Origin of the sequence: Reyranella sp., assembly GCF_044224635.1 — a bacterium.
Classification (GTDB): domain Bacteria; phylum Pseudomonadota; class Alphaproteobacteria; order Reyranellales; family Reyranellaceae; genus Reyranella.
Genome location: NZ_JBGAKA010000003.1, coordinates 111873 through 221930 on the forward strand (window position 1 = coordinate 111873; position 110058 = coordinate 221930).

Annotated in this window: 112 protein-coding genes, 1 tRNA gene, 2 pseudogenes and 2 riboswitches (2 of these 117 running past the window's edge); of the genes and pseudogenes, 58 read left to right on the forward strand and 57 right to left on the reverse strand. The window is 66.7% G+C overall.

Annotated elements, in window-relative coordinates; all coding sequences use genetic code 11:
• The 8 genes from corA to ACILR9_RS04145 all read right to left on the reverse strand — a co-directional run.
• Nucleotides 1–588, reverse strand: the 5' portion of a protein-coding gene (gene corA, locus ACILR9_RS04110; protein WP_395708626.1) for a magnesium/cobalt transporter CorA. The gene continues 480 nt to the left of window position 1, outside the view; 588 of the gene's 1068 nt are visible here — the first part of the coding sequence; the start codon lies at nt 586–588; the stop codon falls past the left edge of the window.
• A 22-nt stretch (nt 589–610) separates the two neighbouring features.
• Nucleotides 611–895: a putative quinol monooxygenase gene (locus ACILR9_RS04115; protein ID WP_395708627.1), complete on the reverse strand. Its 285-nt coding sequence runs from the start codon at nt 893–895 to the stop codon at nt 611–613.
• Between the two features lie 86 nt (nt 896–981).
• Nucleotides 982–1458 carry a MaoC family dehydratase gene (locus ACILR9_RS04120; RefSeq protein WP_395708793.1) on the reverse strand — a complete coding sequence of 159 codons (477 nt, stop codon included), beginning with the start codon at nt 1456–1458 and terminating at the stop codon, nt 982–984.
• 115 nt (nt 1459–1573) lie between these two features.
• Nucleotides 1574–1720, reverse strand: coding sequence for a hypothetical protein (locus ACILR9_RS04125; protein ID WP_395708628.1), 147 nt, complete (start codon nt 1718–1720; stop codon nt 1574–1576).
• Complete coding sequence (locus tag ACILR9_RS04130; protein ID WP_395708629.1) at nt 1717–2403, reverse strand: glutathione S-transferase N-terminal domain-containing protein; 687 nt, start codon at nt 2401–2403, stop codon at nt 1717–1719. Before ACILR9_RS04130 ends, ACILR9_RS04125 begins: the two co-directional genes overlap by 4 nt.
• Nucleotides 2404–2410: 7 nt before the next feature.
• The gene (gene mmsB / locus ACILR9_RS04135) at nt 2411–3292 is read right to left on the reverse strand and encodes a 3-hydroxyisobutyrate dehydrogenase (protein ID WP_395708630.1); all 882 of its coding nucleotides are present in this window, start codon (nt 3290–3292) and stop codon (nt 2411–2413) included.
• Between the two features lie 179 nt (nt 3293–3471).
• Entirely contained in the window at nt 3472–4539 is a 1068-nt protein-coding gene (locus ACILR9_RS04140; protein ID WP_395708631.1) for an enoyl-CoA hydratase/isomerase family protein, read from the reverse strand.
• A gap of 28 nt (nt 4540–4567) precedes the next feature.
• On the reverse strand, nt 4568–5707 hold the full coding sequence (locus tag ACILR9_RS04145) for an acyl-CoA dehydrogenase family protein (protein ID WP_395708632.1): 1140 nt from the start codon (nt 5705–5707) through the stop codon (nt 4568–4570).
• Between the two features lie 116 nt (nt 5708–5823).
• Here ACILR9_RS04145 and hemB point away from each other — a divergent pair, with 116 nt between their 5' ends.
• Nucleotides 5824–6837 (forward strand): porphobilinogen synthase, encoded by a 1014-nt coding sequence (gene hemB, locus ACILR9_RS04150; protein WP_395708633.1) that lies wholly within the window; start codon nt 5824–5826, stop codon nt 6835–6837.
• Nucleotides 6838–6853: 16 nt separating this feature from the next.
• Entirely contained in the window at nt 6854–7342 is a 489-nt protein-coding gene (locus ACILR9_RS04155) for an NUDIX hydrolase (protein WP_395708634.1), read from the forward strand.
• Nucleotides 7343–7586: 244 nt separating this feature from the next.
• On the opposite strand, the gene ACILR9_RS04160 is transcribed toward ACILR9_RS04155, so the two are convergent.
• The gene (locus tag ACILR9_RS04160) at nt 7587–7730 is read right to left on the reverse strand and encodes a hypothetical protein (protein WP_395708635.1); all 144 of its coding nucleotides are present in this window, start codon (nt 7728–7730) and stop codon (nt 7587–7589) included.
• Nucleotides 7723–8742: a YheT family hydrolase gene (locus ACILR9_RS04165; protein WP_395708636.1), complete on the reverse strand. Its 1020-nt coding sequence runs from the start codon at nt 8740–8742 to the stop codon at nt 7723–7725. Before ACILR9_RS04165 ends, ACILR9_RS04160 begins: the two co-directional genes overlap by 8 nt.
• A gap of 304 nt (nt 8743–9046) precedes the next feature.
• Between ACILR9_RS04165 and ACILR9_RS04170 the strand changes: the two genes are divergently transcribed.
• The 5 genes from ACILR9_RS04170 to metG all read left to right on the forward strand — a co-directional run bounded on the left by ACILR9_RS04170 (nt 9047) and on the right by metG (nt 16261).
• On the forward strand, nt 9047–9910 hold the full coding sequence (locus ACILR9_RS04170; protein WP_395708637.1) for a DMT family transporter: 864 nt from the start codon (nt 9047–9049) through the stop codon (nt 9908–9910).
• 11 nt (nt 9911–9921) lie between these two features.
• Nucleotides 9922–11085 carry a CaiB/BaiF CoA transferase family protein gene (locus tag ACILR9_RS04175; RefSeq protein ID WP_395708638.1) on the forward strand — a complete coding sequence of 388 codons (1164 nt, stop codon included), beginning with the start codon at nt 9922–9924 and terminating at the stop codon, nt 11083–11085.
• Between the two features lie 11 nt (nt 11086–11096).
• The gene (locus ACILR9_RS04180; protein ID WP_395708639.1) at nt 11097–13532 is read left to right on the forward strand and encodes a penicillin acylase family protein; all 2436 of its coding nucleotides are present in this window, start codon (nt 11097–11099) and stop codon (nt 13530–13532) included.
• A gap of 215 nt (nt 13533–13747) precedes the next feature.
• Nucleotides 13748–14362 carry a pyridoxamine 5'-phosphate oxidase family protein gene (locus ACILR9_RS04185; protein ID WP_395708640.1) on the forward strand — a complete coding sequence of 205 codons (615 nt, stop codon included), beginning with the start codon at nt 13748–13750 and terminating at the stop codon, nt 14360–14362.
• A 441-nt stretch (nt 14363–14803) separates the two neighbouring features.
• Complete coding sequence (gene metG / locus ACILR9_RS04190; protein WP_395708794.1) at nt 14804–16261, forward strand: methionine--tRNA ligase; 1458 nt, start codon at nt 14804–14806, stop codon at nt 16259–16261.
• Here metG and ACILR9_RS04195 read toward each other — a convergent pair.
• Together ACILR9_RS04195 and ACILR9_RS04200 are read right to left on the reverse strand one after the other, a co-directional pair.
• Entirely contained in the window at nt 16233–17069 is an 837-nt protein-coding gene (locus ACILR9_RS04195; protein ID WP_395708641.1) for a TauD/TfdA dioxygenase family protein, read from the reverse strand. The two genes, metG and ACILR9_RS04195, sit on opposite strands and share 29 nt — an antisense overlap.
• A gap of 6 nt (nt 17070–17075) precedes the next feature.
• Entirely contained in the window at nt 17076–17879 is an 804-nt protein-coding gene (locus ACILR9_RS04200) for an enoyl-CoA hydratase/isomerase family protein (protein ID WP_395708642.1), read from the reverse strand.
• Nucleotides 17880–18262: 383 nt separating this feature from the next.
• On the opposite strand from ACILR9_RS04200, the gene mepA reads away from it, so the two are divergent.
• Nucleotides 18263–19090, forward strand: coding sequence for a penicillin-insensitive murein endopeptidase (gene mepA / locus ACILR9_RS04205; RefSeq protein ID WP_395708643.1), 828 nt, complete (start codon nt 18263–18265; stop codon nt 19088–19090).
• A gap of 66 nt (nt 19091–19156) precedes the next feature.
• On the opposite strand, the gene ACILR9_RS04210 is transcribed toward mepA, so the two are convergent.
• The 3 genes from ACILR9_RS04210 to ACILR9_RS04220 all read right to left on the reverse strand — a co-directional run bounded on the left by ACILR9_RS04210 (nt 19157) and on the right by ACILR9_RS04220 (nt 22091).
• A complete protein-coding gene (locus ACILR9_RS04210) occupies nt 19157–19951 on the reverse strand; it encodes an ABC transporter permease (RefSeq protein ID WP_395708795.1) in 795 nt (264 codons plus the stop codon).
• Nucleotides 19951–20724, reverse strand: coding sequence for an ABC transporter ATP-binding protein (locus ACILR9_RS04215; RefSeq protein ID WP_395708644.1), 774 nt, complete (start codon nt 20722–20724; stop codon nt 19951–19953). The genes ACILR9_RS04210 and ACILR9_RS04215 overlap by 1 nt, the downstream gene beginning before the upstream one ends.
• A 149-nt stretch (nt 20725–20873) precedes the next feature.
• On the reverse strand, nt 20874–22091 hold the full coding sequence (locus ACILR9_RS04220) for a pyridoxal phosphate-dependent aminotransferase (RefSeq protein ID WP_395708645.1): 1218 nt from the start codon (nt 22089–22091) through the stop codon (nt 20874–20876).
• Between the two features lie 126 nt (nt 22092–22217).
• Between ACILR9_RS04220 and bamE the strand changes: the two genes are divergently transcribed.
• From bamE to ACILR9_RS04240, 4 genes are all read left to right on the forward strand, one after another.
• Complete coding sequence (gene bamE / locus ACILR9_RS04225; protein ID WP_395708646.1) at nt 22218–22520, forward strand: outer membrane protein assembly factor BamE; 303 nt, start codon at nt 22218–22220, stop codon at nt 22518–22520.
• A 90-nt stretch (nt 22521–22610) separates the two neighbouring features.
• Nucleotides 22611–23561: a hypothetical protein gene (locus tag ACILR9_RS04230; RefSeq protein WP_395708647.1), complete on the forward strand. Its 951-nt coding sequence runs from the start codon at nt 22611–22613 to the stop codon at nt 23559–23561.
• Nucleotides 23558–24127: a chromate transporter gene (locus ACILR9_RS04235; protein ID WP_395708648.1), complete on the forward strand. Its 570-nt coding sequence runs from the start codon at nt 23558–23560 to the stop codon at nt 24125–24127. Before ACILR9_RS04230 ends, ACILR9_RS04235 begins: the two co-directional genes overlap by 4 nt.
• The gene (locus tag ACILR9_RS04240) at nt 24124–24648 is read left to right on the forward strand and encodes a chromate transporter (RefSeq protein ID WP_395708649.1); all 525 of its coding nucleotides are present in this window, start codon (nt 24124–24126) and stop codon (nt 24646–24648) included. Before ACILR9_RS04235 ends, ACILR9_RS04240 begins: the two co-directional genes overlap by 4 nt.
• On the opposite strand, the gene ACILR9_RS04245 is transcribed toward ACILR9_RS04240, so the two are convergent.
• The gene (locus tag ACILR9_RS04245) at nt 24636–25238 is read right to left on the reverse strand and encodes a hypothetical protein (RefSeq protein WP_395708650.1); all 603 of its coding nucleotides are present in this window, start codon (nt 25236–25238) and stop codon (nt 24636–24638) included. The two genes, ACILR9_RS04240 and ACILR9_RS04245, sit on opposite strands and share 13 nt — an antisense overlap.
• A gap of 171 nt (nt 25239–25409) precedes the next feature.
• On the opposite strand from ACILR9_RS04245, the gene ACILR9_RS04250 reads away from it, so the two are divergent.
• The 4 genes from ACILR9_RS04250 (at nt 25410) to ACILR9_RS04265 (ending at nt 28852) form a co-directional block, all read left to right on the forward strand.
• The gene (locus ACILR9_RS04250) at nt 25410–25982 is read left to right on the forward strand and encodes an NnrU family protein (protein ID WP_395708651.1); all 573 of its coding nucleotides are present in this window, start codon (nt 25410–25412) and stop codon (nt 25980–25982) included.
• 123 nt (nt 25983–26105) lie between these two features.
• Nucleotides 26106–26435, forward strand: a complete 330-nt coding sequence (locus ACILR9_RS04255) for a hypothetical protein (RefSeq protein ID WP_395708652.1) — start codon at nt 26106–26108, stop codon at nt 26433–26435.
• Nucleotides 26436–26556: 121 nt separating this feature from the next.
• On the forward strand, nt 26557–28176 hold the full coding sequence (gene mdlC, locus ACILR9_RS04260; protein WP_395708653.1) for a benzoylformate decarboxylase: 1620 nt from the start codon (nt 26557–26559) through the stop codon (nt 28174–28176).
• A gap of 37 nt (nt 28177–28213) precedes the next feature.
• Nucleotides 28214–28852 carry an isochorismatase family protein gene (locus ACILR9_RS04265; RefSeq protein WP_395708654.1) on the forward strand — a complete coding sequence of 213 codons (639 nt, stop codon included), beginning with the start codon at nt 28214–28216 and terminating at the stop codon, nt 28850–28852.
• Nucleotide 28853: 1 nt separating this feature from the next.
• Here ACILR9_RS04265 and ACILR9_RS04270 read toward each other — a convergent pair whose 3' ends face one another.
• Nucleotides 28854–29312, reverse strand: coding sequence for a YbaK/EbsC family protein (locus ACILR9_RS04270; protein ID WP_395708655.1), 459 nt, complete (start codon nt 29310–29312; stop codon nt 28854–28856).
• Nucleotides 29313–29395: 83 nt separating this feature from the next.
• Here ACILR9_RS04270 and ACILR9_RS04275 point away from each other — a divergent pair, with 83 nt between their 5' ends.
• Nucleotides 29396–29761: an MliC family protein gene (locus tag ACILR9_RS04275; protein WP_395708656.1), complete on the forward strand. Its 366-nt coding sequence runs from the start codon at nt 29396–29398 to the stop codon at nt 29759–29761.
• A gap of 21 nt (nt 29762–29782) precedes the next feature.
• On the opposite strand, the gene ACILR9_RS04280 is transcribed toward ACILR9_RS04275, so the two are convergent.
• Nucleotides 29783–30136, reverse strand: coding sequence for a hypothetical protein (locus tag ACILR9_RS04280; RefSeq protein WP_395708657.1), 354 nt, complete (start codon nt 30134–30136; stop codon nt 29783–29785).
• Between the two features lie 164 nt (nt 30137–30300).
• Here ACILR9_RS04280 and ACILR9_RS04285 point away from each other — a divergent pair, with 164 nt between their 5' ends.
• Nucleotides 30301–30609, forward strand: a complete 309-nt coding sequence (locus ACILR9_RS04285; RefSeq protein WP_395708658.1) for a hypothetical protein — start codon at nt 30301–30303, stop codon at nt 30607–30609.
• Here ACILR9_RS04285 and ACILR9_RS04290 read toward each other — a convergent pair.
• From ACILR9_RS04290 to ACILR9_RS04315, 6 genes are all read right to left on the reverse strand, one after another.
• Nucleotides 30606–31853 carry an alpha/beta fold hydrolase gene (locus ACILR9_RS04290; RefSeq protein WP_395708659.1) on the reverse strand — a complete coding sequence of 416 codons (1248 nt, stop codon included), beginning with the start codon at nt 31851–31853 and terminating at the stop codon, nt 30606–30608. The two genes, ACILR9_RS04285 and ACILR9_RS04290, sit on opposite strands and share 4 nt — an antisense overlap.
• Before the next feature lie 2 nt (nt 31854–31855).
• Nucleotides 31856–32821 carry a Bug family tripartite tricarboxylate transporter substrate binding protein gene (locus ACILR9_RS04295; RefSeq protein WP_395708660.1) on the reverse strand — a complete coding sequence of 322 codons (966 nt, stop codon included), beginning with the start codon at nt 32819–32821 and terminating at the stop codon, nt 31856–31858.
• A 101-nt stretch (nt 32822–32922) separates the two neighbouring features.
• A complete protein-coding gene (locus ACILR9_RS04300) occupies nt 32923–33588 on the reverse strand; it encodes an amino acid ABC transporter permease (protein ID WP_395708796.1) in 666 nt (221 codons plus the stop codon).
• Nucleotides 33585–34292: an amino acid ABC transporter permease gene (locus ACILR9_RS04305; protein WP_395708661.1), complete on the reverse strand. Its 708-nt coding sequence runs from the start codon at nt 34290–34292 to the stop codon at nt 33585–33587. The genes ACILR9_RS04300 and ACILR9_RS04305 overlap by 4 nt, the downstream gene beginning before the upstream one ends.
• A 136-nt stretch (nt 34293–34428) precedes the next feature.
• Nucleotides 34429–35169 carry an amino acid ABC transporter ATP-binding protein gene (locus ACILR9_RS04310; protein WP_395708662.1) on the reverse strand — a complete coding sequence of 247 codons (741 nt, stop codon included), beginning with the start codon at nt 35167–35169 and terminating at the stop codon, nt 34429–34431.
• Nucleotides 35162–36010: a transporter substrate-binding domain-containing protein gene (locus tag ACILR9_RS04315; protein WP_395708663.1), complete on the reverse strand. Its 849-nt coding sequence runs from the start codon at nt 36008–36010 to the stop codon at nt 35162–35164. The genes ACILR9_RS04310 and ACILR9_RS04315 overlap by 8 nt, the downstream gene beginning before the upstream one ends.
• A gap of 88 nt (nt 36011–36098) precedes the next feature.
• On the opposite strand from ACILR9_RS04315, the gene ACILR9_RS04320 reads away from it, so the two are divergent.
• On the forward strand, nt 36099–36764 hold the full coding sequence (locus tag ACILR9_RS04320) for an aspartate/glutamate racemase family protein (RefSeq protein ID WP_395708664.1): 666 nt from the start codon (nt 36099–36101) through the stop codon (nt 36762–36764).
• A gap of 233 nt (nt 36765–36997) precedes the next feature.
• On the opposite strand, the gene ACILR9_RS04325 is transcribed toward ACILR9_RS04320, so the two are convergent.
• From ACILR9_RS04325 to ACILR9_RS04345, 5 genes are all read right to left on the reverse strand, one after another.
• Complete coding sequence (locus ACILR9_RS04325; protein WP_395708665.1) at nt 36998–37786, reverse strand: hypothetical protein; 789 nt, start codon at nt 37784–37786, stop codon at nt 36998–37000.
• Nucleotides 37787–37846: 60 nt separating this feature from the next.
• Nucleotides 37847–38476 carry a flavin reductase family protein gene (locus ACILR9_RS04330; RefSeq protein ID WP_395708666.1) on the reverse strand — a complete coding sequence of 210 codons (630 nt, stop codon included), beginning with the start codon at nt 38474–38476 and terminating at the stop codon, nt 37847–37849.
• Nucleotides 38477–38489: 13 nt separating this feature from the next.
• Nucleotides 38490–39440: an N-carbamoyl-D-amino-acid hydrolase gene (locus tag ACILR9_RS04335; RefSeq protein WP_395708667.1), complete on the reverse strand. Its 951-nt coding sequence runs from the start codon at nt 39438–39440 to the stop codon at nt 38490–38492.
• A 118-nt stretch (nt 39441–39558) separates the two neighbouring features.
• Nucleotides 39559–41028, reverse strand: a complete 1470-nt coding sequence (gene hydA, locus ACILR9_RS04340) for a dihydropyrimidinase (protein WP_395708668.1) — start codon at nt 41026–41028, stop codon at nt 39559–39561.
• Between the two features lie 4 nt (nt 41029–41032).
• Entirely contained in the window at nt 41033–41992 is a 960-nt protein-coding gene (locus ACILR9_RS04345) for a dihydrodipicolinate synthase family protein (RefSeq protein ID WP_395708669.1), read from the reverse strand.
• 112 nt (nt 41993–42104) lie between these two features.
• Here ACILR9_RS04345 and ACILR9_RS04350 point away from each other — a divergent pair, with 112 nt between their 5' ends.
• Nucleotides 42105–43043, forward strand: coding sequence for an ABC transporter permease (locus ACILR9_RS04350; RefSeq protein WP_395708670.1), 939 nt, complete (start codon nt 42105–42107; stop codon nt 43041–43043).
• Nucleotides 43044–43379: 336 nt separating this feature from the next.
• Here ACILR9_RS04350 and ACILR9_RS04355 read toward each other — a convergent pair whose 3' ends face one another.
• A complete protein-coding gene (locus ACILR9_RS04355; RefSeq protein ID WP_395708671.1) occupies nt 43380–44420 on the reverse strand; it encodes a TIGR03617 family F420-dependent LLM class oxidoreductase in 1041 nt (346 codons plus the stop codon).
• A gap of 84 nt (nt 44421–44504) precedes the next feature.
• Between ACILR9_RS04355 and ACILR9_RS04360 the strand changes: the two genes are divergently transcribed.
• Both ACILR9_RS04360 and ACILR9_RS04365 read left to right on the forward strand, forming a co-directional pair.
• Nucleotides 44505–44744: a type II toxin-antitoxin system VapB family antitoxin gene (locus tag ACILR9_RS04360; RefSeq protein ID WP_395708672.1), complete on the forward strand. Its 240-nt coding sequence runs from the start codon at nt 44505–44507 to the stop codon at nt 44742–44744.
• The gene (locus tag ACILR9_RS04365) at nt 44744–45148 is read left to right on the forward strand and encodes a type II toxin-antitoxin system VapC family toxin (RefSeq protein WP_395708673.1); all 405 of its coding nucleotides are present in this window, start codon (nt 44744–44746) and stop codon (nt 45146–45148) included. Before ACILR9_RS04360 ends, ACILR9_RS04365 begins: the two co-directional genes overlap by 1 nt.
• Before the next feature lie 30 nt (nt 45149–45178).
• Here the strand turns inward: ACILR9_RS04365 and ACILR9_RS04370 are convergent, their stop codons facing one another.
• Nucleotides 45179–45871 (reverse strand): dienelactone hydrolase family protein, encoded by a 693-nt coding sequence (locus ACILR9_RS04370; protein WP_395708674.1) that lies wholly within the window; start codon nt 45869–45871, stop codon nt 45179–45181.
• Between the two features lie 253 nt (nt 45872–46124).
• Here ACILR9_RS04370 and ACILR9_RS04375 point away from each other — a divergent pair.
• Nucleotides 46125–46649 (forward strand): annotated as a pseudogene (locus tag ACILR9_RS04375) (hypothetical protein); the annotation flags it as partial.
• A gap of 114 nt (nt 46650–46763) precedes the next feature.
• Here the strand turns inward: ACILR9_RS04375 and gcvPB are convergent.
• Genes gcvPB through gcvT form a run of 4 tightly spaced genes read right to left on the reverse strand, consistent with a single transcriptional unit; the run spans nt 46764 to nt 51246 of the window.
• On the reverse strand, nt 46764–48380 hold the full coding sequence (gene gcvPB, locus ACILR9_RS04380) for an aminomethyl-transferring glycine dehydrogenase subunit GcvPB (protein ID WP_395708675.1): 1617 nt from the start codon (nt 48378–48380) through the stop codon (nt 46764–46766).
• On the reverse strand, nt 48380–49726 hold the full coding sequence (gene gcvPA, locus ACILR9_RS04385; RefSeq protein WP_395708676.1) for an aminomethyl-transferring glycine dehydrogenase subunit GcvPA: 1347 nt from the start codon (nt 49724–49726) through the stop codon (nt 48380–48382). Before gcvPA ends, gcvPB begins: the two co-directional genes overlap by 1 nt.
• A gap of 11 nt (nt 49727–49737) precedes the next feature.
• Nucleotides 49738–50115, reverse strand: coding sequence for a glycine cleavage system protein GcvH (gcvH, locus tag ACILR9_RS04390; protein ID WP_395708677.1), 378 nt, complete (start codon nt 50113–50115; stop codon nt 49738–49740).
• A 9-nt stretch (nt 50116–50124) separates the two neighbouring features.
• Nucleotides 50125–51246 carry a glycine cleavage system aminomethyltransferase GcvT gene (gcvT, locus tag ACILR9_RS04395; protein ID WP_395708678.1) on the reverse strand — a complete coding sequence of 374 codons (1122 nt, stop codon included), beginning with the start codon at nt 51244–51246 and terminating at the stop codon, nt 50125–50127.
• A gap of 58 nt (nt 51247–51304) precedes the next feature.
• Nucleotides 51305–51397: riboswitch (glycine riboswitch) on the reverse strand.
• Nucleotides 51398–51400: 3 nt separating this feature from the next.
• A riboswitch (glycine riboswitch) is annotated at nt 51401–51497 on the reverse strand.
• A 440-nt stretch (nt 51498–51937) separates the two neighbouring features.
• Between gcvT and ACILR9_RS04400 the strand changes: the two genes are divergently transcribed.
• From ACILR9_RS04400 to ACILR9_RS04410, 3 genes are read left to right on the forward strand one after another with little or no spacing between them, the layout of a single operon-like run.
• Nucleotides 51938–52192 (forward strand): hypothetical protein, encoded by a 255-nt coding sequence (locus tag ACILR9_RS04400; RefSeq protein WP_395708679.1) that lies wholly within the window; start codon nt 51938–51940, stop codon nt 52190–52192.
• Nucleotides 52159–52734, forward strand: a complete 576-nt coding sequence (locus ACILR9_RS04405) for a TetR/AcrR family transcriptional regulator (RefSeq protein WP_395708680.1) — start codon at nt 52159–52161, stop codon at nt 52732–52734. The genes ACILR9_RS04400 and ACILR9_RS04405 overlap by 34 nt, the downstream gene beginning before the upstream one ends.
• Nucleotides 52735–52745: 11 nt before the next feature.
• Nucleotides 52746–53861, forward strand: coding sequence for a hypothetical protein (locus tag ACILR9_RS04410; protein WP_395708681.1), 1116 nt, complete (start codon nt 52746–52748; stop codon nt 53859–53861).
• Nucleotides 53862–54163: 302 nt separating this feature from the next.
• Here the strand turns inward: ACILR9_RS04410 and ACILR9_RS04415 are convergent, their stop codons facing one another.
• Nucleotides 54164–55507 carry a (Fe-S)-binding protein gene (locus ACILR9_RS04415; RefSeq protein ID WP_395708682.1) on the reverse strand — a complete coding sequence of 448 codons (1344 nt, stop codon included), beginning with the start codon at nt 55505–55507 and terminating at the stop codon, nt 54164–54166.
• Between the two features lie 378 nt (nt 55508–55885).
• On the opposite strand from ACILR9_RS04415, the gene ACILR9_RS04420 reads away from it, so the two are divergent.
• Together ACILR9_RS04420 and ACILR9_RS04425 are read left to right on the forward strand one after the other, a co-directional pair.
• Entirely contained in the window at nt 55886–56203 is a 318-nt protein-coding gene (locus tag ACILR9_RS04420) for an NIPSNAP family protein (protein WP_395708683.1), read from the forward strand.
• Nucleotides 56204–56268: 65 nt separating this feature from the next.
• On the forward strand, nt 56269–57081 hold the full coding sequence (locus ACILR9_RS04425) for a sugar phosphate isomerase/epimerase family protein (protein ID WP_395708684.1): 813 nt from the start codon (nt 56269–56271) through the stop codon (nt 57079–57081).
• 74 nt (nt 57082–57155) lie between these two features.
• On the opposite strand, the gene ACILR9_RS04430 is transcribed toward ACILR9_RS04425, so the two are convergent.
• From ACILR9_RS04430 to ACILR9_RS04440, 3 genes are all read right to left on the reverse strand, one after another.
• Nucleotides 57156–58130 carry a Bug family tripartite tricarboxylate transporter substrate binding protein gene (locus ACILR9_RS04430; protein ID WP_395708685.1) on the reverse strand — a complete coding sequence of 325 codons (975 nt, stop codon included), beginning with the start codon at nt 58128–58130 and terminating at the stop codon, nt 57156–57158.
• Between the two features lie 122 nt (nt 58131–58252).
• Nucleotides 58253–59140, reverse strand: coding sequence for an alpha/beta fold hydrolase (locus ACILR9_RS04435; RefSeq protein WP_395708686.1), 888 nt, complete (start codon nt 59138–59140; stop codon nt 58253–58255).
• A gap of 32 nt (nt 59141–59172) precedes the next feature.
• The gene (locus ACILR9_RS04440; protein ID WP_395708687.1) at nt 59173–60819 is read right to left on the reverse strand and encodes an FAD-dependent oxidoreductase; all 1647 of its coding nucleotides are present in this window, start codon (nt 60817–60819) and stop codon (nt 59173–59175) included.
• Nucleotides 60820–60924: 105 nt separating this feature from the next.
• On the opposite strand from ACILR9_RS04440, the gene ACILR9_RS04445 reads away from it, so the two are divergent.
• Together ACILR9_RS04445 and ACILR9_RS04450 are read left to right on the forward strand one after the other, a co-directional pair.
• Nucleotides 60925–61743 (forward strand): shikimate dehydrogenase family protein, encoded by an 819-nt coding sequence (locus ACILR9_RS04445; RefSeq protein WP_395708688.1) that lies wholly within the window; start codon nt 60925–60927, stop codon nt 61741–61743.
• 156 nt (nt 61744–61899) lie between these two features.
• Nucleotides 61900–62676, forward strand: coding sequence for an IclR family transcriptional regulator C-terminal domain-containing protein (locus ACILR9_RS04450; RefSeq protein WP_395708689.1), 777 nt, complete (start codon nt 61900–61902; stop codon nt 62674–62676).
• Nucleotides 62677–62701: 25 nt separating this feature from the next.
• Here the strand turns inward: ACILR9_RS04450 and ACILR9_RS04455 are convergent, their stop codons facing one another.
• On the reverse strand, nt 62702–63229 hold the full coding sequence (locus ACILR9_RS04455) for a hypothetical protein (protein WP_395708690.1): 528 nt from the start codon (nt 63227–63229) through the stop codon (nt 62702–62704).
• Nucleotides 63226–63468 carry a CDGSH iron-sulfur domain-containing protein gene (locus ACILR9_RS04460; protein ID WP_395708691.1) on the reverse strand — a complete coding sequence of 81 codons (243 nt, stop codon included), beginning with the start codon at nt 63466–63468 and terminating at the stop codon, nt 63226–63228. Before ACILR9_RS04460 ends, ACILR9_RS04455 begins: the two co-directional genes overlap by 4 nt.
• A 121-nt stretch (nt 63469–63589) precedes the next feature.
• Between ACILR9_RS04460 and ispH the strand changes: the two genes are divergently transcribed.
• The 7 genes from ispH (at nt 63590) to ACILR9_RS04495 (ending at nt 71890) form a co-directional block, all read left to right on the forward strand.
• Nucleotides 63590–64540, forward strand: coding sequence for a 4-hydroxy-3-methylbut-2-enyl diphosphate reductase (ispH, locus tag ACILR9_RS04465; protein ID WP_395708797.1), 951 nt, complete (start codon nt 63590–63592; stop codon nt 64538–64540).
• A complete protein-coding gene (locus ACILR9_RS04470) occupies nt 64540–65490 on the forward strand; it encodes a homoserine kinase (RefSeq protein WP_395708692.1) in 951 nt (316 codons plus the stop codon). The genes ispH and ACILR9_RS04470 overlap by 1 nt, the downstream gene beginning before the upstream one ends.
• Before the next feature lie 10 nt (nt 65491–65500).
• A complete protein-coding gene (gene rnhA / locus ACILR9_RS04475; protein WP_395708693.1) occupies nt 65501–65941 on the forward strand; it encodes a ribonuclease HI in 441 nt (146 codons plus the stop codon).
• 367 nt (nt 65942–66308) lie between these two features.
• Nucleotides 66309–66884, forward strand: coding sequence for a hypothetical protein (locus tag ACILR9_RS04480; protein ID WP_395708694.1), 576 nt, complete (start codon nt 66309–66311; stop codon nt 66882–66884).
• Between the two features lie 22 nt (nt 66885–66906).
• Nucleotides 66907–70248, forward strand: a complete 3342-nt coding sequence (locus tag ACILR9_RS04485; RefSeq protein WP_395708695.1) for an adenylate/guanylate cyclase domain-containing protein — start codon at nt 66907–66909, stop codon at nt 70246–70248.
• A gap of 9 nt (nt 70249–70257) precedes the next feature.
• Nucleotides 70258–70947 (forward strand): Crp/Fnr family transcriptional regulator, encoded by a 690-nt coding sequence (locus ACILR9_RS04490; protein WP_395708696.1) that lies wholly within the window; start codon nt 70258–70260, stop codon nt 70945–70947.
• 256 nt (nt 70948–71203) lie between these two features.
• A complete protein-coding gene (locus tag ACILR9_RS04495; protein WP_395708697.1) occupies nt 71204–71890 on the forward strand; it encodes a hypothetical protein in 687 nt (228 codons plus the stop codon).
• A gap of 107 nt (nt 71891–71997) precedes the next feature.
• On the opposite strand, the gene ACILR9_RS04500 is transcribed toward ACILR9_RS04495, so the two are convergent.
• Together ACILR9_RS04500 and ACILR9_RS04505 are read right to left on the reverse strand one after the other, a co-directional pair.
• Nucleotides 71998–72654 (reverse strand): hypothetical protein, encoded by a 657-nt coding sequence (locus tag ACILR9_RS04500; RefSeq protein ID WP_395708698.1) that lies wholly within the window; start codon nt 72652–72654, stop codon nt 71998–72000.
• A gap of 35 nt (nt 72655–72689) precedes the next feature.
• The gene (locus ACILR9_RS04505; RefSeq protein WP_395708699.1) at nt 72690–73514 is read right to left on the reverse strand and encodes a tetratricopeptide repeat protein; all 825 of its coding nucleotides are present in this window, start codon (nt 73512–73514) and stop codon (nt 72690–72692) included.
• A gap of 36 nt (nt 73515–73550) precedes the next feature.
• Here ACILR9_RS04505 and ACILR9_RS04510 point away from each other — a divergent pair, with 36 nt between their 5' ends.
• On the forward strand, nt 73551–74426 hold the full coding sequence (locus ACILR9_RS04510) for an SDR family oxidoreductase (RefSeq protein ID WP_395708700.1): 876 nt from the start codon (nt 73551–73553) through the stop codon (nt 74424–74426).
• Here ACILR9_RS04510 and ACILR9_RS04515 read toward each other — a convergent pair.
• Nucleotides 74386–75150, reverse strand: coding sequence for an alpha/beta hydrolase (locus tag ACILR9_RS04515; RefSeq protein ID WP_395708701.1), 765 nt, complete (start codon nt 75148–75150; stop codon nt 74386–74388). The genes ACILR9_RS04510 and ACILR9_RS04515 overlap by 41 nt on opposite strands.
• A gap of 374 nt (nt 75151–75524) precedes the next feature.
• Between ACILR9_RS04515 and ACILR9_RS04520 the strand changes: the two genes are divergently transcribed.
• Both ACILR9_RS04520 and ACILR9_RS04525 read left to right on the forward strand, forming a co-directional pair.
• On the forward strand, nt 75525–76658 hold the full coding sequence (locus ACILR9_RS04520) for a glycosyltransferase (RefSeq protein WP_395708702.1): 1134 nt from the start codon (nt 75525–75527) through the stop codon (nt 76656–76658).
• A gap of 208 nt (nt 76659–76866) precedes the next feature.
• Nucleotides 76867–77685: an SDR family NAD(P)-dependent oxidoreductase gene (locus ACILR9_RS04525; RefSeq protein WP_395708703.1), complete on the forward strand. Its 819-nt coding sequence runs from the start codon at nt 76867–76869 to the stop codon at nt 77683–77685.
• 7 nt (nt 77686–77692) lie between these two features.
• Here ACILR9_RS04525 and ACILR9_RS04530 read toward each other — a convergent pair whose 3' ends face one another.
• Together ACILR9_RS04530 and ACILR9_RS04535 are read right to left on the reverse strand one after the other, a co-directional pair.
• Nucleotides 77693–78856, reverse strand: a complete 1164-nt coding sequence (locus ACILR9_RS04530; protein WP_395708704.1) for an acyl-CoA dehydrogenase family protein — start codon at nt 78854–78856, stop codon at nt 77693–77695.
• Between the two features lie 22 nt (nt 78857–78878).
• The gene (locus ACILR9_RS04535; protein WP_395708705.1) at nt 78879–79313 is read right to left on the reverse strand and encodes a hypothetical protein; all 435 of its coding nucleotides are present in this window, start codon (nt 79311–79313) and stop codon (nt 78879–78881) included.
• Nucleotides 79314–79669: 356 nt separating this feature from the next.
• Between ACILR9_RS04535 and ACILR9_RS04540 the strand changes: the two genes are divergently transcribed.
• Together ACILR9_RS04540 and ACILR9_RS04545 are read left to right on the forward strand one after the other, a co-directional pair.
• A complete protein-coding gene (locus ACILR9_RS04540; RefSeq protein WP_395708706.1) occupies nt 79670–80581 on the forward strand; it encodes a nucleotide-binding protein in 912 nt (303 codons plus the stop codon).
• Between the two features lie 424 nt (nt 80582–81005).
• Nucleotides 81006–82175: a hypothetical protein gene (locus ACILR9_RS04545; protein WP_395708707.1), complete on the forward strand. Its 1170-nt coding sequence runs from the start codon at nt 81006–81008 to the stop codon at nt 82173–82175.
• Between the two features lie 93 nt (nt 82176–82268).
• On the opposite strand, the gene ACILR9_RS04550 is transcribed toward ACILR9_RS04545, so the two are convergent.
• The 5 genes from ACILR9_RS04550 to ACILR9_RS04570 are packed head-to-tail and all read right to left on the reverse strand — an operon-like array spanning nt 82269 to nt 86373.
• On the reverse strand, nt 82269–82775 hold the full coding sequence (locus tag ACILR9_RS04550) for a hypothetical protein (RefSeq protein WP_395708708.1): 507 nt from the start codon (nt 82773–82775) through the stop codon (nt 82269–82271).
• Nucleotides 82772–84049, reverse strand: a complete 1278-nt coding sequence (locus ACILR9_RS04555) for a DUF58 domain-containing protein (protein WP_395708709.1) — start codon at nt 84047–84049, stop codon at nt 82772–82774. The genes ACILR9_RS04550 and ACILR9_RS04555 overlap by 4 nt, the downstream gene beginning before the upstream one ends.
• 2 nt (nt 84050–84051) lie before the next feature.
• Nucleotides 84052–85008 carry an AAA family ATPase gene (locus ACILR9_RS04560; protein ID WP_395708710.1) on the reverse strand — a complete coding sequence of 319 codons (957 nt, stop codon included), beginning with the start codon at nt 85006–85008 and terminating at the stop codon, nt 84052–84054.
• The gene (locus ACILR9_RS04565; protein WP_395708711.1) at nt 85005–85484 is read right to left on the reverse strand and encodes a hypothetical protein; all 480 of its coding nucleotides are present in this window, start codon (nt 85482–85484) and stop codon (nt 85005–85007) included. The genes ACILR9_RS04560 and ACILR9_RS04565 overlap by 4 nt, the downstream gene beginning before the upstream one ends.
• Nucleotides 85468–86373 carry a DUF4129 domain-containing protein gene (locus tag ACILR9_RS04570; RefSeq protein WP_395708712.1) on the reverse strand — a complete coding sequence of 302 codons (906 nt, stop codon included), beginning with the start codon at nt 86371–86373 and terminating at the stop codon, nt 85468–85470. Before ACILR9_RS04570 ends, ACILR9_RS04565 begins: the two co-directional genes overlap by 17 nt.
• 417 nt (nt 86374–86790) lie before the next feature.
• On the opposite strand from ACILR9_RS04570, the pseudogene ACILR9_RS04575 reads away from it, so the two are divergent.
• From ACILR9_RS04575 to ACILR9_RS04585, 3 genes and pseudogenes are all read left to right on the forward strand, one after another.
• A pseudogene (locus ACILR9_RS04575) lies at nt 86791–88631 on the forward strand (phosphoketolase); the annotation flags it as partial.
• Nucleotides 88632–88796: 165 nt separating this feature from the next.
• Complete coding sequence (locus tag ACILR9_RS04580) at nt 88797–91121, forward strand: type IA DNA topoisomerase (RefSeq protein WP_395708713.1); 2325 nt, start codon at nt 88797–88799, stop codon at nt 91119–91121.
• Between the two features lie 110 nt (nt 91122–91231).
• Nucleotides 91232–91930, forward strand: coding sequence for a hypothetical protein (locus ACILR9_RS04585; RefSeq protein ID WP_395708714.1), 699 nt, complete (start codon nt 91232–91234; stop codon nt 91928–91930).
• A gap of 100 nt (nt 91931–92030) precedes the next feature.
• Here the strand turns inward: ACILR9_RS04585 and ACILR9_RS04590 are convergent.
• A tRNA-Gln gene (locus ACILR9_RS04590) sits at nt 92031–92105 on the reverse strand.
• Nucleotides 92106–92190: 85 nt separating this feature from the next.
• Nucleotides 92191–92706: a flavin reductase family protein gene (locus ACILR9_RS04595; protein WP_395708715.1), complete on the reverse strand. Its 516-nt coding sequence runs from the start codon at nt 92704–92706 to the stop codon at nt 92191–92193.
• Between the two features lie 199 nt (nt 92707–92905).
• Here ACILR9_RS04595 and ACILR9_RS04600 point away from each other — a divergent pair, with 199 nt between their 5' ends.
• From ACILR9_RS04600 to ACILR9_RS04640, 9 genes are all read left to right on the forward strand, one after another.
• Nucleotides 92906–93880, forward strand: coding sequence for a CHAD domain-containing protein (locus ACILR9_RS04600; protein WP_395708716.1), 975 nt, complete (start codon nt 92906–92908; stop codon nt 93878–93880).
• On the forward strand, nt 93877–95037 hold the full coding sequence (locus tag ACILR9_RS04605) for a CobW family GTP-binding protein (protein ID WP_395708717.1): 1161 nt from the start codon (nt 93877–93879) through the stop codon (nt 95035–95037). The genes ACILR9_RS04600 and ACILR9_RS04605 overlap by 4 nt, the downstream gene beginning before the upstream one ends.
• A gap of 561 nt (nt 95038–95598) precedes the next feature.
• Nucleotides 95599–96996: a 3-isopropylmalate dehydratase large subunit gene (leuC, locus tag ACILR9_RS04610; protein WP_395708718.1), complete on the forward strand. Its 1398-nt coding sequence runs from the start codon at nt 95599–95601 to the stop codon at nt 96994–96996.
• Between the two features lie 14 nt (nt 96997–97010).
• Entirely contained in the window at nt 97011–97649 is a 639-nt protein-coding gene (gene leuD, locus ACILR9_RS04615) for a 3-isopropylmalate dehydratase small subunit (RefSeq protein WP_395708719.1), read from the forward strand.
• Nucleotides 97650–97820: 171 nt separating this feature from the next.
• A complete protein-coding gene (locus ACILR9_RS04620; protein ID WP_395708720.1) occupies nt 97821–98867 on the forward strand; it encodes an ABC transporter substrate-binding protein in 1047 nt (348 codons plus the stop codon).
• Nucleotides 98848–99666 (forward strand): ABC transporter ATP-binding protein, encoded by an 819-nt coding sequence (locus ACILR9_RS04625; RefSeq protein WP_395708721.1) that lies wholly within the window; start codon nt 98848–98850, stop codon nt 99664–99666. The genes ACILR9_RS04620 and ACILR9_RS04625 overlap by 20 nt, the downstream gene beginning before the upstream one ends.
• 28 nt (nt 99667–99694) lie before the next feature.
• Nucleotides 99695–100564: an ABC transporter permease gene (locus ACILR9_RS04630; protein WP_395708722.1), complete on the forward strand. Its 870-nt coding sequence runs from the start codon at nt 99695–99697 to the stop codon at nt 100562–100564.
• Nucleotides 100565–100985: 421 nt separating this feature from the next.
• Nucleotides 100986–101954 (forward strand): tripartite tricarboxylate transporter substrate binding protein, encoded by a 969-nt coding sequence (locus tag ACILR9_RS04635; protein WP_395708723.1) that lies wholly within the window; start codon nt 100986–100988, stop codon nt 101952–101954.
• Nucleotides 101951–102646, forward strand: coding sequence for a molybdate ABC transporter substrate-binding protein (locus ACILR9_RS04640; protein WP_395708724.1), 696 nt, complete (start codon nt 101951–101953; stop codon nt 102644–102646). Before ACILR9_RS04635 ends, ACILR9_RS04640 begins: the two co-directional genes overlap by 4 nt.
• Before the next feature lie 3 nt (nt 102647–102649).
• Here ACILR9_RS04640 and ACILR9_RS04645 read toward each other — a convergent pair whose 3' ends face one another.
• Nucleotides 102650–103615, reverse strand: a complete 966-nt coding sequence (locus ACILR9_RS04645) for a VOC family protein (protein WP_395708725.1) — start codon at nt 103613–103615, stop codon at nt 102650–102652.
• A 199-nt stretch (nt 103616–103814) separates the two neighbouring features.
• On the opposite strand from ACILR9_RS04645, the gene ACILR9_RS04650 reads away from it, so the two are divergent.
• The 4 genes from ACILR9_RS04650 (at nt 103815) to ACILR9_RS04665 (ending at nt 109081) form a co-directional block, all read left to right on the forward strand.
• Entirely contained in the window at nt 103815–104618 is an 804-nt protein-coding gene (locus ACILR9_RS04650; RefSeq protein ID WP_395708726.1) for an enoyl-CoA hydratase/isomerase family protein, read from the forward strand.
• Between the two features lie 161 nt (nt 104619–104779).
• The gene (gene polA, locus ACILR9_RS04655) at nt 104780–107728 is read left to right on the forward strand and encodes a DNA polymerase I (RefSeq protein WP_395708727.1); all 2949 of its coding nucleotides are present in this window, start codon (nt 104780–104782) and stop codon (nt 107726–107728) included.
• A 2-nt stretch (nt 107729–107730) separates the two neighbouring features.
• The gene (locus tag ACILR9_RS04660) at nt 107731–108444 is read left to right on the forward strand and encodes a hypothetical protein (RefSeq protein ID WP_395708728.1); all 714 of its coding nucleotides are present in this window, start codon (nt 107731–107733) and stop codon (nt 108442–108444) included.
• A gap of 19 nt (nt 108445–108463) precedes the next feature.
• Nucleotides 108464–109081, forward strand: a complete 618-nt coding sequence (locus ACILR9_RS04665) for a glutathione S-transferase family protein (RefSeq protein WP_395708729.1) — start codon at nt 108464–108466, stop codon at nt 109079–109081.
• Between the two features lie 60 nt (nt 109082–109141).
• On the opposite strand, the gene ACILR9_RS04670 is transcribed toward ACILR9_RS04665, so the two are convergent.
• The 3 genes in view from ACILR9_RS04670 to ACILR9_RS04680 are tightly spaced (at most 23 nt apart) and all read right to left on the reverse strand, a layout consistent with a single transcriptional unit that may run on beyond the window.
• Nucleotides 109142–109474: an HdeA/HdeB family chaperone gene (locus ACILR9_RS04670; RefSeq protein ID WP_395708730.1), complete on the reverse strand. Its 333-nt coding sequence runs from the start codon at nt 109472–109474 to the stop codon at nt 109142–109144.
• Nucleotides 109475–109490: 16 nt separating this feature from the next.
• Entirely contained in the window at nt 109491–109709 is a 219-nt protein-coding gene (locus ACILR9_RS04675; protein ID WP_395708731.1) for a hypothetical protein, read from the reverse strand.
• Between the two features lie 23 nt (nt 109710–109732).
• On the reverse strand, nt 109733–110058 hold the final stretch of the coding sequence (locus ACILR9_RS04680) for a DUF2950 domain-containing protein (protein ID WP_395708732.1). Its footprint extends 601 nt past the window's final position; the window shows 326 of its 927 coding nt (coding positions 602–927); its start codon lies beyond the right edge, outside the window; the stop codon is at nt 109733–109735.

The following is a 110058-nucleotide window of genomic DNA, read 5'->3' on the forward strand; positions in this document are numbered from 1 at the left end:
CTCAAGCTCCTCGAGATGGCTCGACATGGCTTCGATCAGGGGAAACTTGCGATCGACGACCAGGTCGATCAGCGCGTAGACGAGATAGTCGATGCCGAACAGGCGAAGCCGCGATCCTGCCGTCTGCACACGGTCCCGCACCGGCTTGAAGATATCCATCTTGTGATCGTGGAAGGAGATCACGTAGTTCTCGCCGAAGAAGATGCTGACCTGGCGGGGATGAAGCTCGCCGTCCTCGTAGACCGGATCGTTCAGCACGATGAAGCCCTGACCCTCGTAGACGTCGAGCTTGCTGCGTTGATGGGCGTGGAAGACGTCCTCGAGCGCCAGCGGATGCAGGTTGAAGGCCATGCCGAGGTCGCGCAGCATGTCCGAGCTCGGCCGCCCGGCGACGTCGATCCAGGTCCGTCCCGGCGTGCCGAGATGGAAGCGGCATTCGTCGACCTCGACGCCGTGCAGCACCTGGACGTCGTCAGCCGTATACTCGACCAGCGTGAAGTCGAGCGCTTCGTCGGGAACAGGCGCGCGCCCGGCGAGCGTGCCGGGGGCCGTGCCGGGCTTGGTGTGGCGATGGAAGAAACCGTCCATGTCCCGAACACCCTGCCGGAGATCAGACTTCGGTCATCACCTGGACGTCGGGTCGGCCGGCGAGGTAGTCGCCGAGCTTGCGTCCGAGCTCCTTGAAATGCGGTGCGGCTCGATGGGCGTCCAGTGCTGCCTGGTCATCGTAGCGCTCCAGCATGACGTAGACGTTGGCGTCGGCCGTCTTGTGCAGGGCGTAGAGCTTGTTGCCCGGTTCGTCGGCATGAACCCTGGCCTGCAGGGCCTTCATCGTCGCCTCGAAATCGGTATTGGTGCCCGGCTTGATGGTGAGCTTGGCGATCACTCCCAGCATGTCATCCTCACTTCGTTCCGTGTGCAGGGCGCGACCGATCGTTCATAGGCCGCGTCGATGATGGTTTCGTCGACCGGGCACCTCTGTCACGCTGGCCGCCGCTTGAGCAAGTACTTGTGCTCGCCGTCGCTCACCAGCTCGCCCTTCTGATTGTGAATGGTGAGCTTCATGACGACGACGCCGGTGGTGCGGCCGGGCTTCACCTCGCTCACTTCCAGCATGGGATAGAGCGTGTCGCCGCAATAGACCGGCTTCAGGAACCGCGAGGATTGCTCGAGAAAGCCGATCAGGGCGTCGCCGATGACATGGGGGAAAATGCCGCCGCCCGCGGCCCCCTGGACGGCGACTTGCAGACCATGCGCAAGCAGATCGCGATGCCCCCGCGCCCGGCAATATTCCCGATCGTAGTGGATCGGATGGTTATCGCCGCTGGCCAGCTGGAACGCCGCGAACAGCGCCTCGGTCTGGGTACGGGAGTTGATGTAGAACTTGTCGCCGACCTTGATGTCCTCGAACCAGTGAGTCGGTCCGAAGCGGTGGTCGGCAGGCTTGAATTCGGTCACGTCGGCCACGCGGTCTCCCTCGGCTGGCCCGGCACCATAGACCCCTCCCTGCGACGAAGGAAACAGGTCGCCAAGCCGGTCGAGCGTCGGCGCGAGATGGTCCGGCGACGTGTCGTCACGCGGCGGCAGGCCGATGCGATTTCAAGAGGTAGCGGCGTCGCCAGGCGAGGCCGGCCTCGGCGGAACCGGCGACGTCGTTCCACAAGCTCCACGAATCGAGCAGCACCGTCAGCAGATCGAAGACGACGGCGTCATATCTCACGCGGACTTCGCCGTGCGGCCCATGCCGTCATACAGGTCCAGCATGCGTTCACGCCACGGATGGATCGGATCATCCGGCTCCAGCAGGACCAGTGGGCTTGCGATATGCGCCCACAGGAACGACCCGGCCAAGGCGTAGTCCGGATAGGCCGGTTTCTCGCCGGCAAGGAAGGCCTGCTCTTTCAGGACGCGGCGGGCCGGCTCGAGGGTGACGCGGAAGGCGGCGACGCCTTTCTCGCGCGCCGTCTTCTGGAAGCCGGAGAAATCCGTGGTTCCGAGGCGCTTGCCACGCGACTCCCTGAAGTAGGCCTGATCGACCGGCCGCACGCGGTCGTAGAGGTCGCCAACAAGGATCGGAAACAGCGCCGGCTGGACGACCGAATCCACCCACCCGGCAACGAAGCGGGCATGGGACAAGGCGGTTTCGTCGGCGAACAACGAATTGCTCGGATAGGCCTCGTCGAGATGTCGGGCGATCGCCCAGCTATCCTTCACCACCTTGGCGCCGTCATGGAGCACCGGCACGGTCTGCGACTGGGCGAAGGCGATCTTCTCCTTCTCGGTGAAACCCATGGGCTCGTCGCGCCATGCGAGCCCTTTGTGCTTCAGGACGAACTTGGTGCGCCAGCAGAACGGGCTGGGTCGGCGATCGCCGTCCACCGCCAGGTCATACAACGTGATCATGGCTGTCTCACTTCCCGTCGAGCATGCGGATGATGCCGGAGAAATCCTTGGCCGCATGGCCGCTGTTGACGAACAGGTTGAAGAGCTGCGCCGCCCCTGCCCCCATCGGCGTGCTGGCGCCGACCGCATTCGCCGCCTGCTGCGCCAGCAGCAGGTCCTTCAGCATCATCGCCGCGGTGAAACCCGCCTGGTAATCGCGATTGGCCGGCGACGTCGGAACAGGCCCGGGCACCGGGCAGTAGTTGGTGAGCGACCAGCACTGGCCGGACGACGTCGACGCCACGTCGAACAGCTTCTGGGCGTCGAGGCCGAGCCGCTTGGCCAGCATGAACCCCTCGCTGACGGCGATCATCGAGACGCCGAGGATCATGTTGTTGCAGATCTTGGCCGCCTGGCCGTTGCCGCTGGCGCCGGCGTGCACGATGTTGCGGCCCATCTTCTCGAGGATCGGCTTGGCCTTGGCGAATGCCTGATCGCCGCCGCCGACCATGAAGGTGAGCGTGCCTGCCGTCGCACCGCCGACACCACCCGAGACCGGCGCGTCGATCATCTCGAAGCCCGCCTTCTCGGCCAGCGCCCCGACATGGCGCGCGCTGTCGACATCGATCGTCGAGCAGTCGATCAGCAGCGCCCCCTTGGCGGCGTTGGGCAGCACGTCCTTCTCGTAGACCTCGCGCACATGCTTGCCCGCCGGCAGCATGGTGACGACCACCTCGGCCTCCTTTACCGCCTCGGCTGCCGACCCGGCCTTCCGCGCGCCGTGGCCGACCGCCGCCTCGACCGCCGCGGCCGACAGGTCGAAGGCCGTCACCTGGTGCTGCGCCTTGACCAGATTGGCGGCCATCGGACCACCCATGTTGCCGAGCCCGATGAATGCAATCTTCGCCATGGGATCCTCCCCGTTCAGGTCATCTCGATCTTAGCTCCTCCCCAGCTCCGCTGGGGAGATGTCGCCGTCATACGGCGACGGAGGGGTCATGCGCTGGGAGCGCGCCACTCCTGTGGCGCTCTTTTTGTCGACCACGCATCCCATGAGCGCCACAGGAGTGGCGCGGTCCCGGCTATGACTCACTCGAAGAACAAATCGTTGGCGACCGGCTGGAAATGCGCCTCGACCATGGCTGGGGTCACCGCATCGATGGTCGGCGGGGTCCATTTCGGCTTCTGGTCCTTGTCGACCAGGAGGGCGCGCACGCCTTCGAAGAAATCATGGTCGGGCCGCATACAGGACTGGGCCATACGATACTCGATGGTCATCGTGTCCTCGAATGAGCGATTGGCACAGCGCCTGAGCTGCTCCAGCGTGATCGCCATCGACAACGGCGACAGCTTCAGGAGTGCGGCGAGCTGCTTCTGTGCCCACTCGCCCGGCTGCTTCTTCAGCTTGGCCTCGATCTCGCCGACCGACTCGGCCGAGAAGCAGCGGTCGATCTCCGGCATCAGGGCCGGCAGGGTCGGCAGGCCGGGATCGCTTGCGTAGCCTGCGATCACCTTGTCGGCCTTGCGATTGGCATCGGGGCCGGAAAGGTCTGCCACACCCAAGGCGCCCAGCAGTTCTCCCATCCTGGCGCTTGGGACGTGCGCGTCGACGATGCCCGCCCACACCGCATCGGCTGCCTTCAGCCGATAGCTGGTGAGCGCCAGGAAGGTCCCCAGTGCGCCCGGCAGCCGCGTCAGGAAATAACCACCGCCGACATCGGGGAACAGGCCGATCGTGGTTTCCGGCATGGCGAACAGGAACTTCTCGCTCGCCACCGAATGCGAGCCGTGCACCGACAGGCCGACGCCGCCGCCCATGTCGATGCCGTCGATCAGGGAGATCCACGGCTTGGCGAAGCGATAGATGCGGCGGTTGACGATGTACTCGTCGCGGAAGAAGTCGCGGCGCAGCGTGCCCGAAGGATTGTCGCGCATCTCGCGGTAGAGGCCGATGACGTCGCCGCCGGCGCAGAACGCCCGATCGCCGGCACCGCGCAGCACCACGGCCTTGATCGATGGGTCCGCCTCCCAGCCCGGCAGGACCTTCTCCATCTCCAGGATCATGCCATGGGTCAGGGCATTCAGCGCCTTGGGCCGGTTGAGCGTGATCAGGCCCAGCCCCTCCTTCACCTCGAATAGAATCTCCGCCTCAGACATTCACTCTCCGTCACTGTCTTCGCCGGCATCATCCCGTCAGCAGCCGGCGCGAGATGATCACGCGCATGATCTCGTTGGTGCCTTCGAGGATCTGATGCACGCGAAGGTCGCGCAGATAGCGCTCGATGGGAAAGTCCTTCAAGTAGCCGTATCCGCCATGCAGTTGCAGCGCCTCGTTGACGACGCGGAAGCCGACGTCTGTGGCGAAGCGCTTGCCCATCGCGGCGGCCTGGGTCGCCTCGGGCGACTTGGCATCGAGCAGGCTCGCCGCCCGCCAGATCAGCAGGCGCGCCGCGTCGAGCTCGGTCGCCATGTCGGCAAGCTTGAACTGGGTCGCCTGGAAGTCGGCGATCGGCTTGCCGAACTGCTTGCGCTCGACGACATAGCGCGACGCCGTTTCGAGGCAGGCGCGGGCGCCGCCGAGCGAGCAGGCGCCGATATTGATGCGCCCGCCATCGAGGCCGGCCATGGCGATCTTGAAACCGTGCCCTTCGGGACCCAGCCGGTTGGCGATCGGCACCCTGCAGTTCTCGAAGATCACCGCCGCGGTCGGCTGGCTGTTCCAGCCGAGCTTCTGCTCCTGCTTGCCGAAGGAGAGGCCTGGCGTGCCGTTCTCGACCACCAGGGTGGAGATGCCGCCTGCCCCCTTGCCGCCGGTGCGCAGCATGACGACGTAGATGTCGCTGCGTCCGCCGCCCGAGATGAACGCCTTGGTGCCATTCACGACATAGTGGTCGCCCGCCAGCTCGGCCCGCGTGGCGAGGCCCGCGGCATCCGAGCCGGCGCCCGGCTCGGTCAGGCAGTAGCTGGCGAAATGCTCCATCGAGCAGAGCTTCGGCAGGAAGCGCCGGCGCTGCTGGTCGTCGCCGAAGCCGTCGATCATCCAGGCGGCCATGTTGTGGATCGAGATGTAGGCTGCCGTGCTCGGGCAGGCGGCCGCCAGCTCCTCCATGATCAGCGCCGCATCAAGGCGCGAAAGACCACTGCCGCCGACGTCGTCACGGACATAGATGCCGCCGAAGCCCAGCGCCGCGGCTTCGCGCAAGGCCGCTTCGGGAAAGGTCTTCTCGGCATCCCACGTGGCGGCGTCGGGCAGCATGCGCTCGGTCGCAAATTGCCGCGCCGTATCGCGGAACGCGCGTTGATCCTGGGAGAGCTCGAAATCCATCGGCCGCGGATCATATCGGGGGGTCCGGGCCAGTCAAACAAGCTGGAAGTCGAACAAGCCGGAAGTCAAACAAGTCGCATTGCCGCTATGCGAGGTTCGCGCCATAAAGTCACGCCATGTCGAGCCGCTTCACCACCCTGGGTCGCTATCCCGGCACCCGCCTCCGCCGCAATCGCCGGCAGGACTGGTCGCGCCGCCTCGTCGCCGAGACCCGCCTGTCCGTCGACGACCTGATCTGGCCGGTGTTCGTCCAGGAGGGCGGGAACAGTCGCACGCCGGTTTCCTCGATGCCGGGCGTCGATCGGCTGTCGATAGACCTGTTCGTCGAAGCCGCCAAGCAGGCGCGTGACCTCGGCATCCCGGCGGTGGCGATCTTTCCCGAAACCGATCCCGCGGCGAAGACGCCCGATGCCCGCGAGGCCTACAATCCGGACAATCTGGTTTGCCGGGCCATCCGTGCGGTCAAGAAGGAGGTCGCGGGCATCGGCATCGTCTGCGACGTGGCGCTCGACCCCTTCAACAGCGACGGCCATGACGGCATCGTGCGCGACGGCTACGTTCAGAACGACGAGTCGCTCGACGCCCTGGTGAAGCAGGCGATCGTGCAGACCGAGGCCGGTGCCGACGTCCAGGCGCCATCGGACATGATGGACGGCCGCATCGGCGCCATCCGCAAGGCGCTCGACGACAAGGGCTTCATCCACGCCCAGATCATGTCCTATGCCGCCAAGTACGCATCGGCCTTCTACAATCCGTTCCGCGATGCCATCGGCAGCTCGGGCGCGCTGAAGGGCGACAAGAAGACCTACCAGATGGATCCGGCCAACTCCGACGAGGCCTTGCGCGAGGTCGGCTTCGACATCGAGGAAGGCGCCGACATGGTCATGGTGAAGCCGGGCCTGCCCTATCTCGACATCGTGCGGCGCGTGAAGGACGCCTTCGGCGTGCCCACCTACGCCTATCAGGTGAGCGGCGAGTACGCGATGCTGCGCGGCGCTGCCGAGCGCGGCTGGCTCGACTGGAACAAGGTGCTGATCGAGACCCTGACCGGCTTCAAGCGCGCCGGCTGCGACGGCATCCTGACGTATGGTGCGGTGGACGCGGCTCGCCTTCTCGCCGCCCACAAGTGATCGAGTGCCTCTTGCAATGATCGAACGACCTTCGGCGCGGCTGATCCTGCTCGATCCGCAGGATCGCCTCTTCCTGTTCAACGTCCACGACCCCGGCGTCTACGATCCGGCCAATCCCTACTTCGATCCGTTCTGGGTGATGATCGGCGGCTTCGTCGATCCCGGCGAGGAATTCGCCGACGCGGCCGTTCGCGAGGCGCAAGAGGAGACCAGGCTGCCGGTGATCGACACACCGCGCTGGGTGTGGGCCCGCGAGCGCCGCATGAGCTGGCGCGGCAAGGACGTGCTGCACAAAGAGCGGTTCTTCCTGGCGCGCACCGATCGCACCGAGGTCGACACGTCCGGCCTCGACGAGCGCGAGCGCAGCTGGACGCGCGGCCATCGCTGGTGGCACGTGGAAGACATCGCCGAGTCCTCGGAGCGGTTCGAGCCAATGGACCTGGGAACGAGACTCCGGTCGCTCCTGCGCAATGGCCTGCCGGCAGAGCCGATCGTGCTCGCATAATTCTTCGGCACTCCTGGTACCGCCGTACTAGCCGACTGGAATACCAACCTCGGTCAGGCTTCCTGGAGACGTGCATCAAGGCCTCCCTTCAGCGCGCCTTCGAGGACATGGCACGGCAAAAGCTCGACGCTGCCATGATCAGCCCAGAAGGCGATTTCTTGGCGCATCGCACCTTGCTCTTCGAGCTCGCCGGGGCCGACGAGCTGATCGACTGAGGCTGCGCGAGCCGGCGAAGGGGGGTACCTCAGCGCCCGTCGCGCTTGTCCCGCTCTTGCTTGCGCTCCTCGTGCTCGGCGGAGGCACTGCGGTAAGCGCGCCAGGCGAGCACGAGGGCGACCAGAGAGGCGGCGACGCCGAGGATCTGCACGAGCGATGGAAGTTCAGTCATGGTCGAAGAACCTTGCCACGGCCAGATCGCTCCACGGTTGCAGGCTGTCCGTGCCATGGAAACCGACATGGCCACCTTGGGCGGGCAGCAGCGGCACGAGCGAAGGATTGCCGGCCCAAGCATACGCGCGATAGAGGGCGCCGGGAATCCAGGGATCGTCGAGTGACGCGAGAACGAGGGTGGGAATCCTGATGCCGGCCATGAAGCGCGTCGGCCGGCAGCGTTCGTAGTAGTCCTCAGCGCTGGCGAAGCCGTAGCGCGGGGCAATGAAAACGTGGTCGTAATCCCAGACGGTGCGCGCGCCGAAAATTGCGCTTCTCTCCGCCGCCGAGACGACTGCGCCCTCGCCGGTCGCCTCGGCCTTCATCGTGTCAAGGATGTGGCGGTGATAGACGCGATTGCGTGGTCGCAGCATGTTGCGACAGGTGGCGGCGAGATCGATCGGCGCGCAAATGCTGGCGGCGGCCGTCAACGGCGTGCCACTCCCCTCCTCACCGAGATACTTCAGCAGCATCGCGCCGCCCAGGGAGTAGCCGACGGCCATCAGCCCGTCGCACACGAGGTCGCGGGGCAACACCGATAGCAGTGTGCGAAAATCCTGGCTGCGTCCGGCGTAGTAGTGCTGGCTGCAAAGTGATCGTGACGGCCCGGCGCCACGCAGATTGAGCCGCAGCACGCGGCGGCCGCGATCGAGCAGCAGGCGGGCCAGGGTGAAGAGATAGAGACTGTCCTCGGCGCCCGTCAGACCGTGGATCAGAATGATCAGCGGGCTTCCGGGTATCGGCGCGGCGGGCCGGTCGAGGCTGGCGAGAAGCGTATCGCCGGTGCCGTCCGGCAAAGGGAAGCAGAGCCGCTCGCTGGTATGGGGAGCCAACGAGGTCGGGACGCGGCGCAGCCGGTTGGCGATGGTCTGGAGATCACCGCTCCACCAGGGAAAACGCGGCCGAAAGGGCGGCAGGTCGAGGGTCATGTCCGGCAGCGGCAAGGTCCCTCGCTGCGCCGCAGATGACAAGCCATTCTCCTCCCCAACTCTGTTGGGGAGGTATCGCCGTCTTCGGCAACGGAGGGATCATGAGCAGCGGGACTGAGGCTCATGACCCCTCCGCCCCGCATGACGGGGCACCTCCCCAGCGAAGCTGGGGAGGAGAATGAAAGCCGCGCCCATATGCGGATGCCCTGCCCCTAAGAGGGGGACGGATCTGAGATTAGTCCGCTCCGTAGCAGCTCCGCTGGGGAGGAGCATGAACCGAGCATAAGATTTATTCAGGATCATCCCCGTTGCTTTCGCGCGGCTGCGCACCGCAATGCTTGGCCGAATGAACCTGGCAGCAAGCTCCCTCATCGGCGTGGCGTTCGCCGTGATCGCGGCGACCATCTTCAGCACGGCGGGCGTCATCGTGCGCCGCATCGACCTGCCGGCATGGGACATCTCGTTCTGGCGGTCGGCATTCCTGGTGACGACCATGCTTCCCCTGCTCGTCTGGCAGCGGCATGGCATCCTGATCGACGTGCGCAATGCGGGCTTGGCGCTGGTGCTGAGCGCGGTCCTGCTGGCCGGTGCCTTCGTCTCCTTCATCCTCGCCCTCGGCCTGGCGCCGGTCGCCAACGTGCTGCTGATGTTCGGCGCCACACCCTTCATCACCGCCCTGCTCGCGCGTGCCGTCCTCGGTGAGCCTGTGCACGGTCATACGATGGTCACGATGGCGGTGGCGACCCTGGGACTGTCGCTGAGCGTCGTCGGCTCCCTGGAGGCGGGCTCGCTTGCTGGCATGGCCGTGGCCTTCATCGTCGTGCTGTGCATGAGCGGCAACTACGTCGTCGTCCGCCATCGCCGCGACGTCGGCATGGCCCCGGCGATCTGGCTGGCCGGCCTGATCTCCGGCCTCGTGGCGCTGCCGTTCGCCGAGCCGGGCAATGTTGCCTGGTCGCAGATTCCCTGGCTCCTGATGCTGAGTCCCGGCCAGCTGGTCGGCGGCCTGCTGCTCTACATGGCGAGCCTGAAGCGCATCCCGGCCGGCCGCGCCGCCCTGCTCGGCCTGCTCGAGCTGGTGCTGGGGCCGGTCTGGGTATGGCTGTTCGACGGCGAAAAGCCGGACGACCTGACGTTGCTGGGTGGCAGCATCGTGATCGGGGCGGCTGCGGCGAATGTCTGGCTGGATTCGCGGCGACCCACTGGATAAGAAATTCACCCATGACCCAAGCAGCCAAAGCCGCCGGCCCGCTCGCCGGCATCACCGTCGTCGACCTGTCCCGCATCCTGGCCGGCCCCTACTGCACCCTGCTGATGGCCGAGATGGGGGCCCGGGTGATCAAGGTCGAGCCGCCCAAGGGCGGCGACGATGCGCGCGCCTACGGACCGTTCGTCAACGGCAAGTCGACCTACTTCGCCTCGGTCAACCGCGGCAAGGAGAGCATTGCCCTCGACCTCAAGGCCGATGCCGACCGGGCGATCTTCGAGAAGCTCCTGGAGAAGGCCGACGTGGTCGTCGAGAACTTCCGCCCCGGCACTATGGAGAAGCTGGGCTACGGCTGGGAGACCCTGCACAAGAAATACCCCAGGCTGATCTATGCCTCGGCGTCGGGCTTCGGACACACCGGCCCCAACTCCAAGGACCCCGCCTACGACATGGTGATGCAGGGCATGGGCGGCATCATGAGCATCACCGGTAACGAGGGCCAGCCGCCGTCGCGCGTCGGCATGTCGATCGGCGACATCGGCGCCGGGCTTTACACCGCCGTCGCGGTCAACGCCGCCCTGGTCCATCGCCTCAAGACCGGCGAAGCGACCAAGGTCGATATCGGCATGTTCGACTGCCAGCTCGCGCTGCTCGAGAACGCCATCATGCGCTACACGGTCGAGGGCGAGATCCCCGGCCCGCTGGGCGCCCGTCATCCGACGATCACGCCCTTCCAGGCGTTCCGCACCTCCGACGGCGCCATCATCATTGCGGCCGGCAACGACGGCCTGTTCGTCAAGATCTGCGAAGCACTCGGCCGCCCTGATATGGCCACCGATCCCCATTACAAGTCCAACGCGTTGCGCCAGAAGCATCACGGTAGGCTCGAGCACGAGATGGAATCGGTCCTCAAGCATCACACCACCGCCCATTGGATCGCCGTGGTCTCCAAGGCGGGCGTGCCGTGCGGGCCGATCAACAACATCAAGCAGGCGATCGAGCATCCGCAGGTGGCCGCCCGCAACATGCTGGTCGAGGTTCCCGACGGTAGCGGCGGCACGCTGAAGCTGGCCGGCAATCCGCTCAAGATGTCGGCCTTCGACGATCCCAGGACGCGGCGCCCGGCGCCCGATCTCGATCACGATCGCGCGGCAATCCTGGCCTTCATCGGCGGTTAGGGAGCTCCTTCATGCTTGCCCGCCTGGGCGTCGGCCTGGCGAAGTTCCTGGCTGGCAGCGTATTGGCCATCCTGGTCTTCCTGGCTGGCGCGTATTTCCAGGTGCGTGGCGCCCTGCCGTCATATGACGGGCATGTCGAGGTCCACGGCCTCAAGGCGCCGGTCGAGATCCTGCGCGACAAGAACGCCGTGCCGCACATCATCGCCGGCTCGATCGAGGATGCCGCCTTCGGCCTGGGGTATGCCCATGCGCAGGACCGCTTCTGGCAGATGGAGCTGATGCGGCGACTCGGGCAAGGTCGTTTGTCGGAGATCGTGCCGTCCCAGCTCGTCGGCTCCGCGCTGATCGAGACCGACAGCACGATGCGCGGGCTGGGCATCTATCGCAAAGCGGGCGAGAGCCTGAATGCGCTGTCGCCCGCCATGCGCGGCATCGTCGAAGGTTACGCTGCCGGCGTGAACGCCTGGCTGGCCGACGACGACCAGCAGTTCGGGCTCGAGCTCACCCTCCTCAAGCTGCTGTCGGGCGGCAGCTATCGGCCCGAGCCGTGGCAGCCGGCCGATTCGCTGGTGTGGGCCAAGCTGATGGCGCTCGGGCTCGACGGCAACTGGCGGGCCGAGCTCCTGCGTCTGCGCCTCGCGCGCCGGATCGGCGAGGACGGCGTGAAATTCCTGATCGAGGCACCGGGCGACAATCGCGACGCCACGCTGTCGATGGTGAGCCAGGCCGTGAAGTCGCTCGACCTCGACCGGCTCTACCGCGAGACCGACAACATCGCCACGCACAAACGCATGGCGTCGAACGAGTGGGTGCTGTCGGGCGCGCATTCGGTCTCGGGCAAGCCGCTGCTCGCCAACGACCCGCATCTCGGCCTCACCTTTCCCGGCACCTGGTACCTGGCGCGCCTGCTCGGGCCGGGCTTCGACATCCGCGGAGCCACCTCGCCCGGCTCTCCCGCCGTCGTGCTGGGTCACAACGGATCGATCGGCTGGGGCTTCACGACGACCAATCTCGACAGCCAGGACATTTTCGTCGAGCGCATCGATCCGACCGACCCCAACCGCTACATCACCCCCGACGGTCCGCGACCCTTCGGCGTCCGCGAGGAGACCATCAAGGTCGCCTGGGGCGAGTCCGTGACCCTGCGCATTCGCGAGACGCGGCATGGTCCGGTCATCGACGACTTCATCCGCCGCGACAGCCAGGTCTCGCCGCAGGGCCACGTGCTCGCCCTGCAGGCGACGGCCCTCGATGGTGCCGATACCTCCGCCGAGGGTTTTGGCCGGATCGGGCTGGCGCACAATTGGGAGGAGTTCCTGGCTGCGACCCGCCGGATCATCTCGCCCATGCAGAACATCGTCTATGCCGACACGGCCGGGAACATCGGCCTGGTCGCGCCGGCGCGTGTGCCGATCCGCCGCAAGGGCGACGGCTCCATCCCGGTTCCGGGCTGGACCGCCGAATATGACTGGGCAGGCTTCGTGCCGTTCGACGAGCTGCCCCGGGTCTACAACCCGTCGGGCGGCATCATCGTCAACGCCAATGCGCGGCTGGTGCCTGACGATTATCGGCACTTCATCACGCGCGATTGGGCGGAACCGTACCGCCAGCGCCGCGCCCACCAGCTTCTGCGCGAGGTCGAGCGCCATCCGGTCTACGGCATGATCGTCATGCAGGCCGACAATCTCACGATCGAGGCGGCGGACATCCTGCCGATGCTGCTCAAGGGGGCGCCGCGAAGCCCGCGCGCCGCCCGGGTGCACGACATGCTGGGCCGCTGGAACCATTTCATGCTGGCGAGCCGCCCCGAGCCCTTGATCTACCAGGCGTGGCTGTGGGAGCTGCAGCGCGGGTTGCTGGCCGACGAGCTGGGCGACGAGCTCTTCCCGGCACTTGCCACGCCCGATGTTCCCTTGATGATGCGCATCCTGCGCGACAAGCCGGGCTGGTGCGACGACGGCGGAACGCGCGAGGCCGAGACCTGCGAGGACGCGATTGCGCTCGCGCTCGATCGTGCGCTGGACTGGATCACCCGGCGGCAAGGCCCCGACATGACCAAATGGCAATGGGGCGAGGAGCATCGCGCCGCCCACCGCCATTCCCTGTTCGACGGCGTGCCGTTGCTGCGCGACCTCGCCTCGGTGCGCTTTCCATCCGATGGCGGGCCGCAGACCCTGAACCGCGCCCAACCATCGTTCCGCGGCGCCCGCCCCTTTGACTCGGTGCACGGCGCCGGCTACCGCGGCGTCTACGATTTCAGCGATCTCGACAACAGCCGCTTCGCCATGCCGCTCGGCCAGTCCGGCAACATGCTCTCGCCCTGGGCGCGCAACTTCGTGGGGCGCTGGCAGAGCCTGTCCTACATCGAGATCGCCGGCACCCGCGCCGAGGTCGGGCACACCGCCGTCGGCCGCACCAACCTGTCGCCGGCTCCGGCGAAGCCGTAGGTGTCCAGAGCGCATTTCTTGCCATCCTGAGCGTAGCGAAGGATCTCATCGCCAGAGGTTTCAAAGCACCCTTGTGGCAGACGGCGATGAGATCCTTCGCTACGCTCAGGATGACAAGAGAGGCCTCGCGCCCGTCCCCAGTCCTTGGCCTCGAAATCGATTGTGCGCTACGATCGTCGCAGCAGGAGCAGTGCACCAGCTCAAGAGAGGAAACCGTGCAGGATTTCGTCACTTCTGAAGCCCAACTCGAGGCGATCTACGGCCTGCCGGCCGGCCCGGCCGTGATCAAGGAGATCGACCACATCTCCGAGCACTATCGCCGCTTCATCGAGATATCGCCCTTCGTCGTTCTCGCCACTTCAGGTCCGGAAGGGCTCGATTGCACCCCGCGCGGCGATCCGGCCGGCTTCGTGCGCGTGGTCGATAGCCGGACCGTCATGCTGCCGGATCGACGCGGCAACAACCGCATCGACACGTTGCGCAACATCGTCCGCGACCCGCGCATCGCGCTGCTGTTCCTGATCCCAGGCGTGGGCAGGACGCTGCGTATCAATGGCCGCGCCGCGATCAGCATCGACCGCGAACTCTGCGAATCGTTCACCATGGAAGGCAAGGTGCCGCGCAGCGTCATCGTCGTTACCGCGGAGAGCGTCTATACGCAGTGCCCCAAGGCACTCGTCCGCTCGCGACTGTGGGACCCCAGCTTCCACGTCGACGAAAGCACCAGTCTGCCCAGCAGCGGCACGATCATGAAAGCCCTGCAGAAGGGCTTCGATGGCGATACCTACGATCGCAACTACCCGCAGCGCCTCAAGGAGACGATCTACTGAACCGGCATTGCATAGAGCGATTGTTTCAAGCGAAATCCTCACCCTGAGGAGCGCACGAAGTGCGCGTCTCGAAGGGTCGGCAACAGACGTGCTTTGGCCGCCCCTTCGAGACGCAACCTGCGGCTGCTCCTCAGGGTGAGGTTTTTCTTTGATGCTTCAGCCCAAGACAATCTCGCCCAGGCAGGTGTCGTCGACAGACGCCGCTTCCGCTGAGAACATGTTCCGTCGACCTTCTCAAACCTTTCGCACGGCCATTGACGGCTGGCCGTAGACCAACGATATAGCCCCCATGTCCATCGCCATCCGCATCGCTTTTTCGCGAATGCACCCGGCCCTTCCTCGGAACGGGGCGGAAGGATGACGCGCGGGCGCTGACGCCCGATCGATCGAGCTCCCCGGCCCTTCCCTGCGAAGGGCTTTTTCATGTCCGGCTGCGACACGATGGAGAGCTCAATGACGAAATTTCTGATCACCAGCGCCCTGCCCTACGTCAACGGCGTCAAGCATCTCGGCAATCTCGCAGGTTCGCTCCTGCCGGCCGACATTCACGCCCGCTATCGCCGGCAGACCGGGCACGAGGTGCTGTTTCTCTGCGGCACCGACGAACATGGCACCCCGGCCGAGCTGGCGGCGCAGGCCGAAGGCCTGCCGGTCGCCGACTATTGCGCGCGTCAGCACGCCGTGCAGACCGATATCTATCGTCGCTTCGATCTGTCGTTCGATCACTTCTCGCGCACCTCGCAGGCCGCCAATCGCAGGCTCACGCAGGACATCTTCCTGCGACTTGATTCCGCCGGCCACATCGAGCCGCGAACCATCCGGCAGGCCTACTCGCCGACCGACGGCCGCTTCCTGCCCGATCGCTACGTCGTCGGCACCTGCCCGCATTGCGGCGACACCAACGCCCGTGGCGACCAGTGCGAGGCCTGCACGCGGCTCCTCGATCCGGAGACCCTGATCGCGCCGCGCTCCGCGGTCTCGGGCGCTACGGACATAGAATTTCGCGAGAGCCAGCATCTGTTCCTGAAACTGTCCGGCTTTGCGCCGGCGCTGCGGGCATGGCTGGACGGACGTAACGACTGGCCATTGCTGGTCCGCTCGATCGCCGGCAAGTGGCTCGACGAGGGGCTGCGTGATCGCTGCATCACCCGCGACCTTTCGTGGGGTGTGCCGGTCCCGAAGGACGGCTTCGCCGACAAGGTGTTCTATGTCTGGTTCGATGCCCCGATCGGCTACATCGCGGCCGCCGTCGAATGGGCGGAAGCCGCCCTGGGGCGCGACTGGCGCACTTGGTGGCAGGGCGGCGACGAGGTCCGCTACCTGCAGTTCCTCGCCAAGGACAACGTCCCCTTCCACACCGTCAGCTTCCCGGCGACTCTCCTGGGATCGGGGCTGCCGCTGAAGCTTCCCGACCTCATCAAGGGCTTCAACTGGCTCACCTACGAGGGCGGCAAGTTCTCGACCAGCCGCCAGCGTGGCATCTTCACCGATGCCGCCCTCGACCTGCTGCCCGCCGACGCTTGGCGCTGGTGGTTGGCGGCGAACGCGCCGGAAGGCTCGGACAGCGACTTCACCGTCGATCGCTTCGTCGACGGGGTTAACAAGGACCTCGCCGACACCTTCGGCAACCTGGTCAATCGCTGCCTTGCCTTTGCCGGCTCGGCGTTCGGCGGCACCGTCCCGGCTGGCGGGCAGCCCGGTCCGCTCGAAGACGCGCTCGTCGAGCGGCTCGACTCGGAATTGGCTGCACTCTGCCGCCACCACGACCGGCTGGAGTGGCCGCCAGGTAGGAGTACCGGCTGCCGATGCCGAGGTAGAAATCGATCGTCCTGGCGGCGTCCCCGGCGGCGTCCATGCCGGCCGCCGAAATCTAGCGCGGCTTGTCGCCGGCGATGGTGATGCGGTGCATCACCCGGCGATGGCCGTGATAGTCGTTGATCGGATTGTGCATGGCGCAGCGATTGTCCCAGAAGGCGAGCGAACCGACCTCCCAGCGGAAGCGGCAGGTGAACTCCGGCCGCGTCTGGTGCTCCCACAGGAACTTCAGGAGCGGCAGGCTCTCCTTCTCGGTCCAGCCCTTGATCTGGGCGGTATGCGCATCGGAGGTGAAGAGCGCCTTGCGACCGGTCTCCGGGTGGGTACGCACGATCGGGTGCTCGGCACTGAACACCTTGTGCTCGACACCGGCCGCTTTCAGGCGATCCTCGCGGGTCCGGGTGACGTCGGCCTTGACCGACGAGCTGACCCCGATCAGTCCCTCCAGCGTTTGCTTGAGCCCGTCCGACAGCGCCTCGTAGGCGAGATACTGGTTAGCGAACATGGTGTCCCCTCCGTACGGCGGCACCTCGCGTGCCAGCAGCATGCTGCCCATCGGCGGGATCTGCAGGTAGGTCGTGTCAGAATGCCAGATGCCACCGAAATTGTTGCGCTCGTGCTCGAGCTTGACCACCGGCGTGATCATCGGCGCTTCGGGCAGGCCCTTGAGCTGCGGGTATTCGATCGGCTCGCCAAAGCGCCTCGCGAAGCCGAGCTGCTGTTGCGGCGTCACCTTCTGGTCGCGCAGGAAGATCACCAAGTGGTCGAGAAAAGCCTGCCGCACCTCGCCCACGATCTCGTCGTCGAGTTCGCGCGACATGTCGACGCCATGGACCTCGGCACCGAGAGCCCCGGCGATCGGCCGCACCTCGATATGGCGATAGTTTCTCATGTCGTTCTATCCTTTCACCCAGGGCGGTGTTGTCTTGGCCATGAAGGCCTTGATGCCGAGCGAGGCGTGCGGCCGGCGCAGCAGGCCGACCAGCCGTTCCGCGGCATCGTCCAGCACGGCGCGATCGTCCCGGGTGGCGCAGGCCAGCACCAGGTCCTTGACGGTGGCGAGCGCCTGCGGCTCGAGCCGCAGGATGTCCTCCACCACACTGTCGAGCGTGCGGTCGACCTCGCCGGCGGTGGCGCAGAGATGGCGGCCGACGCCCAGCCGACAGGCCTCAGCCGCATCGATGACCCGGCCCGTCACTGCCAGATCGCGCACCGCGCCCTCGCCCAGCCGGCGCACCAGGAACGGGATGATCTGCGAGGGGATGAAGCCGACCTTCGGCTCGGGCACGCCGAAACGCGCGCTGGCATGCAGGATCACCACGTCCGAGCAGCACGCCATGCCGAAGCCACCGCCGACAGCCGAGCCTTCGACGATCGAGATCGTGGCTTGCGGCAGCGTGTTGAGCGCAAGCAGCGCATCACCGAACTGGCGATAGGCCGGGACGAGCGGATCGTTCGCGTCATTGTCGGGCCGGGGCGGCATGTCGGCCATGGCATCGAGGTCACCGCCGGCGCAGAAGTGCCCGCCGGCACCGCGCAGCACCAGCACCCGGCAGTCGGGGTTGTTTCGCACTGCAGCGAACACCTGCTCGAGTTCCAGCATCATGGCGTGGGTCAACGCATTGCGCCGCCCCGGGCGGTTCAACGTCAGCCGGGTCACCGGGCCACGGTGCGACACGTCGAGCGAGGTGTAGGCCACCATGCCCACCTTCTTAGCATCGCCTGCAACTTTGCCGAAAGGTCGCGTCATGTGCTGGGGACGTGCCACTCCTGTGGCGCTCATAGGGTGCGTAACCGAGAAGCAAGAGCGCCACAGGAGTGGCGCGCTCATCGGCGCTCACTTACAACGGAACCTTGCTCTGAGGAGCGGGCCGCAGGGCCGCGTCTCGAAGGGTCGGCAGCGCGGCAAGTGCTGCGGCACTGCTTTTTCAGCGATTTCGTGTATAGCCCATCCTTCGAGACGTCCGCTACGCGGCCTCCTCAGGATGAAGTTTTTGTTGGTCGTCGATCAAAGCTAGCGCCTATGTGTGGCCAATGGAATCGCGCCACTGGAGTGGCGCGCCCCCGGCGCGTACGCTTTGCGAAATGAAGCCCTTCCTGGCCGCGCTCATCGTTTTCCTCACCGGTTTCTCCGCATCGGCCCAGGAGTGGGCGCAGGTCACGACGCCAACGGCCGGTCCGCCGCAGTCGATCGGCTTCTACACCGCGGGCTGCTTGCAGGGCGCACAGGCCCTGCCGCTCGATGGGCAGGGCTACGAAGCAATCCGAGTCAGTCGCAATCGCTACTGGGGACAACCCGTCACTATCGACTACATCAAGTCGCTGTCGGAGAAGGTACGGGCCGCCGGTCAGCCGCCACTCTACATAGGCGACATCGGCCAGCCACGCGGCGGTCCGGCGCCATCGGGCCATGCCAGCCATCAGATCGGGCTCGACGCCGACATCTGGTTCGAACGCCAGCCTGGACCACGCCTGGCGCCAGCGCTGCGCGAGAATCCGCGCCTCCGTTCGCTGGTACGGGCCGGCGACGGCGGCATCGACGACAGCGTCTTCACCGAGCAGCACGTCGCCCTGCTGCGCCTCGCTGCCGAGATGCCGCATCTCGACCGCATCTTCGTGAATAAGTGGATCAAGCAGCGGCTTTGCCAGACCGCCACCGGCAATCGCGCCTGGCTGCGCAAGCTAGTCGTGTGGGTGGGCCACGACGAGCATTTCCACGTCAGGCTCTTCTGCCCACCCGGCAACCCACAGTGCCAGCCGCAGGGTGCGTACTACGAAGACGACGGCTGCGGCGAGCAGCTCGACCTGTGGTTCACTCGGCCGCCGGTGACCTTGCCCCCGCCGGGCACGCCGCAGCAGCCTTACCGGCCGAAGCTGCCCGCCGCCTGCACGGCCGTCCTGAAAGCGCCCTAACCAGCGCGCCGCTTCGGGCGTCGGCTCGATCCTGGCAATGGTCGCAGGCATGAGCCTTGTCGCCGTCTACTCGCCCTGCCCCAGCAAGGTGCCAGCACGCCGAGACAGGCGGAAGAACCACTGGAAGACCTGGAAGCCGACCACGAGATAGACGACGGAGAGGCCGAAGGCGAAACCCAGCAGATCCCAATGCACGGTCTGCTCGGCCATGATGGCGCGCATGCCCTCGAAGACGTAGGCGGTCGGCAGGCCGTGCGCGATCACCTGCAGCCACTGCGGCAGGACCGAGATCGGGTAGTAGACGCCGCTCACCGGCATCAGGATGAACACGGCAGCCCAGGCGAAGCTCTCGGCGCTCTGCCCGACGCGCATCACCAGCCCGGACATGGCGAGCCCGATCGACCAGGAGAACATCTGCAGGATGGCGAAGAAGGCGATCAGCGGCAGGCCGAGCGAGTAAATCGAGTAGCCGAAGAACGCCCAGGCGAGCAGCGACACCGGGATCAGCCCCAGCAGGGTGCGCAGCAGGGCGGCGATGATGATGCCGGTCGCCATCTCCCACGAGCGGATCGGGCTGACGAAAAGATGGCCGAGATTGCGCGACCAGATCTCTTCCAGGAAGGCGATCGACAGCGAGAGGTTGCCGCGCACCACGACTTCCCAGAGCAGCAGGCCCGACAGCAGCACGCCCGCCGCCTGGGCCACGAAGGAGGCCTGCGGCAGCAGGTACTGGGTCATGAAGCCCCACATCACCATCTGCACGGCCGGCCAGTAGATCGAATCGATCAGCCGCATCACGGAGCTGCGCCAGATGTGGATGTGGCGCATCACCAGGGCCCAGATGCGCTCCGCCGAGCCCATCACGGCACGGTCTCCTTCTTGCCGAGCGAATCGAGGCCGCGTCCCCGCCCGCGCGCCATGTCGAGGAACACCTCCTCCATGTCCTCGCGGCCGAACCGCTCGATCAGCTCGCGCGGGCTGCCGCGCTCGAACACCCGGCCGGACTGCAGCAGGATCACGTCGTCGCACAGCCGCTCGACCTCACCCATGTTGTGCGAGGCGAGCAGGATCGTGGCGCCAGTCTCGTGCTGATAGCTCTCGAGATAGCCGCGCACCCAGTCGGCGGTGTCGGGATCGAGCGACGCCGTCGGCTCGTCGAGCAGCAGCACGTCGGGCTTGTTGATCAGCGCCTTGGCCAGCGCCACCCGGGTTTTCTGGCCAGCCGACAGCTTGCCCGCTTGGCGGTCGAGGAACGGCGCCACCTGCATGTGCTCGGCGATCTCGTCAATCCGGCGCGCGAGATTCCGCACGCTGTAAAGGCGACCATAGAACAGCAGGTTCTGCCGCACCGTGAGCCGGTGGGGCAGGTCGACGTAGGGCGAGGAGAAATTCATGCGTGGCAGGGCGCCGTAGCGGTGGCGGCGCACATCGACCCCGAGCACGCTGATCTCGCCGGCGGTCGGCTCCAGCAGCCCGAGCAGCATGGCGATCGTCGTCGTCTTGCCCGCGCCGTTGCCGCCCAGCAGGCCCAGCACGGAGCCGTGCGGCACGGTGAAGGTCAGGTCGTCGACCGCGACGATCTCGCCGTACTCCTTGCGCAGATGCCGGACGTCGATGGAAAGGGTTGGGGACACTCTATTCTCATCCGCCTCCCCGGCTCTGCCGGGGAGGTGTCGCGTCATACGCGACGGAGGGGTCATGAGTCACGTGAGGGGGGCCTATGACTCCTCCGCCGGCGACTACGCCGACACCTCCCCACGCAAAGCGTGGGAGAGGAATCATCCTATAGCGCCTTGATGGCCGCCTCGATGCGGTCGAGGCCCTTGCTCAGGCGGTCGGCGCCAGCGGCGAAGCAGAGGCGGATGTTGCCCTCGCCGCCCGGACCGAACGCCTCGCCCGGCGCCAGACCGACCTTGTAGTCCTTGGCCAGCGACAGGCAGAATTTCATCGTGTCGCTGACGCCCTCGACCGTGAAGAAGGCATAGAAGGCCGCCTCGGGCCGCGCGATCGTGATGCGGGGCTGCGCCGACAGGCGCTGAAACACCAGCTCGTTGCCGGCGCGGCAGCGCTCCAGCATCTCGGCGATGAAGGCCTCGCCCTTCTCGAGCGCGGCGACGGCGCCGCGTTGCAGGAAGTGCGGCACGCCGGACGTGTTGATCTGCACCAGCTTGGCGAACTGGTCCCCAAGGCCGGTTGGATGGGTGACCCAGCCGACGCGCCAGCCGGTCATGGCCCACGGCTTGGAAAACGAGTTGAGCACGAGCAGTGGATCGTCTGGCCGCGCCTGCTCGAGGAAGGACGGCGCCACCGGTCGGGTGTAGATCAGGCGGGCATAGACCTCGTCGGCCATGACCCACAGGCCACGCTGGCGGGTGAAATCGAGGACCGCGCGCTGCTCCTCTGACGTCATCGTCCAGCCCGTCGGATTGCCCGGCGAGTTGACGAAGATCGCTCGCGTCCGCGCGTCGACAGCGTCGAACAGCTTCTGCAGGTCGAGCGCCCAGCGGCCGTCAGGCTTGCGATCGAGGGCGACGTAGCGCGGCTCGGCCCGTACCAGCTTGGCGGCGGACGTGATGTTCGGCCAGATCGGCGACACGATCACGAGGTTGTCGCCGGGATCGAGCAGCAGCTGGCAGCACAGCACGATCGCCTGCATGCCGCCGGTGGTGACGCTGATGCGGTCGGCCGGGCAGTCGATGCCGTAAAGCCGCTCGGTATAGGCCGAGAGGGCGGCGCGCAATTCCGGGATGCCGCGCTGCCAAGTGTAGAAGGTTTCACCGGCCTGCAAGCCTTTCGCCGCCGCGTCGCGCACGAAATCCGGCGTAACCAGGTCACCTTCGCCGAACCACAGCGGCACGATGTCAGGCTGGCCGAACACCGACATCGCCACCTCGGAGATCGCCGTCTCCGAGAGATCGCCAGCGACTGGTCCGCTCAGCGAGGCCGCGAGGCCGGGCGGCTGGTATCGGGTTCCATATTGCATGGAGCCGAGGTAGCGCATCGGCCAGACTTCCGCCAGACGCCGGGCTGCCCGACAATTGTTCGGGGTAACCCGACAATAATTGGTGACCAGACCTAGCCTGCCGTGGTGCTGGCCCGTTGATCTTCGCCAGCCAGGAGTCGTCCGATGAAGCGCCTCTCTCCCGTCACCTTGATCGTTCTCTCGGCGACGGCTCTCGTCGGCGGCTGCGTGGCGCCGGCCCGGTCGCTCGACCAGATCCGGCCTGGCATGAGCCGTCAGGAGGTCCAATCGATGATCGGCCAGCCACAGACGGTCGCCCATTCGCCCGGCAAGGAATGCGCCTACTACACACTGCTCAAGGATTTCTGGAGCCGCGTGCCCTGGTCGGTCTCCGATCGCTACTACGTCTGCTACGACGCCGATCGGGTCGAGGCGTTCGGCAAGGTCGATGGCCCATCGCCGGAGTGATCTGTCGCCAGAGTGATATGGCGCCGGAATGATATGTCGCCGGAGTGACACGGAAGTCATCGCAAGATACCGTACCAATGGGGAGCAGGAATGGCGGTCGGCGACAAGGAAACGACGCTTCAGGGTTGGCTGGCGGAGCGCTATCCTGGCACCTATGCCGACGGCAAGCGGCGCGACGAGCTGTGCTATCTGCAGTGCAAGCTGATCCTCAAACCTGACCGCATCACGACCGCGCGCGTCTTCAAGGAATTCGCCCACCTGGTCCGGCGGGCAGCCGAAGCAGCCGGCGTCGGCTACCACGACACGCCCAAGGCGGAGCAGCGGCCCGAAGTGCGGGAGGTGCTGTTCCTCGATACCGGCGGGTTCCACCTCTACAACAACGGCTACATCGTGCGCCGCCGTATCGCCTACGAGGATGGCTTTCCGATCGGCGATCCCGAGATCGTCTTCAAGTTCCGCACCCCCGCGATGAAGGCCGGCCAGGAGCTCGACGTCCGCCCGCGCATCGACGGCAAATACAAGATCAAGTTCAAGCTCGAGGTCATGCCGCTCAGAGAGCGCATCGATGGGATGCGGCGGCTGATTTCGCACAATGTCGAGTTCGGGCTCAGCCAGGCTCCCCAGGCAGAGCGCATTGTCATGGCCTCGCTCGGCCACATGTCGCTGGACGAGCTCGCGACGATCTTCCCGCCGCTGGCGGCCATTCCGTGCGAGGGTTCGGACGACGTTTCGCTGGTCAACCAGACCATCGTCGAGGAGCTGATGCAGGACATCTGCCTGCTCGACTTCGGTCATCGGACGGCGGCGACGGCCAACCTGGCCCTCTGGCGATCACGCGGCGACCACCATTCCTTCGTGGGGGAATTCGCCTTCCAGCTGCGCTTCGACGGTCCGGACGGCATCGGCCACAAGCCGCTGCACGCCTGCGAGCGGTTCTTCCTCGAGCTGCAGCAGGTCTGCGCCGACTGGCTCACCCTGACGACCACCAAGACCGGTGCCGTCTATCGCTTGAAAGGTAATCCTCCCCAGGCCCACGAATGAGCGACCCTGCGCCCCCCACGCCGCCGACCGTCTCTCTGGCCAGACTGTTCTGGGTGTTCCTCGTCATGGGGGCCACCAGCCTCGGCGGCGGAGTCGTCGGCTACCTGCGGACCGGCTTGGTGGTGCGCAACCGCTGGGTCGACGACGTCACATTCGTCGAGCTCCTGTCCATCAGCCAGACCCTGCCCGGGCTCAACGCCACCAACATGTCGATCCTGGTCGGCGACCGTCTGCGCGGCGGCTGGGGCGCCCTCGTCGCGACCCTGGGCATGTGCCTGCCCGGCGCCAGCCTGATGATCGCCGCGGTCTACGCCTACGGCATCGGCGGCGACGATCCCTGGTCCAGGGCCTTTCTGCAGGGCATCGCCGCCGGCGCGCTCGGGCTGATCGTCGTGGTGCTAGTCCAGCTCGGGGCCAAAGTCCTGAAGTCCCTGGCCGACTACGTCTTCGTGCTGGCGACGGCAGCGGCGGTGGCCGGTTTCGGCGTGCAGGTTCCCTATGCCCTGATCGTGGCCGGCATCGTCGCCATCTGGTGGCACCGGCCACGCGACAGGACCTTCAAATGAAGCAGCTCGGCGACATTGCCGGCGTCTTCGCCTACCTCTCGCTGCTGACGGTAGGCGGCGGCATGGCGGCCTTTCCCGAGCTCAAGACGCTGACGGTCGACGTCCATCACTGGGTGACGTTTCCCCAGCTGCTGCATTACTACAGCCTCGGTCAGCTGTCGCCCGGCCCCAACATGATGATGGTGGCCTCGATCGGCACCGTTGTTTCGGGTCTGCCGGGCGCCGCGGTCGCGCTGGTCGCCTTCTTCCTGCCGACGGGCCTGCTCACCTGGGGGATCGGTCGGCTGTGGACGCACCTGCAGACGTGGCGCTGGCGGCCGGCGATCCAGACCGGCCTGGGCTCGGTGTCGGTCGGCCTCGTGCTGGCGGGTGCCGTCATCATGGCCAAGGGCGCCGTGGTCGACGCCCTTCACGCGGCCATCGCCGCCATGGTGTTCCTGCTGCTGCTGAAGACGAAGATCAACCCGGCCTACCCGATCGTGGCATCCGGTCTGATCGGCATTCTCGCCTACTGGGTCTGAGTGGGGCTGGGGCGGGAATTGTCCTCGGCGACCTTCTTTTTCAGATCGGGCGCGCCGCCCGGCTGGCATGACGCCCGCGGTACGCCGATCGCCACGACCCGTCCGTCGCCACGCGTAAAGCAGCCCGCCTTCCACTCGCCCGCGAAGGTATCGCCGTCGAGCTTGAGCACGCCCCGGCCATTCGGCACGTCGTCGACATAGGCACCGTCGTAGCGCACGCCTTCGTTCCAGACATACTGGCCTTCGCCAGCCCGCTTGCCGTTGAGGTAGGTCCCGATGAACCGATCGATCGGCCGGCCATGCTCGTACCACTGCGCCGTGCCGCGGCCCTCGGGGCGGCCAGCCCGGCACGCACCCGACCACTCAGCCTTGTCCTCCGGCGCAGGATGCCAATCCCACATGCGGCAGCCGAGCTCGGTATCGAGCAGCCATGTCCCCGCTTCGCACGGTTCGTTCCAGCTGATTTGGACGGAATCGGGTTCACCCGGCGGGCAGTCCTGACGGACTGACGAAGAAGGCAGCGCCTGCGCAAATGCCATACCGCCTGCGAGCAGGAAGGCCGAAGTCAGAAAGACGCCAAGAATACGCATCCATATCCCCACCCGCCGCATGTGGCGATATGGGGTCAACCAAGATTAACACAACTGGTTAAAAGGAATTGGATATTAATAGGGGTCGGGAATGAAATTGAGTCGGGTATCTCGCGAGGTGTGTATCTTGCGCCACACTCAGTCGGGCTGCTGCATGTGGTAGGCTGAACCATGGGTATCCTCATCCTCGGCTTGCTGCTGTTCATCGGCATCCACAGCCTCACCATCTTGCGCCCGACGCGGGCAGCGATCATCGGGCGCCTCGGCGAAGGACCCTACAAGGGTCTGTATTCCATGATCGCCTTGGCAGGCCTGCTGCTGATCATCTGGGGGTTCGGCCGTTACCGCGCCGCCGGTTACATCCCCGTGTGGACTCCACCTTGGGCGCTGTTCCACCCCATCGCCCTTGTCCTGTTGTGGTTTGCCCTGGTGGCCTTGGTCGCGACCTATGCGCCGCCGAGCCGCATCAAGTCCATCCTGCGTCATCCCATGCTGGTCGCCGTCAAGGCATGGGCGCTCTCGCACCTTCTGGTCAACGGCGATCTCGGCTCGATGCTGCTGTTCGGAGGATTGCTCGCCTGGGCGATCTACGACCGCATCGCCGTCAAGCGTCGCGGCGATGCCGGCGCTCCGGCGGTCGCCCGTTTTGGCCGCAACGACGTCATCGTGGTGGTGATCGGCACGTTCGCGTACTTCGCCATCCTGTGGCTGCACGAGTCGCTGATCGGCGTCGCGGCGGCCTAGATGGCCGATTGCAGCACGGTTGATGCAGCGGGACAGATCGGCGCAGCCTTCTGACACAAAGCAGCCTCATTGCTGCTCAGGATCGCGGGCGTCCGCAAGGACGTTTTGTACAAGGAGTATCAAATGATGAATCGTCCCCTCCTCGCCGTTCTGTTGATCCTTGCTTCGGCCAGCGCTGCGAGCGCCCAGGAGGCTTGGCCGCGCTCCCCCTATGGCGGAAACTCGGCGCCGCGCGCGCCGGTGCAGGCTGATGGGCTCGGTGCGCGCAGCGAGCCGACCGTCACGGTTGCCACGGCAGTGGCGCGCACACAGATCGAGAAGAGCGGTTACACCGGCGTGCGCGGCGTCAGCCGCGCCGCCGACGGCACTTGGCATGCCGTAGCCCGCAATGGCCAGAATGCGCCTGTATCGGTCGTCCTCGACGGCCAGGGCAACGTGAGCGAGGCCCGCTGAGCCGCCGTCCACGCGCACGCACGATTTGGCCCGCCCCGTCTCCGCCGGGGCGGGCCTTTTTGTTGCCCAATCGCGCAACGGGGCTATAGAAACCTGCACTGGCCCGGCAAACGGAGGCGACATGCGCACCGTCAAGGACGTGACCTATGGGCTGCTGCGGCAGCTCGGCTTGACGACCATTGTCGGCAATCCGGGATCGACCGAGGAAACCTTCCTCAAGGACTTTCCCGATGACTTCCGCTACGTGCTGGCTCTCCAGGAAGCCAGCGTGGTCGGCATCGCCGACGGCTTGTCCCAGGGTCTGCGCAAGCCGGTGATCGTCAACGTCCACACGGCAGCCGGCCTGGGCAATGCCATGGGCTGTCTTTTGACCGCCTACCTGAACAAGACGCCCCTGGTCGTCACGGCCGGCCAGCAGACGCGTGACATGATGTTGCTCGAGCCGTTGCTGACCAACATAGACGCCGTCAACATGCCGCGGCCGTGGGTGAAATGGAGCTACGAACCAGCCCGCGCCCAGGACGTGCCGGCCGCCTTCATGCGAGCCTACGCGACGGCGCTGCAACCGCCGGCGGGCCCGGTATTCCTGTCGCTGCCGCTCGACGATTGGGATAAGGAAATGCCCGAGGCGATGGTCGAGGGCATCGCGCCGCGGACAGTCGCTAGCCGCGTCGGGCCGGACCCGGATCGCTTGGCAGAGTTCGCCCGCCGCATCGAGGCCAGCGTCCGCCCGGTCCTGGTCTATGGTTCCGACATCGCTCGCAGCCAAGGCTGGCAGGCCGGCATTGCGCTCGCCGAGCGCCTCGGGGCGCCGGTCTGGACCGCCCCCTTCGCCGAGCGCACGCCCTTCCCGGAAACCCATCGGCTGCACGCCGGCACCCTGCCCGCGGCCATCGGACCGGTAGAGCAGAGGCTGGCCGGCCACGACCTGGTCGTGGTCGTCGGGGCACCCGTCTTCCGCTACTACCCGTTCGTGGCTGGGCGCTACCTGCCGCCCGGCGTGCCATTGCTGCAAGTCACGGACGACCCCGAGGCCTCGGCCAAGGCGCCGGTCGGCGACAGCCTGCTGAGCGACAGCCGCCTGTTCCTTGAGACGCTGCTGCCATTGATCCGCAGCCCAACTCCCAGGGCCGCCGCGACAGCGCTGCGGCCGGCCGCCAAGCCGGGCAATCTCGAGAGCCTGCCCCTCTCTGCCGCCGCGGCCATGAGTGCGGTGCGCCGGGCCTGTCCCACCGATTTCGTCCTCGTCGAGGAGTCGCCCTCCAACGTGCCCGAGATGCAGGACATCTTCCGCATCGACCAACCCGACAGTTTCTACACCTTCGCCTCGGGCGGCCTTGGGTGGGGCATGCCGGCGGCTGTCGGACTGGCCCTGGCGGAACGCGACAGCGGTCGAAACCGGCCGGTTGTGGTGCTGATGGGCGACGGCTCCTTCCAGTACTCGGTGCAAAGCCTGTACAGCGCCGTCCAGCAAAAGGTGAAGTCGGTGTACGTCGTATTTCAAAATGACGAGTACGCCATCCTGAAATCCTTCGCCGAGCTCGAGAAGACCCCCCACGTACCAGGCCTCGACATTCCCGGTATCGACATCGTGTCGCTGGCCAGGGGCTACGGCGCGCCCGCGGCGCTGGCCCGGACGGCGGACGACGCCACCGCAGCGGTCGGCGAAGCCTTGAAGCGCCCCGGCACCAGCGTCGTGGTGATCCCGATCACGCGGCGTTTCCACCCGTTGCTCGGGTGAGCCGGAAGGGCCACGGTTACCGCCCAGGAGAAGTGACATGACCGACGACGATTATGCACGACGCAGCTATGGCGAGATCTCGGTCGGCACGGGCGAAAAACCCGGGATCGTGGTGGTCGACTTCCAGCTCGGTTTCACCGATCCGCAATATCCGCTCGGCGGGGCACCGCTGGTCCTGCGGGCCGTCGAGAACACGGCGAAACTCCTGAAGGTCGCCCGTCAGGTCGGCGTTCCAGTCGCGGTGTGCAACACCGCCTACATGAACGAGCGCGAAATGCCTTACTGGAAGATCACGGCGGTCAAGCAGACCTTCCTGCACGACCATCCCAGCACGGCGCTCGATCCGCGCATCTACGAGCCGTCCTATGATCTCAAGGTCACCAAGAAGGGCCCGTCCATCTTCTTCGAGACCGGCGTCGCCAACTACTTCATGAAGGAGCGGGTCGACACGATGATCGTGACGGGCTGCAACACCTCGGGATGCATCCGCGGCACCGCGCTCGACAGCTTCAGCCACCGTTTCCGCACCCTGGTGCCGGAGGATTGCGTCGGCGACATCGAGGAAGGTCCGCATCACGACAACCTGCGCGACATCGGCCGGCGCTATGTCGACGTCACGGACCTGGCGTTCTGCGTCGACTACCTGGAACGCTGGGGCAGGCGCAACAGCGCGTGACCTAGCCGCAGACGTCGACCCACTCCGCCCCGACCAGCTCGGCCAGGCGCGCCGGGCTGATGCGCAGCGCGCTGCTGATCGAGCCTGCCGCCGGATAGACGTCGTCGAAGGCCTTGAGCGAGATGTCGCAATAGATCGGCAGCGACGCCGCCAAGCCGAACGGACAGACGCCACCCACCGGATGGCCGGTGATCGCCGTCACCTCGTCCGCCGTCAGCATCCTCGGCTTGCCGCCGAGCACCGCTTTGGCCTTCTTGTTGTCCAGGCGGGCCTCGCCGCCGGTCACCAGCAGCAGGTTGCGGTCCTTGACGCGCAGCGACAGGGTTTTGGCGATCTGCGCCGGCGCGACGCCCAGCCCGGCTGCCGCCAGCGCCACGGTGGCGGTGCTGCCGTCGAGCTCGACGATCGAGATGTCGGGCGCATGCTGGGCGAGGAAGGCGCGGACGGACTCGAGGCTCATGAACGCGGTTCTCACAGGCTTGATGTTGATGGTTCAGATACATAGCAATGCGAGCACGCCTGTCCAAATGCGAGGAGGTTTCCGTGCTCCGCACAACAATCGGCAGTATGGCATTGCCGCTGCTGCTCATCGGCTCGGCATGGGCGCAGCCCGCCGCCCCGGTGAGCACCGTGCGCTACGCATGCGCGCAGGGACGAACGCTGACAGCCGAGTACTTCACCGGCCCGACGCGCACCGCGCCCAGTGGCGCGCCGATTCCCGGCGGCCATGTCGTCCTGACCCTGGCCGACGGCAAGAAGCTCACCCTGCCGCAGACGCTGTCGGGTTCCGGCATCCGCTATGCCAACCCGGACGAGTCGTTCGTCTTCTGGAGCAAGGGCGACACCGCTTTCGTCGAGGAAGGCGCCAACCGCGCGGTGACCTACGCCGACTGCGTCGGCAGGAAGTAGCCGATCGAGCGTCCGGCAGGCTTAGAGCTGGAAGAACCAGAAGCCGGCGAAGCCGCCGACCGTCAGGACCATGCCGAGATACTTGAAGAAGCGTGCGGATTGAGCCTCCAGCAGCCGCTGCCCGCGCCGTGCCGCCCGCTCCGCCCGCGACATCTCGGCCTGCGTCCTGACCTGTTGGGCAAGGAAGCCGGGTGACGCGCCGGCTCCGACCGCGCCGTCCTGCTCCAGATCGACGCGCGTGCTGACGAACCAGATCACCAGGCCGATCACGCCGACGCCGAAGAAGCTCGTGTAAGCCACGATCATGAAGGCCACGACCGAGGCAAACAGCCAGCAGCCGACGGCGATCGCATTGAGAATGGATCTGCCGGACATCGGGGCCAGTATACAGCGTCCGGGTCCCGGCTGGGAGCGCGCCACTCCTGTGGCGCTCTGGCCGACCGGCGTCCCTTGTGACGCTCCCGCCGGTGGCCCATATCACTCGCATGCGAACCACTCTCCTTGCCATGGTTGCAATGGCCCTTTTGAGCAGCCCGGCAATGGCCCAATTGGCACCCGGCTCGGTCGGCAATGGCGGACGCATTCCCGACACGATGTCGCCCGGCGCCCTGCCGCCGCCGCCCACGATGCCGGCGCCGTCGAACCCCTCGCCGGCCCCCTCGGCGTCCTACGGCAATCGCTATCCCAATACCGAGTCGCTCTCGCGCGATCGTGTCGAATCGCAAGGCTATCGCGTGCAGCGGATCACGCCGCAGAACAACGGCTCGTGGAAGGCAGAAACCCGGCGCGACGGCGTGCCCAGCCGGGTCATCATCTATCCCGACGGGCGCATGGTCGAAGAGCGCTAGGCTGGCGCCTCGGCGATGATACGATCGAGAATCGGCAGGAGATAGCGGCGGAACTCGACCGGGCTCTCCGACATGGGAAAGTGCCCCATGCCGCGCATCACCTCGAAGTGCCGCGCCTTGGTGATGCGCGCGACCTCGGCCGTGAGCTCAGGCGTCGCCGAGAGGTCGTACTCGCCGGTCAACAGATAGAGGGGGCACTTGGCATCGAGCGCGTCGAGCGCCGCGTTACGCAGATCGCCGTCCGTGAAGTAGTAGTGGATGTCGCCCAGGAAGACCGACGGACCACCTTGCATGTAGTGCCACAGGGTCTCCCATCGGTCGGCGACGGGCGCCGTCGGCGCGATCAGGCAGGCGACCGTGCCCGCAGCCGCTTCCTGGCCGTGCACGTCGGGCCGGAACATGAAGCCGAGATCGCGCAGCCTTGTGTCAGCGCCGGCATCGGCATGCGTCGCCGACTGCAGGCCGATCGCCGCCCGGAAATACGCGCCGTGCCGCAGGGCCAGATGCAGCACCGCCCGGCCGCCGATCGAGCATCCCATGACCACCGGACGATCGAGCCTCAGGGCGCGCGACACCGCCATGACGATGTCGACATAGCCGTCGGTCGTGAGTTGGTAGGCCTCGTGCTCGAAGCCGGGCGGCGGCGATGACTTGCCGTGCCACGGCAGGTCGAAGGCAATGACGCGATAGCGCCGCGTGATGTCGGCATCGTTCAGCAGCGCGCGATACTGCCGACCATCGGAGCCCGCGGTGTGCAGGCACAGCAGGGGAATGCCCTGCCCTGCTTCCTCGAAGTAGAGCCGGTGCGGCTTGCCGTGGAAGTCGAGCCGCAGATAGCGGCCGATGATTGGCTCGATGACCGGCACGCCGACCGGCGCCACCGAATCAGAGGCCGCCTCCGGCCGCAGCACGGCAAACACCTGCTCGAGGAACAACAGGTTGCGGCCCCAGGCCAGCACGTCGCCGTCGATGGTCATGTGCCCGAGGCGCTGCATGCCGACGAGGCTCTGGAATCCTACCGGCGGGACGGGCTTGGCGAACTCGGCCCACGTGCCTGGGGCAGCGGCGAGGCCGAAGGCCGCGGCTGGCGCCGCGCCCAGGCTCACCGCGATGCCGTCGCCGATCCGCACGCCGACCAAATCGTCGCCGCTCCTCACGGTCAATGACAGGTTGGCGAGCTCGGCCCGCCGTTGCAGGGCCGGACTGCCGTCCAGTGCTTTCGCAAGCCGCTTGAAGTCGACCATGCTCAGTTGCCCACTTTGATGTTGGCGTCCTTGATCACCTTCTCCCACTTCGGGATGTCGGCGACGATGGCGGCGCGGGTTTCCTCGGCGGTGCTGCCGACGACCTCGAGGCCGATCGCCAGGAACTTCTTCTGGATCTCCGGATCAGCCAGAACCTTGAGCGCATCGGCACGGATCTTGTCGAGGATCGGCTTGGGCGTGCCGGCCGGCGCCATCAGGGCGAACCACGAGATCGCCTCGAAGCCGGGGAACCCCTGCTCCGCCACCGTCGGCAGGTTCGGCGCGCCCGCCGCGCGCTTCTGGGCGGTGATGGCGAGCCCGCGCACCCGGCCATCATTGACGAACGGCATGGCGGCACCGGCGTTCTGGATTCCGACCGGCACGACACCGCTCATGACGTCGGTGAGGTTGGCGCCGCGATAGGGAATGTGCTCCATCTTGATGCCGGCAAGGCTGCTCAGCAATTCGCCGGCGACGTGCTGCGGCGTGCCGACGCCGGGCGAGCCGTAGCTCAACTTGGCCGGGTTGGCCTTGGCATAGGCGATCAAGTCGGCGAGCGACTTCACTGGCAGGTCGTTGTTCACCATGAGGATGCTCGAGGTGACCAGGGTGGTGCTGATCGGCGCCAGATCCTTCAACGGATCGAACGGCAGCTTCTGCAGGCTGGGCAGGATGGTAATGGCGGCATTGCCGGACCACAACAGCGTGTAGCCGTCAGGGACGGCCTTGGCCACGCGGTCGGTGCCAATGGCGCCGGAGTTCCCGGGCACGTTCTCGACCACGACCGGTTGCCCCCACATCTCGGCAAACTTGTGGGCGAATATCCGGCCGCTGACGTCGGTGGCGCTGCCGGCGGTGAAGCCGACCACCAGCTTGACGGGTTTGTCCGGCCAGTTGGTCTGGGCGGCCAGCGGCGAGACGACGAGGGCAAAGGCAAACGCGGCAACGAGTCGGCCAAACAGGCTCATGGACGCTCCTCCCATATCGCGATCTCGGCGAACGACCGGATCGTGTTGTTGATGTCCATCCTTGCACTTGCGCCTGGCTCGCGCGAGCGTCTGCTGCGCGGTCAGCGTCGCCCAGCGAGTGCCCGGTTCTCCAGGCGGCTCAGCAGGCGGACCAGCGGCCAGAGCAGCAGGAAATAGACGATGGCCGCCAGCACGATCGGCGTAGGGCTGTAGGTCACGCTCTGCGCCTGGCGGGCCTGGAACAGCAGCTCGGGAACGGCGACGACGCTGCCGAGCGACGTGAGCTTCACCACCTCGAGGGTGTTGGACAAGAGGTCGGGCAGGACGTTTCGGACGGCCTGGGGCAGCACAATGTAGGTCATCGCCTGCAGACGGCTGAGCCCGGTTGAGCGCCCCGCCTCGACCTGACCGGCCGGCACCGACTCGATGCCGGCGCGAAAGATCTCGCCGTAGTAGGCGCCGGTGTTGAGGAAGAAGGCTATGGCGACGCAGGCGAAGCCGCCGAGTTCCAGGCCGGCGAAGGGCAGGCCCGCGAACAGCAGGATCAGCAGCACCAGCGGCGGAAAGGCGCGGAAGAAGTCCACCCAGGCCATCAACGGCCAGCGCACCAGCGGATGATGGATGGTGGCGAGCAGCGCGAGCATCAGGCCACCCAGCAGGCCGAGCGGCACCACGATCAGCGACAGCACGACGGTGTTCCACAGGCCGGCCAGCACGATTGGCCAGATCGCAGCGATGATCTCGGGATTGAGAAAGGTCTCGATCATCGCTTCCACGCGAACTTCGTCTCGATCCAGCGCGCCGCGACCACCACCGGCAGGAACAGGATGATGTAGGCGGCGGCTCCCATCATCAGCGGCGACGGGTTGTATGAGTTGGACACCGCCGAGCTCGCCTGCCCCAGGATCTCGGTGACCGCCACGACCGTGCCCAGCGCCGTGCCCTTGGTGATGGCGATGGTGCGGTTGGTGAGCGGCGGGATGGTGAGCCGCAACGCCTGCGGCAGGATGACGTTGATCAGGGTCTGCCAGAACGACAACCCGGTCGAGCGCGACGCCTCCCACTGGCCGCGCGGGATCGAGGTAATGCCGGCCCAGAAGATCTCCTCGGAGAAGGCCATCAACACGAAGGCGAGCGACAGCCATGTCGACACGAATCCGGAAGGCGACAGCCCCGCCGCCGGCAGGCCGAAATAGATCAGCACGATGATGACCAGCGGCGGCAGCGAGCGGAACAGGTCGACAATGAAGATGATCAGCCAGTTGAGCGGCCGGATCGCCAGCGCCCGCAACAGCGCCAGCACCAGGCCGGCGAGCAGGCCGCTGATCACGATCAGCACGGCGAGCTCGATGGTGACCACCATCCCCGACAGGATGTCGGGGTAGTATTTCAGCATCACCTTCGCATTGAAGAAGGTGTCGACGAAGCGATCCCAGGTGCTCATGGCGCGCGGCCAGCGGACTTGCCCCACTCCGTCATCCTGAGCGCAGCGAAGGATCTCATCGCCAGAAGGCCCACAGAACGCCCATGGCAACTGGCGATGAGATCCTTCGCTGCGCTCAGGATGACAAGAGAGACGCGCATTCGCTTCACGAAGTGCAAGGCCATCAATGCCGCTGGATCTGGCCGATGAAGGCGCGGGTGCGGTCCTGGGTCGGGCTCTCGAAGATGGCGGCGGGCGGCCCCTGCTCCACGATCAGGCCGTGATCCATGAACACCACGCGGTCGGCTGCGTTGCGGGCGAAGCCCATCTCGTGGCTGACCACGATCATGGTCATGCCGCTCTGGCGCAGGTCGCGCATGACCTCGAGCACCGAGCCGACCAGCTCCGGATCGAGCGCCGAGGTCGGCTCGTCGAACAGCATGACGCGCGGCTCGAGCGCGATCGCGCGTGCGATGGCGACGCGCTGCTGCTGGCCGCCCGAGAGTTGCCCCGGCGTGTGGCCGGCGCGGTCGACCAGGCCGACGCGCTTCAAGGCTGCGAGACCCAGCTCGTCGGCCTCGGCGCGCGACTTGCCCACCACCTTGCGCAGCGCCAAGGTCACGTTGCCCAAAGCCGTCATATGCGGATAGAGATTGAACGACTGGAATACCATTCCGATGCGCTGGCGGGCATGGTTGATGTCGGTGCGCGGGTCGAGCATATCGATGCCGTCGACCACGACCGAACCGGAGGACGGCTCCTCCAGCCGGTTGAGGCAGCGCAGCAACGTCGATTTGCCCGAGCCCGACGGCCCGATGACGAACACCAGCTCGCGCTCGGCCACCGTGAGATCGACCCCCTTCAGGACATGAAGGATGCCGAAATGCTTGTGGATGTCGCGCGCGGCGACGATCGGTTCAGCCACACTTCAGCTCGTGCGGCGTCGGATCGTAGCCTGGCATGCCCGGCACGCCGTAACCTGGCGTGATGACGACGGCGAGATCGTCGGCTTCCGGCTTCTTGTTGAACCACTTCTCGTAGAACTTGGCCATGGTGCCGTCCTTCTTCATGCAGTCGAGCGCGTCCTGAAGCTCGGCACGAAGCTTGGGATTGTTCTTCGGGACGGGCGCGGCCCAGTGGGCGCGCGTGTCCTTGAGCTCGAGGTCGGCGACGAACTGCGGATTCTTCGAGGCGGCGAAGACGATGGTGGTGTTGCCGCCCAGGGTGGCATAGGCGCGACCCGAAAGAACGGCCTGGGTGGCATCGGGCTGGGTATCGTAGACCTGCACGGTGAAGCCGTGCTTCTCGCCCATCGCCTTGCTGAGCGTCTCGTAGGGCGTGCCCTTGTTGACCGCCACCGATTTGCCCTTGAGATCCTCCCAGCTCTTGATCGGCGGCGTGCCCTTCTTGATGCCGAACTGGAAGGCGGTCCACAGGTAGCCCGCCGTGAACAGCATGTTCTCGGCCCGCTCCTTGGTCACCGTCGTCGGCGCGGCGATGAAGTCGTAGCGGCCGGCCTGCATGCCGGGGATCAGCGTCGAGAAGCTCACCGAGTCGATCACGATGTCGCGCTTCATGCGGCGCGCCGCCTCGGTGAAGACGTCGATCTGGAACCCCTCGGTGCCGCCGCCCAGCTTGGGCATAGCGTGCGGCGCGAACGTGCCGTCGACCCCTGTGCGCAGCGGCGGCTGTTTGTCCTGCGCGAGGAGCGGCGCCGCTCCGATAAGCGTCGCGAACGCGACGGCCGCCAAGCGACGTTTCAGCATCTGAAGTCCCTTCCTTCCAAGAAATCCCCGTGGATTCACCGTAGAACACGCGTTGCTGAATGGCAATTTACAGGCCATCTTGGGAGCCATGTCCGACCGCATCCTCGTCATCAATCCCAACTCCACCGAAGCCGTCACCCGCGGCATCGACGCCGCCATGGAGCCGCTGCGCCTGGCGGGCGGCCCGGCCATCGAATGCGTCACCCTGAAGGAAGGTCCGCCCGGCATCGAAAGCCAGGCCCATGTCGAGCAGGTCGTGGCGCCGATTGGGGACATGGTGAAGAAGCGCGACAATGATTGTTCGGCCTTCGTCATCGCCTGCTATTCCGATCCCGGTCTGCATGCCGCGCGTGAGCTCACCACCAAGCCGGTCCTCGGCATCGCCGAGTGCGGCATCCTGACCGCGCTCACCCTGGGGCAGCGCTTCGGCGTGATTTCCATCCTGCGCAAATCCATTCCGCGCCACCTGCGCTATGTTGGCCAGATGGGCGTGAGCGAGCGCATGGCCGGCGACCGGGCCATCGGCCTCGGCGTCGTCGAGCTCGCCAATGAGGCCACGACGTTTGCCCGCATGGCCGAGGTTGCCGCCGAGTTGCGCGACGAGGACGGCGCCGACGTCGTGGTCATGGGCTGTGCCGGCATGGCGCGCTACCGCGACCGCCTGCAGCGCCATGTCGGCCTGCCGGTCGTCGAGCCGAGCCAGGCCGCGGTGTCGATGGCGATCGGCCGCTCCCGGCTGGGCTGGTCGGCCTGATCGACCGGCCAGGCAGCCTCCCAGCGCACCGCGGCGGCGTTGCGAAGCTCATTGCTGGGAGCGCGCCGCTCATAGGCGCTATCTAACTTTTGCTTCTCCTCCCCAGCTTCGCTGGGGAGGTGTCGCCGTCTTACGGCGACGGAGGGGTCATGGGCAGCCCGATTGTGGCTCATGACCCCTCCGTCCGCGAAGACGCGGACACCTCCCCCGCGAAGCCGGGGAGGAGACGCGAACTACTCCCGGCGGAACTCGTGCTCGAAGTTCAGCCTGTCGCGGCAGATCGCGAGCGTGTCGCTGACGCGCCGGCAGGTCAGGCTGTTGGGTGGACCGTTCCAGCTGGTCTGAGTGGGATTGCACCGGACGGCAGGTTGTGTCGTGCCGAGCGAATTGTCGTTGCCGAATCGCGCGGTGATCGGCGCAGTGCAGGTGATGGTGCCCGTCCCCGGGCACTGAGCCGTCGTCTGCCGCTCGCCGTTGCCATTGCTGCCGAAGCAGATGCGGCCGGCCCTGACCGCGCATCGTTGCGTGCCTCCGGCCACCCCGATATTGCCCTCTGTGTCGCGACCCAGGCGCCAGCAGCCCTGCAGCATCCCGAGATCCTTCTGCGCCCAGCGATCGGCGGGTAACGGCGGCGGTGGCGGTGGCGGTGCCGTAGCGACCGGTGGCGGCTTGGGGCGCTCCACGGGCTTGGGCGGTGGGGCAACCGGCTTCGGCGGTTCAACCGGCTTGCACTGCGCCAGCTTTGCCTTGAGCTCTGCTTCGAGCGCCGCGACTTCGGTGCGAAGCTTTTGGCCGTCGGCCTCGGCGTGATCAAGTGACGCCTTGAGGATCGGCGTTGGATCAGGCGGTGGCTCCGGCGCGGGAGGCGCCGGCGTCTCATGCGTGGAGACGCTGGTAAGCGGGCCGACCGGCGCGCATGCTCGCAAGAACCACGAGCCGATCAGCAGGGCCAGGATGAGCAGCAGGCCCATCAGCAGCGCGGCCAGCCAGCGTGGCCGGTCTTCGTGGGAGAGCGCGGTCATTGCTCGTACGCGGTTTGCTGCCGCCGAGCTTACACCGTCCCTCCGGCACGGTGTCAGTGATCAATCTGCGGCAGCCGCCTTCTTTGGCCCTTCCGCTGCCGGAAAAACGACGCGATCGTCGGTCCGGCAATAGCGATCGGCGAACATGCGACCGATCGGATGGTACTTCTCCATGTGCACGCGCATCGCCTTGGGGTCCCACAGCTCGTCGCGGATGTGGAAGCGCAGGCCTTCGCCGATGATGAGCTGGCGGTCGTCCTTGACGTTCAACACCTGCCAGGTCTTGCACTCCATCGCCCATGGCGCGTCGGCCAGCCGCGGCGGTGCGATGTCGACCGACGGCGCGAGCTTCAGTCCAAGATAGTCGGGCTCGCCGATATCGGGCGGGAAGTCGCCGCTCGAATCATGCATCGCCCGCGCCAGTGGCTCGTCGGTAAGGTTGACCACGAACTCGCCGGTCCGCTGAATGTTGATCCAGGTATCTTTCAGGCGCCCGTCCGGCCGCTTGTTAACGGCGACCATGACGAGCGGCGGATCCTCGGCAAAGACATTGAAGAAGCTGAACGGCGCGGCATTTACCGTCCCGGTCAGACCGATCGTGGTGAGCCAGGCGATCGGCCGGGGCAGCACGAAGGAGATCAGGACCTTGTAGCGTTCGTGCTGACTCAGCTCGGAAGCGGCGTATTGCATCTCTCGGGACCCTCTAGTTGCTCGGCTCGACCTTCACGCCGGTGCGCTCGACGATCAACTTGTAGTGCTCCGGCCGGCGATGCTTTGCGAAGTTGAACGTGGTGTTGCGGATGTATTCGCCGAGCTCCATGTCGCAATCGTAGGACACGACCTCGTCTTCCTCGGTCGTCGACTTGGCGACGATCTCGCCGGTCGGTGCGACGATCGCCGAGCCGCCGTGCAGGCTGAAGCCGTCCTCCTTGCCGGCCTTGGCCGTCGCCACGACCCAGATGCCGTTCTGGTAGGCGGCCGCCTGGATGGAAAGATTGTGGTGGAACACGCGCAGGTACGGCGGCTCCTTAGGCGCGTAGACGTTGTCGGTCGGCGTGTTGTAGCCCAGCACCACCATCTCGGCGCCCTTCAACCCCATGACGCGGAACGTCTCGGGCCAGCGCCGGTCGTTGCAGATGCATTGGCCGATGATGATGTCCTCCTTGAACATCTTCCAGACGTTGAAGCCGAGATCGCCGACCTCGAAATACTTCTTCTCGAGATGCTGGTAGGGCGCTGCCGGGCGGTGCTCGGCGTGGCCCGGCAGATGGACCTTGCGGTACTTGCCGACGGTACGACCGTCCGGCCCGACCAGGATCGAGGTGTTGAAGCGATGCGGGCTGCCCTCCTCCTCGGTCAGCTCGGCATAACCCAAATAGAAGCCGATGCCCTTGGAACGCGCCAGCTCGAACAGGGGCAAGGTCTCCGGGCTCGGCATCTGCGCCTCGAAGTACTTGTCGACCTCGGCCTGGTCCTCCATCCACCAGCGTGGGAAGAAGGTGGTGAGTGCCAGCTCGGGGAACACGATGAACTTAGAGCCGCGGGAGTCCGCTTCCTTCAGCATCTCGACCAGGCGTGCGACCACGCTCTTGCGGCTGTCGGCGCGATTGATCGGGCCAAGCTGGGCGGCGGAGACCTTTAGACGACGGGACACAGCATCACTCCTCTTTCTCGGTCATCCTGAGCGCAGCGAAGGATCTCATTGCCAGAGCCCAACGCGCCCGCGGCGAGCGGCGACGAGATCCTTCGCTGCGCTCAGGATGACAATAAACTCAAAACAGCGGCTTGGCGCCGAAGCGGCTCATCGCCTGCAATTCGGGCGCCGTCTGGCCTTGCGGCTTGGCCGAGTCCGGCGATGCGCACGGCAGGAACTGGCCCGAGCCGCGTGCGGCGCTGAGCTTGCCGTCTTCGACCACGACGCGGCCGCGGCTCACCACGGTGATCGGCCAGCCCTTGATCTCGCGGCCCTCGTAGGGGCTGTAGCCGACATTGTCGTGCAGGTCCTTCCAGCGGATGGTGACGTCCTTGTCGGGATCCCATACAGCGAAGTCGGCGTCGGAACCGACGGCGATCGTGCCCTTGCGCGGATAGAGTCCGTAGAGCTTGGCATGGTTGGCCGAGGTCAGGGCGACGAATTGCTGCAGCGTGATGCGGCCCTTCTGGACGCCTTCGGAGAATAGCAGCGGCAAGCGGATCTCGAGGCCTGGCACGCCGTTGGCCATCTCCTTGAAGGTCGTCTTGTCGCCCTTGGGGATCTTGCCCTTCTCGTTGAACTGGTAGGGTGCGTGATCCGACGAGAAGGTCTGGAACGTGCCGTCCTTGAGCGCGGCCCATACCGCTTCCTGTGCCGCTGAATCGCGCGGCGGCGGGCTGCAGCACCACATCGCGCCTTCGACACCGGGCTTGTCCATGTCGTCGGCCGTCAGCCCGATATATTGCGGGCAGGTCTCGCCGAAGATCTTCAGGCCTTTCTTCTGCGCCTGGCGCAGGGTCTCGATGGCCTCGATCTCGGACATGTGCACCAGCAACAGCGGCGCATCGACCAGGCGCGCCAGCGAGATCGCCCGGTTGGTCGCTTCGGCCTCGGCGACCCTTGCATGGGCGATGGCGTGGAACTTGGGCGCGACATGGCCCTGGTCGACCAGGTGATGCGCCAGCCACTGGATCATGTCGTGGTTCTCGGCGTGCACCATGACCAGCGCCCCCTCGCGCCGCGCCAGCGCCAGGATATCGAGCATCTGGTAGTCGCTCACCTTGAGCGCGTCGTAGGTCATGTAGATCTTGAACGACGTGTAGCCGTCCTTGATCAGCGCCGGCAGCTCCTGGCCCAGCACCTGCTCCGTCGGATCCGAGATGATGAGATGGAAGGCGTAGTCTATCACCGCCTTGGGCGTCGCCGCCTCGTGATAGTCCTTCACGACCTGGCGCAGCGACATGCCGCGGTGCTGGGCGGCAAATGGAATGACGGTCGTCGTGCCGCCGAAGGCCGCCGACACCGTGCCGGTGTAGAAATCGTCGGCGCACATCACGCCCATGCCCGAGCGCTGCTCGATGTGGCAGTGACTGTCGACACCGCCCGGCAGGACGAACTTGCCCGCGGCATCGATCTCGCGCGTCGCAGTCCCCTTCAAATCGTGGCCCTGAGCGGCAATCTTGCCGTCCTTGACGGCGATGTCGCCCTCGGTCTGCCGTTCGGCCGTGACGATGCGCGCGTTGCGCACGATCAGATCATAGTCGGCCATGTCCCTACTCCGCCGCGATCCGGCTCGGCCGGCCGGCCGCCGCCAGCCGGCGCTCCAAGCGCGCCGTAAGACTGTCGAGCTCGGCGCGGTCGGTCGCCGTCAAGGATGAGCCCGGCACCCGCTGCTTGGGGCTGCGGATGGCGCCGCGGCGGAACAGGACCTCCTTGCGCAGGGCAAGCCCGATCGACGGTTGCTGCTCATGCCGCACCAGCGGCAGGTAGAGGTCGAAGAGGTCTTCCGCCTCGCTACTCTTGCCGGCCGCAAACAGGTCGTAGACCTGCACCAGCATCTCCGGCCAGGCGAAGCCGGTCATGGCGCCGTCGGCGCCGCGCTGCATCTCCTGCGGATAGTAGAGGCCGCCATTGCCGACCAGGATCGACACGCGCCGGCGGCCCGGCTTTTTCTCGCCCTCCCGCACGCGCGTCAGCTTGGCGAGGCCCGGCGCGTCCTCGTGTTTCAGCATCACCAATTGCTTGAAGTCGTCGACCAGGCGCTCGAACACCGACGGCGCAAGATAGACTCCCGTGGTCTGCGGATAGTCCTGGTAGACGACCGGGATGTCCGGACCGAGCTCCTTGAAGACCTGCGCGTAGTAGTTATAGACGCCGTCGTCGCCCTTGAGGCCCTGTGGCGGCGCCACCATGACGCCGGCCGCGCCGGCGACCATGGCTTCGTGCGCGAGCCGGCGCACGTTTTCGAGGCCAGCGTGGCTCGCCCCGACAATGACCTGCCGACCCTGGGCCCGCGCGATCACGCGCGTGACGACGGTGAGCGATTCTTCGGCAGTGAGCTTGTGCGCCTCACCCATCATGCCCAGCAGGGTGAATCCATGTACGCCACAGCCCAAATAAAAATCGGTCAATGAATCGATGCTGTAGAGATCGAGGGCGCCCTCATCCGTAAAGGGCGTCGCGGCGATAATGAAAACGCCCTTCGCCTGTTCGTTCAGTTTTCCTTGAACCATAAGCCACGCTCCCCGGCGCATTTCTTGCTGCGATCATGCCAGCCGCACGGCTCTTGTCGAGCATCACGGCGTCGGTCAGTGTCGAATCCGGAAGGGAGCAATACTGCAAATTATGGCGCGACACATCGCCCATCGATTGATGATTTCGCTGCCGGTCCTGCTGGGTGTGCTGCTGATCGGCTTCCTGTTGCTGCAGGTCGTGCCGACCGATCCGGCGACGGTGCTGGCCGGTCCGACGGCCACGGCCGCCGAGGTTGCCGCGATCCGCCAGCAGCTCGGCCTCGACCAGCCCCTGTGGGTTCAGTTCTCCCGCTATCTCAGCCGCGTGCTGCAGCTCGATCTCGGCCGGTCGATGATCTCCAACCGGCCGGTCTCGGAGGAGATCGCCCTCACTTTCTGGCCGACCGTCGAGCTGATGCTGGCGTGCCTGGTCTGGGCGGTACCGCTCGGCATCGCGCTCGGCACCCTGGCCGCGCGGCGACGCGGCACGCTGGTCGATCGCGCCATCATGGCGCTTTCGGTGATGGGCGTGTCGGTGCCGGTGTTCTGGGTCGGCCTGCTGCTGATCCAGCATGTCGGCGGCGCCGGCCTGCTGCCCTTCCAGGGGCGCAATGGTCCTATCTGGAGCGGCGCCGGACTGCTGAGCCTCATCCTGCCGGCGGTCACGCTGGGTGCCGTGTTCGTCGGCCCGGTGGCGCGCATGACCCGCACCTCCCTGCTCGAGACGCTGGGAGCCGACTATGTGCGCACGGCACGCGCCAAGGGCGCCTCCGACTGGCGGGTCACCATCCACCACGCTCTGCGCAACGCCATGATCCCCGTCGTCACCCTGGTCGGCCTGCAGATCGGCTTCCTGCTCGGCGGCTCGATCGTCACCGAGACCATGTTCGCCTGGCCGGGCGTCGGTCGCATGGCCGTGGGCGCCATCACCTCGAGCGACTTCCCGTTGGCCCAGGGTGCCATCCTGGTGCTCGCCGTGGGCTTCATGATCGTCAATCTGATCGTCGACGTGCTCTACGCCTACCTCGACCCGCGGATTGCGCGGTCATGAAGGCACCGGCAATCCCCATGCTCTTCGCGACCGCTGGGAGCGCGCCGCTCATGGGCGCCAACTTAACTTTCGCTTTTCCTCCCCAGCTTCGCTGGGGAGGTGTCCGCGTCTTCGCGGACGGAGGGGTCATGAGCCACAGTCAGGCTGCCCATGACCCCTCCGTCGCCGTAAGACGGCGACACCTCCCCAGCGAAGCTGGGGAGGAGAAGCGAAAGTCAGCGCCTATAGGCGCGCCACTCCAGTGGTCCAGTCTTCTTCGCGAAGACGCGCGACTGGAGTCGCGCGCCCCCGGCAACAGACATGTCCATCGCTATCGCACGGGACGAGCGCGCGCCGTCACGCCTGATGCTGATAGCGCGTCGGGATGCGGCCGAGGTCCTGCACGAGATCGGGCGGAAGGTCGGATGGCTTGGCCGAATTGGCGCTGGCGCTGATCGAATCGACCAGGCCGCCGAAGCGCTGGCTGATCGCCTTCTCGAGCTGGTCGTGGCGACCGACCGCGGCGAACAGATGCACGACGTCGTCGGAGACTTCCTTGGCCATCTCGTTCCACTGCCCGGCGCGCGTCATGGCGTTGAGCTTCCTTCCGAGATCACCCAGCCCATGCGCCTCGAAGACCGGCCAGTAGGCCGGTGTCGAGCCGTAGAACGCCACGCGGTAGCGCACCCAGTCGAACAGCTCGGCGACCGCGGCATCATCCTTGCCGGTGACGACGAAGCCGCCGCCCGAGATCTCGAACGACTCGCGCGTGCGCCCGCGCGCGGCGAGCCCGGCCTCGAGGATCGGCATGATGCTTTCGGTCAGGTACTTGCGCGTGCAGAAGGCGTGGAGCTTCACGTCATCCGATTCTTCCGCCGCCACCTTGAGCATGGCCGGCCCCACGGCAGCGACGCCCAAGCGCGGCAACGATCCCTCGTACGGCTCGGGCACGAAGTTCGGCGTCATCAGCGTGAAGGTGTAGTGCTTGCCTTCATAGGCAAGCTTGCTGCCCTCCTTCCACGCTTTCCAGATCGCCCGCACTGCCTGCACGTACTCGCGGATGCGCGGCGCCGGCGGGCTCCACGGCACCGAGAAGCGCCGTTCGTTGTGGGCGCGCACCTGGCTGCCGATGCCGATCGTGACCCGGCCGCCACCGTAGCTCGCCGCCATATCCCAGCCGATATTGGCGACCGCCATCGGCGAGCGCGCGAAGGCGATGGCGACCCCGGTGTGCAATTCGAGGCGCTCGGTGTCAGCGCCCGCGACGGCCAGCGACAGGAACGGCTCGTGCTTGTTCTCCTGCGTGCTGACGCCGGTGTATCCCGCCGCCTCGATCGCCTTGGCCGCCGGCCCGACCTTGCGCAGATCCTCCTGCGGCAGCGTGGTGAAGATGCGCACTTGGCCTTTCCTCCGTCATCGATCTTGATTTGGGCAATCGTCTACACAATATTGTGTAGACGTAAAGAAGAAGTGACTTCGACAATGCCTCTGAACATCCGAAACGAACACGTCAATCAGCTTGCAGAATCGCTGGCCAACCGTCTTCGGCTGACGAAAACGGAAGCGGTCAGAGTCGCCCTCGAGAACGAACTGCATCGTCTCGACCGGACTATACCGCTGAGAGAACGCCTGCGGCCTCTGCAGGAGCGAGTTCAGAAATGGCCAAAGACGGGTCTACAAGCTGACAAGGAATTTTTCGACGATCTGAGCGGCGAGCCCTAATGTTCGTCGATGCATCGGCTATCCTTGCCATCCTGAACAGGGAGGCAGAGTCGGCCATATTCGCCAATGTTCTCGACCGCGGTCCCTCGCGGATCACCTCGCCGATTGCGATCTTCGAAACGACCCTCGGCCTGTGTCGTGCCGCGCACGTATCGGTCGAGGAGGCAGCCGCCACCGTCACCGAGTTCCTGCAAGCGACCGACATCGACTGTGTTGCAATCACACAAGAGGATACGCGGGCCGCGCTCGTTGCGTTCGCGCGCTATGGCAAAGGACGCGGCCATCCGGCCCGGCTCAACATGGGTGACTGCTTCGCCTATGCGGCGGCACGTACCCGCGGCGTGCCCCTCCTCTACAAGGGCAACGACTTCACAAGGACCGATATCGAGTCTGCCGTCCCCTGATCGCTTACTCTGTCGCTCCGCGTCGGCATCTCACCCGGGAACGGGCAGATATCTCGCCAGGAAGCGCCTGGCCTCCTCGAAGCTCGGCTTCGCCGCCTCCTCGGAATAGCCGGGGTGGGTGCGCACGGCGAAGCCGTGGCGAGCGCCGTCGTAGAACACGAAGCTGCAGACCTTGCCAAGGGTTCGCATCCGCGCCTCCATCCGACGCATGTCCGCCATCGGCGCCCGCTCGTCCTCCGTGCCGTGCAGGACCAGCATGGGGACGTCTACGCCCCCGGCGAGGTCGTAAGGCTCGACGCCTGGCTGAGCCCCCGCCGGCCGGAAGGCGAAGCCGTGGAAGACGACGACGACGCGGATTTCCGGGTGCGCTCGCGCCGCCATGACCGCATGCACCCCGCCGCGACAGAATCCGAGGACGGCCAGCCTCTCGAGATCGGCCTCAGCGACCGATCCCAGGAAGGACATCGCGCCCTGCAGGTCAGCGTACACGGGCTCGTCCGTCGGATCGATCCCACGAACCTTCCAGCCATGCACCAGCGCGACATAGCCCCATTCGGCGAGTCGCTGGGCGATCTCCGTGTACCCGTCGTCGGGACCAGCGACACCCCGGAGAATCAACACCACCGGATGGGGCCCGTCACCGTCCGGGATGGCCAAATATGACGGGATGCGCGTCACCCCGTCTCCGCTCGTGAACGTCACTGACTCCAGCCGCACGGTCATGACCGACCTCCCCGATTGCGATGAACAGGCCGGCACACCCGCGCCGCAAACCTAAGCTGTCACGTCGGGACCATTGTGCGGCGGACGAGTCAGCGAATGCAATCTCGACACTCGCAAGGTTAGCGCTCTCTGTCGCACCAGCGACCGGGTCGAACGATTCAGCAATCGGCTCGACCGATATTGTCGAGCTGCGACGCGCTACGAGCGCCATTGAAGGGTGGCGACTTCCGGCGTGCCCTCGCTGGTATCAGACATGAGCCCGGTCGCCCCCTTCTTCGTCGTCTCGGCGATCACCGCCCTCTCGCTCGTGACGACCTTCAGCGTACGACCGGCGCCCATCACGGCACAGGGGCAGAAGCCTGCCGTCGGCACCACGAAACTGCTGACCGGCACCACCGGCCCGTTCTTCGTCGTGGCGCTGCTCTTGATGACCTGCATGACGCTGGCGCAACAACTCGTCGCCTTCCAGATGCAGGACACGCTGGGCCTGTCCGCCGCCGCAAGCGCTGCCCAGGCCGGCCAGATCCTGACCGTGACGGCGCTCTGCATGCTGGCGGGACAATGGTCGATCGCGGCAGGCCTCAGCGGAACCAACACCCGGCCGATCGTCGCCGCCGGTGCCGCCTGTGGCGTCGCCAGCATGATCGCGCTGGTCTGGGGTGTTCAGGCGCCCAGCCTCGCCGCCTTCTACATCTCGGCGGCATTGCTCGGGTTTTCCCTCGGCATCCTGCTGCCGACCAATGCCGGATCACTCAGCCTCGCCTTGCCGCGGACCAACCAGGCCCAGGCCGCGGGATTCCTCGGATCGGCGCAAGGCAGCGGCCGTATCGCCGGCCCCCTGCTCGCCACCGCTCTCTACACCTCCCCAGCGAAGCTGGGGAGGCGGATAATGCTACTCCGCTGCCTGCTTCAGCGGATCGCCGCCCGGCGGGTTGTTCGACGGGCGCCAGCGCAGCACCGGTTTGCGGGCCGCGAGCGTCTCATCCAATCGACGGCGCGGGGCGAGGCGCGGGGCGGCCTTGAAGGCCTCGGCCTCGGTGCCGCTCTTCGCGCGCTCGGCGAGCGAGCGCAGGGCGGCGATGAAGAGGTCGAGATCCTCCTTGGCCTGGCTCTCGGTCGGCTCGATCAGCAGGGCGCCGTGGACGACCAGCGGGAAGTACATCGTCATCGGATGGTAGCCCTCGTCGATCATCGCCTTGGCGAAGTCGAGGGTGCTGACGCCGGTGTCCTTGAGGAAGCCGTCGTCGAACAGCGCCTCGTGCATGCACGGACCGTCGAACGCCGGCGTCATCACATCCTGCAGGCGCGCCTTCACGTAGTTGGCCGACAGCACCGCGTCCTCGGCAACCTGGCGCAGGCCGTCGGCGCCGTGGCTCATGATGTAGGCCAGCGCGCGGGTGAACATGCCCATCTGGCCATGGAATGCCTTCAGCCGGCCCAGGGGCGTGCCCCCTATCCTCGCCGAGTTGGGCGTGGCGCTGCCTTCCTCGGCGATGCGCCAGCCGCTGCCGTCCTTGACGATCCACGGATAGGGCGCGAAGGGCGCCAGCGCTTGCGACAGCACGACCGGCCCCGCGCCCGGACCGCCGCCGCCATGCGGCGTCGAGAAGGTCTTGTGCAGGTTGATGTGCATGCAGTCGACGCCGAGATCGCCCGGCCGCACGCGGCCGACGATGGCGTTGAAGTTGGCGCCATCGCAGTAGAAGAAGGCGCCCGCCGCGTGCACGGCCTTCGAGATCTCGATGATCTCGCTCTCGAACAGGCCGCAGGTGTTGGGGTTGGTCAGCATGATCGCCGCCACGTCGGGGCCGAGCGCCGCGGTGAGGGCGGCGAGATCGACGCGGCCGCGATCGTTGGCCGGGATCGGCTTGACCGTGAAGCCGAGCGCCGCCGCCGTGGCCGGGTTGGTGCCGTGCGCCGATTCGGGGGCCAGCACCACGGTGCGCTGCTTGCGCTCGCCGCGCGCCTCGAGGGCGGCGGCAATCGCCATCATGCCGCACATCTCGCCGTGCGCACCGGCGGCCGGCGACATCGCCACCGCCGGCATGCCGGTCAGCGTCTTGAGCCAGTGCGCCAGCTGGTCGATCAGCTCGAGCGCGCCCTGCACGGTCGAGACCGGCTGAAGCGGATGCAGGTCGCCGATGCCGGGCAGCCGCGCCACCTTCTCGTTGATCCGCGGATTGTGCTTCATGGTGCACGAGCCCAGCGGATAGACGCCCATGTCGATGGCGTAGTTCTTCTGGCTGAGCCGCGTGTAGTGCTGCACGACCTGCGGCTCGCTCAAGCCCGGCAGGCCGATCTCGCCGATGCGGCGCAGGCCGTTCAGGCGATCCTTCACCTTGGGCGGCTCAGGAAGATCGACGCCGGTGCGGCCGGGCTGGCCCTGCTCAAAGATCAGCTTCTCCTCGATCTGCAGCGCGCGATTGCCGGTGACGGTGGCGGCAGCGTCCGAGGCCGCGCCCACGGGTGCGCCGCTGCGGCCCTGCGAGCGGTCGAGCGACTGGACCATCACAGCACCTCCTTCAGCCCGGCGATCAGCGGCGCCATGCCGGCCTCGGTCGCCGTCTCGGTCGCCGCCAGCAGCAAGAGAGTGTCGACCGACGGATCGTCGGGGATCAGGCGCGATACCGGCACGCCGGCCAGGATGCGCTTGGCGGCCAGCGCCTCGACCACCGGCGCGGCCGGCCCGGGCAGGCGCACGGTGAACTCGTTGAAGAAGCTCTCGTTCAGCAGCGTCACGCCGGGCAGTGCGGCGACACGCTCGGCGAGCTCGCAGGCCTTGGCATGGTTGAGCTCGGCCAGCCGGCGGAACCCGGCCTCGCCCAGCAGGCTGAGATGGACCGTGAAGGCGAGCGCACAGAGGCCGGCGTTGGTGCAGATGTTCGACGTCGCCTTCTCGCGCCTTATGTGCTGCTCGCGCGTGCTGAGCGTCAGCACGAAGCCGCGCTTGCCGTCGGCATCGACCGTCTCGCCGACCAGCCGGCCCGGCATCTGGCGCATGTATTTCTCGCGCGTGGCGAACAGGCCGACATAGGGGCCGCCGAAGCCCAGGCCGTTGCCGATCGACTGGCCCTCGCACACCACGATGTCGGCGCCCATCGTGCCCGGCGCCTCGATCAGGCCGAGCGAGACGATCTCGGTCACCACCACGATCAGCAGTGCGCCCGCGGCCTGGCAGGCGGCGGCGAGGCGCGAGAAATCGCGCACATGGCCGAAGAAGCTCGGGTTCTGCACGACCACGCAGGAGGTCTGCTTGTCGATCCTGTCGATCAGCGTCTCGAGGCCGGCGGCGTCGGGCGCGGCGCAATCGACCGTGAAGCCTTCCCAGTGCGCCGCGGTCTCGATGATGCCGCGATACTGCGGATGCAGCCCGCCGGAAATCACCGCGCGGCTGCGCCGGGTGATGCGGTTGGCCATGCGCACGGCCTCGGCCGCCGCCGTCGAGCCGTCGTACATCGAGGCGTTGGCCACCTCCATGCCGGTGAGCAGCGCCACCTGGGTCTGGAACTCGAACAGGTACTGCAGCGTGCCCTGGGTGATCTCGGGCTGGTAGGGCGTGTAGGAGGTTAAAAACTCGCCGCGCTGGATCATGTAGTCGACGGCGGCCGGCACGTGATGGCGATAGGCGCCGGCGCCGATGAAGAACGGCGCGCTCGACGGCGAGACGTTGCGTGCCGCAAAGGCCTGGAAGGCGCGCTCGACCTCGAGCTCGCCCTGATGGTCGGGCAGGCCGGCGATCTTGTTTGCGAGCCGCGCCGACTGAGGCACGTCCTCGAACAGCGCGTCGATCGAGCGCGCGCCGATCGCCGCCAGCATGTCGCGGCGATCCGACTCGGTGAGGGGCAGGTAACGCATGGGCGCCCCCGTCAGCCCAGGTTCTTCACGAAGGCGTCGTACGCCTCCTCGTCCATCAGCCCGTCGAGCTCAGCCTTGTCGGCGATCCTGAGCTTGAAGAACCAGCCCTTGCCCGTCGGCTCGGCATTGACGTCGCCTGGCGAGTCGGTCAGTGCGGCATTGGCCTCGACCACCTCGCCGGAGACCGGCGCGAAGATGTCAGACGCGGCCTTGACCGATTCGACCACGGCGACCGATTCGCCCTTCTCGACCTTGCGGCCGACCTGCGGCACCTCGACGAACACCACGTCGCCCAGTTGCTGCTGGGCATAGTCGGTGATGCCGATCGTGGCGACGTCGCCGTCGAGGCGAACCCACTCGTGTTCTTCGGTGTACTTGACGCTGGCCATCGGGAGCTCCTAACCGCGGTAGTAGGCGTGTTTGACGAAAGGCATGGGCGCGATCTCGGCGGCGACCGGTTTGCCGCGCACCATGAGATCGACCCTGGTTCCGGTGGCGGCGTGCTGGCGCGCGACGTAGCCCATGGCGACGGCGCGCCCGAGCGTCGGCGCGAAGCCGCCTGACGTGACCTTGCCGACGACGCTGCCGGACACGACGATCTCCGTCCCCTCGCGCGCGATCGCCTTGCCATCCGGCAGCAGGCCGACGCGACGGCGCGGTGCGCCCTCGGCGATCTGGCGCTGGACGATCGCCGCGCCGGGAAAGCCGCCCTGCTCGCGCCGCCGCTTGGCGATGCTCCACAGCAGGCCGGCCTCGTTCGGGGTCGTCGTGGTGTCGATGTCGTGGCCGTAGAGGCAGAGACCGGCTTCGAGGCGCAGCGAATCGCGCGCGCCGAGCCCGATCGGCTTGACCTCGGGCTCGGCCAGCAGCTTGCGCGCGATTGCCGCCGCCGCGTCGGCAGGAGTCGAGATCTCGAAACCGTCGCCGCCGGTGTAGCCCGAGCGCGTGACGTAGCAGCGCGCCCCGTCGATGATCATGAAGGCGCCGGTCATGAATTTCATCGTCGCGACCTGCGGCGCCAGGCGCGCCAGAACGGCGGCTGCCTGCGGCCCCTGCAGCGCGAGGAGGCCGCGCGCGAACATCGGCTCGACCTCGCAGGTCGCGGCGAGGCTCTGCTGCAGGTGCGCGAGGTCGGCGTGCTTGCAGGCCGCGTTGACCACCAGCAGCAGGTGATCGCCGGTGCTGGTCACCATCAAATCGTCGGTGATGCCGGCCTGCTCTGTCGTGAACTGGGTGTAGCGCTGCTGCCCGGGCTCGAGGCCTGAGATGTCGCCCGGCACGATCGCCTCGAGCGCGCGCGCCGCATCATGGCCGGGCTTCGCGGTCAGCCGCACCTGGCCCATGTGCGAGACGTCGAACAGGCCGGCGGCGCTGCGCGTATGCGCATGCTCGGCAAGGATACCGGTGGGATATTGGACCGGCATCTCGTAGCCGGCGAATGGCACCAGCCGGGCGCCTAATTCGCGATGAAGGTCATAGAGCGGCGTGCGCTCGAGGGGGCCGGTTGGGTTGTCGCTCAATCGAAGTCTCCGTCGCAGCCGCGTGGCACGACGCAAGAGCTGCGCCGTTCGCGACCCCCTCTGTCCGGAGACCTGAAAGATTCGCCGGCACTTGCCGGCTTACTTCGTCGGTGGGCGGCCGGGCCTGACGGCCGGACACCACTTTCCAGAGACCCATCCTCCTGCGGTCCGTTTGCCTGAGAGTTTCCGGGGCCGGTTGCTCCTTCGGCGCCGCCCGCGAGCTGACGGGCGGTCTCTCCCACAGGGTTCGACTGGGTGGGGTGACCTTAGGGGGCCGGTCCGGCGGCGTCCACGGGGAAATCAGGCGGGACGAGACAGATCAGCGAATCCCAGCCCCCAAAGCGCCAGCTGCCCTCGCTTCGCCGAAAGCAATGGTCCCAGATGAACACAGATGAACACGGATGCTTGACATGACCGTCGGTTGAGATCTGTCACCCGAACTTCGGAACGAGACCCAAGACGTGGCTTCGGCTGGCTCCGTGTCGAGCGCCCGAGAAACTCAACTTCTAGTTTGGGCATCTGTGTGCATCCGTGTTCTCTGTGGCTAAGACTCTCGGGAGGCTTCGCCTCGGACTCACCGCGATCCCGCACCAAGCGCCGCTTTCGTACGCTACCAGAAGATTGTCGGCCTCTTGAAATTGAGTGATCACTCACTTAAATTATGAGTGCTCACTCATCTTGGAGAGCTGTCATGTTCATCCGTCGTGCCTTCACCACCCTTCACGAGGTCCAGAGCGAGGCCCTCGCGCCGGTGTCCGCGCTGATCGATTGGACCATCCCCGATCGGGCCGTCGCCAATCGGGCAATCGCCGATTGGACCATCGACTGGCGCTGGTTCAGCGAGCCCGCGTCCGATGAAGCCCTGCCCAATGAAACCTTGATAAGTGAGGGCTCCCTCATAAACTGGCCTTCATGGGCAAGGCTGACGACACCAAGGCACGGGTAGAACGGGCCGCGCTGACGCTGTTCGTCGCCCGCGGCGTCGCCGAGACGACGACGCGGGAGATCGCCATGGCGGCGTCGATCGCCGAAGGGACGATCTACCGCTATTTCCCGAGCAAGGAGAAGCTGGCGCTGGATCTCTTCCTGCGCCACCACCGCGCCCTTGCCGAGGCGCTCGACGAGGCGCACAGGCCGGCCAGGAGCCTGCGCGCCAAGATCGAGGCCATCGTCACCTGCTACTGCGACTGGGCCGACCGCGACTGGACCCTGTTCGCCTACCATCTGCTGACCCAGCACCTGTTCCTGGCGATGGTGCCGGAGGACACACCCAATCCGGTGAATGTCGTGCGCGACGTCATCGCCCAGGCGATGCGGACAGGCGACATTCCCCGGCGCGACGCCGACCTGGCGGCGGCGGCGACGATCGGCGTGGTGATGCAGCCGGCGACCTACAAGGTCTATGGCCGCTTCACCGGCCCGTTGTCGGCCCATGTCCGCTTCTTCGCCGATGCAGCCTGGGCGGTGCTGGCAACCAAGGACCGATAAGGCGGTGGGCGATGAAGCAGCCGGGTCTCCTGGTGTTGCTGCTGCTGGGGTTCTCCACCGGCGCAATCGCCCAGGTGCAGAACGTCGTCCCGCCGTCCGGCTTTGCCGCACCGACGGTACCTTCGCCCACGACTCCGCCTGCACAACCCGCGGCGCCGACCACCGCCGCTCCAGCGCCTGGCCTGACGTTCTATCGCGCGCACGATCCAACCGAGGGCGCCTTCGCCGTCGATGTGCCGCGCGGCTGGCAGGTCGAAGGCGGCACCGCGCGCCTGTCGGCGGTCGACGTGCGTCACTGGGTGCGCCTGTGGTCGCCTGATCAGCAGATCTTCGCCTTCCGCGGCGACTCCACCCTGGGCGCCTTCATGCTGCCGTCGCAGCTCACCGAAATGGCCAACATGCGCGAGGGCTCGGTCTACCAGGGCCCGGCCGGGGCGATGGTGATCCGCCGCTACCTGCCGGGGGTCGACTTCGTCAGGTTCTATCTGGGCGGCGCGCAAGCGCGATGCCCGGGCTTGCGGATCGTCGACCAGGAAAGCTTTCATCAGTCGAGCCAGCAGCTGACGGACGAGTTGAACCGCTTGTTCGGCGGCATGGCACGGTTCCGTATCGACGCCGGAGCCGTCGATTTCACCTGCGGCACATCCGGCACGGTCGGCTCGGTGACGGCGACGACGATGCTGACGCAGGTGACCGGCGCCGCCTCGCCGCCGATCTGGGTCGTGCTCGACCTCAGCGGCTTCGTCGCGCCGGTGGCGCGGGTGCCCGAGGCGGCCGAGGTCGTTGCCCGCCTGCAATCGAGCTTCCGCTATGACCCCACCTGGGCGGCGGGCCAGGAGCAGACGACACAGCAGGTCTCCGGGATCCTGCAGAGCACCCAGGATTCGATCAGCCGCACGATCTCGCAGACCTGGCAGCAACGCAGCCGCTCGCTCGACGGTGTCTTCGGGCGCGGTGCCGAAGCCCGGCGCGGCACCGTGACCATCGACGATCCCGTCACCGGCCGTCGCACGATCGCCAACAGCCACCGCTACTACTGGACCAACCCGCAGGGCCAGATCGTCGGCACCGACACCGATGCAACGCCGGGTCCGACCTACCGCCCGCTCAGAATCGTGACGCCGTAGGGCAGGCGCTCTTTTCTCCTCCCCAACTTCGTTGGGGAGGTGTCTCGGTAATCCGAGACGGAGGGGTCATGCGCCGGGAGCGCGCCACTCTGTGGCGCTCTTCTCATTCTCCTCCCCAGCGCTTCGCTGGGGAGGTGTCCGCGTAATCGCGGATGGAGGGATCAGGAGTCTCAGTGGGGCTTTCGACCCCTCCGTCGCGTATGACGCGACACCTCCCCAGCAAAGCTGGGGAGGAGAATGAGAAGAGCGCCACGTCGGCGGAGGTTACTCCGCCTTAAGGGACGCGCTCCCGGCAAATGAGTTCAGCCCTCCCTCGCCAGCGCCGTGAAGGCCTGCTGGAACGCCTCGCGCGGGCCGCCGAGGCCGGTCTCGTTGAAGATGTCGGCAGTCAGCGACTGCACCGAGGCCTCGTCGATGCGCACGCCGTTGTTGGCGAGGAAGGCGCGGGCCGCGCCGACCGCCTCGTCCATCGCGCCGCCGCGCTTGTAGAGCTGGTAGTAGTCGGGATGGCCGCCGCGCCCAAGCGCCTCGGCCAGGACGTCGGTGAAGTTCACGACGCGCAGCGGATAGATCGCCTCGGCGCCGGAGAGCGCGCGATGGCAGGAATGGTACATGGTGACGATGGTGTCGGCGCCGGCCGCCACCGCGCCCTGCACCAGCCCGCGATGGATCGCCTGCTCGCGCTCCTTGAACTTCGCCGCCTGGCCGCCGCAGGCATAGGAGAAGCCGGAATCCTGTGCGAGCTCGATCAGCTCCAGGTTGGGCACCGCGCGCAGCAGCTTCGCGATGCTCGCCACCGTGGCGCCGATGCCGAGATGCTCGTGGACCACCACACGCCGCTTCGGCTGATCGGCGACGAACCGCGCCTCGAGTGCTGCGAGGTTGGCGGCGAGGAACTCGCTGACATGGCCGAGATCGAAGCCCGGCGCCTCGACGTCCTTCTCGAGCTCATCGAAATTCTTGGTGCAGGTCGGGCACCAGGTCAGGACCTTCGAGGCGCCCGACTGGCCGAAGCGCCGGAAGGTGCGATGGCCAATGCGCTCGTAGGTCGGCAGGTCGGCTTCCTGGAACTGGTAGACGCCGCAGCAATGCGCGGTGCCGCCGACGACGTCGAAATCGAGCTCGAGGGAGTCGAGGATGTCCATCACGTTCAGCACGATGTGCGGCGTGCGCAGCACGTTGCAGCCGGTATAGAACAGCACGTCGGCGGTCCGCCGCTCGGCCGGCGCCACGATGCGGCGCAGCGTTTCCGACGGCAGCTGCATGCCGGCGAGCAGCCGCACGGCCTGAGCCATGTGGCGGAAGCGGCCGGCCGCGTTGGTGGCGCCGACCTCGCGCGGCCGCGCGGCCTCCAGCGCCTTCAGCTTGGCGATGGTGACCCACTGGCGGACATTGATGCCCTCGGGGCAAGCGGCGCTGCAGCGTGCGCTGCCGTCGCAAGCGCCGAGCCATTGCGACAGGCCTTCTGCCGCCGCACCGCCGTGGCGTGTCAACGCCAGCAACTCAGCCACGCGCTCGCGCGCACCGCCGCCATCCATCCCGGCCTCGCGTGCCGTCGGGCAGGCTTCGAAGCACTTGCCGCACGACGTGCAGCGATCGGCCGCCTCGGCGGCGAGAGACTCCAGGCGTTCGGCGTAGGAACTCACGTCGATCCTCCAAAGATCGAAACTTCAGCGTGCGATGGAGCGTCGAGGTCAGTCGGCTGTCAAGCCTGCGCAGCCGTTTGCGGCAATCGCCGGCGTATTTGTTGTCATCCCGGCAATCGATAATTCTAGGGCTGCTGTTCACTCTCCTCCCTAGCGAAGCTGGGGAGGTGTCCGCGTAATCGCGGACGGAGGGGTCATGAGTCTCAGTCCCGCTGCTCATGACCCCTCCGTCGCCGAAGACGGCGACACCTCCCCAGCTTCGCTGGGGAGGAGAGTGGAAAGCGCCCGCACGACTCCCGACGCGACACTACTCCCCCGCCGAAACACCGGCCGCATCGGTCTCGTTAGCGTGGCGGCCGTTCAGCCTGGAGGCCCACCATGACCGTCACCTGCGCCATCCGCTACGTCCTCGACCCGTTCAAGCGCCACGCCTTCGAGACCTATGCGCGCAACTGGCTCACCATCATTCCCGCCTGTGGCGGCGATCTCATCGGCTATTTCATGCCGCACGAAGGCACCAACAACATCGCCCATGCGCTGATCTCGTTCGACAGCCTCGCCGCCTACGAGGCCTATCGCGCGCGCCTCAAGGCCGACCCGGCAGCCATGGCCAACTTCCGCTACGCCGAGGAGCAGCGCTGCATCCTGGTCGAGGAACGGACCTGGCTGCGGCCAGTCGAGCCGGCCTCTGCGTGACGCTGCGCTCGACGCGCCACGGACCGGGATGGTAAGCGGTCCCCTCACCTCTCGAGGCTGATCGCGTGACACCTGCCAAACGGCGCATCTCGCTCGCGCATCTCACCGTCATCGACGCCGGCCCGATCCAGCTGATCGAGGCTGCGGTCGCCGGCGGCTTCGATGCGATCGGCCTGCGCATCGTGGCGCCGACGGCGTCCGATACCATCGTGCCGGTGATCGGCGTCGAGCCGATGCTGCGCGAGATCGAGCGCCGGCTGGCGGATAGCGCGCTCTCGATCCTCGACATCGAGGCGATCTGGCTCGCGCCGCACACCGATGCCGGCACCTTCGGCGCCATCGTCGAGACCGGGGCGCGGCTCGGCGCCCGGTTCGTGCTCGCCATCGGCAACGACCCCGAGCCGGCGCGCCAACGCGACAACTTCGCCCGGCTGGCCGAGAGCGCCCGCGCGGTCGGCCTGCGCGCGATGATGGAGTTCATCCCCTACTGCCAGGTCGCCACCCTCGCCCAGGCGCGTACCCTGGTGCGGGAGGCGGCCGTGCCCGGCGCCGCCGTCGTGGTCGATGCCCTGCATCTCGTTCGCTCCGGCGGCTCGGTCGCCGATCTCGCCGGCCTCACGCCTGACGACGTGCCCTATCTTCAGCTGTGCGACGCCCGCGCCACGCCGCCGCCGACCGACGGCCTGCGCGCCGAAGCGCGCGGCGACCGGCTCTATCCCGGCGACGGCGCGCTCGACGTTCACGGTCTGCTGCGCACCCTGCCCGCCTCCTTGCCGATCAGTGTCGAGGCGCCGTGCGCCGCCTATGCCCATCTGCCCGCCGCCGAGCGCGCCCGCCTGTGCGGCGAGCGCACCCGGCACGTTCTGGAGGGCCACTGAAAGAAAGGTCCCTCGCTTACGGCGTTTGCTACGCCGTAAGCGAGGGACCTTTCTTCAACTGCCGACCAGCCAACCTAATCCACCTTCAATCCAAGCTCGCGGATCAGGCCGCCCCAGCGGGTCGTCTCGGCGGCGATCAGGTCGGCGAATTGCTGCGGAGTGCCGCCGATCGGATCGATGCCGAGCGTGGCAAGGCGGGCTTTCAACGGCGGCGAGGCGAGGATCCTGGCGAATTCGGCGTTGAGCTGATCGACCAGGCTTTGCTCCATGCCGGCCGGCGCCAGGATGCCGAACCAGCCGGTGACGTCGAAGCCCGGCCTGACCGTCTCCGCGACCGTCGGCACGTCGGGCAGGGCAGAAGAACGATGCGGCGAGGTGACGGCCAGGCCGCGCACCGTGCCGGCGGTCAACAAGCCCATCGCCCCCGAGACGATATCGAAGGAGAAGTCGATGGTGCCGCTGGTCAGGGCGATGTTGGCCGGCCCCGAGCCCGGATAGTTGATGGCCACGGCGTCGATCGCGAGATCGCGGCACAGCAGCACGGCGGCCAGCGCCGTCAGGGTCGCCCCGCCGCCACCGGTGCCGAAATTGAGCTTGCCAGGATTGGACTTGGCCGCGGCAACCAGGCCCTGGATGTCGCGGTGAGGCGACTTCGAATCGGCCAGGAGCACCACAGGCGACTGCGCCAGCGCGATGATCGGCGAGAAATCCTTCTGGTTGTCGAACGGCAGGTTGCGATAGAGCGCGGGCGCGCCCGTGTGACCGCTGGTCACGAGCAGCAGGCTGGTGCCGTCCGGCCTGGTCTTGGCCACGGCGGCGGCAGCGATGGTGCCGCCCGCGCCGCCGCGGTTCTGCACCACGACCGGCTGGCCGAGCTGCTCCTGCAGCCGCTCGGCCACGATGCGGGCGAGCAGGTCGGCCGGTCCGCCGGCGGCGAAGCCGACATAGAGATTGATCGGCCGGCCCGCGGCGATCGGCTGCGCATCCGCCGGCGCCGCCGGCATCAGGGCAGCCACCAGCGACAGAAGCATCGCGGCACGTCTGTTCATGTTTCCTCCCTCCGATCTGAGCTCATGCGTCCCCGCTGGGAGCGCGCCACCCCGATGGCGCTCTTCTCGTTGATCCCCACATCCCATGAGCGCCATCGGAGTGGCGCGCTCCCAGCGAGAGCTCACGCCCTCCCATGCCGGCGCAGGAATGGCAGCGCATGGGCGAGCACCGCGTCGGGCGCTTCCTCGGCCTGCAGGTGGCCGGCATCGATCAGCGTGCCGTCGACCGAGTCGGCCCACTTGCGCCAGATGTCGATCGGGGTTTCGCCTGACGCAAACCGGCCCTGCTCCCAGGTGACGAAGACCGGGCATTGCAGGCGGCGGCCGGCCTTGCGATCCGCCACGTCGTGCTCGCTGTCGAGCGTGGCGCCGGCGCGGTAGTCGTTGAAGATGGCGCTGCGCACATCGGCGCGACAGAACGCATCGCGATAGGCGGCGATCGCAACGGGCGACAGGCGGTCGTGGTACTTGGCCATCCGGCGCAGCGTCCAGTCGAAGAAGAAGCCGGGATCGCCGCCGACCAGGCGCTCCGGCAGGTCGGGGGCTTGCGCGAAGAAGAACCAATGGTACGCGCCCATCGCGAACGCCTTGTCGGCGCGGTCCCACATCTCGATGGTCGGGATCACGGTGAGCGAGACGAAGGCCGCGACCAGCTCGGGCCGGTCGAGCGCCAAGCGGTAGCCTACTCGCGCGCCGCGGTCATGGGCCATCACGGCGAAGCGCCCAAAGCCCAACTGCCGCATCAGCTCGGCCTGGTCGAGCGCCAGCGCCCGCTTGCAGAAATCCGCCGGCCCGCCTTCGCCGGCAGTCAGCCGGCTGGCGCCGTAGCCGCGCAGGTCGGGCGCGACCACGGTGAACTCCCTGGCCAGCACGGGCGCGACCGCATGCCAGGCGAGATGCGTTTGCGGATAGCCGTGCAGCAGCAGCAACGGCGGTCCCTCGCCGCCGACCGCGACGTTGAGGCGCGCCGGCCCGACATCGATGCTGCGGTAGGTGAAGCTTTCGAACATGCCGCTCTCCCTCTCCGTCAGGCCCATCTCCGCTATGGCTGGCCCGGACGGTAGCCGCGCCGGGTGCGCGGTGTCAGCGCGCCGAAGCTCGGCCAGCGGATCGGTGCACCGCCATCGACCAGCAGCTGCTGCAACGCCGCGAGCCGCCCTGGATCGGCGCGCACCGCGCGCGGCGGAATTCCGTGTGCGAGCGCAAAGGCTGCCAGCGTGCCCGACGCCTCGCCGATGCTCCATTCGACCGGATGGACGCGGTAGGCGCCGCTGGTGATGCGCGTCGTGCCGAGGTTCTTGCACCCGGGCAGGAGGTTGTCGACGCGCACCGGCAAGAGCGCGCCGAGCGGGATCTCGAACGGGTAGCTGTCGATGTCGACGGTGTCGCGCAGGCGTGACGTCGAGGGATGGAGATCGATGCGATAGGCGCCGATGCCGACGCTGTCGGGGAAGGATTGGGCGGCGCTCGCGCCGGGACGGGCCGCGACGCCGATATGCTGCTCGAGCACGGTGAGCTCGGCGCGAAGACGGCGGCCCTCGCGATAGTAGACCTGCTTGGCGAGGCCGTCGTTGGTGCCCAGCACGTCGCCGCGCAAGCGCAGGCCGCGGTAGCCCTGGCCGCCGTCATGGCGCGGCGCCTCGGTCTGCATCCAGTAGAGGAACGACAGGCTGAATTGCCGCGCTTCCTCGAGCGCGGCTGCGTGCTCCGCTTCAGTCACGCCGATCGCGGGCTTCAGCCAGTAATCCATCTGCGGCCAGTTCGCGATCGTGATGTCGCTCTCGTAGAAGCCGGGAGCGAAGTTCCGCCGCCAGGCGATGCGGCGGGCATGCCAGAGGTCGAACAGGTAGTCGGCATCGCTGTCGCCGGTGAACAGCGCACGTTGCAGCGGCTTGTGCGTGACGTGATCGCTGACCGTCCAGTCGAACTGCCGGTTCGGCCAGAAATCGAGCTTGAGATCGCGGAACTCGGCGTATCGCGCCGGCCGGTCGATGGTGTGATCCTGCTCCGGCAGGTAGTCGAGCGCGAAGCACCAGGTGAGTGACTGCTGGTCGAACGGATCGGCCTCGGTCAGCGCGTGCAATTCGCCCGTCTCGCGCGCCGCCTCCGCACCGAACACGTGCTCGACGCCGCCCGCCTCCAGGAGCTCGCCGGTCTCGCTGGCATCGATCACGATCGCCGCCTCGACCGCGACGTGCCGGCCGCTCGCCAGGTCGCGCAGCGTGACGCCGGTGATGCGATCGCCGTCACGCTCGGCCGAGACCAGCGCATGGCGGCGCAGCACCGCCAGGCGGCGATTGCTTTCGAACGGCGCCAGCAGATCGTCGATGACACGGACCGCCACGCGCGGCTCGTGGCAAAGCGTGCCGACATTGCCCATGCCGGGATTGAGCAGGCTGGCCGCGCGGGCCTGCTCGGAGAGCGGATAATGCCGCCGGTAGTAGTCGCGGATGCGCTGGCGCAGCGTGGCGTAGCTTTGCGAGCCGACGCCGAGCTCGATCCAGGGATGCTCGTCGAACGGCACGCCCTGCGCGGTGAGCTGGCCGCCCAGCCAGTCGAGCGCCTCCGCCAGGACAACGCGGCGACCGAGCCGCAGCGCAGCCAGGGTGGCGGCGATGCCGCCCAGGCCGCCGCCCAACACCAGGATGTCCGCCCTCAGTCCCGTCACCCGCAGTCCCGTCGCCGGCACGCCGTTCCTCCTCGCCCGTCGCGGCCTTGCTATGGCACAGTGACAAACTGTGCGAAATCTGATTATTCTGTGCGCAGAGCGCACAAACCAGAACTGGAGGAATGCATGACCGAGGCGCCGATTTCGGGAGCCACCGCCGTGCTGACGATCATCGGTCACCCGACGCGACAGGTCCGCTCGACCACGACGCTCAATGCCGGGCTGCGCCGCCGCGGCATCGACGCGGTGCTGGTGCCGGTCGATCTCGCGCCTGACGCGGTTCCCGTCTTCCTGCAGGCCTTGCGCGGCTGGCACAATGCGCCGGGCTGCATCGTCACCGTGCCGCACAAGTCGCAATGCGCCGGGCTGGTCGACGAGCTCACCGAGCGGGCGCGCCTGCTCGGCGCCGTGAACCTGGTGCGGCGCGGCGCCGACGGCCGGCTGAGCGGCGACATGATCGACGGCGTGGGCTTCATCGCCGCGCTCGGCGCCAACGGCTTCGAGGCACGCGGCAAGAGCGCCGTGGTGTTCGGCGCCGGTGCGGTCGGCCGCGCCCTGCTGCTGAGCCTCGGCGAGGTCGGCGTCAGCCGTCTCGCCTTCAGCGATCCTGACGCGGCGAACCGCACGGCGCTGGTGGATCTCGCGCGCCGGGCCGGCCTCGCCGATCGGGTGAGCACCGGTCCGATCGACGATCTCGGCGCCTTCGATCTCGCGGTGAACGCCAGCCCTGTCGGCATGAATGGCGAGGATCGCATGGCGTTCGATCCGACGCGCTTGCCGCGCCACGCGCTGGTGGCCGACGTCGTCACCAAGCCGGCCGAGACGCCGCTCCTGAAAGCGGCGACGGCGCACGGCTGCCGCGTGCAGACCGGCCTCCAGATGTCCGACGCCCAGTCGGTCATGCAGCTCCAGTTCTTCGATCTGCTGCCCGGCGAGAGAGCGTGAGGCGATATCTTCAGTCCCCTCCCCAGCTTCGCTGGGGAGGTGTCTCGGTAATCCGAGACGGAGGGGTCGGGAGCCTCAGTGGGGCTCTCGACCCCTCCGTCCGCGATTACGCGGACACCTCCCCAGTCGAGCTGGGGAGGACAGGAGATCCCTGAAGTGTCCACCCCCGACTCACGGCGCAGCCAGACCTTCGTCACTGCCTTCGCGCGCGGTCTCGGCCTGATCGAGGCGTTCGGGCCGGACTGCCGCAGCATGACGGTGGCCGAGGCCGCTGAGCGCGTCGGCCTCGATCGCGCGGTGACGCGCCGCCTGTTGCGCACCCTGGTCGATCTCGGCTTCGCGCGGCTGAATGGCAAGCAGTTCGAGCTCACCAGCAAGGTGTTGAAGCTGGGCTATTCCTATCTGGCGTCGGTCGGCCTCGACGCCAGCCTGAAACCCTATCTCGACGAGTTGTCGCAGACGATCGGCGAGACCGTGTCGGTGTCGGTGCTGGACGGCGCCGACGTGGTGTTCGTCGCCCGTGCCGACGTGCCGAGCCGGCGCCTGGCGTACGTCGTCGCCATGGGCATGCGCCTGCCCGCCTTCAGCTCGGCCTCCGGCCGCGTGCTGCTCGCCGGCCAGAGCGACGCGCACGTCCAGTCCCTGCTGGCAGCCACCACGATCCGGAAGCTGACGCGTCGCACCGTCACCAATCCGCGCGAGTTGCTGAGGCTGATCGCCAAGGTGCGCCGCGACGGCTATGGGCTCAACGTCGAGGAGCTCGAGGACGGGCTGATCGGCCTCTCGGTGCCGCTGCGAAATCGCGCCGGCGTGGTCGTGGCCTCGCTCAATGCCAACGCCAACACCCAGCGCACGACAAAGGAGCGCCTGCTCGGCAGGATCCTGCCCAGGCTCACCGGCGCCGCCTCGCGCATGTCTGAAGTCCTGCTTTGACAACTGCAGTGATCGGCTGGGCCGATCACTGCTGCCCGCCGCGACCCCGCCTGTTGTAGTTGAGCTCCTCGGCGGTCGGCTTCAGGCCGACGGCGACGCGATAGCCGGAGGCGTCGCCCGGGATGCGCAAGGTCAGCTCCTCCTGCGAGGCGCCGCGCGGGTTGCCGGCGTTGAGACGGAAATCGGCGGTGAACTCGGTACCCTGGGTGACCGCGCCGCTGGCGTCGAGCACGCGCACGAAATAGGGCACGCTCGTGGTTCCCGGGGCGACCGACGGACCGGCGGCAACCGAAATGCGCATCAGCAGGGTCACCGTGACCACACCGCGACGGGACTCGCACGACGTGCTGGCACCGGTCAGCGCCGCCTCGTAGGCGATGTCGCGCGGATCGCGGCCCGCGCCCTCGCGGAAGTGCGTCAGCCGATCGGCGTCCTGCACCGTGAGGGCGGCCGGACAATAGTACTGGCTCTCCGAGGAACCGCCGCAGCCGGCAAGCGCCATCGCCAGCCCGAGCGTCGCCGCCGCGGGAAAAGCACTCTTACGAATCGTCATGCCAGTGTCTTATGCGTTCCGTCGCACAGCGGCTTCTTGGCCGAATGCTTGCAGGCGCACAGCCAGAAATCGCCCGCCCGTTCCGGCGTGTACTTCATCGGCGCGAGGCCGCTGCCCTTGTGGCTGCCGTCGCAGAACGGCTGATTCCCGCTCTTGCCGCAGGCGCACCACCAATAGTCCTTGCCGGCCTCCAGCGTCACTTTCGCTGGCGCCTTGGCCGCGACAACCGGTTCGGTCATGTTGCTTTCCCCGTTGCGGCGGCTTTGTTACGGTGCCCCGCCTTTCCGTTCGCACAAGGGAGTCTAGGCAATGGTCCGCGCACCTGCAAGCGAGCGGACTGTCGCCGCCAAACGCCTCGTCATGGTCGCTGCGAAAAAGCCCATCAAGATCCTGCTGGCCAGTCCACGCGGCTTCTGTGCCGGCGTCGAGCGCGCCATCCAGATCGTCGAGCGCGCCCTCGAGCTCTACGGGCGGCCGGTCTATGTGCGCCACGAGATCGTCCACAATCGCTTCGTCGTCGAGACGCTGGAGACCAAGGGCGCGATCTTCGTCGAGGAGCTCGACCAGGTGCCCGACGAGCGTCCCGTGGTGTTCTCCGCCCACGGCGTGCCGAAGTCGGTGCCGGCCGAGGCGGACAGCCGCAAGCTGCTTTATCTCGACGCGACCTGTCCTCTTGTCTCCAAGGTCCATCGCGAGGCCGAGCGGCATTTCGACTCGGGCCGCACCATCATCCTGATCGGTCATGCCGGTCACCCCGAGGTGGTGGGCACGATGGGACAGCTGCCGGCCGGCGCCGTGCTGCTGGTCGAGGATGTCGGCCAGGTGGCGATGCTCGCCGTGCCGGATCCCCTCAATCTCGCCTATGCCACCCAGACCACGCTGTCGGTTGACGACACGGTCGCCATCGTGGCGGCGTTGCGCCGGCGCTTTCCTGCAATCCGCGGACCCAAGATGGAAGACATCTGCTACGCCACCACCAATCGTCAGGCGGCGGTCAAGGCGATCGCGCCGCGCTGCGATGCCCTGGTCGTGGTCGGCGCGCCCAACTCGTCGAACTCGCGGCGCCTCGTCGAGGTCGCGGCCAACAACGGCTGCGCGCGGTCGCGTCTCATCCAGCGCGCCAGTGACATGGACTGGGCATGGCTCGACGGCGCGCGCTGCCTCGGCATCACCGCCGGCGCATCGGCGCCGGAAACGCTGGTCGACGAGCTGATCGCCGCCTGCCGCGAACGCTACGAGCTCGAGATCGAGGAAGTGCGCATGGCCGAGGAGAGCGTGGTGTTCAAGCTGCCGCGCGCCCTGGTGGCCTGATGGCGGTCTACACGGAAGTCAGCGACACCGAGCTCGAGGCCTTTCTTGCGGAGTACGACATCGGCGACGCCGATGCGCTGAAGGGCGTGGCCGAAGGCGTCGAGAACTCGAACTACCTGCTGACCACCTCCCGGGGCCAGTACTTCCTGACGCTCTACGAGAAGCGCGTCGATCCGAACGACCTGCCGTTCTTCCTCGGCCTGCTCGACCATCTCGCCGCGCGAGGCATAAACTGTCCCCAGCCGATCCACGGCCGCGACGGCAAGGCCTATCGCCCGCTGGCCGGCCGGCCGGCCGCGATCACAACTTTCCTGCACGGCCTGTCGCCGCGCCGCATCGAGGTGCGCCACTGCGCGCCGGTCGGCGAGGCGCTGGCCGGCCTGCATCTGGCCGGCCAGGACTTCGCCCTGAGGCGGCCCAACGCGCTGTCGGTCGCCGGCTGGCGGCCGCTGTTCGACGGCGCGCGCCGCCACATCGACAATGCGCTGGCCGCCGAGCTGCAGGCCGAGCTCGACTTCTTCGAGGCGAGCTGGCCGGCCGGCCTGCCGTCGGGCGTGATCCATGCCGACCTGTTCAGCGACAACGTCTTCTTCCTGCACGACAAGCTGTCGGGGCTGATCGACTTCTACTTCGCCTGCAACGACTCGTTCGCCTACGATGTCTCGGTCTGCCTCAACGCCTGGTGCTTCGAGCCCGATCGCGCCTTCAACGCCACCAAGGCGCGCGCCCTGCTGCAGGGCTACTGCCGGGTCCGTCCGCTGTCCGACCGCGAGCGCGAGCTGCTGCCCCTGCTGGCGCGCGGCTCGGCCCTGCGCTTCCTGATGACCCGGCTGTACGACTGGGTGCACACGCCGGCCGATGCCCTGGTGAAGCGCAAGGATCCGCAGGAATATCTCGCCCGGCTGCGCTTCCATCGCGCCGCGGCGACGATCGCGGATTACGGCCTGTGAGCGACGCCCCATGAGCGACGCCAAGGTCGAGATCTTCACCGACGGCGCGTGCAGCGGCAATCCGGGCCCCGGCGGCTGGGGCGCCATCCTGCGCTTCGGCGAGCGCGAGCGCGAGCTCTCCGGGGCCGAGCCCGCGACGACCAACAACCGCATGGAGCTGATGGCCGCCATCGCCGCGCTCGAGACGTTGAAGCGGCCCTGCACGGTGCACCTGACGACCGACAGCAACTACGTGCGCGACGGCGTCACCAAATGGATCCACGGCTGGAAACGGAACGGCTGGCGCACCGCCGACAAGAAGCCGGTGAAGAACATGGAGCTGTGGCAGCGCCTCGACGCCGCCCGCGCCAACCACGAGGTCCACTGGCACTGGGTCAAAGGCCACAGCGGCCATCCCGAGAACGAACGCGCCGACCAGCTCGCCCGCGACGCGATCCGGAGGATACGGTAGGCTCGCCGCGCACGGAGGCTTGCGCTATTCTTCTCCCGGAAACTGCTACTCGCTCGACGCAAGTTCACTTATTGGCGGGGAAGAACCTCAGACGAGGTTCATGAAGGGCCGAGAAGTTCCTTTCCGTCTCAGCAGGGCAGCCCGACGGAGAGGAAGAGCTGTGTCCACTCCGCCGTCGATCAAACCTTGGCTTCTGTTCGCTCAAAGCACATAGCATCCCGAAAGGCAGGCCAGATAGCAACGAAGGGTGGTCTTTCGGCGCACTCGTCTGCTATTATGGATTGCATTTGCGGGAGCGAGTGAACGGTCCACAGCCCTTCCAATCGCCTCCCGTGATTGGCGAGTTGCTCAAATCGGGGGGATGAGCATGACAAACGATATTGGCAATGCATCGGAAGAGCAGCAGCGTGCAATGGAGTTTGGCTTCGGCGCACCCACTGTCGCCCGCGCAGTCAAATGCATCAGGGACGCCCCGATAGCCTCAGAATCCTTTCGGGAGTTTCTGTTGGATCGGGTGACTACTGACGCAACCGTGACCATGGTCGCCCCCAAATACGCATTACTCGTAGAAATGCTGAACGACCGGTTCTCTGCGACCAACATTGACGCCACCGCGAAAGCGTTTCGGCAAAAGTTTGGTAGTAAGCTCGACGGTTACGTATTCAGCGGGTTCGTTGCCGATGAGAAGGAAGACGCCAGCAATGGTTGGATCGACAAGCCTTCTGAATTTCGCGCTGATGCCAAGAGCTTTGCGCCCGAAGACGTCCGCGAATTCGAGCGCAAGATCAAAGAGAATCTTTCCGAGGGTAACACACCTTCTCCAATTCATTTCCAAATCTGGATCGCCCCAACTCCCGACAAGCTATCCCACATGCACATCAATCCAAGCGAGACGGATCCGAAAAAGTGGGAATGCGCAGTAGTCTGTCATTACGATCCTTGATCGCCTACAGGCGAGGACTGCCATGGACCGAGGTCAGCTCGATGACCGAAGCAGGCTTGAGGTTCCGTCGCGCTGTCCGATCTGCCAATCATACGTACGTGACGTTGACAATTTCTGCTCAAACTGCGGTTCTCGCCTCCCTCAGATCAAGGCAACCATTCCACGAAGACGCCCGCTACGACCGCCAATTCGCGACATTCTGTCGGCTCAAGCTGCCGCAGATCCGTTCGCTCACGAATACGAACGAAAGTACGTAACCGTTCTGTTCGCCGACTTGGTTGGCTCGACGGCACTGATTGACAGGCTCGATCCGGAGGACGCATGGGATCGGCTAGCACCCGCTCTAGCTGCCATGCGGCGAGCCATCGCCCGTTACGGTGGGACTTTTTGCAAGGAGCAAGGCGACGGCGCCATGGCCATCTTCGGCGCCCCGGACGCGGACGACAATCACGCTCAACTTGCCTGCCTGGCCGCCCTTGAGATCGTACAGGCATTGAGCCTGCGGCCGCCGTTTGCCGGTCGGGCCGGCCTGCATTCAGGCGAAGTGATGGTCCGGCCGGTAGCAACGGACTTTTCTGTGGTCTACGATGCCGTTGGCGCGAACGTACATTTGGCCAGCCGACTCGAGTCGCTGGCCGTGCCCGGATCGGTGCTAGTATCGGGTGCGACGCACGCACTCGTGTCAGCGTATTTCAACTTTGGACCATCGCGCACACAAACGCCAAAAGGCCTTTCCCAGCCGGTCGAAGTCTACGAAATCGTCAGCCGACGCGCCATTTCGCGGTGGTTGGCGCGAAGCAACAAGGGCCTCAGCCCTTTCGTTGGCCGCGCTGCCGAGCTTGCTGCATTGCGGCGCTGTGCCGCGCAAGTAGCCAGCCGCGAATGCAAGATCATGACCTTGGTCGCTGGTCCGGGTGCCGGAAAATCCCGCTTGGCACGCGAGTTCATGGACGAGCTGTTGGACGCGAACTGGTCGCTCGTCGAGACAGAATGCGATTCGACCGACCTGCACACTCCGTTCAGCGTACTGAGCAGACTCGTGTGCGCAGCATTGGAGCTTACGCCGTCAGCCGACCGGGATGTTCTCTCTAGGGCTCTCGAAGCAGCAAAGGAGAGGATAGCCACCCCACCCGATTTCTTCCTCGAAGCAGTCAAGACGATTCTCAACTTGCCAATCGACGAACCGACATGGAGAGAGCTGGAGCCCTCATTTCGCCGTCGGTGCATTGGCAATGCCGTAATAAGCATTGTCGAGAATTGCGCGATTGCCGGCCCAACTGCCGTCCTCGTCGAAGACCTTCAATGGATGGATTCGGAGTCGGTCACCGTTTTGAACGAAGTGACAAAAGGCACTGCCATACAGTCGATCTTCTTCCTGGCGACGACTCGTCCAGAACGCCCAGCATTGTGGCTGAATCATCCGACAGCCAGCGATCTCGTGCTTCCTGCCCTCGAACCTACATCGTTGCAACTCTTGTTCGATTCGCTTGTCGGTCGCGACGTCAGCCTTGCCGCGCTGAGACAGCGAATTGTGGCGCAAACTGGCGGCATACCCCTGTTCCTCGAGGAAGTTGTGCGAAGTCTGGTCGAATCGTCGGCACTGGTTGGCGAACCCGGCGCTTTCCAATTGGCAGCGGATCTCAAGACGATCGCCATCCCTTCGACTGTCCAAGCAATCATTGGCGCACGTATTGATCGTTTGCCCGCTATCGCCAAACGGTTGCTGCAGCTCGCCGCCGTCGTCGGGGAGCGTGTTACTCTACCCCTGCTGCTCGCGATGGATGGGCGCTCGGAGCTTGCCGTGCGCGACACTTTGAACGCGCTCGCCTCGGCCGAGCTCCTGTGTCTGGCCGACGACGAGGTCGATGTAGAGTTCCCTCACGATCTGGTGCGCGAGGTCGCCTACGACGCGCTGGTGCGGGACCAAAGGCGACTGATGCACGGCAAGGCGCTGAAGGCGATATTGGATGTGTCTCCCAGCAACGCTGACGACTATGCCGAAACTCTGTCGCATCACGCCATGGAGGCGCAACAGTGGTCGCAGGTAGTGCGGTTTTCCAGTATCGCCGGAACACGCGGGCTCGAGCGCGCCACCTATCACGACGCCGCCAAGTTCTTGAGGTTGGCGATTGAAGCAGTCGACCACCTGCCGCCAAGCCACGCTGTCATTGAGGCATCAATTGACCTGCGGCTGCAGCTTCGAGCGGTCTTTGCCGCAACATCGCAGCTGGCGGCCTGGATCGACTATGCAAAGGAGGCGGAGAGTATTGCCGCAATGATCGGCGACGAGCGACGTCGCCTGACGTCGATAGTGCTGCGGGCCGCCGCATTGACGTTTGCCGGTTCGCCCCTCGATGCAATCGCAATTTGCGAACCCGCGTTGACGGGTGCACTCCGTCTCGATTCCGAGCCGCTGCGCATCCTGACTGAGTATACGCTCGGTCAGGCATACTATGCCGCCGGGGACTTCCGCAACGCCGCACGCGTCTTGTCGGATCCCTGCGAGCGGTTGCGCGGAGAAAAAGCATACGTCCGCTTCGGCACACCGGGAACTACTCGTGTAATGTTTCTCAGTATGCTCGCAATCAGCCACGCGTCACTGGGCGCTTTCGTGCAGGCACACCAAGCGGTTGGTGAAGCGGAGTGCAGCGCCCAGCAGACAGGTCGCGCCTACGATCTTGTATCTGCGGGCTATGCTGGCGGTTTGACCAATCTCTATCAGGGCCATATCACTTTAGCGATCACTCTCCTCCAAGGGGCTCTCTCCCTTTGCCACACTCACCTTATTGACATCTACGTACCAGTGGTAGCCGGCCAGCTCGGTTGTGGCTTGGCAATGGCTGGACGCTACGAGGAGTCGGCATTGCTTCTGCGGCAGACCGTCGCCAAAGCCCAGACGCTCGGCCAGGGACCTAGTGCCACCGCCGCCACGGCTTACCTCGCTCTTGCCATGTCTGGACTAGGGTACATTCGAGAAGGGATCGAACTGGCACAATCAGCAATCCAAACGGCTAGATTGAATGGTTACCGAGGTGTCGAATTGATGGGTTTGCGTGCGATCTGCGTCAACATCATGAAGGCAGATCATGCAGATCAGTACGATCTAGATGAATTGCTGGAGGCACTAAAGAATCTCGCTGTGGAGCTTGGCGCACAACCGACGCTCGTTCATACCTACGCGCTTCTCGAGCTGCGAGAGCGGCGGCGCAATCACGAAGAGAACGCAAGCGCCGCTTGGACACAGATGTCAGAGCTAATTCGCCAACTGAACATGGTGTTTGTCGGGCCTTTCCAGATACCCGCGCAGGATAGGAAATCAACAGCGTTTGTGCCTTCCGCAACCAAAGCAATCGATAGCCCTTGAGGAGCAGCAATGCATCGGCACGCCCTGCAACTTCGCGCCCTGTCGCTCTTCGAGAACCTGTCTCCTGAGAAGTTGTCCCGCATTGCAGATTTGTGTGCGTTTCACAGCTATGGCGAGAGCGAGCAAATTGTCGGTGAGCACGAAAGAACCAACGACGTCTTCTTCGTCCTTACCGGCACTGTTCGCGTCAAAAGTTATTCGTCATCGGGACGAGAGGTTATTTTCGACAACATTTCTGCTGGAACAGTCTTTGGAGAATTTTCTGCGGTCGACCATCGTCCACGGTCAGCCACCGTCATCGCGTCGACCGACTGTGTGGTAGCCCGTTTGGCTTCTACTAGATTTCTCAAGATCCTAGAAGAGAATTCCAGCATTGCCATTCAATTGATTGAGCTTCTGGTACTCAAGGTTAGGGCAATGTCCGAGCGTGTCTTCGAGATCAGCGCGCTCCCGGTCAGAGAGCGAGTTCGACGGGAATTGGTACGCCTCGCCGCGAGTGGCATCATTGTCGGAACAAGCGTCGTGATTCGTCGAGCGCCAACGCACTATGAGATCGCCTCGCGAATTGGATCGCATCGTGAAGCTGTGACGCGCGAGCTCAGCCAGTTGAAGGCCGAGCGGCTCATCGAAGTCAGGCTCCGCGAGATCCGCATTGTCGACTTCGAGCGATTCAAGGTTGACGCTGCACAATCGTATTGATCACCGGCGCACGAGGATCATCGTCACTAAAGACGGTCAAGCGTAGCAGCTCTTCGCCTTCCATCGGTGCAAGCATCGCATGACGGCAAGGCCGCTGTTTGACGTGATCCGAGTGGGATTTCTCACATCTTTCCCAATCGTCAATAGGTAGCTTGTTGGTGCGGTCGCTGCAGGCGTCAGATTGTCTGAAGCCATTCTCTACAATTTATCGGCCGCCTGACACACGATGAGGTTTGACATGCCACATGTACGAAGTGTGACCGAGGTCAAAGTTTACCAACCGAAGACCGATGTTCTTCCAAGGTTGATCTCAATAACCGCATTGGGAACGGTGCCGACTTCGGGCTGGACGCATATCCGACTGTCGCCACGATTCTACGCCGTGGAGCCGAGCGATGGGATTTGGGATTTTGATCTGATTGGAGATGAACCAATCGGAATTGTCCTGCAGGTAATTGTTCCCGTCTCCGCCCACACGGTTGTCCACGCTCCCCGCTGGTTCAAGGGAGTCCGAGTGCACGCCCAGACAAACTCTATCGAAGCGCCCCCCGAGACGGTACCGGCTGGCACAACCGAATTCCGACTTAGTGAGCCCAAATTGGCGGGACACGTCATCGTCAAGCGCGATTTGGCGTCCTACGACGACAGCATCCAGCCGACCGGGGGTACCAAATTCGACCCTTGGCCGCATTTCGAGATGAAGAAACTCCACCATAATCTCGTGCTGATTATCGAAGGTCCTGATGAGGCACAGATCAAGGATTGCGTTGCAAAGGCAATAGCGGCGGGACTTATCGCGGCTATTGTCGCAGCTTGCGTTACGCTCGGTGCCGCTCTGCCTACGGCGACTGCAGCCTTGATCAAGGTTCTGACCGCCTGCCTGGGCCGTGGGTTCACTGTGAAGATCGAGGATCAATCCCACTGGGAATACTGGTGGACCTGATTTGCTACCGGCTACTGCTCAAGCCGGGACAGGGCGCCGCTCACCGGGTGCCCTGTCGCCCTAGGGTGCGCGATAGTCCGAAGCTTCGATGAGGCTTCGCAGTACGCTCAGCTCTTCTTCGCCTGCGCCGGCACCGGCTTCTTCTCGGTGGGCTTCTCGTACACCAGGTCGAAGCCCTCGCGCGCGCCGTCGCAGGGATTGTCGCCCTCGGCGAGACGCCAGACCTGCGATTTGCCGGAGCGCTTGAAGTTGAGCAGGCCGCCGACCTTGCAGGGCGTGCCCTTCTCGACCTTGGCGACACGGAAGGCGACCTCGCCGCGGATCTGCACCACGCCGGGCGCGATGCGCTCGACGACGCCGTCGATCGCGGCCCAGTCGCCCTCGGTGCCGGGCGCGACGCTGTCGATGCGGCCCTTCACCATCCACACGGCGCCCTGCTTGGTGACGGTGACGTCGCCCGGTTTGGCGCCCTTGATCTTGGCGTGGCGACCCCAGACGATGCGACGCGCGTCGGTGAAAAGCTGCGCCTCGGCGTCGGAGGTGATCTCGGTGCGCTCGATCTTGGGGACGTTGGCCGGCAGCGGCGAGCTCAGGCCGGAGGTCGACGCACCCTGCTGGATGGACGGTGCCTGCTGCGGCGGCGGCGCCGGATAATAGGAAGACGGCGGCTGCGGTTCCTTGGGCGACGGCGCCTGGGCGAAGGCGGCAACCGATGCGAGCAGGGCGGCGACCAGGGTTCCGATCGCGAGGGGGCTTCGATTCATTATGCTTGGCTCCTACATCATGCACGCCGCGCGCGCTACCGGTTGCCGCCAGGTTTCGGTGGAGGAGCCGGCGCCGATGGCTGAGCGCCGGGTGGCTCGCCGCGCTTGCCGGCCTCGGCCCGCCGCGCCGCCTTCGAATCGGGCGGCACCAGGCGCAGGACGCTGTCGAAATCGGCGATGGCCTGGGCGCGTTCGCCGCGGGCGAGATGGGCAAAGCCGCGCTCGAGCAGCGCTTCGGAATGGTCCGACGCGATCTTGAGCGCCCGGTTGGCATCGTCGAGCGCACGCGTCGGGTTGCCGGCATTGCGCCACGCCGCGGCACGCAGCACCAGGATCTCGACGTCGTTGGGCCGGAGCCGGAGCGCCTGGTCGAGATCCGAGATCGCGCGCGGCCAGGCCTGCATGGCGGCGTAGCTGAGGGCGCGCTCCAGCCACAGATCGGCGTCGTGGCCGTTGAGCTCGAGCGCCCGGCCCTGGGCCTCGGCGGCCTTCTCCGCGCCGCCCACCTCCATGTAGGCCTGTCCCGCTTGCGCCCACAATTCGGCGCGCACGCGCGGACGGTCCTGCCCCATGTCGCGCGCGATCGCCTCGAACTGCGCCGCCGCCTGGACGTAGCGGCCAGCCTGGAACATCGCCACCGCCACGCAATGTCGCGCCGCCAGGCCGCCGCCGTCGGCATGCCACTTCTCGGCCATCGGCAACGCCTTCAGGGGATCGCTGCGCGCCTGCTTGAGGCAGGCGTCATAACGCTTGGTATGGTCGGCTGCCGGATTGAGCGGAGTCTCGAACTTCTGCGCGGCCGCCGGCGCCGCGGCCATCAGCATCGGCAGCAGGGGGAACGCCAGGCGAGACCACAACATTCTTGAAAAGAACCGCGCCGCGATGATCCTGACAAGATGACACGACGTCTTTTCATTCTCGGCCTGGGCTTCAGCGGCCTTGAAATCGCCAGACTCGCCAAGGCGCAGGGCTGGGCTGTGGCGGGAACCTGCACCACCGCCGACAAGGCGTCACGGCTGGCTGCCGAGGGCATCGAGTCGCACCTGTTCGACGGTACGCGGAGCCTCGATGAACCGTCGACCGGCGAGGCGACGCATATCCTCTGCACCATTGCGCCGGGCGCCACGGGCGATCCCGCCGTGGCCCACTGCGCGCCCCTGCTGCGCCGGGCGCGCTGGCTGGGCTATCTCTCGACCACGGGCGTCTATGGCGATCGCGACGGCGGCTGGGTCGACGAGGAGACGCCGGCGCGGCCGAGCCTGCCGCGCAGCATCGCCCGGCTTGCCGCCGAGCGCGCTTGGCAGGCGCTCGCTCTCGAAGCGGGCATTCCGCTCGACATCTTCCGGCTGCCCGGAATCTACGGCCCCGGGCGCAGCGCGCTCGACCAGGTGAAGGCGGGAACGGCGCGGCGCATCGACAAGCCCGGCCAGCTGTTCTCGCGCATCCATGTCGCCGACATCGCCGGCACGGTGCTGGCCGCACTCGGCCGGCCGCACGAGGCGGGCGCCTACAATGTCGCCGACGATCTGCCGGCGCCGACCAGCGAGGTCGTCGCTTTCGCCTGTGAACTGCTGGGCAAGCCGGTGCCGCCGCTGATTCCTTGGGCAGAGATCGAGCCGACGATGAGCGCGATGGCGCGCTCGTTCTATGCCGAGAGCCGGCGTGTGCGGAACGACCGCATCAAGCAGGCACTCGGCGTCATCTTGCGCTATCCGACCTATCGCGAAGGCCTCACCGCGATTGCGGCAGCAGATCCTCGACCGTCGCAATGAGGCGCGCGATGTCGGCGGGCGTGCTCAGCCGGTGGTCGCCGCCCTTGACCAGGGTCGTCACCACCTCGGGCGCGGCGAGATGCTCGGCGATCTGCAGCGAGTACTGCCACGCCACGTCGGGGTCGCTCTGGCCATGCAGCAGGCGCACCGGGCAGGGCAGCGCCAGCGGCTTGTCGAGCAGGAGGTGAGCGCGCCCCTCCTCGATCAGCCTCCAGGTGAAGACCGAGGGTTCCGGCGAATATTGCGACGGCCGCTCGAGCCGGCCCTCGCGCTCCAGCATCGCGCGGTCCGCTGGCGACAATCCCCGGAGCAGCATGCGCTCCGTGAAATCCGGCGCCGCGGCGATCAGCACCAGGCCGGCCAGCCGCTCGGGCCGGGCGCGCGCGGCGAGCAGCGACAGCCAGCCGCCCATGCTCGAGCCCACGAGGATCAACCGGCCGGTTGTCAGCGTGTCGAGCGCGGCCAGCGAATCGTCGAGCCAGCGACCGATCGTGCCGTCCTCGAAGCGGCCCGACGATTGGCCGTGGCCGAGATAGTCGAAGCGCAGGAAGGCACGCCCCGTGCGCTTCGCCCAGGCCTCGAGCGCCACCGCCTTGGTGCCGGTCATGTCGGAGCGGAAGCCGCCCAGGAACACCACCGTCGGCTCGCGTCCCGCGGTCCGCACGTAGGCCACGCTGTTGCCGTCCGGCCGCTGCAATCGTTCGACGCTATCGATCCCGGTCATGGTTCCACCCGTTATTCATGCTCCTCTCGCGCGAAAGGGCAGAGCTACCGCCAATACCACTTTCTCCGTCATCCCGAGCGCAGCCGCCCGGAGGGCGGCGCAGTCGAGGGACCTTTCTTGTCGACGCCGCAAGAAAGGTCCCTCCACTTCGCTCGCTAACGGCACTTGCTCCGCAAGTGCCTGACTCGGCTCCGGTCGGGATGACGGTGTTTTTGCCAAATGTGACAGCGTTTTTGCCAAATGTGACAGCCCTGCCCTAGCGGACGAAGAGATCCAAGCTGTGTCAACACGGCCGCAAGACCGGGATGACATCAGGATCGTGTTGGCTATGGTGCGCCAACCCTTAGCCATCCCCCTCGACAAGAACAATCACCGTGTCCCCTCCGACGCTTCTGCAAATCGTTCCGTCTCTCGCCGGCGGCGGCATCGCACGCGCCACCATCGAAACCGCGCAGGCCGTGATCGCATCAGGCGGCTCCGCCATCGTCGCTTCGCCGGGCGGCGCGCTGCTGCCCGAGCTGCTGCGCCACCGCGCCGCCCACCTCGAGCTGCCCGAGGCCGGCCATCCGCTGTGGACCAGGCTCACCGTGCCGCGCAAGCTGATCGGCAGCCTGCGCGAGGCGCGCGTCTCGCTCATCCAGTCGCGCTCGCCCGCCACCGCGTGGGTGGCGCAAGCTCTTGCTGCCAAGCTGGACGTCCCATGGATCGCCACCCTGCAGGCGCCGTTCCTCGCCAGCCGGATGCTCGACCGTCTGATCGAGAGCCGCCAGGCGCGCGCCGATGCCGTCATCGCCGTATCCGACCATGTCGCGCGCGACGCCGTGCAGCGTTTCCCCGGAATCGATGGCCGGCTCGAGACCATCCCGCCCGGCGTCAATTTCGACCGCTTCGATCCGGCGATGGTGCGCGCCGACCGGGTGATCCGCCTGGCCAGCGAGCTGCGCGTGCCCGACGGCGCCCTGCTGATCCTCTGCCCGGCGCGCTTCGGCGACGATCACGGCCAGAAGCTGCTGGTCGACGCGGTCAAGCGGTTGGGGCGCGACGACGTGTTCTGCCTGCTGCTCGGCTCGTCGGATGGCCCCACGCCGTTCGAGAGAGAGCTCGAGCGGGCGATCGAGGCAGCCGAGCTGAACGGCCGCGTCCAGATCGGCCCCTATGTCGAGGACATGCCGGCGGCCTACATGCTGGCCGACGTCGTGGTGTCGACCGGTGGCGCCCGCCAGGGCTTCAGCCGCACCCTGGTCGAGGCGCAGGCGATGGGCCGGCCGGTGGTGGTCGAGGATGGCGGCGGCGGCGCCGAGACGGTGCGCGCCGGCGTCACCGGCTGGCTGGCCGCCTCGGGCGATGCCTCGGCGCTGGCCGAGGCGCTGAACGGCGCCCTGTCGCTGTCGCTCGAGCGCCGCGCCGAGCTGGCGCGCGCCGCCCAGGAGCACGTGCGCGGGCTGTACGCCTTGCCGCACTCCAACCAGCGCCTGCTGGCGCTGTATGAGCGGCTGGGCGGTGAGTGAGAGCGGCTCCTCTCATTCCTCGTCCCCAGCTTCGCTGCGGTTGGCATTTTGGCCGCAAGCGGCCAAAAGCCTGAGGTGTCGCCGTCTTACGACGACGGAGCGGTCTTGAGTCTCAGTGGGGCTTTCGACCTTTCCGGCGCCCCCTGAGCGGATCGACGGCGGCATTGTTGGCGGCGGCTGATTGGGCCACGCTGGCTGCTCGGCCCGCATGGCCAAGTCCAAGGCAGCCTGCAAGCTCGACGGCCGGTTCTACCGGGTCGCAGCCAACCAAGAGGACGTGATGAAGATCGATTTTAGCGGCAAGAAGGCGATCGTCTGCGGCGGCAGCCGCGGCATCGGCAAGGCGATTGCGGTGGGCTTCGCGGCCTGCGGCGGCGACGTCTCGATCTGCGCCCGCGACCCCAAGGTGCTGGAGGAGGCCCGGGCGGAGATCGCCAGGCACGGCCACAAGGCGCATGCCGGCAGCGCCGACTTGGCCAAGGGCGACGCCGTGCGCGGCTACGTGCGCGACGCCGTGGCAGCGCTGGGCGGCGTCGACCTGCTGGTCAACAATGCCTCGGCGTTCGGCGGATCGGACGACGACAAGGGATGGAGCAGCAGCCTGGCGATCGACATGATGGCGATCGTGCATGCGACCCAGGAAGCGCTTCCGGCGCTCAAGCAATCCCAGGGCAACGTGATCAACATCTCGTCGATCGCCGCGCTGCATCCGGCGGCGCGCCAGCCGCCCTACGGCGCCATCAAGGCGGCGGTGATCCACTACACCATCACCCAGGCCGCGATGTACGCCAAGGATCGCGTGCGGGTGAATTGCATCGCGCCCGGCTCGATCGAGTTCCCCGACGGCGTCTGGGACCGGCGCAAGACGGAGAATCCCACGCTGTACAACGCCACGCTGGCGTCGATCCCGTTCGGCCGCATGGGCTACGCCGAGGAAGTCGCCAACGTCGCCCTGTTCCTCGCCTCGCCGTTTGCCTCCTGGGTGACCGGCCAGGCGATCGCGGTGGCCGGCGGGCAGGGATTGTAACGTCCGATCACAGCAGCGGCGTGTCGGACTCCAGGCCGAGCAGGACGCGGCCGGTCGATTCCATCACCCGCGGATTGACGCCGATATGCTGGGTGATGGCGTGCACGTCGCGGAACGCCCGCTCGAGAGGGCAGGTCGTGTAGAGGGCGGTCGCGCCCGCGGCGCCATACATGAGATCGACGGCCTGAGCGGCATTGGCGACGGCATGCGATGCCGCCAGCCGGGCCTGGGCGCGCGCCTGCATCGTCACGCCGCGACCGTCGAGCAGCGCGCTCCAGAGCTGCTGCAGGCTGTCGAGCAGATAGAGCCGCGCCGAGCGCACCAGCGATTCGGCCTGCGACACCCGCAGCTGGGCGCCATGGTTCTCGCGCAGGGATTGGCTGGTGCGTTGCGGCACCTTCTCGCTAGCGATCTCGATCAGCGTCTCGATGGCATTGCAGGCGATGCCGAGCGCCATCGCGCCGAGGCCGGGAATGACCTTGGAGAAGGGCGGGATGCGATAGCGCGGATCGGCCAGGACGTAGGGATCGGTGAACGACGCGGTATGGCCCTGCGGCACGAAGCGATCGTCGACCACGACATCGTGGCTGCCGGTGCCGCGCAGCCCGCTGACGGTCCACGTATCGATGATCCGGCACTCGCTCGCCGGCACCAGCATGAACCTGGTCTCGGGCGCGCCGGCCGCGGTGAGGCGTGGCTTGTCACCGTCGTGGACGACGGCGAGAAGCACCAGCCATGACGCCAGGTGGCAGCCGCTCACCAGTGCCCAGCGGCCGCTCACCCGGTAGCCGCCCTCGACGAGGCGAGCGCGCCCCGAGGCGCGCGTGCTGTTGGCCGTGATGATCGCCGGCGCGGCATGAATGGTTCGCGCCGTCTCCGCCGGCAGCTGCGCCGTCACCCAATGAGTATTGCCGTTCCACACGCACCAGGCGACCGAGGCGTCGGCGCGCGCCAGCTCCTCGAACACCGCCATCGCCTGCATCGGCGTGAGATCGACCCCGCCATAGGCTTGCGGCAGGAAGATGCCAAAGAAGCCCGCCTCGGCGAGGTCGCGCGCGAGCGCGTCGGGCAACCGGCGCAGCGCCTCGCTGCGGTCGCGCTCGGCGAGCAGGCGCGGCCGCCACGATCGGGCCGCCTCGAGGAGGGCGGAGCTCGTGCCGTAGCCCGTCATGGCCGCACGATGCCGCAGGCTTCTAGCGGCGGCGGCAATCCAGGATGACCGATTGGCCCGATGCCTCGGCGCCGGCCGAGGCATAGCGTTCGGCGTCGCCGTCGCGGCAGATGTAGCGCGCGCGATAATCCTTGCCGCAGCCCGGGCTGGGATCGCCGATCTGGCGATAGTCGATGCGATAGACGCAATAGTCGCGGCCCTGGCAGTTGCGCACCAGATCGTCGGTCACGTTGGCGCCGCGCTGACCGCGGCAATTGCTCCCGTAGACCGCGCCCAGCACGCGGATCGACATGGCTGTGCCGTAGTTCGGGCGATTCGGATCCTGGTAGCGCTGATCGGGCTGCTGCGGGTTGATCTGGATGGACCCGCCGGTTCCCGGCAGAGGGATGCTGATTTGTGCAGCCGCCGGCATGGCACAGGCGGGCAATAGAAAAACGGCCCATTGCGCAAGCTTCATGGCGGCCCCCCGCTTTGTTGCGAAACTATTGCGCACCTGCGGGAGGCCGGCAAGTCGGGCAGCGACTGTCGGGTCACGCGACGCGGCGCTGCCCGGGTGCCGACGGCCGGGAGATATGCGGCAGGGTCGGTGGCACCATTCAGCGCGTTGGATTATTTTGCGACCATACGTCTGTTGCGGCGCGCCGCTGTCTGCTGATGCCGGCCGTCGCGTTTATTTGAGTTACCGGACTATCCCAGCCGTCCTCGGCTGCCATCGCATTTTCCGACGGCAGGCCCTGGACATCCAGGGAGACAAGGCATCGCTGCCTGGCCGTTGCCGATCCGGCGCGCGCCAAGGTTCTCGAGGAGATCGACATGCCGATCACGCGCCGCATTTACGTCAGCCTGCCGGCCGACCCCTGGCTGCCGGACAACCTCAACCGGCTCAAGTGGGGAATCGTCGACGAGATCGAGAAGCTGGGCTATTGCGCCGAGATCTTCACCAACCCGAGGGGAAAGCTCACGCTGGCCTCGGCCAAGTCCTGGCATCCGCGCGATGCCGACGAGGTTGCGCGGCGCTGCGTCGGCTGCGCCATCCTGGGCATGCCGCGCTGGACCTTCAACGATTCGCGCGGCGCGCCTGTCCTGCTTCCCACCGAGTTCAATCATTACGAAGGAGCGCTCGCGCACACGCTGGGGCTGCCCGTCCTCGTCCTGGTGCACCGCGATGTCAGGCGACGGGTGGTGTTCGACATGAACTTCGCGGGCTATGTCGGGATTTTCGAGGCAGCCGCCGACGTCGACTGGCTGCACACCGATGAATTCCGCGTGCCGTTCGGCTACTGGGTCGATCGGCTGCAGCAGCGGCGCGATGTCTTTCTCGGCTACTGCAGCACCTCGAGCGCCATCGCCGCCGAGGTCAAGATCCATCTGCAGGCCCTCGGCGCCCACGTGCTGGACTGGCAGACCGATTTCATCCCGGGCCGCTCCATCCTGGAGCAGATCGAGCATGCCGCGGCGCGGTCGATTGCCGGCGTGTTCCTGTTCACCAAGGACGACGACCTCGCTGTCGAGAGCCCCAGCGCGGTTGCCGTGCCGCGCGACAACGTCGTTTTCGAAGCCGGCTATTTCATCGGCCTCAAGGGCAAGCAGAACGTCCTGATCATCCGCGAGTCCGGCTCGAAGATGCCGGCCGACCTCGGCGGCGACGTTTACGCCGCCCTGCCCGATCGGTCGTCGATCACGCCGATCAAGCGCAGCCTGGCGTCCTTCCTCGACGCGATTTGACGACGGGACACGGCGCGAGTGGAACCCAAAACCCGCGAGCTGCCCTCGCCTTTCGTCCACTCCAGGCAGTAGCATCGGCCGATGCCCGCTCCAGGTTCACCGGCGGGCCGAGCAACGAGTTGGAAGCCCTGGCGCTGGTGCGCCGCCGTGCTCGGCGCCGCGGCCCTCGCAGCTCTGGCCGCCCTGACCCTGTTGCCAATTGCACCAGGCAACGGCTGGCCCGTGAACCACGAAGGCAACAGCTTCTACCTGCGCACGCTGGTCTACGCCGAACACCTGAAGCTGGGGGACTGGTTTCCCATATGGTCGTCGACGGACAATGATGGATTCGGCTCGGCGCAGCCCTTGCTGTACCACAAGCTGTTCTACCTGCTTTCGGGGGCGCTCTATATATGGGGTCTCGTTCGGGCTTCTGGGACTGGTCATGTTCTACGTCCTGATGCGCTGGCGCGGGCCGCACGGGGCTTGGCCCGTTCTCGCCGTCGGCATCTCCGTCGTCTTCACCGTGAGCGGCCTCGAGCTCGGTATCGCGACCTATCCTCACTACGAAGTCCTGGCGCCGGGCCTGGCCGTGCTCGCCCTGGCGCTCCTGGTCGAACGGCGCCTACTGCCGGCGTGGATGGTTGGCGTGGTGGCGTTGGCGGTCCGCGAGGACATCGGATTTCACATCGTTGCGATCCTGGGCCTGTTCCTTGTCGTCGAGTTTGTCCGCACGGGATCCGTCGGCTCCCAGCGTCACGTCTTGGTGTTTGCAGCAGCTTGCTTCGCCTACAGCATCGCAGCGATCGTCTGCCAACAGCTGTTCTTCGCCACGACCGATACCTTCCGGCTCGTCTATGCCGGCAACGACTGGTTTGGCCATCTGAGCGGCGAGCTCATCCAGCGTCGCCTGGTCTTCATCTTCGAGCACCGGATCTTTGTGTGGTTGCCGCTTGCCCTCACGCTCGTGGCAGCCACTGCGCTTCGCAATGTCTACGTAGCTATCGGCGCACTAGCCTACTTGCCTTGGCTTGCGCTGCATTTCTCGGCGTTCAGGGACGCGGCAGGGACCTTGTCGGTGCACTATCCATTCCCGCTGGTCGCGGGCGTTGGATGGGTCGCCATCTGCCTGGCGCTGCCCGGCAGGAATGGATCACCAGGGAGAATTTGCTGGCCGGTGACATGGCTGATCGCAATCATCGCATCGACCTACGTTGCAAACCCGGCCGTCCTGGCTTTCTTTGTCAATGCAGAGCCGCGCGGGTTCGCCGCCAGCCCTGGACGGACCATCGAATTCGCTAACGCGCTCGACGACAGCGTCCCCCTGCTCGGCAAGGTGAAAGTGGATACGGGTGTGATGTCCCTCGCCCCCGCTTCGCTGCCTTCGACAGCGTGGCTTTGGCCGCAAGACTGGAATCACCAGAAGGCCGAGGCGGACGCAGACATCGTGATCTACTTCCTGAACGGCGTTGAAGCGTCCAAGGTCGCAGCCCAGATCGACGCCATGAAGGCTGTCATCCGCTACGCCGTCCCAGGCACGAACATTCGAATAGCGGCTGCAAAGCCTGTGAGCTCGAAGGCACCAATCTTCCGCCTCATGAGGGAGCAGCCGTGACCCATCGCTCCGCCGGCGTTGTGCTGGCGAGGCGGGCGTCGATCGGGCGGTGCCCTTCGTGTGCAGACGTAGTAGCGTCGTGTGCCGCTAGGCTCATCCGTCGATGCCGCGCCGGGCCCACGCCACCGCTGCGGCGAACGCCACCAGGATTCCAAGTCCAGCGACGAACGGCGGCCACAGATGCGGCAGCGCCAGCGCGATCAACGGCGCAACGACGGCGATGACCAGGGCAATGCCGAGGGAGATCGCCCAGCGCGCGACCCACAAGGCGATGTGACGTCGCCACAAGGCGCGCGCCACCTCGGCGCCGTCGAAGCGATCGTAGAGATGCGTTCCATCGAGCAGCAGCAGCAGGGCCGAGCCGAAGGCCACCAGCAGGAACACGCTGGCGGGCGAGGACGCTTCCGGTCGTGCCAGCGCGAGCGCCAGCAGGGCGAGCGCCGCGCCTGACGTTGCCAAGGCCAGGCTGGCCCGCAGCACCGCGACGAGGCAGAGGACGCCGCTCGCCGCCGTGGCAAGCTCGACGGCCCACGAGTTTCCCATCCAGAGCGGCACCCCCACGAGAACCGGGATGGCGAGACCGGGAACGAGCCGCCTCATCGCTGGGCCGCCTGCCGCGCGGGCACGCGCCGGCTGAGCGAGGCCAGGGCGGAGTCGAGCGGCTGTTCGGGCTGCCATTCGGCCACGGCGATGCCGCTCGTCCTCAGCTGCTGCACCCGGTTGTCGAGCTCGAGCTGCCACAAGGCGCAGGCGACGTCGTGGAATGGCGTGTCGGGCAGCACGCGGCGCGTCAGCCCGACGGCGGAAACCGCCAGCAGCACCACGTCGTAGCCGCGCCCCGACAGCTCGACCAGGGCGTTGCTGAAGCGCTCGTCGATCACCGGGCTTATGGCGATGACGAGGGCCTGCCGCGGCAACGCCGTGGCCGGCACGTAGTCGAGATCACGCACCGCATGGGTGAACACCTGGTCGGCCGCGACCGCGGCCTGCAGCAGCTTCGTCAACTGGCGCTGGCCGGTCGCCGGCTTCAGCCAGCGCAGATAGCCGCCGAACTCGACCAGCCCGACCCGGTCCTTCTGGGCGAGATAGCCGGAGGCGAGCGCGGCGACGGCGCGCACGCAGGCATCGACGCTGGACTGCGGATGCGCGCCGGTCTCCGCCAGCGTGTCGAGGAGCAGGACGATGTCGGCATTCTGCTCGCGATGGAACTGGGTGACGTGCAGGCTGCCGAGCCGCAACGAGACCGGCCAGTTGATGTGGCGCACACGATCGCCCGGCACGAAGGCCCTTATGTCGCCCGGCTCCAAGCCTGTGCCGAGGCGGGCGGACACGACGTTGCCGAACGAGGAGCGCGTGCGCGCCGGCCGCGGCAGATGCCGGATCTCGGGAACGCGCGGGTAGGTCTCGATGACGACCGGCGAGGCGACGAGCGCCTCGTCGACACACAGCCCTGAATGGTCGGTCAGGCGGAGCGCGAAGGGCCCGACGACGCATCGGCCGCGCGCCGTCGAGCGGATGACGAGCGTACGCTCGAACGTGTCGCCGGCGTTCAGGCTGGTCGCGAGGTGGCGCGCGCCGTCGACGAAGACGAAGCTGTCCGGCAGCGAGAGGAAGATCTCGATCGACGGCGCTGCGGTCGCGGGGCTGCTGACGGTCAGGACGAGATCGACGCAATCGTCCTCGACCAGGGTCGTCGCCGACGACACCGCCGTCACGGTGATGCCCGACGCCGGCCCCAGGCGCCGCGCCGACAGCAGCGCCACCACGAGCGGCACCGCCACGAGGACGAGCTCCGATCGGCCGAGGGCGAGCCCCAGCCCCAGCGCCACGATCGTGAGCACGCTGAGCGGCGCGAGCAGCGGCGAGGGGCGCATGCTCAGGCGACTTCGACCTTGGGCGACGGCACCCGCTTCAGCACGTCGGCCACGACCTCGACCGGCGACAGCCGGGCGACCCACAGCTCGGGGCGGAGCACGATGCGATGGGCCAGCACCGGCACGGCCATCGCCTTGACGTCGTCCGGCGTGACGAAATCGCGGCCGCGCAAGGCGGCCTCCGCGCGCACGATGCTCTGCAGCGCCAGCGCCCCGCGCGGCGACACGCCGAGGGCGACGCGATGGTCGTCGCGCGTCGCGCGCACCAGGTCGACGATGTACTCGTCGATGGTCGCGTCGACATGGATGTCCTCGAGGGCGGCCTGCATGGCCAGCAGGATTTCATGCGGCACGACGGTCGGCACGTCGGCACGCTCGTGCCGCCGCTCGCGCCGGCGCCGCAGCATCTCGCGTTCCTCGTCGCGCCCCGGATAGCCGACGGCGATGCGCATCAGGAAGCGGTCGAGCTGGGCTTCGGGCAAGGGATAGGTGCCCTCGAGCTCGATCGGGTTCTGGGTCGCGATGACGAGGAAGGGCGGGTCGAGCAGATACGATTGGCCGTCGACCGTGACCTGGCGCTCCTGCATCGCCTCGAGCAGGGCGGATTGGGTCTTGGGCGTGGCCCGGTTGATCTCGTCGGCGAGCACCAGATGGGTGAAGATCGGCCCGCGCCGGAACTCGAAGCGGCCCTCGCGCTGCTCGTAGATCGAGCTGCCCGTGATGTCGCCCGGCAGCAGGTCGGGCGTGAACTGGATGCGGCTGAAGCGCAGCTCGAGCGCCTGGCTGAACAGCCTGGCGATCAGCGTCTTGGCGAGGCCGGGATAATCCTCGATCAGGATATGGCCGTTGGCCAGGATGCCCGCCATGATCTGGCGCAGCACCGCGTCCTTGCCGACGACGATGCGCGAGAGGGCATCGAGAACGCCCTGGCATCGCTCGTGGATCTCGCCGACCTTCATCGCTCGCCTCCGACGCGCCGCACCAGCTCGGCGATGACCGCGAGCGACGGCCCGCGCTTGCGCCAGCGGCCGCGCGGCGGGTCATCGGGCAATCGATCGCGCGTGCCGCGCGCCTCGCCGAGCTGCACCAGCCGCGGCCAGAAGACCTCAGCGAAATAGCGTCGACTCGAAACGGCGTGCTCGACCTGCTGCTGCAGGCGGACAAGGACGGAGGCCACCTTGGGCTCGACGGGCTCTGCCCGCCGCGCCTGCTCGAAGGCCGAGGGCGGCGCCCAGTCGAGCGCGCGACGCCAATGGCTGTGAATATGGATCAGGACCACCATGACGAAGGCGGTCACCGCGAGCCGCACGACGACCGGCCTGTCGTCGGCATCGAACCCCGCATAGGCTGATGTCGCGACCAGGCCGATCACGACGACCAGCACCAGGTAGCGGCCGAGCAGACCCGGCCAGACGCGCTCACGACCGGGCGGCATGGGCGTCCTCGCTTTCCAGCGCGGTCTTCACCGCCATAAGGGCGCGCCAGGCGCGCTCGCGATGCGCGGGACCGACCTCGTGCCGGCTGAACCGCGCGATCTCGAACAGGGACGTCAGCTCGCGTATGCCACCGGCCGGCAGGCCCGGGTGGGCGAGCGCGGTGCGCATGAACTCGGTGGCGGTCTGCCAGGGCGGCCGGCGGAGGTCGGCGCCGGCGAGCGCCCTCTCGAAGCGGTCGTAGCAGCGGATGATCGCCAGCCGGGCATCGGCCAAGGTGCGCAGATCGTCGAGGCTGTCCTCGACCGCACCGTGCAGCTGGGCGGTGGCGACGGCCGGCAGCGTCCCGCGGCGGCGCTCGGGCAGGATGGCGAGATAGAGCCACGCCACGACCCCGAAACCGATCAGGCCAAGCGCCAGCAGCAGCGTCTCCAGGATGCCTTCGACCATGGCCGAATGAACGGCGGGTGGAGGGTCCGCCCCCGGGCTGGCGAGCGACGGCAGATGATTTCCGAAGCCGCCTAGAAGGCCGCCGAGATCGACTGGAATCTGATCCTTCAGGCCGGCCCACGCGGGAGCCAGCAGGAGGAGCAGCAGGGCCATGCGGGCCAGCGATTGCTGCTGGTCCGCCTGCTTCTTGGGCCGCATGCGCAGCCCCGGGATCATCAGCAGCAGGATGTAGAGCGCAACCAGGCTCATCAGGATGAGGAACGGAATGCTGAGCCACTGCGGCAGATCGACGACCAGCCGGGCCGACACGCTTTCCGCATCGGTCCCGGACGGCATCGTCCCGGCGACCGCCAGCAGCAGGCCGACCAGGGCAGTCGCCGCGAGAATGACCTTCAGGCGTGACCCCGAGGGATCGGGTGGTGCATTCTGCTGGTCTGCCATTCGACGTCCCCGCCCCCGGTCTCTTGCCTGCGTGGGATCGCGAGCGAGATCGGCGTGGCCCCTCGAAGCATGACGCAAGAGGCTGCCAATGCAAAATCGGCCGGCCGACCTCCCGTCAGCGGAGGGCATTCACATATGGGCGCTCTCTCGTTCTCCTCCCTAGCGAAGCTGGGGAGGTGTCGCTGTCTTACGGCGACGGAGGGGTCATGGGCCTCAGCCGCGTTGCTTATGACCCCTCCGCCCCCGATTACGGGGGCACCTCCCCAGCTTCGCTAGGGAGGAGAATGAAAAGGCGCTATGCGAATGCCGTCATCCCGACCGGAGCCGAGCGCAACGCCTACGCTGAGCGCTGAATGCAGCAGCGACAGCGGTGGGAACGAATCGGCGAAGGACCACTTCATTCACGACACGCAATCGAAGCACGACCTCGACATGATCTACGTGACGGGGCCCGGCCACGGCGGGCCCGGCCTGGTCGCCAACGCCTATCTCGAAGGCACCTACAGCGAGGTCTATCCGAACGTTTCGCGCGACGAAGAGGGGCTGAGACGCCTGTTCACCCAATTCTCGTTCCCGGGCGGGATCCCGAGCCACGTCGCACCGGAGACCCCCGGCTCAATTCACGAGGGTGGCGAGCTCGGTTACGCGCTCTCGCATGCTTACGGCGCTGCCTTCGACAACCCGAGCCTTGTCGTCGCTTGTGTCGTCGGTGACGGCGAAGCCGAGACCGGGCCCATGGCGACGAGCTGGCACTCCAACAAGTTCCTGAACCCGGTGAGCGATGGCGTGGTTCTGCCGATCCTCCATCTCAACGGCTACAAGATTGCAAATCCCGCCGTTCTGGCCCGGATCAGCCATGAAGAGCTGGATCATCTGTTCCGTGGCTACGGCTACACGCCGTATTTCGTCGAAGGGCATGACCCGGCAGCGATGCACGAGCTGATGGCCACTACTCTCGACGTCGTTGTCGCCGAAATCCAGCGCATCAAGGCCGACGCCAGTCGGAATGGATTCAGCGGGCGCCCGCGCTGGCCGATGATCGTGCTGCGCACGCCCAAGGGTTGGACGTGCCCGAAGGAGATCGACGGCCGGCGGACCGAGGACTACTGGCGCTCGCATCAGGTGCCGATGGGCGGGATGCACGAGAACCCGGCCCATGTGCGCATCCTCGAAGAGTGGATGAAGAGCTACCAGCCGGCGCAGCTGTTCGATGACGGCGGCCGCCTCCGGTCCGAGCTGCTCGACCTGGCGCCCAAAGGCAACCGGCGGATGAGCGCCAATCCGCATACCAATGGCGCCCTCCGTCCGCTGCGGCTGCCGGATTTCCGTGACTATGCCGTCGACGTATCGGAGCCCGGCGCCGTCACGGCCGAAGCCACACGGGTCATGGGCCGGTTCCTTCGCGACGTCATGAAACTGAGCGCCGAGCAACGCAACTTCCGGCTGTTCAGCCCGGACGAGAACAACTCGAACCGCTGGCAGGATGTGCTCGACGTGACCAATCGGGCATGGGTGGCGGACACCTACCCTTGGGACGATCATCTCGCGCCCGACGGCCGCATCATGGAGATGCTGAGCGAGCATCAGTGCCAGGGATGGCTCGAGGGCTATCTTCTGACCGGACGGCACGGCTTCTTCTCGTGCTACGAGGCGTTCATCCACATCGTCGATTCGATGTTCAACCAGCATGCCAAGTGGCTGAAGGTGTGCAATCGCATTCCCTGGCGGCAGCCGATCGCTTCGCTGAACTACCTCCTGTCGAGTCATGTCTGGCGACAGGATCACAACGGCTTCAGCCACCAGGATCCGGGTTTCATCGATCACGTCGCAAACAAGAAGGCCGAGGTGGTCCGAATCTACCTGCCGCCGGACGCCAACTGTCTGCTCTCGGTCACCGATCACTGCTTGCGTTTCACGGATACCCCTCGCTGGTTCACCGATTGACATACCGGCGAACGGGCCATCGGAACATCCACGTACGCGGATACAGGGAGGAGGGCACCACGACGACGCCGTTCGACATGTGCGTCCTGAACGGGCTCGACCGTTTCCACCTGGTGGGCGACGTGATCGATCGCGTGCCCAAGCTCGGTGCGCGTACTGCCTATGCCAAGCAGGCGATCCGCGACAAGCTGATCGACCACAAGGAATTCATCGCCCGCTACGGCTACGACATGCCCGAGATCGCCGGCTGGAAATGGGGTCTGGAAGCGGCGGCTTCCGAAGACGTGGGGTCCACGGAAGCCGACAACGTCTGACGCCGCACGTCGTGCGCTGGGAGCGCGCCACTCCTGGGGCGCCCTCCCAGCGAAGAGCCGCCAGCCACGCCTGAAGGCGAATTCCCGCGCCTGCTTGCGGCTCTTCGATGTTCCTTATATGTTCCCGTCGTTCCGCGATCGTCCAATCTCGCCCCTTCCCCGCCAATGGCCGACCAGATCGTCATCACCGAGAAGAACAGCCAGGCAAAAGACGTCCGCGCGGCGATCGGCTCGCGCTATGGCGTCATCCTTCCGGCGGAGGGACATCTGATCGATCTCCTCGAGCCGGAGGAAGTGGTTCCCGAATGGAAGCGCTGGGCGCCGATCCTGCTGAAGCCGGACGGGCTTTACGGCACGCGCCCGGCGATGGGCGGCAACAAGGTGGCCAAGCTGAAAGCCATCCACGACGCGCTGCGCACCGCGCAGTGCGTCTGGCTGGCGACGGACTGTGATCGTGAAGGTCAGCTGATCGGCCAGGAGATCCTCGAGCACTACGCCTACCGCGGCAGGGTCATGCGGGTCCTCTTCACCGCCCAGGATTCCCAGACCATCCGAACCGCGTTCAGCCAGGCCAAGCCTAACGTCGAGTATGCCCGCCTCTACGCCGCCGCGGTGGCACGCCGGCAGGCCGACCAGATCTACAATCTCTCCCTCACGCGCACCGCTACCGTCACCCTGGGCCGCAGCGGCCGCGGCGTCATCGGCGTCGGGCGCGTGAAGACGCCGACGCTCGCCATCGTGTGCAGGCGCGAGCTGGAGATCAGGAACTTCGTTCCCGTCACCTATTTCGAGGTGGTGGCGACGGCGAAGGTTGCGAGCGGCGAGTTCAAGATGCGGCATGCCCCGCAGGAACGAATTCTCCGCCGAGACATCGCCGAAGCCGTCGCCGCTGCCGCCCAAGGCTTCGAAGGTCCGCTTGGCGTGCGCGTCGAGGACAAGCGGCAGAGCCCACCCAGGCTGCACGATCTTCCGTCCCTGCAGAAGCTCTGCGCGGCGCGGTTCGGCTGGTCCGCAGCCCGGACCCTGGAGATTGCCCAGGAGCTGTATGACGGCCAGGGCAAGAAGATCATCACCTATCCGCGGGCCGAGGTGCGCTACCTGCCCGAAAGCCTGATCGCCGACGTTCCCCGGATCGTGGCCGGCCTTCAGGTCGGCCAGTCGTTCAGGGACATCCCTGTCCCCGCCCCGCCCGTGATCCGCCGCGGCGCGAGCGGAACGTTCCATGACAAGGGGCTCGAAGGCGCGAGCCACCATGCCGTCATCCCCAACCCCAACACGGTCGGCACGCTGCGCCAGGTCTGGCCGGGCCTGTCGCTCGACGAGAAGAAGCTGTTCGACGTGATCGCCCGCGCCTATCTTGCCGCTCTCATGCCGGACTTCCGCTATCGGCAGACGACCGCGACGCTCGATGTTGCGGGATTCCCGTTCAAGGCGACGGGCCGGCAGCCCATCGAGCTCGGCTGGCGCGCCGCCTTCCCGGAATGGCAGCCGGTCGATGAGAAGGGTGACGGCGCGGCGCTGCTGCCGTCCCTGCGCAACGGCGAGCCGGCCCGGCTGCACGACCCGATCGTCGAGACCAAGGAGACCAAGCCGCCGCCGCGCTACAACGAGGGCACGTTGATCGAGGCGATGCAGAACGCCTGGCGTTTCGTCGACGACGAGGTCCTGCGCGATCGCCTGAAGGAGGCCAAGGGAATCGGCACGCCGGCGACGCGGGCGGAGATCATCGGCGGATTGAAGAAGCAGGAGTTCCTCGTCCTCCAGGGCAAGAACATCGTGCCCACCGAAACCGGCCTGAAGCTGTTCGCCGTGCTGAAGGACGCCGACCCGACCCTGGTCGATCCTGGACAGACGGCGCAGATGGAGTGCCTGCTCGACGATGTGGTCGTCGGCAAGCAGGAGATGATGGCCGCCATCGATGCCGTCTGCGACGTCGCGCAGCGCATCATCGGCAAGTTGACGCAGAGTCCTTCGGCAGGTGGCCTGGCTTCCTTCGGCGCCGCACGCGCAAACGACGGCAGCACACGGCCGCCGACGCCGGCGATGAAGCGCTATGCCGAAAGCCTGGCCCGGCAGCAGCGGATCGCGCCGCCTGCGGGCTACGCGACATCGGGCGCAATCTGCCGGGCGTTTCTGGCGCAGCACGCGCCGACCAAGGCACCGCGCGAGCCAACCACGGCTCCCTCGATGCAGCCGGCGCCGAGCCAGCCCGGCTCCCCGTCGAAGAAGCGACGTCGCGTTGCGGGCGCAAAGGCAGCGAAGCCCGCGCCCAAGCGAGCGGCTCGCCGCGGAAAGGGAAAGATCGTTGGCGCCCCAACCGATGCGCCCTCCGGTGTCACAGCGCAGGATGCCGGCGGGAAGACGTTGCTCCGGATCCCTTATGGCAACAAGGAAGTCGCCCAGAAGCTCGGCGCGCGCTACAGCAGCGACGGCTGGTATGCGCCCCCGGGCGTCGACCTTGCCGCGTTCAGGGAAAGAGGTTGGCTGTGAGGGGCGGCTGCCACTTTGGAACAGTGGTCATGTGACGTCTCCTGGACATCCCCCCGATTGGCGACAGCCAGAGGGAGATGGTAGAATTTGTCGCGCGGATCGCACACTTGGTGAGCACCATGATCTCCCGTCGACGGCTCCTTGGCAGCATGTCCGCTCTCGCAGCGATCTCCCCGGTCAGCGCGCTCGCGGGCACAAGGTGTCTGCCTGCCAGCTTCGGAATTCGCACGTGCGAGGTGTCGCTTCCTTATCAGGCCGGCGTCGCGGCCACGCAAAACTGCGACAGCTGGTGCTGGGCGGCATGCATCCAGATGGTTTTCTCGACCTACGGCAAGGGCGTGGCGCAAGAGGCCGCCGCGAAACGACTGTTCAACTCCTACAAATGCGAAGGCGCGACCGTAGATCAGATCGTGCAAACGATTACCGGCGAATGGCGGGATTGGCGCGGTGTGCCTTTTCACGCCTCTGCACGCATGTTGCCCAAAGCCGGCATGGCGATCGCGATATCCTCTGGAAGCGATGGTAACCGCCCGCCCGGCTACATCGACCAGATGTGGTCAAGCTCCGGCGGCGCTCGCCAGATCATTCACGAGCTCGAGAATGGCCGGCCCCTGATCAATCTGGCCGCTGGCCATGCAACGGTCATCGTGGGCGCCACCTATCAGCAGAATGAGCTTTTTCAAAGCGGCCCGATCGGCCTCAACAAGATTGTCATTCTGGATCCCTGGCCGGAAAGCAAGCGCCTGCGCGAGCTCACCGCTCAAGAGATATCGCAGCAATTTCTTCCCATCTCGATTGCCGTCGGGTGACGGCGGGGAGCTTACGGCCTGTGACGGAATTAGGTGTGTTCCGATACTGGCAGGTGGTGTGCGCGACAACGGCCGGCGCAATGCCTATGGGCGGGTGTTCTGGCTGGGGCGGGAGGGATCGAACCTCCGAATGGTGGAATCAAAATCCACTGCCTTACCGCTTGGCTACGCCCCAGCAGAGCGCCCGGTCGGGATGGGTCGGGAACATAGTGCGTTGGCGCGAACGCGCAACCCCGCTTCGTACCTCGCTGCGGTTCCTGTCAGGCGGCCTGCGCCGCCTTCTTCAGGTGCTCGCCGTGCACGAAGGTGCCGTCGGCATAGAGCAGCGGCATCGCCGCCGGATCCAGGCAGAGGTCGACGATCTCGCCGATATAGATGGTGTGGGTGCCGGCCGCGACGCGGGTCACCAGCTTGCAGTCGAACGACACCGGGCAGCCCTTCAGCACCGGCGCGCCGGTGGTTAGGGTCGCCCATTCGCCCATGTCGTGGAAGCGCTCGTCGCCCTCCACGCCGTCCATGCCGGCGAAGCGCTCGGCGAGCTTGCGATGGGCCGGCGCCAGGATGTTGACGCAGAAGAAGCCGGCGTCGCCGATCGGATCGTGGGCGCTCGCCGTCTTGTTGACGCAGACCAGGATCTGCGGCGGCTCGGCCGATACCGAGCAGACCGCGGTGGCGGTGAGGCCGCCGCGCAGCTCGCGATGACGGGTCGTGATCAGGGTGACGCTCGCCGCGAGATGCCGCATGCCTTTCTTGAAGGCTGCCGGATCGATACTCATGGGTGCGACTGTAGGGCAGGCCGCCCACCCCTTGCCACCGGAAACGATGGCTGAAGGCCAGGGCGTAAACGGCGGGCCGGGCTGCGAAATCGCCGCAAAGGCCTCCAATTCGCAGCGGGGGTGATGACATAAAAGCTTCACCAAAACGTCGCAGATTGCGGTTGCCCGGCCGCCGCGGGCCGCTACGGTCTGGCGCTGCATGGCTTCGCCCGACACCGGTCTCGCGCCGGATACCGCCCCCGATGTCGCGTTGCGCCATATCGTGGCCCGCTGCCATAATGACCTGCTGAAGTACCGCGCCATCGTGCTGGCCAGCCGCCGCCCGATCGGCATCCACCAGACCCGCGTGGCCCTGCGCCGCCTGCGCGCCGCCTTCGGCCTGTTCAAGAGCGCGGTCGACGGCCCGGCGGTGCGCGCCCTCTCGGCGGAGGCCAGGTGGCTGGCCGGCGAATGCGGTCCGGCGCGCGACCTCCACGTCTTCATGACTGAGTCGGTATTGGACGCACCGCCGACCGTGAAGCGCATTGCCAACAGGCTGCTGCAGGCGCATTTCGAGCGCGCCCGGGCGGCCTTGGCCGGCGCCCGCTTCGACGGCTTCGACGCCCAGCTCGAGGCCTTCATCGCCCTGCCGCCGGACGACAGCGATCAACGGCTCGACCGCTTCGCCCGCCGCGTGCTGCAGGACCGCCATCACAAGGTCGCGCGGCGCGGCCGCAAGCTTGACGCGCTCGACGCCGAGCGCCTGCACCGCCTGCGCATCGCCGTGAAGAAGCTGCGTTACGCCGCCGACTTCCTGCAGCCCGCCTTCGCCCCGTCGCCCTTGGCACGCGCCCAGGCGAAGGCCTATATCGAGGCGACGACGCGCCTGCAGGGCGCGCTCGGCGCCCTGAACGATCGCACGATGGCGGAGCATATGCTGGCCGACCTCGCGACGGCGGCACGTCCCAACGAGGACGTGGCGTCGGCGCTCAAAGTTCTCGCCAAGCAGGTGTCCGGCGGCGACAAGCGCCGCCGCCGCAAGCTTGGCGATGCGTGGAAATCGTTCGGCAAGGCCGAGTGCTTCTGGCAGGCGCAGGCACCGGTTGCCCCGCGGGTCGCGCCGCCGCCGTCGAGCGGCAGCGACGCGCGTCTCGAAGCAACAGGGGCGGCCAGGCAACGAAGGATCGAGGAATGAGCGACACGCAGAACGCCGCCGAGCAACGCATTCCCGTCACTGTGCTGACGGGCTTCCTGGGCAGCGGCAAGACCACGCTATTGAACAAGCTTCTGCGCCGGCCGGAGCTCTCCGACACGGCGGTGATCATCAACGAGTTCGGCGAGATCGGCCTCGATCATCTGCTGGTCGAGAAGTCGAACGACGAGGGCATGGTGACGCTGAATTCGGGTTGCCTGTGCTGCACGGTACGCGGCGACCTGGTGCGCACCATGAGCGAGCTGTTCCTCAAGCGCAGCAAGGGCGAGGTGACGCCGTTCAAGCGCATGGTGGTCGAGACCACCGGGCTCGCCGATCCGGCGCCGATCCTGCACACGCTGATGACCGACCCGCTGCTCGCCTCGCGCTACCGGCTCGACGGTGTCGTCACCACGGTCGACGGCGTCAATGGCTCGAGCACGCTCGACAATCACGAGGAGGCGGTGAAGCAGGCCGCGGTCGCCGATCGGCTGCTGCTGACCAAGACCGACATCGCCGACGCGCCCAAGCTGAGCGAGCTCAAGGGCCGCCTGCACCAGCTCAATCCAGGCGCGCCGTTCCACGCCATCTCGGGCGGCGAGATCGATCCCAACGAGCTCCTCAACGCCGGCCTCTACAACCCCGAGACCAAGAGCGCCGACGTCAAGCGCTGGCTGCACGAGGAGGCTTACGACCACGGCCATGGCGGCGGCCATCACCATCATCACGGCCATGGGCACGGTGATCACGGCCACGACAGCGATCACGGGCACGAGCATGGCCACGGCGAGCAGGATCCGCACAACGTCAACCGCCACGACGACCGCATCAAGGCGTTCTGCATGACCTTCGACGAGCCGATGAGCTGGTCGACCGTGGCGGCGGCATTCGACGCGCTGGTGACCTATCGCGGCCCCGACCTGTTGCGCATGAAGGGCATCCTGAACGTGCGCGACACCGACAAGCCGGTGGTGATCCACGGCGTGCAGCATGTCTTCCATCCGCCGGCCACGCTCGACGCCTGGCCCGAAGGTGACGACCGCAAGAGCCGCGTCGTGTTCATCACGCGCGACATCGCCGAGAGCACGATACGGAAGGTGTTCGCCTCGTTCTTCGACGCCGAGAAGAAGGGCTGGGGCCAGGACGAAGCGAAGGCGTAGTCATCGTCTTCGGGACATGTTCCCCGTCATCGGACAGGGCATTCGCCTATTGGCGCTCTCTCACTCTCCTCCCCAGCTTCGCTGGGGAGACCCCCAGCACGCCCGGCGCGCACCACGTTGCTGCAGCGCTCCGTGGAGGAAACTCATGGCCGGGAGCGCGCCACTCCGTGGCGCTCATCTCATTCTCCCTCCTTCCCAGCTTTGCTGGGGAGGTGTCGCCGTCTTACGGCGACGGAGGGGTCATGAGCAGCGGAACTGAGGCCTATGACCCCTCCGCCCCCCGATTACGGGGGCACCTCCCCAGCGAAGCTGGGGAGGAGAATGATTCCTCCCGTTCCGACGTCGGACTCCGAAGCATCAGACTGAGGCCTTCCCCCTCCGCCCCGCCTGCGCGGCCGAAGCCGTTTCGGCGCGGCGAAGGCCCGCATGACGGGGCACCTCCCCCGATTACCGCCCGATTACGGGGGAGGGATATGAGCAGGGAGTCATTGCCGGCGAGCGCAAAAGATGGTGGGCTGGCGTTTCGCGCGGCGGGAAGATCGCGCGAGAGGAAATGACGCCATGCCGGGACAAGCCCTGTTCGACAAGATCTGGGATCGCCATGTCATTGCCGATCTCGGCGATGGCTATGCCCTCCTGCACATCAGCCGCCATCTCATGCATGACGGCGGCGGCCGCGGCCTGCAGGCGATCAAGGACGCCGGCTACCGGGTGCGCAACCCCGATCTCACCTTCGCCACCTTCGACCACGTCATCTCGACCGAGCCCGGGCGCACGCACGAGACGTTGAAGCCCTACGCCCAGCGGCTCTACAGCATGCGCGACGAGGCGAAACGCTGGGGCATCAAGCTGTTCGATCTCGGCGAGCCCGGCCAGGGCATCGTCCATGTCATGGGCCCCGAACAGGGCGTTAGCTTGCCCGGCACGCTGCTGGTGTGCGGCGACAGCCACACCTGCACGCACGGCGGCATGGGCGCCATCGCCTTCGGCGTCGGCGCCACGGAGGTGATCCACGTGCTGGCCACCCAGTCGCTGGTGCAGCCGAAGCCCAAGCGCATGCGCGTGACCTTCGACGGCAGGCGCGCTCCTGGGGTCACGCCGAAGGACATGATCCTGCACCTGATCGGCCAGATCGGCGCTGCCGGCGGCACCGGCTACGCCGTAGAGTACGCCGGCAGCGCCATCCGCGACATGGGAGTCGAAGGCCGCCTCACCGTGTGCAACCTCTCGATCGAGCTCGGCGCCAAGATCGGCATGGTGGCGCCCGACGACGTCACCTTCGATTTCCTGAAAGGCCGGCCCTATGCGCCCACCGGTGCGCTCTGGGATCAGGCGCTCGCCGACTGGCGTGGCCTCGTCAGCGATCCGGATGCCGTGTTCGATGCCGAGGTCAGGGTCGACGTGAACAAGATCGTGCCGCAGATCACGTGGGGCACCAGCCCCGAGCACGTCATCGCGGTCACGGAGCGCATTCCCGATCCGGCGGCCGCACCGGATCCCGACAAGCAGAGGTCGATGCAGGCGGCGCTCGACTACATGGGGCTGCGGCCGGGCGTGCCGATCCAGGACACCAGGGTCGACTGGGTGTTCATCGGCTCATGCACCAACAGCCGCCTGTCCGACCTGCGCGATGCCGCCACCATCGCCAGGGGCCGCAAGGTGGCCAGCCACGTGCGCGCCTGGGTCGTGCCGGGCTCGGAGAACATCAAGCGCCAGGCCGAGGCCGAAGGCCTGCACCGCGTCTTCCTCGACGCCGGCTTCGAATGGCGCGAACCAGGCTGCTCGATGTGCCTCGCCGTCAACGGCGACACGATCGGGCCAGGCCAGCGCAGCGTCTCAACCTCCAACCGCAACTTCGTCGGCCGCCAGGGGCCGGGCGGCCGCACCCATCTCGCCAGCCCGCCGATGGCGGCCGCCGCGGCGATCGCCGGCCACATCGCCGACGTGCGCAGCCTCTGAGCGGGGAGAAACCGATGAAAGCCTTCACCGTTCTCGACGCCAAGGCCGCCCCATTGATGCGCCAGGACGTCAACACCGACATCATCATCCCGATCCATCGCCTGCGCGACGTCGCCCAGGCCGATCTCGGCCCCTACGCCTTCGAGCCGTGGCGCTACCTGCCCGACGGCAGCGAAAATCCCGAGTTCTTCCTGCACCATCCGGCCTATCGCGGGGCCGAGATCGTCGTCGCCGACAACAATTTCGCCTGCGGCTCGAGCCGCGAGGGCGCGGTGTGGGCGATGATGGGCATGGGCGTGCGCTGCGTCATCGCGCCGTCGTTCGGGCCGATCTTCTTCAACAATTGCTTCCAGAACGGCGTGCTGCCGATCCAGCTGCCGCGCCGCGAGGTGCTGGCGATCGCCGCCGAGCTCGAGGCGGCGACCCGGCCGGGCAGCAACAGCGAGCCGCGCCTCGCCGTCGACCTCGAGGCGCGCACGGTGACGACTCCGAGCGGCCGGCGGATCGCCTTCCAGGTCGACGGTATCCGGCGCGATTCCCTGCTCAAGGGCCTGAACGAGGTCGAGATGACGCTGACCCGCGAAGCCGAGATCGCGGCCCACCAGGCCAAGGCCCGCGCGGCGACACCGTGGTTGTATCCGAGGACTTCCTGATGATCACCCGCATGTCATGCTGAGCGAAGCGAAGCATCTCATCGCAGGCAGTTCCAGCGACGATCGAAATCACGACGAAGGGAGTCCGGGTCGGCGGCGATGAGGTCCTTCGCTGCGCTCAGGACGACAACAAGAGCTTCCAAAGCGGAGCGTGTGTAAGGGAGGAGTGGTATGGCATTCGTGATCAGGCGCCGCAGCATCGTTGCGGTGGCGGCGGCGACGCCGCTGCGGCCGTTCGCCGGGGCGCGGGCGCAGAGCAAGACGGGATCGGCGGTCTATCCCGTCGCGGTGCCAACCTACGAGGTGCACTTCGTCGCCCAGGAGCGCGGCTTCTTCAAGGACGAGGGCTACGAGTTCAAGCTGATCCAGGGCGGCAGCGGCGTGAAGACGCGAGAGATCCTGGCCTCGCGCCAGGGCGACTTCGCCATCGCCGACATCGTGCACGTCCTGCAGCTCAACAAGAACGGCCGGCCGACGCGGGCACTCAACACGCTCGACCAGCGCGCACCCGGCGTGCGCTTCGCCATCCGCAAGGACCTGTTCGACCAGGGCATCGATACGGTGCAGAAGGCGGCGGCCTGGAAGCGGCCCGACGGTCGGCGGGCGATCTTCGGCGTGTCGTCACTCGGCGGAACCTCGCATTTGTGGTCGCACTATTTCATGGAGAAGATGGATCTCGCCGACAAGGTGACCTGGGTCGGCGTCGGCAACGTCGAGACCATGCTGGGGTCGCTCAAGACCAAGCAGATCGACGTGCTGTCGAGCGCCATCTCGGTCGTGACCGAGGCCGAGCGGAACGGCTGGGGCAAGGTGATCTACTCGCCGAGCGACGCCAAGACCTGGGACGCCGTGGTCGGCGGGCCGGTGCCGGTGAACGTCAATTTCTGCCTGCTCGCCACCATCGAGAAGGAGCCCGAGAAGGTGCAGGCCTTCACCAACGCGATGTGGCGTGCCGTGCAGTGGATCAAGGTCAGCAATCCGGAGACCATCCTGGGCTCGATCGAGCGCTTCGTCGGCTCGACGTCGCGCGATTCCAACCTGCTGGAGATCGGCGAGCTCAAGGACGTCGCCGACTGGAACGGCCTGATCACGCCGCAATCCTACGCCCGCGGCGAGAAGGTCTGGTACAGCGAGCTCACCGGCATCAAGCAGATCAAGCTCGAGGATGCCGTCGCCGACAAGTTCCTCAAGGCGGCGCATGCCAAGTACCCGGCCTGAGGCGTCCACCAACCGCTGCCGCATCGACATCAGGGGACTTTCCAAGACCTTCCTCGCCGAGGGCCGCGAGGTGGTGGCGATCGACGATGCCTCGTTCCGGATCGAGGACGGCGAGTTCGTGGCCCTGCTCGGCCCGTCGGGCTGCGGCAAGAGCACCATCCTCAACATGGTGGCGACACTGATCGCGCCCACCGGCGGGACCATCCGCGTCGACGACGTGCCGGTGGTGCCGGGCCGGCCGATCCGCCATGTCGGCTACGTCTTCCAGAAGGACACGCTGTTCCCGTGGCGCACCGTCGAGGACAATATCGGCTACGCCCTCGAGCTCGCCGGGGTACCGGCGGACGAGCGCCGCCGCCGCGTCGCCGAGGCGATCCGCCAGGCCGGCCTCGACGGCTTCGCCCGCTTCTATCCATCGTCGCTGAGCGGCGGCATGCGCCAGCGCGTGTCGCTGATGCGCACCCTGATCGCCCGGCCCGAGATCCTGCTGATGGACGAGCCGTTCGGCGCCCTCGACACCCACACCAAGCTCGACATGCATTCGGTGCTGCTCGAGCTGTGGGAGCGGGCGCGCCAGACCGTGCTGTTCGTCACCCACGATCTCGGCGAAGCGCTGACGCTGGCTGACCGCATCATCCTGATGTCGGCGCGACCGGGCAGGATCAAGCAGGATTTCAAGGTCGACTTCCCGCGCCCGCGCGATGCCGTGGCGCTGCGCGAGACCCGGCAATATGCCGAGCTGTTCTCGCACGTCTGGCATTCGCTCGGCGAGGAGTTCGCAAAAGGGCGCAGCGCATGAGCGACCCGCAGCCCGTGAGCCGCGACCGATGAGAAAGCTGACGACGCTCTTGTGGCAGATCGCCATTGGCCTCGGAGCCCTCGCCATCTGGCAATGGGGCTGGGAGCTCCATGCCGTGGCGCCGTGGGCCGTGCCCGAGCTGCTCGATCCCTACTTCGTCTCCAAGCCGTCGGAGATCTACAGGCAGTTCCTGCGCATGGGCTGCCTGGTGACGTCGGACGGAAAATGGACCGTGGGCGATCCCGGCGCTTTCACGCGCTGCATCGGAAAATCCGAGAACAACCTCTGGATCGCCACCGGCGTGACCCTGAAGAACACGCTGTGGGGCTTCGCCACCGGCGTGAGCTCGGGCTTCCTCCTCGGTCTTCTGCTCGGCCGCTCGGACCGGCTGAGCGAGATCTTCTATCCCTACATCACCGCCTTCAACTCGATCCCGCGCATCGCCCTGGCGCCGATCATCATCCTGGCGTTCGGCATCGGCGATGCCTCCAAGATCGTGACCGCCTGGCTGGTCGTGGTGTTCCTGGTGTTCTTCAACACCTTCGAGGGCGCCCGCTCGGTCGACCGCGACCACATCAATGCTGCCCGCCTGCTGGGCGCCGGCGAATGGCAGGTGACGCGCACCGTTATCGTGCCCTCGACCATGGCCTGGCTGTTCGCCTCGCTGTCGCCCGCCGTGTCGTTCTCGCTGATCGGCGTGATCGTCGGCGAGTTCATCGGCGCCGAGCACGGCATCGGCCGCATGATCATCGAGGCCGAGGCACGCGGCGAGGCTGCCGGCATGATGGTCTCGGTGTTCGTGCTGATGATCGTCGGCGTCATCCTCTCCGCCGTGGTCCGCCGCGTCCAGGCCTACCTGCTGCGCTGGCGGCCCGCCCAGACAACGGGAGCTGTCTAAGCCAATCATGCGCCGGGAGCGCGCCACTTAAGGCGGAGTAGCCTCCGCCGACGTGGCGCTGATGTCATGTCTCCTCCTCAGCGAAGCTGCTACGGAGTGGACGCATCTCATATTCCTCCCCCGCAATCCGGCAGGGCATTCGCATAGGGGCGCGCCTTTCAGCCCCCTCCCCAGCTTCGCTGGGGAGGTGCCCCGTCATACGGGGCGGAGGGGTCAGAGGCCTCAGTCCCGCTGCTCATGACCCCTCCGTCGCCGAAGACGGCGACACCTCCCCAACAGAGTTGGGGAGGAAAATGAGAGGTCTCCAAACTCGCAGTGACGCGCGCCCGGTAATGACTCCGACGGTGGCGCCGACCTGGCCACCATGCCATGACTCCCGGCAACCACGCGCCCGACGACGTGGAGCTCAGGGAGGAACATCATGCGCAGGATCGCCAGACGCAGCCTGCTGATCGTCGGCGCCGCCGCGGCGGCGATGCCGGCCGCAGCGCAGGCATGGCCCAGCAAGCCGGTGAAGATTGTCGTGCCGTTCGGCCCCGGCGGACCGGCCGACATCTATGCGCGCATTCTCGCCCAGGAGCTGGGCGACGCGCTGAAGCAGCAGTTCGTGGTCGAGAACAAGGCCGGTGCGGGCGGCACGATCGGCGCCGACATCGTCGCCAAGGCGGCGCCCGACGGCTACACGCTGCTCATGATGTCGAACACCCTCACCACCAACGAGACGCTGCTCATCAGGAAGCCCTATGCGCTGATGCGCGACCTCGCGGCGGTGGCGCCGGTCAACGCGTCCGACCTCGTCATGGTGGTCTCGCCCTCCCTGCAGGCCAAGACGCTCCCCGAGCTCATCGCGCTCGCCAGGGCGCAGCCCGGCAAGCTCGCCTACGCGTCGGCGGGGCCAGGCACGCCCTATCACTTGGCAGGCGAGCTGTTCAAGACGATGACCGGCACCGACCTTCTGCACGTGCCGCACAAGAACAGTGGCGAGGCGCGCAACGACGTGATGGGCGGGCATGTGCAGATCATGTTCGACGCCGTCACCGCCATGAAGGGCAACATCGATGCTGGCCAGGTCCGCGCGCTCGGGACGACGGGCGACAAGCGCTCCACCGTGCTGCCCGCCGTGCCGACGATGAGCGAGGCCGGCGTGCCGGGCTACGAGACGACGATCTGGCTCGGCATCATGGCACCCAAAGCGACGCCGCAGGACATCGTCGACAAGCTCAATGCCGAGATCACCAGGATCATCGCCAAGCCGTCGCTGCGCGAGGCCTGGGCGAAGCAAGGCGCCGAGCCGATGACCATGACGCCCGCCCAGTTCGACGCCTTCCTGCGCCGCGACATCGAGAAATGGGCCAAGGTGATCGAGCACGCCGGCATCAAGGTGCAATGAAGACCCTCCGCGTCTTGAGCGGCGGCGCCGCCCAGGGACTGGTCGAGGCCCTGCGCGCCGACTTCGAGGCGGCGAGCGGCTGCCGCATCGACGGCACCTTCGGCGCGGTCGGCGCGATGCGCGACCGCCTGCTCGGCGGCGAGCCGGCCGACCTCATGATCCTGAGCCGCGCCCTGATCGACGGGTTGGCTCGCGACGGTCATGTCGACGCAGCGTCGGCGCGCGACATCGGCGTAGTCGAGACCGCGGTCGCGGTGCGCACGGGAGACCCGACGCCGCCGATCGACTCGGCCGAGCAACTGCGCACCGCGCTGCTCGCTGCCAACGCCATCCACTTTCCCGACCCCGCTCGGGCGACCGCCGGCATCCATTTCGCCGGGGTGCTGAGCAAGCTCGGCCTCGGCGACAGGCTCGCCGCGCGACTGCGACCGGCCCCCAATGGCGCCGCTGCCATGCGCGCCCTCGCCGCCTCGAAAGCTGCGCGCCCGATCGGCTGCACCCAGGCCACCGAGATCCTGTCCACGCCCGGCATCGACCTGATCGGCCCCCTGCCTGCGGGCTGCAACCTGGTGACGACCTATTGCTGCGCCATCGCGACAAGGTCGGCGATGGCAGCCGATGCTGCGCAGCTTGCGGCACTGCTTGCCGGCGACCCCCATCGCGACCTGCGCCGGCGCTTGGGTTTCTCCTGAGGTTTACTTCTTGGCGGCGACAGTCGGAGTGGCATACTTCAGGAAGGTTTCGGGGAGCGGCGCGCCCCAATAGGTGCCGCTGCCGCGCTCCTGCTCGTTCCAGATCACCGGTTGCCAGTCGGGCGCCAGCACGAGATAGGAGCCGGAGTAAATCTCGACCCGATTGCCGCCCGGCTCGTAGGAATAGAGATAGAAGCCCTGCGAGTTGTTGTGCTTGGACGGCCCGGCCTCAATGAAGATGCCGTTCTCGGTGAGGATGTCGGCGGCGCGCAGCACGTCCTCGCGGTTGTCAACCCACAGCGAGACATGGTGCAGGCGCCCGTGCCCGCCGTCGAGATCGGCGACATAGGCGAGCTGGTGGTGGATGGCGTTGGGGCTCATCCACGAGCCGATCTCTTGCCGTCCGTCGTCGAAGATCACCTGCTCGCGCAACTGGAAGCCCAGCAACTCCTGGGCAAAGCGCCGGTTGGCCGAAACGTCATGGGCCATCAGGGCGAGATGATCGGTACGGCGCACGCCGACGCCGCGCCCGGTGTAGCGTTGCGGCTGGTTCTTGAGAGCCGAGCGCAGCTCGGTTGGCGCTTCGTACGCCAGCTCCTCGTAGTAGAGCGCCATCGAATGTCCGTCCGGATCGCGGAAGCGAAAGGAGCGGCCGCGGCCGAAATCGCCGTTGCTCCACCCCTCGCCCAACCCGGCCGCCATGAGCGCCGCGGCCCGCCGCTCCAGCGCCGCCGCGCTCGCCGCCCGCCAGGAAATGCAGCCGACGCCCGGCGCATCGGCGTGGGTGAGCTTGAATGTGCTGGCGGCACGATCGCCATAGCCGCGCAGATAGACGCTCGGCCCCGCCGCATGCACGACCTCCATGCCGAGGACGTCGCGGAAATACCACAGGCTGCGCTCGGGCTCGGGTGTCAGCAGCTCGATGCCGCCCAGATGGGCGATATCGTGGATCGCCGCGTGCTCGCTCATGGGCGCTCCTCTGATCATCGTCCTCTCAAGGTTGACGATACGGCGGCCCAGGCGCCTTGATCCGGATCAATCTGCTTCAAGGGACGTCGCCAGCCCGTCTCGACGCGCAGCGGCCGGTCAGGATCGGCGTCATCGCCCTTGCCCCTCCCGCAGGTCCAGTCGCAAACTCCCCAGATCAACCCACACGGTGAGAAAACAAATGGCCGTCGTCGAGACCGAACGTCATGGACAGGTGCTGGTGGTGCGCATGAACCGGCCGGACCGGCTGAACGCGCTCAACACCGAGATGCGGGCCGAGCTGGCGCAGGCCTGGACCGATTTCCGCCATTCCAAGGAGCTCGAGGTCGCGATCTTCACCGGCGCCGGGCGCGGCTTCTGCGCCGGCGAGGACATGAAGGAGTCCCTGCAGAAGGGCGCGCCGGGCGGCGAGCGGCCGAAGATGGAGGATCCCTTCATGACCGGCGCGCTCGAGAAGCCGGTGATCGCCGCGGTCAACGGCTTCGCCATGGGCGGCGGCTTCATGCTGGTCGAGCGCACCGATCTCCGCCTGGCCGTACGCGAGGCGATCTTCGAGGTCTCCGAGGCCAAGCGCTGGCTGCTCGGCGGCTACAATCACGGCCACATCGCCAACCTGCCCTACCCGATCGCCATGGAGATGGCGCTGGGCTTCCGCTTCACGGCGCAGCGCTTCTACGAGATCGGCTTCCTCAACCGCCTGGTCGAGCCCGACCAGCTGATGCCCGAGGCCCTCAAGATGGCCGAGCACCTGCTCACCCTGCCGCCGGCGTCGCGCGTCAACACCGTGCACATGATGCGCCAGATGCGGCCGGCCCCCGGCCCCGACATGCAGCGCCTCGCCGCCGCCCTGCACGAGCACGGCGACAAGAGTGACCTGATGGAATCGCGCGCCGCCTTCGCCGAGAAGCGCAAGCCCAACTTCAAGGGCTGGAAGAAGCCCGACGACCGCTACCGCCTGCCGACGCTTGAGTCGACGAAGGGGTAACGTCCAACGAAAGGTCCCTCGCTTCCGGCGCTTGCTTTGCAAGCGCCGGAAGCGAGGGACCTTTCCTTTCGGAATTTCCCCGGTCGCAGAAGTGCCAACCATACCCTAAATTCACCGAAGTTTCGGTCCCCGCGCCTTGCGGCGCATGGTAGGGCTCTGGCATGGCGAAAACGACGGCAACGGCTGCCAACCCGGCAGCCAACGGCAATTCCTCGGGCGCGACGGCGGCGGCGGGCGACGACAAGCCGCTGCGCCATCTCTACCTGGTCGACGGCTCGGGCTACCTGTTCCGTGCCTATCATGCCCTGCCGCCGATGACGCGGCCGGACGGCACGCCGATCAACGCCGTCTACGGCTTCTGCCGTATGCTGGTGGCCGACCTCCTGGACAAGCCCGAGGTCGACCACGTCGCCATGATCCTGGATGCCAGCGAGGTGACCTTCCGCAAGGAGATCTACGACAAGTACAAGGCCAACCGCCCGCCGCCGCCCGATGACCTGATCCCGCAATTTCCGCTGATCCGCGAGGCGGCGAAGGCCTTCAACGTCACGGTCTGCGAGCTCGACGGCTTCGAGGCCGACGACCTGATCGCGACCTACGCCCGCCTCGCCGTCGAGGCCGGCGCCACCTGCACCATCGTCTCCTCGGACAAGGACCTGATGCAGCTCATCCGGCCCGGCGTCGAGATGATGGACCCGATCAAGAAGACCAGGATCGGCCCGCAGGAAGTGATGGAGAAGTTCGGCGTGACGCCCGACAAGGTGGTCGACGTTCAGGCGCTGGCCGGCGATTCGACCGACAACGTGCCCGGCGTGCCGGGCATCGGCGTCAAGACCGCCGCCCAGCTGATCAACGAGTACGGCGATCTCGAGACGCTGCTGCAGCGCGCCGGCGAGATCAAGCAGCCCAAGCGCCGCGAGGCGCTGCAGCAGAATGCCGGGCTGGCGCGCATCTCGCTGAAGCTCGTCACGCTGCGCGACGACGCGCCGCCGCCCGCCGATCCCGACTCCTTCGACAAGCGCAAGCCCGACCCCAACGTGTTGCTGCCGTGGCTCGAGCAGCAGGGCTTCAAGAGCCTGCTGCAGCGCTATCGCGGCGAGCTCGGCGAGGCCAGCGATCCGGTGGCACCGGCCGCCGCGCCGGTCCAGCCGGCGCCGGCGACCGCGCCCAAGCCGGCGCCAGCCCGCGCCAGGAGCAACCGGCCTTTCACCCAGGCCGACTACGAGCTGATCCAGGACGAGAAGGCGCTCGACGAATGGGTTGGCGAGGCGACCAGGGCAGGAGTCGTCGCCTTCGACTGCGAGACCGATGCGCTCGACTCGAACAACGCGGGCCTGGTCGGCGTCTCGCTCGCCCTGCTCGAAGGGCCGTGGGGCAACGTCAATTCGAATCGCCGCCGCGCCGCCTACCTGCCGCTGCGGCATCGCGCGCCGGGCGGCGAGGCGCAGGGCTCGCTCGATCTCGGCGGCGACGGGGCCGCCCAGGGCGACGGCAGGCTGCTGCCCGGTCAGATCCCGCTCGACGCGGCGATCGCCCGGCTGAAGCCGATGCTGGAGGATCCGTCGGTCCTCAAGGTCGGCCAGAATATCAAGTACGACATGGCGGTGTTCCGCCGCTACGGCGTCGAGATCGGCCCGGTCGACGACACCATGCTGCTCTCCTTCGTGCTCGATGCCGGCTCGCACAATCACGGCATGGACGAGCTGGCCGAGCGCTATCTCGGCCAGAAGACCATCAAGTTCTCCGACGTCGCCGGCAGCGGGGCCAAGCAGGTGAGCTTCGACCGGGTGCCGATCGACAAGGCGCGCGACTATGCCGCCGAGGATGCCGACGTCACCATGCAGCTATGGGCGCAGTTCAAGCCCCGGCTGGCCACCGACCATATGGTCACCGTCTACGAGACCATCGAGCGGCCGCTGATTTCCGTGCTGCTCGGCATGGAGCAGGCCGGCATCAAGGTCGACGCGCCGCAGCTCAGGAAGCTCTCCGCCGAGTTCGAGAAGCGCATGGGCGAGCTTGAGCACGAGATCCACAAGGTCGCCGGCCGCGAGTTCAATGTCGGCTCGCCCAAGCAGCTGGGCGAGATCCTGTTCGACGAGCAGAAGCTGCCGGGCGGCCGGCGCAACAAGAACGGCTCGTGGGCGACCGACGTCTCCATCCTCGAGGATCTGGCGGCGCAGGGCCATGCCCTGCCGGTCAAGATCATGGAGCATCGCCAGATCGCCAAGCTGAAGGGCACCTACACCGACGCCCTGGTGCGCGAGCTCGACGCGAAGACGGGGCGCGTGCATACCTCCTACCAGATGACGGGCGCCGCCACCGGCCGTCTCGCCTCGACCGATCCCAACCTGCAGAACATCCCGGTGCGCACCGAGGAAGGCCGCAAGATCCGCGAGGCCTTCATCGCCGAGCAGGGCCACAAGCTGCTGTCCGCCGACTACTCGCAGATCGAGCTGCGCCTGCTCGCGCATGTCGCCGACATCAAGTCGCTCAAGGAGGCATTTGCCCGCGGCGACGACATCCACGCCATCACCGCCAGCGAGATGTTCGGCGTGCCGGTCAAGGGCATGGACCCGCTGGTGCGGCGGCGCGCCAAGGCGATCAATTTCGGCATCATCTACGGCATCTCGGCATTCGGGCTCGCCCAGCAGCTCGGCATCGGCCAGCCCGAGGCGCGCGAGTACATCAGCCGCTACTTCCAGCGCTACCCCGGCATCCGCGACTACATGGAGACGACCAAGGCATACGCGCGCAAGCACGGCTACGTGAAGACGCCGTTCGGCCGCAAGGTTCACCTTCGCTTCATCAACGACAAGAGCCAGGGCATGCGCGCCTTCGCCGAGCGCGCCTCGATCAACGCGCCGCTGCAGGGCGGCGCCGCCGACATCATCAAGAAGGCGATGATCCGCCTGCCCGGCGCGCTTGCCTCGGCCGGGCTCGCGGCCCGCATGCTGCTGCAGGTCCACGACGAGCTGCTGTTCGAGGTTCCGGTGGCCGAGATCGACAAGACCAAGGACGTGGCGCGCCGCGTCATGGAAGGCGCCGCCGCGCTCTCGGTGCCGCTGGTTGTCGAGACCGGCGTCGGCAACAACTGGGCGGCGGCGCACTAGCGATGCGGCTATCGACATGGATCGCGACCGCCGCCTGTCTTGGCCTGGCAACGACGGCCGAGGCGCAGGACTCACCAGAGCAGCGGACGGCATCCCTGCTCAAGGGCTCGAAGGCAACGATCGAGAACCAGGCGTGCTGCGGCGCCAGCCGCGGCACGGTTCACGCATCCGAAGCGGCGGCCATTGCCAGGGTGCCGGGCTCGGCAGCGCGCAACGGACAGGTCCTCCGATTGAAGCTCGACGGCAACCGCACCCTCAGCCTGACCGACTGCCTTGTCACGGACCGCTGCGATGGCGACATGCGCGTCCACCGCCTGGTCGGGTGGTGGCCCAAATATCGCCTCTACGTGGTGAACGTGGCTCTCTATGAAGCCGGCGTCGCCTACCTGGTGTCGCAGCGTGACGGCCATGTGACCGTGGCCACGGCGCCGCCGGTCCTCTCGCCGTCCGGCCGCTGGGCGGTTGCCCTCGAGTCGAACCAGATGAACGGGGTCGACCTCGAGCTCCTGGACATGAGCCACGACCCGCCGACCGTGACCAAGATCGAGGACGGGCCGAACTGCCCGGGTGCCGGTCCCGGCTTGCTGCGTCCGAAACCGGTGTGGGTCGACGAATCGCAGATCAGGTTCGAGGCGCCGCCGCCCCTGCAGAGCGGCTATCCCAACACCAAGCAGCTCTTGCGGATCATTGGCGGCAAGCCGCGCTGGGAATGCTGAGACCAAGGGGAGACGAACGATGAAGATCTGGGGCCGAGCCAACTCGATCAACGTGCAGAAGGTGCTGTGGGCCGCCGACGAATGCGGCATCACCCACGAGCGCACCGACGTCGGCGGCGCTTTCGGCGGCAACGACCAGAAATGGTACCTCGACATGAACCCCAACGGCGTCGTGCCGACCATCGAGGACGGCGGCCAGATCATCTGGGAGAGCAACTCGGCGGTGCGCTACCTCGCCGCCAAGTACGCCGCCGGCACGTTGTGGCCGATCGATCCCGGCCAGCGCAGCGAGGCTGACCGCTGGATGGACTGGCAGCTCAGCACGATCTCCGAGGCGATGCGCGTGGTGTTCTGGGGCCTGATCCGCACGCCACAGGAGAAACGCGACATGGCAGCCATCAGGAAGGCGGCGGAGGATGCCGGCCGCCTGTTCGGCCGCCTCGACGGCTGGCTCGCCGGCCGCCGTTACGTCGCCGGCCAGCATTTCACCATGGGCGACATTCCGGTCGGCTGCTTCGTCTATCGCTGGTACGCCCTCGACATCGAACGGCCCGAGCTCAAGAACGTTCGCGCCTGGTACGACCGCCTGACGACGCGGCCGGCCTACGCCAGGCACATCATGATCAAGCTGACGTAGGCTTTGCTCCCCCTTCTTCCTCCTCTCCCCCGCCAGGGCCCCGCTAGGGGGCCTCGGCCCCTAGCGCTTCGGCAGTCTGCTCATCTCGGCAATGATCGCCTTGTCGACGACCGCGAACAGGTGGGCGTCGGGCGACAGGGTGCAGCCGCCACGCACCAGGTAGGCGATCTGCGTGCCGCGTTCGTCGTCGGGAATGCGGACGCCGTGATAGCGGGCGGCGTGCTCGGCGAGGAAGATCGCCAGCACCTTGCGCGATTCAGGGTTCATGGCGTGCGCCTCGCGGCAGGTGATGTAGGCTGCCTGCTCGAAATTGGTGGGCGGCATCGGCGTCTGCGCCGAGGCGGAAGCGGCGATCAGCAGCGCGCCGGCGGCTGCAATGGAACGGACGAACATGGCCAATCCTCCTGCGCTACCTGTTGCCGATGGCGCTGCCGGTGATGTAGCCGGCCGCGCCGCCGATCAGGCCGGCGCCGACCACCGTGCCGAAGCTGCCACCGGCCACCATGCCGATGCCCGTGCCCAGCGCCGCGCCGGTCACCGCGCCCTTCTGGCCCGGCGTCATATTCTCGCAGCCACCGAGCAGGCCGGCGGCCAGCACCATTACGAGAGCCATGGTCTTCGTCATCATTCGATCTCCCACTGCAGGCCGCTTCACGGCGGCGCCAAGTTGGCCTTGTCCCAGTTCTTGTCGGGATTGAACACAGTGATCAAGCCCGCTTTCTGCGCGGTGTCGGACCCGAGGTCGCGCTGGTAGACGACGCCGTTGTTGCCGACGATGAACGTCATGATGCCGGTCACGCCGTAGCGCACCGGCCAGGCGATCGCGCCGAAGCCGCCGATCATGCGGCCGTTCAGGATGTAGTCGCGCGCGCCGCCTGGCGCATCGGGGCCCTGCGCGTAGAGCAGCCGGAAATAGTAGCCGTAATGACCGTCGGGCGACTTGCCATCGACCTGCGCCCGCGCCACCGCCGGCCCCA

Excerpts from the sequence above, each read along its gene's own strand:
- ACILR9_RS04675 (WP_395708731.1), bottom strand. The coding sequence starts at position 109,709 with ATGATGACGAAGACCATGGCTCTCGTAATGGTGCTGGCCGCCGGCCTG.
- ACILR9_RS04555 (WP_395708709.1), bottom strand. The coding sequence starts at position 84,049 with ATGCGCCCCTCGCCGCTGCTCGCGCCGCTCAGCGTGCTCACGATCGTG.
- ACILR9_RS04410 (WP_395708681.1), top strand. The coding sequence starts at position 52,746 with ATGAAGCAGCCGGGTCTCCTGGTGTTGCTGCTGCTGGGGTTCTCCACC.
- ACILR9_RS04285 (WP_395708658.1), top strand. The coding sequence starts at position 30,301 with ATGGCCCAATTGGCACCCGGCTCGGTCGGCAATGGCGGACGCATTCCC.
- ACILR9_RS04525 (WP_395708703.1), top strand. The coding sequence starts at position 76,867 with ATGGCCAAGTCCAAGGCAGCCTGCAAGCTCGACGGCCGGTTCTACCGG.
- ACILR9_RS04405 (WP_395708680.1), top strand. The coding sequence starts at position 52,159 with ATGGGCAAGGCTGACGACACCAAGGCACGGGTAGAACGGGCCGCGCTG.
- ACILR9_RS04430 (WP_395708685.1), bottom strand. The coding sequence starts at position 58,130 with ATGAACAGACGTGCCGCGATGCTTCTGTCGCTGGTGGCTGCCCTGATG.
- ACILR9_RS04635 (WP_395708723.1), top strand. The coding sequence starts at position 100,986 with ATGCGCAGGATCGCCAGACGCAGCCTGCTGATCGTCGGCGCCGCCGCG.
- ACILR9_RS04180 (WP_395708639.1), top strand. The coding sequence starts at position 11,097 with ATGCTTGCCCGCCTGGGCGTCGGCCTGGCGAAGTTCCTGGCTGGCAGC.
- ACILR9_RS04630 (WP_395708722.1), top strand. The coding sequence starts at position 99,695 with ATGAGAAAGCTGACGACGCTCTTGTGGCAGATCGCCATTGGCCTCGGA.
- ACILR9_RS04670 (WP_395708730.1), bottom strand. The coding sequence starts at position 109,474 with ATGTTCGTCCGTTCCATTGCAGCCGCCGGCGCGCTGCTGATCGCCGCT.
- hydA (WP_395708668.1), bottom strand. The coding sequence starts at position 41,028 with ATGGCCGACTATGATCTGATCGTGCGCAACGCGCGCATCGTCACGGCC.
- ACILR9_RS04160 (WP_395708635.1), bottom strand. The coding sequence starts at position 7,730 with ATGACTGAACTTCCATCGCTCGTGCAGATCCTCGGCGTCGCCGCCTCT.
- gcvPB (WP_395708675.1), bottom strand. The coding sequence starts at position 48,380 with ATGGTCCAGTCGCTCGACCGCTCGCAGGGCCGCAGCGGCGCACCCGTG.
- ACILR9_RS04515 (WP_395708701.1), bottom strand. The coding sequence starts at position 75,150 with ATGACCGGGATCGATAGCGTCGAACGATTGCAGCGGCCGGACGGCAAC.
- ACILR9_RS04245 (WP_395708650.1), bottom strand. The coding sequence starts at position 25,238 with ATGCGTATTCTTGGCGTCTTTCTGACTTCGGCCTTCCTGCTCGCAGGC.
- ACILR9_RS04580 (WP_395708713.1), top strand. The coding sequence starts at position 88,797 with ATGGCCGACCAGATCGTCATCACCGAGAAGAACAGCCAGGCAAAAGAC.
- ACILR9_RS04300 (WP_395708796.1), bottom strand. The coding sequence starts at position 33,588 with ATGATCGAGACCTTTCTCAATCCCGAGATCATCGCTGCGATCTGGCCA.
- ACILR9_RS04510 (WP_395708700.1), top strand. The coding sequence starts at position 73,551 with ATGACACGACGTCTTTTCATTCTCGGCCTGGGCTTCAGCGGCCTTGAA.
- ACILR9_RS04445 (WP_395708688.1), top strand. The coding sequence starts at position 60,925 with ATGACCGAGGCGCCGATTTCGGGAGCCACCGCCGTGCTGACGATCATC.
- ACILR9_RS04145 (WP_395708632.1), bottom strand. The coding sequence starts at position 5,707 with ATGGATTTCGAGCTCTCCCAGGATCAACGCGCGTTCCGCGATACGGCG.
- rnhA (WP_395708693.1), top strand. The coding sequence starts at position 65,501 with ATGAGCGACGCCAAGGTCGAGATCTTCACCGACGGCGCGTGCAGCGGC.
- ACILR9_RS04250 (WP_395708651.1), top strand. The coding sequence starts at position 25,410 with ATGGGTATCCTCATCCTCGGCTTGCTGCTGTTCATCGGCATCCACAGC.
- ACILR9_RS04455 (WP_395708690.1), bottom strand. The coding sequence starts at position 63,229 with ATGACGATTCGTAAGAGTGCTTTTCCCGCGGCGGCGACGCTCGGGCTG.
- ACILR9_RS04620 (WP_395708720.1), top strand. The coding sequence starts at position 97,821 with ATGGCATTCGTGATCAGGCGCCGCAGCATCGTTGCGGTGGCGGCGGCG.
- ACILR9_RS04470 (WP_395708692.1), top strand. The coding sequence starts at position 64,540 with ATGGCGGTCTACACGGAAGTCAGCGACACCGAGCTCGAGGCCTTTCTT.
- gcvH (WP_395708677.1), bottom strand. The coding sequence starts at position 50,115 with ATGGCCAGCGTCAAGTACACCGAAGAACACGAGTGGGTTCGCCTCGAC.
- bamE (WP_395708646.1), top strand. The coding sequence starts at position 22,218 with ATGAAGCGCCTCTCTCCCGTCACCTTGATCGTTCTCTCGGCGACGGCT.
- metG (WP_395708794.1), top strand. The coding sequence starts at position 14,804 with ATGGAGAGCTCAATGACGAAATTTCTGATCACCAGCGCCCTGCCCTAC.
- ACILR9_RS04115 (WP_395708627.1), bottom strand. The coding sequence starts at position 895 with ATGCTGGGAGTGATCGCCAAGCTCACCATCAAGCCGGGCACCAATACC.
- ACILR9_RS04175 (WP_395708638.1), top strand. The coding sequence starts at position 9,922 with ATGACCCAAGCAGCCAAAGCCGCCGGCCCGCTCGCCGGCATCACCGTC.
- ACILR9_RS04420 (WP_395708683.1), top strand. The coding sequence starts at position 55,886 with ATGACCGTCACCTGCGCCATCCGCTACGTCCTCGACCCGTTCAAGCGC.
- ACILR9_RS04370 (WP_395708674.1), bottom strand. The coding sequence starts at position 45,871 with ATGACCGTGCGGCTGGAGTCAGTGACGTTCACGAGCGGAGACGGGGTG.
- ACILR9_RS04530 (WP_395708704.1), bottom strand. The coding sequence starts at position 78,856 with ATGACGGGCTACGGCACGAGCTCCGCCCTCCTCGAGGCGGCCCGATCG.
- ispH (WP_395708797.1), top strand. The coding sequence starts at position 63,590 with ATGGTCGCTGCGAAAAAGCCCATCAAGATCCTGCTGGCCAGTCCACGC.
- ACILR9_RS04240 (WP_395708649.1), top strand. The coding sequence starts at position 24,124 with ATGAAGCAGCTCGGCGACATTGCCGGCGTCTTCGCCTACCTCTCGCTG.
- ACILR9_RS04560 (WP_395708710.1), bottom strand. The coding sequence starts at position 85,008 with ATGAAGGTCGGCGAGATCCACGAGCGATGCCAGGGCGTTCTCGATGCC.
- ACILR9_RS04265 (WP_395708654.1), top strand. The coding sequence starts at position 28,214 with ATGACCGACGACGATTATGCACGACGCAGCTATGGCGAGATCTCGGTC.
- ACILR9_RS04345 (WP_395708669.1), bottom strand. The coding sequence starts at position 41,992 with ATGGTTCAAGGAAAACTGAACGAACAGGCGAAGGGCGTTTTCATTATC.
- ACILR9_RS04645 (WP_395708725.1), bottom strand. The coding sequence starts at position 103,615 with ATGAGCGAGCACGCGGCGATCCACGATATCGCCCATCTGGGCGGCATC.
- ACILR9_RS04315 (WP_395708663.1), bottom strand. The coding sequence starts at position 36,010 with ATGCTGAAACGTCGCTTGGCGGCCGTCGCGTTCGCGACGCTTATCGGA.
- ACILR9_RS04595 (WP_395708715.1), bottom strand. The coding sequence starts at position 92,706 with ATGAGTATCGATCCGGCAGCCTTCAAGAAAGGCATGCGGCATCTCGCG.
- gcvPA (WP_395708676.1), bottom strand. The coding sequence starts at position 49,726 with ATGCGTTACCTGCCCCTCACCGAGTCGGATCGCCGCGACATGCTGGCG.
- ACILR9_RS04500 (WP_395708698.1), bottom strand. The coding sequence starts at position 72,654 with ATGAATCGAAGCCCCCTCGCGATCGGAACCCTGGTCGCCGCCCTGCTC.
- ACILR9_RS04255 (WP_395708652.1), top strand. The coding sequence starts at position 26,106 with ATGATGAATCGTCCCCTCCTCGCCGTTCTGTTGATCCTTGCTTCGGCC.
- mdlC (WP_395708653.1), top strand. The coding sequence starts at position 26,557 with ATGCGCACCGTCAAGGACGTGACCTATGGGCTGCTGCGGCAGCTCGGC.
- mepA (WP_395708643.1), top strand. The coding sequence starts at position 18,263 with ATGAAGCCCTTCCTGGCCGCGCTCATCGTTTTCCTCACCGGTTTCTCC.
- ACILR9_RS04320 (WP_395708664.1), top strand. The coding sequence starts at position 36,099 with ATGTCCGACCGCATCCTCGTCATCAATCCCAACTCCACCGAAGCCGTC.
- ACILR9_RS04565 (WP_395708711.1), bottom strand. The coding sequence starts at position 85,484 with ATGCCGCCCGGTCGTGAGCGCGTCTGGCCGGGTCTGCTCGGCCGCTAC.
- ACILR9_RS04130 (WP_395708629.1), bottom strand. The coding sequence starts at position 2,403 with ATGATCACGTTGTATGACCTGGCGGTGGACGGCGATCGCCGACCCAGC.
- ACILR9_RS04155 (WP_395708634.1), top strand. The coding sequence starts at position 6,854 with ATGATCGAACGACCTTCGGCGCGGCTGATCCTGCTCGATCCGCAGGAT.
- ACILR9_RS04235 (WP_395708648.1), top strand. The coding sequence starts at position 23,558 with ATGAGCGACCCTGCGCCCCCCACGCCGCCGACCGTCTCTCTGGCCAGA.
- leuC (WP_395708718.1), top strand. The coding sequence starts at position 95,599 with ATGCCGGGACAAGCCCTGTTCGACAAGATCTGGGATCGCCATGTCATT.
- ACILR9_RS04550 (WP_395708708.1), bottom strand. The coding sequence starts at position 82,775 with ATGAGGCGGCTCGTTCCCGGTCTCGCCATCCCGGTTCTCGTGGGGGTG.
- ACILR9_RS04540 (WP_395708706.1), top strand. The coding sequence starts at position 79,670 with ATGCCGATCACGCGCCGCATTTACGTCAGCCTGCCGGCCGACCCCTGG.
- ACILR9_RS04625 (WP_395708721.1), top strand. The coding sequence starts at position 98,848 with ATGCCAAGTACCCGGCCTGAGGCGTCCACCAACCGCTGCCGCATCGAC.
- ACILR9_RS04535 (WP_395708705.1), bottom strand. The coding sequence starts at position 79,313 with ATGAAGCTTGCGCAATGGGCCGTTTTTCTATTGCCCGCCTGTGCCATG.
- ACILR9_RS04200 (WP_395708642.1), bottom strand. The coding sequence starts at position 17,879 with ATGGTGGCCTACACCTCGCTCGACGTGTCGCACCGTGGCCCGGTGACC.
- ACILR9_RS04490 (WP_395708696.1), top strand. The coding sequence starts at position 70,258 with ATGCATCGGCACGCCCTGCAACTTCGCGCCCTGTCGCTCTTCGAGAAC.
- ACILR9_RS04290 (WP_395708659.1), bottom strand. The coding sequence starts at position 31,853 with ATGGTCGACTTCAAGCGGCTTGCGAAAGCACTGGACGGCAGTCCGGCC.
- ACILR9_RS04220 (WP_395708645.1), bottom strand. The coding sequence starts at position 22,091 with ATGCGCTACCTCGGCTCCATGCAATATGGAACCCGATACCAGCCGCCC.
- ACILR9_RS04600 (WP_395708716.1), top strand. The coding sequence starts at position 92,906 with ATGGCTTCGCCCGACACCGGTCTCGCGCCGGATACCGCCCCCGATGTC.
- ACILR9_RS04485 (WP_395708695.1), top strand. The coding sequence starts at position 66,907 with ATGGACCGAGGTCAGCTCGATGACCGAAGCAGGCTTGAGGTTCCGTCG.
- ACILR9_RS04330 (WP_395708666.1), bottom strand. The coding sequence starts at position 38,476 with ATGCAATACGCCGCTTCCGAGCTGAGTCAGCACGAACGCTACAAGGTC.
- ACILR9_RS04640 (WP_395708724.1), top strand. The coding sequence starts at position 101,951 with ATGAAGACCCTCCGCGTCTTGAGCGGCGGCGCCGCCCAGGGACTGGTC.
- ACILR9_RS04360 (WP_395708672.1), top strand. The coding sequence starts at position 44,505 with ATGCCTCTGAACATCCGAAACGAACACGTCAATCAGCTTGCAGAATCG.
- ACILR9_RS04210 (WP_395708795.1), bottom strand. The coding sequence starts at position 19,951 with ATGGGCTCGGCGGAGCGCATCTGGGCCCTGGTGATGCGCCACATCCAC.
- ACILR9_RS04195 (WP_395708641.1), bottom strand. The coding sequence starts at position 17,069 with ATGAGAAACTATCGCCATATCGAGGTGCGGCCGATCGCCGGGGCTCTC.
- ACILR9_RS04605 (WP_395708717.1), top strand. The coding sequence starts at position 93,877 with ATGAGCGACACGCAGAACGCCGCCGAGCAACGCATTCCCGTCACTGTG.
- ACILR9_RS04170 (WP_395708637.1), top strand. The coding sequence starts at position 9,047 with ATGAACCTGGCAGCAAGCTCCCTCATCGGCGTGGCGTTCGCCGTGATC.
- ACILR9_RS04350 (WP_395708670.1), top strand. The coding sequence starts at position 42,105 with ATGGCGCGACACATCGCCCATCGATTGATGATTTCGCTGCCGGTCCTG.
- ACILR9_RS04365 (WP_395708673.1), top strand. The coding sequence starts at position 44,744 with ATGTTCGTCGATGCATCGGCTATCCTTGCCATCCTGAACAGGGAGGCA.
- leuD (WP_395708719.1), top strand. The coding sequence starts at position 97,011 with ATGAAAGCCTTCACCGTTCTCGACGCCAAGGCCGCCCCATTGATGCGC.
- ACILR9_RS04435 (WP_395708686.1), bottom strand. The coding sequence starts at position 59,140 with ATGTTCGAAAGCTTCACCTACCGCAGCATCGATGTCGGGCCGGCGCGC.
- polA (WP_395708727.1), top strand. The coding sequence starts at position 104,780 with ATGGCGAAAACGACGGCAACGGCTGCCAACCCGGCAGCCAACGGCAAT.
- ACILR9_RS04570 (WP_395708712.1), bottom strand. The coding sequence starts at position 86,373 with ATGGCAGACCAGCAGAATGCACCACCCGATCCCTCGGGGTCACGCCTG.
- hemB (WP_395708633.1), top strand. The coding sequence starts at position 5,824 with ATGTCGAGCCGCTTCACCACCCTGGGTCGCTATCCCGGCACCCGCCTC.
- ACILR9_RS04665 (WP_395708729.1), top strand. The coding sequence starts at position 108,464 with ATGAAGATCTGGGGCCGAGCCAACTCGATCAACGTGCAGAAGGTGCTG.
- ACILR9_RS04480 (WP_395708694.1), top strand. The coding sequence starts at position 66,309 with ATGACAAACGATATTGGCAATGCATCGGAAGAGCAGCAGCGTGCAATG.
- ACILR9_RS04400 (WP_395708679.1), top strand. The coding sequence starts at position 51,938 with ATGTTCATCCGTCGTGCCTTCACCACCCTTCACGAGGTCCAGAGCGAG.
- ACILR9_RS04660 (WP_395708728.1), top strand. The coding sequence starts at position 107,731 with ATGCGGCTATCGACATGGATCGCGACCGCCGCCTGTCTTGGCCTGGCA.
- ACILR9_RS04270 (WP_395708655.1), bottom strand. The coding sequence starts at position 29,312 with ATGAGCCTCGAGTCCGTCCGCGCCTTCCTCGCCCAGCATGCGCCCGAC.
- ACILR9_RS04325 (WP_395708665.1), bottom strand. The coding sequence starts at position 37,786 with ATGACCGCGCTCTCCCACGAAGACCGGCCACGCTGGCTGGCCGCGCTG.
- ACILR9_RS04545 (WP_395708707.1), top strand. The coding sequence starts at position 81,006 with ATGTTCTACGTCCTGATGCGCTGGCGCGGGCCGCACGGGGCTTGGCCC.
- ACILR9_RS04140 (WP_395708631.1), bottom strand. The coding sequence starts at position 4,539 with ATGTCTGAGGCGGAGATTCTATTCGAGGTGAAGGAGGGGCTGGGCCTG.
- ACILR9_RS04280 (WP_395708657.1), bottom strand. The coding sequence starts at position 30,136 with ATGTCCGGCAGATCCATTCTCAATGCGATCGCCGTCGGCTGCTGGCTG.
- ACILR9_RS04505 (WP_395708699.1), bottom strand. The coding sequence starts at position 73,514 with ATGTTGTGGTCTCGCCTGGCGTTCCCCCTGCTGCCGATGCTGATGGCC.
- ACILR9_RS04460 (WP_395708691.1), bottom strand. The coding sequence starts at position 63,468 with ATGACCGAACCGGTTGTCGCGGCCAAGGCGCCAGCGAAAGTGACGCTG.
- ACILR9_RS04295 (WP_395708660.1), bottom strand. The coding sequence starts at position 32,821 with ATGAGCCTGTTTGGCCGACTCGTTGCCGCGTTTGCCTTTGCCCTCGTC.
- ACILR9_RS04650 (WP_395708726.1), top strand. The coding sequence starts at position 103,815 with ATGGCCGTCGTCGAGACCGAACGTCATGGACAGGTGCTGGTGGTGCGC.
- mmsB (WP_395708630.1), bottom strand. The coding sequence starts at position 3,292 with ATGGCGAAGATTGCATTCATCGGGCTCGGCAACATGGGTGGTCCGATG.
- ACILR9_RS04230 (WP_395708647.1), top strand. The coding sequence starts at position 22,611 with ATGGCGGTCGGCGACAAGGAAACGACGCTTCAGGGTTGGCTGGCGGAG.